The 113,713-nt window shown below is 70.9% G+C and carries 112 protein-coding genes, 3 tRNA genes and 1 pseudogene (2 of these 116 only partly in view); 52 read left to right on the top strand and 64 right to left on the bottom strand.

From position 1 onward, the window contains the following. Positions 1-1,121: the 3' portion of a UDP-N-acetylglucosamine 1-carboxyvinyltransferase gene (gene murA / locus SM611_RS16175; RefSeq protein ID WP_371950500.1), read on the top strand. Its footprint begins 166 nt before the window's first position; the window shows 1,121 of its 1,287 coding nt (coding positions 167-1,287); its start codon lies off the left edge, out of view; the stop codon is at positions 1,119-1,121. A 789-nt stretch (positions 1,122-1,910) separates the two neighbouring features. After that, entirely contained in the window at positions 1,911-3,173 is a 1,263-nt protein-coding gene (locus SM611_RS16170; protein WP_371950499.1) for a transcriptional regulator, read from the top strand. A 137-nt stretch (positions 3,174-3,310) separates the two neighbouring features. Here the strand turns inward: SM611_RS16170 and SM611_RS16165 are convergent, their stop codons facing one another. The 3 genes from SM611_RS16165 to SM611_RS16155 all read right to left on the bottom strand — a co-directional run bounded on the left by SM611_RS16165 (position 3,311) and on the right by SM611_RS16155 (position 5,914). After that, on the bottom strand, positions 3,311-4,222 hold the full coding sequence (locus SM611_RS16165) for an LLM class flavin-dependent oxidoreductase (protein ID WP_371950358.1): 912 nt from the start codon (positions 4,220-4,222) through the stop codon (positions 3,311-3,313). Positions 4,223-4,248: 26 nt separating this feature from the next. Continuing rightward, positions 4,249-5,343: an NAD(P)/FAD-dependent oxidoreductase gene (locus SM611_RS16160; RefSeq protein ID WP_371950357.1), complete on the bottom strand. Its 1,095-nt coding sequence runs from the start codon at positions 5,341-5,343 to the stop codon at positions 4,249-4,251. A gap of 91 nt (positions 5,344-5,434) precedes the next feature. Continuing rightward, positions 5,435-5,914, bottom strand: a complete 480-nt coding sequence (locus SM611_RS16155) for a MarR family winged helix-turn-helix transcriptional regulator (protein ID WP_371950356.1) — start codon at positions 5,912-5,914, stop codon at positions 5,435-5,437. A gap of 304 nt (positions 5,915-6,218) precedes the next feature. On the opposite strand from SM611_RS16155, the pseudogene SM611_RS16150 reads away from it, so the two are divergent. Then, positions 6,219-6,506 (top strand): annotated as a pseudogene (locus SM611_RS16150) (MFS transporter); the annotation flags it as partial. A gap of 80 nt (positions 6,507-6,586) precedes the next feature. Here the strand turns inward: SM611_RS16150 and hisC are convergent. The 8 genes from hisC to SM611_RS16110 all read right to left on the bottom strand — a co-directional run bounded on the left by hisC (position 6,587) and on the right by SM611_RS16110 (position 13,247). Next, positions 6,587-7,666: a histidinol-phosphate transaminase gene (gene hisC / locus SM611_RS16145; protein ID WP_371950355.1), complete on the bottom strand. Its 1,080-nt coding sequence runs from the start codon at positions 7,664-7,666 to the stop codon at positions 6,587-6,589. A 75-nt stretch (positions 7,667-7,741) separates the two neighbouring features. Continuing rightward, complete coding sequence (gene sigJ / locus SM611_RS16140) at positions 7,742-8,629, bottom strand: RNA polymerase sigma factor SigJ (protein WP_371950498.1); 888 nt, start codon at positions 8,627-8,629, stop codon at positions 7,742-7,744. 80 nt (positions 8,630-8,709) lie between these two features. Beyond that, complete coding sequence (locus SM611_RS16135; protein ID WP_371950354.1) at positions 8,710-8,982, bottom strand: DUF6401 family natural product biosynthesis protein; 273 nt, start codon at positions 8,980-8,982, stop codon at positions 8,710-8,712. 50 nt (positions 8,983-9,032) lie between these two features. Then, on the bottom strand, positions 9,033-9,707 hold the full coding sequence (locus SM611_RS16130; RefSeq protein WP_371950353.1) for an NUDIX hydrolase: 675 nt from the start codon (positions 9,705-9,707) through the stop codon (positions 9,033-9,035). Between the two features lie 261 nt (positions 9,708-9,968). Then, complete coding sequence (locus SM611_RS16125; protein ID WP_371950352.1) at positions 9,969-11,309, bottom strand: SPFH domain-containing protein; 1,341 nt, start codon at positions 11,307-11,309, stop codon at positions 9,969-9,971. 113 nt (positions 11,310-11,422) lie between these two features. Continuing rightward, positions 11,423-11,605, bottom strand: coding sequence for an NfeD C-terminal domain-containing protein (locus tag SM611_RS16120; protein WP_131941232.1), 183 nt, complete (start codon positions 11,603-11,605; stop codon positions 11,423-11,425). Positions 11,606-11,719: 114 nt separating this feature from the next. Beyond that, positions 11,720-12,415: a hypothetical protein gene (locus SM611_RS16115; protein WP_371950351.1), complete on the bottom strand. Its 696-nt coding sequence runs from the start codon at positions 12,413-12,415 to the stop codon at positions 11,720-11,722. Positions 12,416-12,575: 160 nt separating this feature from the next. Continuing rightward, on the bottom strand, positions 12,576-13,247 hold the full coding sequence (locus SM611_RS16110; RefSeq protein WP_371950350.1) for a lysophospholipid acyltransferase family protein: 672 nt from the start codon (positions 13,245-13,247) through the stop codon (positions 12,576-12,578). A gap of 410 nt (positions 13,248-13,657) precedes the next feature. Here SM611_RS16110 and SM611_RS16105 point away from each other — a divergent pair, with 410 nt between their 5' ends. Next, positions 13,658-14,011, top strand: a complete 354-nt coding sequence (locus tag SM611_RS16105; protein WP_371950349.1) for an STAS domain-containing protein — start codon at positions 13,658-13,660, stop codon at positions 14,009-14,011. A 19-nt stretch (positions 14,012-14,030) separates the two neighbouring features. Here the strand turns inward: SM611_RS16105 and SM611_RS16100 are convergent, their stop codons facing one another. From SM611_RS16100 to SM611_RS16070, 7 genes are all read right to left on the bottom strand, one after another. After that, positions 14,031-14,873, bottom strand: coding sequence for a glutamate ABC transporter substrate-binding protein (locus SM611_RS16100; protein ID WP_371950348.1), 843 nt, complete (start codon positions 14,871-14,873; stop codon positions 14,031-14,033). Between the two features lie 17 nt (positions 14,874-14,890). Continuing rightward, positions 14,891-16,411: a GlnX family signal transduction membrane protein gene (locus SM611_RS16095; RefSeq protein WP_371950347.1), complete on the bottom strand. Its 1,521-nt coding sequence runs from the start codon at positions 16,409-16,411 to the stop codon at positions 14,891-14,893. Continuing rightward, entirely contained in the window at positions 16,408-17,112 is a 705-nt protein-coding gene (locus SM611_RS16090; protein WP_371950346.1) for an FHA domain-containing protein, read from the bottom strand. The genes SM611_RS16095 and SM611_RS16090 overlap by 4 nt, the downstream gene beginning before the upstream one ends. Positions 17,113-17,117: 5 nt before the next feature. Further along, positions 17,118-18,434 (bottom strand): vWA domain-containing protein, encoded by a 1,317-nt coding sequence (locus tag SM611_RS16085; protein WP_371950345.1) that lies wholly within the window; start codon positions 18,432-18,434, stop codon positions 17,118-17,120. Further along, on the bottom strand, positions 18,431-19,195 hold the full coding sequence (locus SM611_RS16080; protein WP_371950344.1) for a PP2C family protein-serine/threonine phosphatase: 765 nt from the start codon (positions 19,193-19,195) through the stop codon (positions 18,431-18,433). The genes SM611_RS16085 and SM611_RS16080 overlap by 4 nt, the downstream gene beginning before the upstream one ends. Before the next feature lie 230 nt (positions 19,196-19,425). Next, positions 19,426-21,963 (bottom strand): serine/threonine-protein kinase, encoded by a 2,538-nt coding sequence (locus SM611_RS16075; protein WP_371950343.1) that lies wholly within the window; start codon positions 21,961-21,963, stop codon positions 19,426-19,428. A 4-nt stretch (positions 21,964-21,967) separates the two neighbouring features. Beyond that, on the bottom strand, positions 21,968-23,182 hold the full coding sequence (locus tag SM611_RS16070) for a hypothetical protein (RefSeq protein WP_371950342.1): 1,215 nt from the start codon (positions 23,180-23,182) through the stop codon (positions 21,968-21,970). A 380-nt stretch (positions 23,183-23,562) separates the two neighbouring features. Between SM611_RS16070 and SM611_RS16065 the strand changes: the two genes are divergently transcribed. The 4 genes from SM611_RS16065 to SM611_RS16050 all read left to right on the top strand — a co-directional run bounded on the left by SM611_RS16065 (position 23,563) and on the right by SM611_RS16050 (position 29,811). After that, a complete protein-coding gene (locus SM611_RS16065; protein WP_371950341.1) occupies positions 23,563-24,966 on the top strand; it encodes a hemolysin family protein in 1,404 nt (467 codons plus the stop codon). After that, positions 24,963-25,979 (top strand): hemolysin family protein, encoded by a 1,017-nt coding sequence (locus SM611_RS16060; RefSeq protein WP_371950340.1) that lies wholly within the window; start codon positions 24,963-24,965, stop codon positions 25,977-25,979. Before SM611_RS16065 ends, SM611_RS16060 begins: the two co-directional genes overlap by 4 nt. A 74-nt stretch (positions 25,980-26,053) precedes the next feature. Then, positions 26,054-27,085 carry a cation diffusion facilitator family transporter gene (locus SM611_RS16055; protein ID WP_371950339.1) on the top strand — a complete coding sequence of 344 codons (1,032 nt, stop codon included), beginning with the start codon at positions 26,054-26,056 and terminating at the stop codon, positions 27,083-27,085. 80 nt (positions 27,086-27,165) lie between these two features. Beyond that, the gene (locus SM611_RS16050) at positions 27,166-29,811 is read left to right on the top strand and encodes a hypothetical protein (protein WP_371950338.1); all 2,646 of its coding nucleotides are present in this window, start codon (positions 27,166-27,168) and stop codon (positions 29,809-29,811) included. A 6-nt stretch (positions 29,812-29,817) separates the two neighbouring features. On the opposite strand, the gene SM611_RS16045 is transcribed toward SM611_RS16050, so the two are convergent. Together SM611_RS16045 and SM611_RS16040 are read right to left on the bottom strand one after the other, a co-directional pair. Next, a complete protein-coding gene (locus SM611_RS16045) occupies positions 29,818-30,201 on the bottom strand; it encodes a phage holin family protein (RefSeq protein WP_371950337.1) in 384 nt (127 codons plus the stop codon). An 82-nt stretch (positions 30,202-30,283) separates the two neighbouring features. Continuing rightward, positions 30,284-30,751 carry a hypothetical protein gene (locus tag SM611_RS16040; RefSeq protein WP_371950336.1) on the bottom strand — a complete coding sequence of 156 codons (468 nt, stop codon included), beginning with the start codon at positions 30,749-30,751 and terminating at the stop codon, positions 30,284-30,286. A 187-nt stretch (positions 30,752-30,938) separates the two neighbouring features. Between SM611_RS16040 and SM611_RS16035 the strand changes: the two genes are divergently transcribed. The 9 genes from SM611_RS16035 to SM611_RS15995 all read left to right on the top strand — a co-directional run bounded on the left by SM611_RS16035 (position 30,939) and on the right by SM611_RS15995 (position 40,185). Next, complete coding sequence (locus SM611_RS16035) at positions 30,939-31,598, top strand: HAD family hydrolase (RefSeq protein WP_371950335.1); 660 nt, start codon at positions 30,939-30,941, stop codon at positions 31,596-31,598. A 44-nt stretch (positions 31,599-31,642) separates the two neighbouring features. Continuing rightward, positions 31,643-33,481 (top strand): DNA helicase RecQ, encoded by a 1,839-nt coding sequence (recQ, locus tag SM611_RS16030; protein ID WP_371950334.1) that lies wholly within the window; start codon positions 31,643-31,645, stop codon positions 33,479-33,481. Positions 33,482-33,774: 293 nt separating this feature from the next. Next, on the top strand, positions 33,775-34,245 hold the full coding sequence (locus SM611_RS16025) for a hypothetical protein (protein WP_371950333.1): 471 nt from the start codon (positions 33,775-33,777) through the stop codon (positions 34,243-34,245). 74 nt (positions 34,246-34,319) lie between these two features. Next, entirely contained in the window at positions 34,320-35,003 is a 684-nt protein-coding gene (locus SM611_RS16020) for a response regulator transcription factor (protein ID WP_371950332.1), read from the top strand. Further along, positions 35,000-36,346 (top strand): sensor histidine kinase, encoded by a 1,347-nt coding sequence (locus SM611_RS16015; RefSeq protein WP_371950331.1) that lies wholly within the window; start codon positions 35,000-35,002, stop codon positions 36,344-36,346. The genes SM611_RS16020 and SM611_RS16015 overlap by 4 nt, the downstream gene beginning before the upstream one ends. 109 nt (positions 36,347-36,455) lie before the next feature. Then, positions 36,456-37,433, top strand: coding sequence for an alpha/beta fold hydrolase (locus tag SM611_RS16010; RefSeq protein WP_371950330.1), 978 nt, complete (start codon positions 36,456-36,458; stop codon positions 37,431-37,433). Further along, entirely contained in the window at positions 37,430-38,281 is an 852-nt protein-coding gene (locus tag SM611_RS16005; RefSeq protein ID WP_371950329.1) for an SDR family NAD(P)-dependent oxidoreductase, read from the top strand. The genes SM611_RS16010 and SM611_RS16005 overlap by 4 nt, the downstream gene beginning before the upstream one ends. 443 nt (positions 38,282-38,724) lie before the next feature. Then, entirely contained in the window at positions 38,725-39,360 is a 636-nt protein-coding gene (locus tag SM611_RS16000; protein WP_371950328.1) for an acetate uptake transporter, read from the top strand. 120 nt (positions 39,361-39,480) lie between these two features. Then, positions 39,481-40,185 (top strand): DsbA family oxidoreductase, encoded by a 705-nt coding sequence (locus SM611_RS15995; protein ID WP_371950327.1) that lies wholly within the window; start codon positions 39,481-39,483, stop codon positions 40,183-40,185. Positions 40,186-40,189: 4 nt separating this feature from the next. On the opposite strand, the gene SM611_RS15990 is transcribed toward SM611_RS15995, so the two are convergent. The 4 genes from SM611_RS15990 to SM611_RS15975 all read right to left on the bottom strand — a co-directional run bounded on the left by SM611_RS15990 (position 40,190) and on the right by SM611_RS15975 (position 43,117). After that, the gene (locus SM611_RS15990) at positions 40,190-41,035 is read right to left on the bottom strand and encodes a hypothetical protein (protein ID WP_371950326.1); all 846 of its coding nucleotides are present in this window, start codon (positions 41,033-41,035) and stop codon (positions 40,190-40,192) included. Positions 41,036-41,388: 353 nt separating this feature from the next. Further along, complete coding sequence (locus SM611_RS15985; RefSeq protein ID WP_371950325.1) at positions 41,389-41,784, bottom strand: hypothetical protein; 396 nt, start codon at positions 41,782-41,784, stop codon at positions 41,389-41,391. A 545-nt stretch (positions 41,785-42,329) separates the two neighbouring features. Further along, positions 42,330-42,677: an EthD family reductase gene (locus SM611_RS15980; protein WP_371950324.1), complete on the bottom strand. Its 348-nt coding sequence runs from the start codon at positions 42,675-42,677 to the stop codon at positions 42,330-42,332. Between the two features lie 367 nt (positions 42,678-43,044). Then, positions 43,045-43,117 (bottom strand) — tRNA-Arg (locus SM611_RS15975). A 189-nt stretch (positions 43,118-43,306) separates the two neighbouring features. Here SM611_RS15975 and SM611_RS15970 point away from each other — a divergent pair. Then, positions 43,307-43,738: a hypothetical protein gene (locus SM611_RS15970; RefSeq protein ID WP_371950323.1), complete on the top strand. Its 432-nt coding sequence runs from the start codon at positions 43,307-43,309 to the stop codon at positions 43,736-43,738. A gap of 134 nt (positions 43,739-43,872) precedes the next feature. Further along, a tRNA-Ser gene (locus tag SM611_RS15965) sits at positions 43,873-43,961 on the top strand. Positions 43,962-44,125: 164 nt separating this feature from the next. Here SM611_RS15965 and SM611_RS15960 read toward each other — a convergent pair. From SM611_RS15960 to SM611_RS15945, 4 genes are all read right to left on the bottom strand, one after another. After that, positions 44,126-44,692 (bottom strand): tyrosine-type recombinase/integrase, encoded by a 567-nt coding sequence (locus SM611_RS15960; protein ID WP_371950322.1) that lies wholly within the window; start codon positions 44,690-44,692, stop codon positions 44,126-44,128. An 80-nt stretch (positions 44,693-44,772) separates the two neighbouring features. Then, positions 44,773-45,399: a hypothetical protein gene (locus tag SM611_RS15955; RefSeq protein ID WP_371950321.1), complete on the bottom strand. Its 627-nt coding sequence runs from the start codon at positions 45,397-45,399 to the stop codon at positions 44,773-44,775. Positions 45,400-45,589: 190 nt separating this feature from the next. Further along, a complete protein-coding gene (locus SM611_RS15950) occupies positions 45,590-46,270 on the bottom strand; it encodes a RibD family protein (RefSeq protein ID WP_371950320.1) in 681 nt (226 codons plus the stop codon). Further along, positions 46,263-47,060, bottom strand: a complete 798-nt coding sequence (locus tag SM611_RS15945) for an SLOG cluster 4 domain-containing protein (protein WP_371950319.1) — start codon at positions 47,058-47,060, stop codon at positions 46,263-46,265. The genes SM611_RS15950 and SM611_RS15945 overlap by 8 nt, the downstream gene beginning before the upstream one ends. Positions 47,061-47,359: 299 nt before the next feature. Between SM611_RS15945 and SM611_RS15940 the strand changes: the two genes are divergently transcribed. The 5 genes from SM611_RS15940 to SM611_RS15920 are packed head-to-tail and all read left to right on the top strand — an operon-like array spanning position 47,360 to position 50,442. Next, positions 47,360-47,482: a hypothetical protein gene (locus SM611_RS15940; RefSeq protein ID WP_371950318.1), complete on the top strand. Its 123-nt coding sequence runs from the start codon at positions 47,360-47,362 to the stop codon at positions 47,480-47,482. Positions 47,483-47,491: 9 nt separating this feature from the next. Next, positions 47,492-48,679 carry a cupin domain-containing protein gene (locus tag SM611_RS15935; RefSeq protein WP_371950317.1) on the top strand — a complete coding sequence of 396 codons (1,188 nt, stop codon included), beginning with the start codon at positions 47,492-47,494 and terminating at the stop codon, positions 48,677-48,679. After that, on the top strand, positions 48,676-48,942 hold the full coding sequence (locus SM611_RS15930; RefSeq protein WP_371950316.1) for an aldo/keto reductase: 267 nt from the start codon (positions 48,676-48,678) through the stop codon (positions 48,940-48,942). The genes SM611_RS15935 and SM611_RS15930 overlap by 4 nt, the downstream gene beginning before the upstream one ends. A 44-nt stretch (positions 48,943-48,986) precedes the next feature. After that, the gene (locus SM611_RS15925; RefSeq protein WP_371950315.1) at positions 48,987-49,583 is read left to right on the top strand and encodes an aldo-keto reductase family protein; all 597 of its coding nucleotides are present in this window, start codon (positions 48,987-48,989) and stop codon (positions 49,581-49,583) included. Further along, positions 49,567-50,442: a phosphotransferase gene (locus SM611_RS15920; RefSeq protein WP_371950314.1), complete on the top strand. Its 876-nt coding sequence runs from the start codon at positions 49,567-49,569 to the stop codon at positions 50,440-50,442. The genes SM611_RS15925 and SM611_RS15920 overlap by 17 nt, the downstream gene beginning before the upstream one ends. A gap of 185 nt (positions 50,443-50,627) precedes the next feature. Here the strand turns inward: SM611_RS15920 and SM611_RS15915 are convergent, their stop codons facing one another. Beyond that, positions 50,628-51,107: a DUF4352 domain-containing protein gene (locus SM611_RS15915; protein WP_371950313.1), complete on the bottom strand. Its 480-nt coding sequence runs from the start codon at positions 51,105-51,107 to the stop codon at positions 50,628-50,630. Positions 51,108-51,269: 162 nt separating this feature from the next. After that, the gene (locus tag SM611_RS15910; RefSeq protein ID WP_371950312.1) at positions 51,270-52,202 is read right to left on the bottom strand and encodes an exonuclease domain-containing protein; all 933 of its coding nucleotides are present in this window, start codon (positions 52,200-52,202) and stop codon (positions 51,270-51,272) included. Positions 52,203-52,332: 130 nt separating this feature from the next. Here SM611_RS15910 and SM611_RS15905 point away from each other — a divergent pair, with 130 nt between their 5' ends. From SM611_RS15905 to SM611_RS15885, 5 genes are all read left to right on the top strand, one after another. After that, positions 52,333-54,387 (top strand): N-6 DNA methylase, encoded by a 2,055-nt coding sequence (locus tag SM611_RS15905; protein ID WP_371950311.1) that lies wholly within the window; start codon positions 52,333-52,335, stop codon positions 54,385-54,387. A gap of 79 nt (positions 54,388-54,466) precedes the next feature. Beyond that, entirely contained in the window at positions 54,467-56,470 is a 2,004-nt protein-coding gene (locus SM611_RS15900) for a type I restriction-modification system subunit M (RefSeq protein WP_371950310.1), read from the top strand. Continuing rightward, entirely contained in the window at positions 56,467-57,717 is a 1,251-nt protein-coding gene (locus SM611_RS15895) for a restriction endonuclease subunit S (protein ID WP_371950309.1), read from the top strand. The genes SM611_RS15900 and SM611_RS15895 overlap by 4 nt, the downstream gene beginning before the upstream one ends. 3 nt (positions 57,718-57,720) lie before the next feature. Continuing rightward, the gene (locus SM611_RS15890) at positions 57,721-60,873 is read left to right on the top strand and encodes a type I restriction endonuclease subunit R (RefSeq protein WP_371950308.1); all 3,153 of its coding nucleotides are present in this window, start codon (positions 57,721-57,723) and stop codon (positions 60,871-60,873) included. A gap of 113 nt (positions 60,874-60,986) precedes the next feature. After that, positions 60,987-62,558 (top strand): serine/threonine-protein kinase, encoded by a 1,572-nt coding sequence (locus tag SM611_RS15885; protein WP_371950307.1) that lies wholly within the window; start codon positions 60,987-60,989, stop codon positions 62,556-62,558. Between the two features lie 112 nt (positions 62,559-62,670). On the opposite strand, the gene SM611_RS15880 is transcribed toward SM611_RS15885, so the two are convergent. Continuing rightward, positions 62,671-63,066 (bottom strand): ATP-binding protein, encoded by a 396-nt coding sequence (locus SM611_RS15880; protein WP_371950306.1) that lies wholly within the window; start codon positions 63,064-63,066, stop codon positions 62,671-62,673. Between the two features lie 134 nt (positions 63,067-63,200). Between SM611_RS15880 and SM611_RS15875 the strand changes: the two genes are divergently transcribed. Together SM611_RS15875 and SM611_RS15870 are read left to right on the top strand one after the other, a co-directional pair. Beyond that, on the top strand, positions 63,201-64,019 hold the full coding sequence (locus SM611_RS15875; RefSeq protein ID WP_371950305.1) for a helix-turn-helix domain-containing protein: 819 nt from the start codon (positions 63,201-63,203) through the stop codon (positions 64,017-64,019). Further along, a complete protein-coding gene (locus SM611_RS15870; RefSeq protein WP_371950304.1) occupies positions 64,010-64,201 on the top strand; it encodes a DUF397 domain-containing protein in 192 nt (63 codons plus the stop codon). Before SM611_RS15875 ends, SM611_RS15870 begins: the two co-directional genes overlap by 10 nt. A 164-nt stretch (positions 64,202-64,365) precedes the next feature. Here SM611_RS15870 and SM611_RS15865 read toward each other — a convergent pair whose 3' ends face one another. Next, positions 64,366-64,716 carry a peptide deformylase gene (locus tag SM611_RS15865; RefSeq protein ID WP_371950303.1) on the bottom strand — a complete coding sequence of 117 codons (351 nt, stop codon included), beginning with the start codon at positions 64,714-64,716 and terminating at the stop codon, positions 64,366-64,368. A gap of 734 nt (positions 64,717-65,450) precedes the next feature. Between SM611_RS15865 and SM611_RS15860 the strand changes: the two genes are divergently transcribed. Next, complete coding sequence (locus SM611_RS15860) at positions 65,451-65,909, top strand: HIT family protein (RefSeq protein WP_371950302.1); 459 nt, start codon at positions 65,451-65,453, stop codon at positions 65,907-65,909. A 6-nt stretch (positions 65,910-65,915) separates the two neighbouring features. On the opposite strand, the gene SM611_RS15855 is transcribed toward SM611_RS15860, so the two are convergent. Continuing rightward, positions 65,916-66,536: a class I SAM-dependent methyltransferase gene (locus SM611_RS15855; RefSeq protein ID WP_371950301.1), complete on the bottom strand. Its 621-nt coding sequence runs from the start codon at positions 66,534-66,536 to the stop codon at positions 65,916-65,918. Between the two features lies 1 nt (position 66,537). Beyond that, positions 66,538-67,305 carry a hypothetical protein gene (locus SM611_RS15850; protein ID WP_371950300.1) on the bottom strand — a complete coding sequence of 256 codons (768 nt, stop codon included), beginning with the start codon at positions 67,303-67,305 and terminating at the stop codon, positions 66,538-66,540. A gap of 157 nt (positions 67,306-67,462) precedes the next feature. Here SM611_RS15850 and SM611_RS15845 point away from each other — a divergent pair, with 157 nt between their 5' ends. The 3 genes from SM611_RS15845 (at position 67,463) to SM611_RS15835 (ending at position 69,587) form a co-directional block, all read left to right on the top strand. Further along, positions 67,463-68,134, top strand: a complete 672-nt coding sequence (locus tag SM611_RS15845) for an HIT family protein (protein WP_371950299.1) — start codon at positions 67,463-67,465, stop codon at positions 68,132-68,134. A 41-nt stretch (positions 68,135-68,175) separates the two neighbouring features. Continuing rightward, complete coding sequence (thiL, locus tag SM611_RS15840) at positions 68,176-69,240, top strand: thiamine-phosphate kinase (protein ID WP_371950298.1); 1,065 nt, start codon at positions 68,176-68,178, stop codon at positions 69,238-69,240. 137 nt (positions 69,241-69,377) lie between these two features. Further along, positions 69,378-69,587, top strand: a complete 210-nt coding sequence (locus tag SM611_RS15835; protein ID WP_371950297.1) for a hypothetical protein — start codon at positions 69,378-69,380, stop codon at positions 69,585-69,587. On the opposite strand, the gene SM611_RS15830 is transcribed toward SM611_RS15835, so the two are convergent. From SM611_RS15830 to SM611_RS15815, 4 genes are all read right to left on the bottom strand, one after another. Continuing rightward, positions 69,577-71,160 (bottom strand): ABC transporter permease, encoded by a 1,584-nt coding sequence (locus tag SM611_RS15830; RefSeq protein WP_371950296.1) that lies wholly within the window; start codon positions 71,158-71,160, stop codon positions 69,577-69,579. The genes SM611_RS15835 and SM611_RS15830 overlap by 11 nt on opposite strands. Continuing rightward, complete coding sequence (locus SM611_RS15825; protein ID WP_371950295.1) at positions 71,157-72,065, bottom strand: ABC transporter ATP-binding protein; 909 nt, start codon at positions 72,063-72,065, stop codon at positions 71,157-71,159. Before SM611_RS15825 ends, SM611_RS15830 begins: the two co-directional genes overlap by 4 nt. Beyond that, complete coding sequence (locus SM611_RS15820; protein WP_371950294.1) at positions 72,062-72,883, bottom strand: MerR family transcriptional regulator; 822 nt, start codon at positions 72,881-72,883, stop codon at positions 72,062-72,064. Before SM611_RS15820 ends, SM611_RS15825 begins: the two co-directional genes overlap by 4 nt. Positions 72,884-73,012: 129 nt before the next feature. Continuing rightward, complete coding sequence (locus tag SM611_RS15815) at positions 73,013-73,444, bottom strand: MarR family winged helix-turn-helix transcriptional regulator (RefSeq protein WP_371950293.1); 432 nt, start codon at positions 73,442-73,444, stop codon at positions 73,013-73,015. 92 nt (positions 73,445-73,536) lie between these two features. On the opposite strand from SM611_RS15815, the gene SM611_RS15810 reads away from it, so the two are divergent. After that, entirely contained in the window at positions 73,537-73,857 is a 321-nt protein-coding gene (locus SM611_RS15810) for an antibiotic biosynthesis monooxygenase (RefSeq protein ID WP_371950292.1), read from the top strand. A gap of 206 nt (positions 73,858-74,063) precedes the next feature. Beyond that, a complete protein-coding gene (locus tag SM611_RS15805; protein ID WP_371950291.1) occupies positions 74,064-75,260 on the top strand; it encodes an MFS transporter in 1,197 nt (398 codons plus the stop codon). Here the strand turns inward: SM611_RS15805 and SM611_RS15800 are convergent. Both SM611_RS15800 and SM611_RS15795 read right to left on the bottom strand, forming a co-directional pair. Beyond that, a complete protein-coding gene (locus tag SM611_RS15800; protein WP_371950290.1) occupies positions 75,147-76,070 on the bottom strand; it encodes an AraC family transcriptional regulator in 924 nt (307 codons plus the stop codon). The genes SM611_RS15805 and SM611_RS15800 overlap by 114 nt on opposite strands. A 110-nt stretch (positions 76,071-76,180) precedes the next feature. After that, the gene (locus SM611_RS15795) at positions 76,181-76,792 is read right to left on the bottom strand and encodes a dihydrofolate reductase family protein (RefSeq protein WP_371950289.1); all 612 of its coding nucleotides are present in this window, start codon (positions 76,790-76,792) and stop codon (positions 76,181-76,183) included. Positions 76,793-76,895: 103 nt separating this feature from the next. Between SM611_RS15795 and SM611_RS15790 the strand changes: the two genes are divergently transcribed. The 4 genes from SM611_RS15790 (at position 76,896) to SM611_RS15775 (ending at position 81,253) form a co-directional block, all read left to right on the top strand. Beyond that, positions 76,896-77,465, top strand: coding sequence for a TetR/AcrR family transcriptional regulator (locus tag SM611_RS15790; RefSeq protein ID WP_371950288.1), 570 nt, complete (start codon positions 76,896-76,898; stop codon positions 77,463-77,465). Positions 77,466-77,774: 309 nt separating this feature from the next. Further along, positions 77,775-79,133, top strand: coding sequence for a pentapeptide repeat-containing protein (locus SM611_RS15785; protein WP_371950287.1), 1,359 nt, complete (start codon positions 77,775-77,777; stop codon positions 79,131-79,133). A 150-nt stretch (positions 79,134-79,283) separates the two neighbouring features. Further along, positions 79,284-79,916 (top strand): TetR/AcrR family transcriptional regulator, encoded by a 633-nt coding sequence (locus tag SM611_RS15780; protein ID WP_371950286.1) that lies wholly within the window; start codon positions 79,284-79,286, stop codon positions 79,914-79,916. Continuing rightward, positions 79,916-81,253, top strand: coding sequence for a carotenoid oxygenase family protein (locus SM611_RS15775; RefSeq protein ID WP_371950285.1), 1,338 nt, complete (start codon positions 79,916-79,918; stop codon positions 81,251-81,253). The genes SM611_RS15780 and SM611_RS15775 overlap by 1 nt, the downstream gene beginning before the upstream one ends. Positions 81,254-81,290: 37 nt before the next feature. On the opposite strand, the gene SM611_RS15770 is transcribed toward SM611_RS15775, so the two are convergent. Next, positions 81,291-81,734, bottom strand: coding sequence for a YybH family protein (locus SM611_RS15770; protein ID WP_371950284.1), 444 nt, complete (start codon positions 81,732-81,734; stop codon positions 81,291-81,293). Between the two features lie 93 nt (positions 81,735-81,827). Further along, complete coding sequence (locus SM611_RS15765) at positions 81,828-82,457, bottom strand: uracil-DNA glycosylase (RefSeq protein ID WP_443112136.1); 630 nt, start codon at positions 82,455-82,457, stop codon at positions 81,828-81,830. A 316-nt stretch (positions 82,458-82,773) separates the two neighbouring features. Here SM611_RS15765 and SM611_RS15760 point away from each other — a divergent pair, with 316 nt between their 5' ends. Both SM611_RS15760 and SM611_RS15755 read left to right on the top strand, forming a co-directional pair. Further along, positions 82,774-83,541 (top strand): hypothetical protein, encoded by a 768-nt coding sequence (locus tag SM611_RS15760; protein WP_371950282.1) that lies wholly within the window; start codon positions 82,774-82,776, stop codon positions 83,539-83,541. A 48-nt stretch (positions 83,542-83,589) separates the two neighbouring features. Further along, complete coding sequence (locus tag SM611_RS15755; protein WP_371950281.1) at positions 83,590-84,030, top strand: MarR family winged helix-turn-helix transcriptional regulator; 441 nt, start codon at positions 83,590-83,592, stop codon at positions 84,028-84,030. Here the strand turns inward: SM611_RS15755 and SM611_RS15750 are convergent. Then, the gene (locus SM611_RS15750; protein ID WP_371950280.1) at positions 84,027-85,022 is read right to left on the bottom strand and encodes an adenylate/guanylate cyclase domain-containing protein; all 996 of its coding nucleotides are present in this window, start codon (positions 85,020-85,022) and stop codon (positions 84,027-84,029) included. The two genes, SM611_RS15755 and SM611_RS15750, sit on opposite strands and share 4 nt — an antisense overlap. A gap of 80 nt (positions 85,023-85,102) precedes the next feature. Between SM611_RS15750 and SM611_RS15745 the strand changes: the two genes are divergently transcribed. Beyond that, positions 85,103-85,867: a MerR family transcriptional regulator gene (locus SM611_RS15745; protein WP_371950279.1), complete on the top strand. Its 765-nt coding sequence runs from the start codon at positions 85,103-85,105 to the stop codon at positions 85,865-85,867. Between the two features lie 28 nt (positions 85,868-85,895). Here SM611_RS15745 and SM611_RS15740 read toward each other — a convergent pair whose 3' ends face one another. The 3 genes from SM611_RS15740 to SM611_RS15730 all read right to left on the bottom strand — a co-directional run bounded on the left by SM611_RS15740 (position 85,896) and on the right by SM611_RS15730 (position 89,901). Continuing rightward, positions 85,896-87,503 carry an RNA polymerase sigma factor gene (locus tag SM611_RS15740; RefSeq protein WP_371950278.1) on the bottom strand — a complete coding sequence of 536 codons (1,608 nt, stop codon included), beginning with the start codon at positions 87,501-87,503 and terminating at the stop codon, positions 85,896-85,898. A gap of 215 nt (positions 87,504-87,718) precedes the next feature. Further along, positions 87,719-89,341, bottom strand: a complete 1,623-nt coding sequence (locus SM611_RS15735; RefSeq protein WP_371950277.1) for a long-chain fatty acid--CoA ligase — start codon at positions 89,339-89,341, stop codon at positions 87,719-87,721. 80 nt (positions 89,342-89,421) lie between these two features. After that, on the bottom strand, positions 89,422-89,901 hold the full coding sequence (locus SM611_RS15730) for a SigE family RNA polymerase sigma factor (protein ID WP_371950276.1): 480 nt from the start codon (positions 89,899-89,901) through the stop codon (positions 89,422-89,424). A gap of 257 nt (positions 89,902-90,158) precedes the next feature. On the opposite strand from SM611_RS15730, the gene SM611_RS15725 reads away from it, so the two are divergent. Together SM611_RS15725 and SM611_RS15720 are read left to right on the top strand one after the other, a co-directional pair. Beyond that, complete coding sequence (locus SM611_RS15725; RefSeq protein WP_371950275.1) at positions 90,159-91,097, top strand: hypothetical protein; 939 nt, start codon at positions 90,159-90,161, stop codon at positions 91,095-91,097. Then, positions 91,091-91,909, top strand: coding sequence for a MauE/DoxX family redox-associated membrane protein (locus SM611_RS15720; protein WP_371950274.1), 819 nt, complete (start codon positions 91,091-91,093; stop codon positions 91,907-91,909). The genes SM611_RS15725 and SM611_RS15720 overlap by 7 nt, the downstream gene beginning before the upstream one ends. A gap of 276 nt (positions 91,910-92,185) precedes the next feature. On the opposite strand, the gene SM611_RS15715 is transcribed toward SM611_RS15720, so the two are convergent. The 3 genes from SM611_RS15715 to SM611_RS15705 all read right to left on the bottom strand — a co-directional run bounded on the left by SM611_RS15715 (position 92,186) and on the right by SM611_RS15705 (position 95,339). Then, on the bottom strand, positions 92,186-92,488 hold the full coding sequence (locus SM611_RS15715; protein WP_371950273.1) for a hypothetical protein: 303 nt from the start codon (positions 92,486-92,488) through the stop codon (positions 92,186-92,188). Between the two features lie 347 nt (positions 92,489-92,835). Continuing rightward, positions 92,836-94,020, bottom strand: a complete 1,185-nt coding sequence (locus tag SM611_RS15710; protein WP_443112135.1) for an ATP-binding protein — start codon at positions 94,018-94,020, stop codon at positions 92,836-92,838. Between the two features lie 308 nt (positions 94,021-94,328). Further along, positions 94,329-95,339 carry a pirin family protein gene (locus SM611_RS15705; protein ID WP_371950271.1) on the bottom strand — a complete coding sequence of 337 codons (1,011 nt, stop codon included), beginning with the start codon at positions 95,337-95,339 and terminating at the stop codon, positions 94,329-94,331. A gap of 166 nt (positions 95,340-95,505) precedes the next feature. Here SM611_RS15705 and SM611_RS15700 point away from each other — a divergent pair, with 166 nt between their 5' ends. Further along, on the top strand, positions 95,506-95,967 hold the full coding sequence (locus SM611_RS15700; RefSeq protein WP_371950270.1) for a MarR family winged helix-turn-helix transcriptional regulator: 462 nt from the start codon (positions 95,506-95,508) through the stop codon (positions 95,965-95,967). Positions 95,968-95,990: 23 nt separating this feature from the next. Here the strand turns inward: SM611_RS15700 and SM611_RS15695 are convergent, their stop codons facing one another. After that, positions 95,991-96,413, bottom strand: a complete 423-nt coding sequence (locus tag SM611_RS15695; protein WP_371950269.1) for a hypothetical protein — start codon at positions 96,411-96,413, stop codon at positions 95,991-95,993. A gap of 165 nt (positions 96,414-96,578) precedes the next feature. Here SM611_RS15695 and SM611_RS15690 point away from each other — a divergent pair, with 165 nt between their 5' ends. Then, positions 96,579-97,325, top strand: a complete 747-nt coding sequence (locus tag SM611_RS15690) for a M15 family metallopeptidase (protein WP_371950268.1) — start codon at positions 96,579-96,581, stop codon at positions 97,323-97,325. A gap of 7 nt (positions 97,326-97,332) precedes the next feature. Here SM611_RS15690 and SM611_RS15685 read toward each other — a convergent pair whose 3' ends face one another. From SM611_RS15685 to SM611_RS15665, 5 genes are all read right to left on the bottom strand, one after another. Next, positions 97,333-97,497, bottom strand: a complete 165-nt coding sequence (locus SM611_RS15685) for a hypothetical protein (RefSeq protein WP_371950267.1) — start codon at positions 97,495-97,497, stop codon at positions 97,333-97,335. 80 nt (positions 97,498-97,577) lie between these two features. Then, positions 97,578-97,666, bottom strand: a tRNA-Ser gene (locus SM611_RS15680). Positions 97,667-97,738: 72 nt separating this feature from the next. Beyond that, entirely contained in the window at positions 97,739-98,164 is a 426-nt protein-coding gene (locus SM611_RS15675; protein ID WP_371950266.1) for a hypothetical protein, read from the bottom strand. 37 nt (positions 98,165-98,201) lie between these two features. Next, positions 98,202-98,579 (bottom strand): cupin domain-containing protein, encoded by a 378-nt coding sequence (locus tag SM611_RS15670; RefSeq protein WP_371950265.1) that lies wholly within the window; start codon positions 98,577-98,579, stop codon positions 98,202-98,204. Between the two features lie 28 nt (positions 98,580-98,607). Then, entirely contained in the window at positions 98,608-100,608 is a 2,001-nt protein-coding gene (locus SM611_RS15665; RefSeq protein WP_371950264.1) for a MinD/ParA family ATP-binding protein, read from the bottom strand. Positions 100,609-100,781: 173 nt separating this feature from the next. On the opposite strand from SM611_RS15665, the gene SM611_RS15660 reads away from it, so the two are divergent. Further along, positions 100,782-101,738: an NAD(P)H-quinone oxidoreductase gene (locus SM611_RS15660; protein WP_371950263.1), complete on the top strand. Its 957-nt coding sequence runs from the start codon at positions 100,782-100,784 to the stop codon at positions 101,736-101,738. A 13-nt stretch (positions 101,739-101,751) separates the two neighbouring features. Further along, positions 101,752-102,291 carry a bacterial proteasome activator family protein gene (locus SM611_RS15655; RefSeq protein WP_371950262.1) on the top strand — a complete coding sequence of 180 codons (540 nt, stop codon included), beginning with the start codon at positions 101,752-101,754 and terminating at the stop codon, positions 102,289-102,291. 48 nt (positions 102,292-102,339) lie between these two features. Here SM611_RS15655 and SM611_RS15650 read toward each other — a convergent pair whose 3' ends face one another. Next, a complete protein-coding gene (locus SM611_RS15650) occupies positions 102,340-103,143 on the bottom strand; it encodes an HAD family hydrolase (protein WP_371950261.1) in 804 nt (267 codons plus the stop codon). A 124-nt stretch (positions 103,144-103,267) separates the two neighbouring features. On the opposite strand from SM611_RS15650, the gene SM611_RS15645 reads away from it, so the two are divergent. After that, on the top strand, positions 103,268-104,158 hold the full coding sequence (locus tag SM611_RS15645) for a tyrosine-protein phosphatase (RefSeq protein WP_371950260.1): 891 nt from the start codon (positions 103,268-103,270) through the stop codon (positions 104,156-104,158). 50 nt (positions 104,159-104,208) lie between these two features. On the opposite strand, the gene serS is transcribed toward SM611_RS15645, so the two are convergent. The 8 genes from serS to SM611_RS15605 all read right to left on the bottom strand — a co-directional run bounded on the left by serS (position 104,209) and on the right by SM611_RS15605 (position 112,686). Next, on the bottom strand, positions 104,209-105,468 hold the full coding sequence (serS, locus tag SM611_RS15640) for a serine--tRNA ligase (RefSeq protein ID WP_371950259.1): 1,260 nt from the start codon (positions 105,466-105,468) through the stop codon (positions 104,209-104,211). 52 nt (positions 105,469-105,520) lie between these two features. After that, positions 105,521-106,321: a class I SAM-dependent methyltransferase gene (locus tag SM611_RS15635; protein ID WP_371950258.1), complete on the bottom strand. Its 801-nt coding sequence runs from the start codon at positions 106,319-106,321 to the stop codon at positions 105,521-105,523. Between the two features lie 20 nt (positions 106,322-106,341). After that, positions 106,342-107,976, bottom strand: a complete 1,635-nt coding sequence (locus tag SM611_RS15630; protein WP_371950257.1) for a hypothetical protein — start codon at positions 107,974-107,976, stop codon at positions 106,342-106,344. Between the two features lie 29 nt (positions 107,977-108,005). Beyond that, positions 108,006-109,604 carry a hypothetical protein gene (locus SM611_RS15625; RefSeq protein WP_371950256.1) on the bottom strand — a complete coding sequence of 533 codons (1,599 nt, stop codon included), beginning with the start codon at positions 109,602-109,604 and terminating at the stop codon, positions 108,006-108,008. 82 nt (positions 109,605-109,686) lie between these two features. Then, a complete protein-coding gene (locus tag SM611_RS15620; protein WP_371950255.1) occupies positions 109,687-109,848 on the bottom strand; it encodes a thioredoxin domain-containing protein in 162 nt (53 codons plus the stop codon). A 26-nt stretch (positions 109,849-109,874) separates the two neighbouring features. Next, a complete protein-coding gene (pheA, locus tag SM611_RS15615) occupies positions 109,875-110,816 on the bottom strand; it encodes a prephenate dehydratase (protein ID WP_371950254.1) in 942 nt (313 codons plus the stop codon). 89 nt (positions 110,817-110,905) lie between these two features. Beyond that, positions 110,906-111,361, bottom strand: a complete 456-nt coding sequence (locus SM611_RS15610; protein WP_371950497.1) for a DUF4446 family protein — start codon at positions 111,359-111,361, stop codon at positions 110,906-110,908. Next, positions 111,361-112,686, bottom strand: a complete 1,326-nt coding sequence (locus SM611_RS15605; RefSeq protein WP_371950253.1) for a glycosyltransferase 87 family protein — start codon at positions 112,684-112,686, stop codon at positions 111,361-111,363. Before SM611_RS15605 ends, SM611_RS15610 begins: the two co-directional genes overlap by 1 nt. A gap of 85 nt (positions 112,687-112,771) precedes the next feature. On the opposite strand from SM611_RS15605, the gene SM611_RS15600 reads away from it, so the two are divergent. Next, positions 112,772-113,713, top strand: partial view of a hypothetical protein gene (locus SM611_RS15600; RefSeq protein WP_371950252.1) — the 5' end (the start) only. Its footprint extends 1,278 nt past the window's final position; only the first 942 of its 2,220 coding nucleotides appear in the window; its start codon is at positions 112,772-112,774; its stop codon lies beyond the right edge, outside the window.

The raw sequence follows: 113,713 nt of genomic DNA, 5'->3' as shown, positions 1-113,713 counted from the left end.
GGGCGGTGGAGCTCGCGCGGGCCATCGGGGCCAAGGCCGAGCTGCACGAGACCGAGCGCACGCTGGTGATCGACGCGTCCTCGCTGAGCAGCCCCGTGCTGCCCGCCGACATCGCGTCCCGGTTCCGCGGCTCGTTCCTGTTCGTCCCGGCGCTGCTGCACCGGCTGGGCGAGGCCGTCATCGAGGGCGTCGGCGGCTGCAACCTGGGCAGCCGCAACCTGGACTTCCACTACAACGGCTTCAAGCGCATGGGCGCCACGGTCACCGAGCACGTGGCCGACAACGGCGACGGCATCATCCACATCAAGGCGGGCGACCTGCGCGGCGGGACGCTCTACTGCGACACCCCGTCGCACACCGGCACCGAGAACCTGATCATGGCGGCCGCGCTGGCGCACGGCACCACGCTGATCAAGAACGCGGCGCTGGAGCCGGAGGTGCTGGACAACATCGCGATCCTGCAGGCGATGGGCGCCAGGATCGGCGGCGGCGGCACCGGCTTCATCACGGTCGACGGCGTGGACGAGCTGACCGCCGTCGAGCACACCGTGATGCCCGACCGGATCGACGCCGGCGTGTTCGTGATGGCCGCCGCCATCACCGGCGGCGACCTGAACCTCGTCGGCGCGTCGCTGGAGCACCTCGGCGTCGCCGCCGACAAGCTGGAGCAGATGGGCGTCGAGTTCCACCAGCAGGGCGCCGTCCTGCAGGTGCGCCGCGACCGGACGCTCCGCCCGATCAACGTCATCACCGACGAGTACCCGGGCTTCGCCACCGACCTCCAGTCGCCGCTCATGGCGCTGTCCTGCCTCGCCGAGGGCCCGTCCTACATCTACGAGCGGATCTTCGACGGCCGCTTCAAGCTGGCCGACGAGCTGCGCAAGATGGGCGCCGACATCGAGGTCGACGGCAACCGGGCGAAGGTGAACGGCCCCCGCGCGCTGCGCGGCGCCGAGGTGGAGGCGCACGACCTGCGCTGCGGCAGCGCGCTCGTCCTCGCGGGCCTCGCCGCCGAGGGCGAGACGACGATCACCTCGGCCTATTACCTCGACCGCGGGCACGCGCACACCGCCGAGCGGCTGTCGCAGCTGGGCGCCGAGATCGTCCGCGAGGCCGGCTGAGCCGGGACGGGGCCCGCGCCGGGACGGGCGGGCCCCGGAATCGGCCGAATGTGGCCCTCTCCTGACCAACTCCGGCTTCACGCCTGACGGGCCGTGTAACGCCGAAACTAGAATCTTCCGAGCCAAGAGTTACCGGGCGGTTACGCATTGCTGCGGAAGTCGCCCGCGAGATTCGCCGATCCGGCCCGCTGACCTGGGAAGAAAACCATGGCGCGCGCTCAGAACGGCCGGTCCGGAACCCGGTAAAAATTCACCGCCGCCGATCTTCCGGCCCGTCTGGACGGATCCTTCGTCTTTGCGGTGCGACCGGCATCGACACGTCCGGATTTCGGCCCGCAGGTAAACCAAACCGGTACCGCAGGGGTCCCTCCTGTACGTGAGAGCGGCAGCAAGGGGCTCCGGCGATGTTTTAGGGTCTTGTTTTTCAACTTCGGACGTCCGAAGATGCTGGATCGAGGCTGCCCGAATGGTGACAAATTACTGACCAGGGGGTCGCGTAGGTTACTTTTTCGCCGCACTCTTGATTCGATTTCGCGTCTGGGCGTCACATCTCGTCGTCCTGACCCGATCTGCTAGCAGAAGAGCTCAGGTCGCGAACTGCGGGTGCTGGGTCAGAAGGCAGGGGCGACGAGGCATGAGTCAACCGGTGGGCGAGACGTGCGCGAACAGGTGGCCGGGGCGGCGCCCCCGCCGAGAGGACGGACCGGAAGCGAGCGAGCATCGATGACGGCGGCACGGACGGGTTCGGTCACTCCCGATCTCACGATCGGCGTCGTGGGCCCTCACGACCTGGTGGAACGGGTCATGCTGATGGGCCACGGCCCCACTCCGGTACCGAGCCGGCTGGTGGCCGCCGCCTACCGGGACGAGCAGGAGGCGGCCGACAAGGTCGTGCGGCTGGGGTCGGGCGTCGACGTCTGCCTGTTCGCCAGCCCCGTCCCCTATGACTTCGCGCGCAAGGCGGGCGTGCTCACCATGCCCGCCACGTACGTGCCGCTGAACGGCGCCGCCCTGCAGGGCGCCCTGCTGCGGGCGTCCCTCGACGAGCGCTTCGACCCGGCCAGGGTGAGCATCGACGTGCTCGGCCGCGCCGAGGTCGAGGAGGCGTACTCCGAGATCAACCTGGGCACCGAGCAGGTGCACCTGCGTGAGGAGGCCGCCGGGCCCGGGACGCTGGCCGCGTTCCACGAGCGCCTGTGGCGGCGCGGCGCCACCACCGTCGCGATGACCTGCGTGCACGCGACCGCCGAGCGGATGGAGATGGCGGGCGTCCCGACCATCCGCGTCCGCCCCACGGGCGCCGCGATCCGCAGTTCCCTGCAGACGGCCGCCCTCCTCGGCGCGCACCACCGCCTGGAGGAGTCGCAGCTCGTCGTCGTCCTGGTGGACGTCCCGACCCTCCGCGAGACCCCGCGCCGCGTCACGCCCCGCTACTGGCGGGACGAGCTGAAACTCGCGCTGCACCGCGTCCTGCTGCAAGAGGCGCACCGCATGAACGCCTCGGTCTGGCCCTTGGACGACCACAGCTACCTGGTCATCGCCACGCGCGGCTCCGTGACGACGTCCACCGAGGGCTTCCGCACGCCGCCCTTCGTCGAGCGCGTCCGCGAAGAGCTGGGCCTCGCCATAGAGGTCGGCATCGGCATGGGCCGCACCGCGCACGAGGCGGAGAACCACGCCCGCGCCGCCCTGGCACGCTCCCAGAGCTCCCAGCGGGCGCAGGGCTTCGCCCTGGACCGCGACGGCCGCGCCCTCGTCCCCGCGCCGCGCACTCCCCCGCGCGCCCAGCCGCAGGCGAAGCCGAAGGGCCTGGAGATCCTGGCCCGCCTGGCCGACAAGCTGGGCGACCAGGAGCAGCCCCTCATCGTGGACGCGGAGAACGCGGGCAAGATGCTCGGCGTCACTCCCCGCACGGCCCGCCGCCTCCTGCGCACCCTGGTGGAGGAGGGGCTGGCCTGGCCGCTCCCCCCGAACCGCACCCCGCAACCGGGCCGCCCCCGCCAGCTCTACCGCCTGATCGTGGAGAAACTGGGCCCCGCCAAGACGACCTGAACGGCCTGCGCCGCACCGATGGCGCCCGCAGCCTCATGGCCGCAGGTCGACCCCGCCGTCGTGCGCGGCGGGGTCGGTGCCACGGCCGCCGTCCGCCCCTCCGTCGCGGAGCATTCCGGAGGCTGCGGCTCGGCCCTTCAGCTCTCCTTGGCGATCGCTTCGCGGACCGCCGGGACGATCTCCGCGGCCCAGCGGCGGAGGGACGGCGCGTCCGGTGTGCCGCCGTCCGGGGAGAAGAGCATGAAGCCGGACGCGCCGTGCTCCAGTACCGCACCGGTCAGCTCCTCGGCCCACTGCTCGGCCGAGCCGCCGGCCCAGCGCCCGTCGCCGTCCCTGGTGGCGGGCAGCGGACGGTCGGTGATCCGCCCCGGGAAGTTGAAGACCGTGCGGATCTCGTGCGGGTCGCGGCCGGCCGCTTCGGCCGCCTCGTCGATGACCGGGCGCGAGGTCCGGTACCGCTCGCTGAGCCAGTCCGCCGCGTGCCCGGGAATCCAGCCGTCGGCCGCCCGGCCCGTCGCGGCCAGCGACTTGCGGCCGACGGACCCGGTCCACACCGGCGGCGCGGCCACCGGGGCCGGCTCGATCCGGTCGACGCGGTAGTGGCGCCCCGCGGACGTGACCGGCGGGCCCCCGCCGGACAGCTTCTTGACCAGCACGATCGCCTCCTCGAAGGCGTCCACGGCGTCCGCCGGGGAGAGCCGCGGCACCCCCATGTCGGCGATGCGGTCCCACAGGCCGCCGGCGCCCATGCCGACGACGACGCGGCCGCCGGACAGCGACGCCAGCGAGGTCACCGTCCGCGCCAGCATGGGCGCGGGACGGGTCGGCAGGTTGGTCACGTTGGCGAAGCCCGCGATGCGCTCGGTCCGCCCGAGCAGGAACCCGATGGACGCGTAGGCGTCGAGGCGTTCGCCGATGTAGGGGTGGTCGGACAGCGAGAACAGGTCCAGCCCGTCCCGATCGGCCTGCTCGACCATGCGCAGCAGCGCGGGCTGATCATCGAAGGTGCTGTGCGCACCGAAACCGAAGACGACGTCATGTGCGTTCATTGCCATGCCTTTCGTGGTCGTCCCCTTCAGGCGGTGGGGCCGAACTGGTCGATGAAGCGGCCGGTGAACAGGTCGGCGCCCTTGTACTCCGAGACCAGGGCGGGCGGCGCGACGAACGGCCCGTCGGGCGAGGGCAGCTGCCCGACGCCGCCGTCCGGCCCGAGGGGGAGCAGCATCATCGGGAACGGCAGCGGCCTATAGGCGGCCGCGGGCCGCTCTCCGTTCAGCCGCCCGATGATGTTCTTGGCGACGACCTCCGCGTGCTGCATCGCGTAGCCCGCCATCTTGGCCTCGGCGACATCGGTGATGTCACCGACCGCGTAGACGTGCTCGTGCCCCTTGACGTTGAGGAACTCGGTCACCGGAACCCGCCCCCGCGGGTCGCGCGCCGTGAGCCTCCCGTCCGCGAGGTAGTCGCTGTTGGTGCTGGACCCGTAGGCGCGGAACCAGATGTCGGCGGTGATCTCGTCCCCGGCGGTGGTCGTGACGGCGAACTCGCCCGCATGCCCGGCTTCGGTGACCGGCGGGGCCGCGAGCCCTGTGCCGAGCCGCACGTCGACGCCCCGGGCGCCGAGCTGACCGCGCAGATCGTCGACCACCTCGGGCCGGAAGCCGGGGAGCAGTTCCGCGGCCGGGTCCACGATGGTCACCTGCTTGCCGGGCCAGACGCTCGTGATCTCCCCCGCCAGTTCGAGGCCGACCGGCCCCGCCCCCAGGATCAGCACGCGGCCGGCCCGGCGCAGCTCCTTGTGCGTCCGGCGCAGGTCGTCCAGCGCCTCGTCGACCGAGTCGGAGCCGGGCTTGGCCGGGTAGGCATGGCTGGAGCCGGTGGCCAGGACGATGTAGTCCGCCGCGACACGGCCACCGGAGGCCAGCGCGACGCCGCCGGGATCGACGGAGACCGCACGGTCGCGGACCAGCCGGCCCTTGGTGAGCAGCGTCTCGAAGGGGAAGAACATGGTGGCGGCCCATTCGGGCCGCGTCAGCGCCCGCAGCGACCCCGCCGCGTTGACGAACGCGTCGCGGGGATCGATGAGGACGACGTCCGCCTCCGGCTCCAGCGCCTTGGCGACCGCGGCGCCCCCGTAGCCTCCGCCGACGACCGCGACTGTACGGCCCATGATGACACGCTCCCATAAATGGCTTGAGTTCGTAGTACGAACCGTAACAGTTCGCGCTACGAACAACAAGTCCGCGTTCGCGGGATCGGCATCAGCTCGGGCCGTCGACGGTCCCTTCGTCCGGTTCCTTGAAGACCAGCGGAGCCTCATTGTCGAGAACGACCCGCCCCAGCAGGGCGGCGAGCGTCTCACGCTCCTCAGGGCTGAGGCCCGCCGGGAGCTCGTCGACGCGCCTGCAGGTCTCGGCGTAGAACTCCTCGACCAGCTCCGCGCCCCGCTCGGTCAGCGCGACCCGCACCGCACGCGTGTCCCGCGGGTCCGCCTCGCGCCTGACCAGCCCGTTCCGCTCGGTGCGGTCCACCAGCCCGGTCAGGCTCGACTTGGCCAGCCGGAGCATCGCGCCCAGCTCGCTCATGCCGTACGACCGCGACATCAGCACGCAGAGCAACTGCCCCTGCTGCGGGGTGAGCCCGTACTCCCGTCCCGACTCGGCGTACACCGCGTTCACCAGGAACGAGGACCGCACGAGCGCGGCCACGACCCCTATACGCCCATCATCTTCCTTCGCCACACGGCCAGGCTAACACCGGGCGACCTCCATAATTCGCGCAGCGAACTGCCCCCTCATGGCGACGGTCAGACCGTTGGCGGCAGGCCGAAGCGGTGAACCAGGGCGGGGTCGTGGAAGGCGGTGACGGCGGCGATCGACGGGCCGCGCAGCGTGACGCCGGCAGCACGCGGCGGCTGCTGTGCCGGAGCGCGTTCAGGCAGCGTTGGTGGCGATCTTGTAGAGCCAGGTGCGCATCGAGGCGCGCCCCTTCGACCATGGTCATTGATACGCCTCCCTCGCCTGGACCGGCTCGGTCTCGCTCGTCGCCGCCGTGGCGGGACGGCTGGTGAACCGCGTCGGCGCCCGGCTGCTCACCTCGGCGGGCCTGGCCCTCCAGGCGGCCGGGATGGGATGGCTCGCGCTCGTCGGCACGCCGACGGTGCCGTACTGGGAGCTGCTCGCGCCCATGCTCGTCGCGGGGGCGGGCGTGAGCATGGCGATGCCCGCCGCGCAGAGCGCCGTCCTCAACGCGGTCGCGCCTGAGCAGATCGGCAAGGCTTCCGGCGTGTTCGGCTCACCGGGCACGTTGACCTGCGGCGTGTTGTTGGTATGAGCGCGTCGGAAGCAACAACACGCCGCAGGTCAACGACGTGGTGAGCCGGTCGACGTTCGTGGACTGGTTGCGGTGGGGGCCTAGTCGCGGTGGGGGAAGGCCCTGGCGACGGCAAGGAAGGCGTCGTTCTCCTCCGGGGAGCCGATGGAGACCCGGGCGCCTTCGCCGTCGAACGGGCGGACGCTCACGCCCTGGGCGTCGCACGCGGCGGAGAACTCCATCGTCCGCTCGTGCAGGCGGAGCCAGACGAAGTTCGCCTCGGTCGGCGGGACCGTCCAGCCGTCGGCGAGGAGGGCGCCCCGGACGCGGTCGCGCTCCTTCACCGTGCCCTCGACGCGCTCCATGAGCTCGTCGGTGGCCCTGAGGGACGCGATGCCGGCGGCCTGGGCGACGGAGTTCACGCTGAACGGCAGGAACGTCTTGCGGATCGCGCCCGCCACCTCCGGGTGCGCGACGAGGTAGCCGATGCGCAGGCCCGCGAGGCCGTACGCCTTGGAGAACGTGCGGAGGACGGCGAGGTTCGGGCGGTCGGCGCGCAGCGTGAGGCCGTCCGGCACCTCCTCGTCCCGGATGTACTCGCGGTACGCCTCGTCCAGCACCACCAGGCAGTCGGCGGGGACGCGGTCGAGGAACGCCTCCAACCGGGCCCGCCGGACGATCGTGCCCGTCGGGTTGTTCGGGTTGCAGACGAAGATCAGCCGGGTGCGGTCGGTGATCGCGTCGGCCATCGCCTCCAGGTCGTGGGCCTCGTCCTTCAGCGGCACCTGGACGCCCGTCGCGCCCGACAGCGACACGAGGAGGGGGTACGCCTCGAACGACCGCCAGGCGTACACGACCTCGGCGCCCGGTTCGGCGACGGCCTCCAGCAGCATCTGCGTCATCCCGACCGAGCCGCAGCCCACCGCGACGTGGTCGGCGGGGACGCCGCAGAACGCGGCGATCTCCTCGGTCAGCGCGGTCGCGTTGTTGTCGGGGTAGCGGTTGACGTTCCGCGCCGCCTCGGCGATCGCCTCCACGACCGACGGCAGCGGGCCGTGCGGCGACTCGTTGGACGACAGCTTGAACGAGCGGCCCTCGGGCGACACCACGACCTTGCCGGGCTTGTAAGCCACGAACCGGTCGAGGACGGAGCGGAAGCGCGGAGTGGTTGCCTCGGACACCGTTGTCCTCCAGATTGCACAGAAATGACGGTTCTCAGCCTACGCAGCGTCCCACCGCCGGGCGCCGTGCCGGGGTCAGCCTTCCAGGCCGGTGAGGTCGAGGTCGGCCAGTCGTTCGGGATCGGACAGGATGTCGATCGCGGTGATCCTATCTCCGGTGACGGCGAAGCTCATGACCGAGTAGAGCCGGCCGTCCACGGTGTTGACCAGGCCGGCCGCGCCGTTGACCAGGGCGTGGCGGCTGGTCGCGAGCGTCGCCATGCGGTGGAAGGTGGCGGCCTGCGCCGCCACCTTCGCGCTGCCGCGCACGACCTTGACGCCGCCCGGCAGCGCCTTGCCGCCGTCGGCGCGCAGCACCACGTCCGGGTCGAGGACGGCCACCAGGGCGTCGAAGTCGCCGTCGTGGGCGGCGCTGAGGAACGCCTCGACGGCGCGGCGCTGCGCGACGGGGTCGGGGTCGGGCGCCGGAGCCTCGCCCCGGACGCGGCGGCGGGCGCGGCTGGCGAGCTTGCGCGCCGCCACCGGCGTGCGGTCGATGACGGGGGCGATCTCCTCGAACGGCATGCCGAACATGTCGTGCAGGACGAAGGCCAGCCGCTCCGGCGGGGTCAGCGACTCCAGCACCACCAGCAGGGCCAGCCCGACCGAATCGGCGATCAGCGCCTCCTGCTCGGGATCGGCGGACGCGCCGCTCACGATCGGATCCGGCATCCGGGCCTCCAGCGACGTCTCGCGCCGCTGCGTGCGCGAGCGCAGCATGTCCAGGCAGACCCGGCCGACGACCGTGGTCAGCCAGCCGCCGAGGTTGCCGATCCGCTCCGCGTCGCTGCGGGCGAGCCGCAGCCAGGCTTCCTGGACGGCGTCGTCGGCCTCGGCCAGAGAGCCCAGCATCCGGTAGGCCACCGCCTTGAGATGCGTGCGGTGCTCCTCGAACCGCTCGGCCAGGAAGTCGCGCTCGTTCATGTCGTCCCCAGTGTCGTCGCCCGCGTCGGTGTCCACCGCACTGACGAACCGGACGGCACGAGTGTGACCGCGCCGCCGGGCTACTGGGAGCCGATCATCCAGCAGACGGCGACGATCCGGACGAACTCCCAGTCGCGGGGGTCGTCGGGCCACCAGCCCCGGTTGAACGCCTCCTCGGCGAACCCGTGCAGGTAGTCCATCAGCTCGTCGGGGCCGGGCGTGCCGAGCTCGTCCCGGAGGGTCGCCACATGCTGGTCGACGGCCGCCGCGAGCCCCGGCGAACCGGCCATCTCCGCGACGCCCGCATCGCCGATGTCACGGACGATCAGGCCGAGCGCATCGTCACCGTTCATAAGGGCCGAAACTAGCAACCGCGGCCCGATGCCCGTGCCGTCGGCCCAGATCAAGCCCGTGGTCGCAGCATCGGTGGGCGGAGCTGCTCGGCGTCGCCGCGCCGGTACAGCCGGGCCGGGCGGCCGCCGTCGCGCGTCGTCGTCCGCTCGGTCGGGATGAGGAACCGGTCGGCGCCGGTGACCTTCCGGTGGAAGTTGCGCGGATCGAGGCTGGTGCCCCACACGATCTCGTAGACGCGGCGGAGCTCGGCGACCGTGAACTCGGGCGGGCAGAACGCGGCGGCGAGGGAGGTGTACTCCAGCTTCGCCCGCGCCCGCTCCATCCCGTCGCACAGGATCCGCCGGTGGTCGAACGCGGCCCGGTCGTGGTGGATGAGCTCGTCCACGGCCGTCCACAGCACCTGCGCCCTGCTCGACGCCGGCAGGTCGGGCGCGAGGCCCAGGTAGGCGACGCTCACCACCCGCTGCCGGGGGTCCCGGTCGGGGTAGCCGTAGGTGGCGAGCTGCTCCAGGTGGATCCGGACGTCCGCGAGCCCCGCCCGCTCCGCCATCAGGCGGGACGCCGCGACCGGCAGGTCCTCGTCCAGCTGGATGAACCCGCCCGGGAGCGACCACGCCCCGTCGTAGGGGGCCCGGTCACGCCGCCACATCAGCGCGCACAGGCGCTGCTCCCGCACGGTGAGCACGACGAGGTCGACGGTGACGGCAAGCCGCGGCACGGACATGCTCGGAGTCTATTGGGGGGGCGACCCCCCAATCCCCCCGTTACGACGCTGTGCTGGCCCAGGGGGGCGACCCCCTGGAACCCCCGTTACGACGCAGGCGATCCTCACGCCGCCCTTACGGTCTGTCGTGCCCGTGCGGGCGGGCGCGGCGTCGCTGCGGTCGCTGGCGCTCCCTTCGCGTGCCTGCCCGTGCTGCGGGGGGCGGGGTCTAACGCCAGAAGGCCCGGCCGTTGGGGGCCGGGCCATCCTGGTTGCGGAGGGTCAGTCCTCCTTGGGGATCTCCACGGCCGGGACGGCCGCGGCGACCCCGTTGTGGCCGTTCGCGGCGGGCTGGCCGCCGTTCAGGTTGGCGAGGAGCTGCCGGGCGACGCCGAGGCCGGTACCGCCGAGCGTGAGGGCCTTGGCGAGCATGTCCTCGACGCCCTCGGCCCCGTTGAGCACGACCATGTTGTCGACGTTGCCGAACACGCCCGCGCCCGCCTCGACGATCTGCGGCCACTGCTCGGCGAGCTGCTGGGCGATGACGGCGTCGGTGTTCTCGGCCAGCGCCTCCGCGCGGGCCTTGATCGCCTCGGCCTCGGCGAGGCCCTTGCGCCGGGTCGCGTCGGCCTCGGCCTCACCGAGCAGCCGGATGGCCTCCGACTCCCGCTGCGCCTTCAGCTGGACCTCGGTCGCCGCGGCCTGCGCGTAGGAGATGCGCTCCTCGCGCTCGGCCTCGGCCAGCTTCACCTGCTCGTACGCCTTGGCGTCGGCCGGCTTGCGGACCTCGCTCTCCAGCCGCTTCTCGGTGCGCTCGGCCTCCAGCTCGGCGTTGCGGGTCTCCTTGAGGATGACCTCCTGCCGGGCCTGCTGCGCGGCCTGCTGCACCTGGCCCTGGTACTCGGCCTTCTTCATCTCGGTGTCGCGGATGACGGCGGCGTTCTGCCGCTCGGTCTCCTGCTCGCGCGCGGTGGCCTCCTGGTTGCGCTCGGCCTCGGCGATGCGGGCGGCGGCGGCGACCTTCGCGGCGTGCGGACGGCCCAGGTTGGTGATGTAGCCGGTCTCGTCGTCGATCTCCTGGATCTGCAGGGAGTCGACGACCAGCCCCAGCTTGCTCATCTCGTCGGCGGCGGAGCTGCGCGTCTCGGACGTGAGCCGCTCGCGGTTGAGGATCAGGTCCTCGACGGTGAGGTTGCCGATGATGGAGCGCAGGTGGCCGGTGAACAGCTCGTGGATCGCGCCGTCCATGGACGACTGCTGCTCCAGGAACCGGCGCGCCGCGTTGGCGATCGAGACCAGGTCGTCCCCGACCTTGTAGATGACCACGCCGCGCACCTTGACCGGGATGCCCTGCTGCGTCACGCACTTCACTTCGAGGTTGGCGGCGCGGCTGTCGAGCTGCAGCCGCCGCGACACCTGGAAACCGGGCAGGACGGACGTACCCTTGCCCGTCACGATCTTGAATCCGAGGCTGTCCACGCCGTCGATCGGCTTGGACTTGGCGCCCAACCCCGAAATGATCAGCGCCTCGTTCGGCTCGGCGACCCGCCAGACCATCTTGAACAAGATGATCAACACGATGATGGCGACGACCACACCGATCGCCACGGCGACAACGGGCATGCGGCCTCCTCTTCAGATGTGGGTGCGGCCGGCTCGACGTCCCCGCCCGCGTTTTCCCTCAGACGCGCGAGCGGCGCGTTCGGTTCTCCTCGCGGATGGCCTGATTGCGCCACTTACTGCGGCAATGCGGGCGCGACGTACACCGTGCGGGGCGGGTGGTGCTCGACCACCACGACGATGGTCCCGACGCCGATCTCGTCCTGCGGGTTCACGGGGTGCGCGTAGAACGCCTCGACGCCGCCGCGAATGGGGATCATGACCTCGCCGACGAGTCCCGGCCCGATCCGGCCGGTCACCCGGCCCTCCTTACCGATCAAGGACACCCCCGCTGGGAACGACACGCCCGGGACATACGCCCCTTGTAAGGCGAACCGTATCCGCTGGGCGAGACGGTCCGCGAGTCCCGGGACTCACGGCAGGACGCGTTCGGCATGGGCGTGCGCCTCGCGGGCGAGGCGCTCGGCGTCCGCGCGGGTGACGGTCGGGCCGAAGACGGACACCGTCGCGACGTAGTGCCGGCCCCGGAACACGACGTACCAGGTGCGCGTCCTGGCGTTGCCGCTGGTCGTGGTGACGCCGACGGTGCGGGAGCCCTCGCCGATGTCGCCCTTGGGCACCTCGACGACGCGGTGCTCGGCCAGGTTCGAGCCGATCTTGGTGCGGAACCGCAGGCAGCCGGACGGGACGCGCGCGTTGACCTGCTTCTCGCCGTCGGCGGCGGACATGCCCATCAGCGTCTCGGTGGCGGTCTGCCCGGCGTTGCCGGTGAACGAGACGAGCGCCGCCGGGACGTCGCCCGCCACGGTGCCGCCGGGACGTCCCGTCCCGCAGCGCGGCTTGTCCAGGGTCGCCTCGCGCTGCAGCCGGGCGGCGTTCTGGATGGCCTTCAGCGAGCCGTACTCCCCCGAGTCTGGCTCGCCGGCCCGCCGGTAGCCGGTCGCCTGGCCGAGCAGCGCCTGCGCGAGCTGGTCGGACGTGTACCCGATGCCCGCGACCTCCGCCCGCGCGGTGCTCCGGACCTCGCGGGCCTGCTCGTCGCCGCCCCCGCACGCGCTCGCGGCGGCGGCCGTCACCAACAGGACGATCGGGAGGAACCTGTACGCCATGGCCGCGACACTACGGCCCGGCCCCGTCCCCGGCCCCCCGCCGACACGCCCACGGCCCGAACCCGCCACCGAACCGCGGGGCGGTCGCCGGGCGGGACGCCCCCTGACGGGACATCGCGGGCTCCGCGACGACCGGAGCGGAGCGGGACTGAGGGCGGCGCTAGCTGGTTTCCGCGCGTTCGTTGTACTCGGCGGCGTAGTCCTGGCCGGACATCTTCTGGATGGTCTCGACGATCTCGTCGGTGATGGCGCGGCGGGCCTTGGCCGGCGGGAGGTCTCCGTAGTGGGAGAAGTCCATGGGCGGGCCGATGCGCACGGTGGGGCGGGGGCCGAAGACGCGCGGGAAGGCGGCGCCGATCGGCTGGATCTTCTCGGTGCCCTCCAGGGCGACCGGCAGGACGCGGGCGCCCGATTCCAGGACGAGCCAGCCGACGCCCGTCCGGCCGCGGTAGAGGCGGCCGTCGGGAGAGCGGGTGCCCTCCGGGTAGATGGCGAACGCGCCGCTGTTGTCGAGGACCTCGGCGGCCTGCTCGAGGGCGCCCATCGCGGCGCGGCGGGCGCCGCGCCGGACGGGGACGTGCCCGAGGTTCGTGAGGAACCAGCGGACGAACCGGTTCTTCAGCCCGCCGCCCTCGAAGTAGTCGGCCTTGGCGATGTAGGTGACGGGGCGCGGGACGGCGAGCGGGATGATGAAGCTGTCGATGAACGACAGGTGGTTGCTCGCCACGATCAGCGGCCCGTAGCTCGGCACGTTCTCACCGCCGACGACCCGCGGCCGGAAAAGCAGCCAGAGGATAGGACGCACCACCCGCGTCATGAACGTGTAGAACATCCAGCCTCCCGAATTTCGCCACCGCCACTGTAACGTCTGCGCGGATCCGGCCCAGAGTCAGCGTCCTTCTTTCCCGGTCAGAGGGCCGCAAGAAATGGCCCAACCGCAGGTCAAGCCTGGCGCAGGCCGGATTGGACGCCATTTCTTACCGTCTAGTAAGTTTCTCTTGAGTAAGTTATTGCCCTGTTTCCCGGATGACCCCGGACGCACCCGGACGGCCCGGGCGGCGCGTCGGGTAGAGTCGTCACGTGGGATCCGGCCGGACGTCCGGTGCGGCGTTACGGTCCGGGGCCCGGACCGGCGGCCCGGTCCCTATTCCCGGTGAGAGCTTGGAATGCGGGCACGGGTGCGCGATCCTGAGGAGTCACCTGAGATGGCCGGGTGCCACCGGAGTGGGGCGTGAGGTGACCATGGACTTCGACATCAGCCTGATGCGCGACGACCGCTGCACCGTCGTCCGCGTGCAGGGCGACATCGACGTGGTGTCCCGGACGCGTTTCGAGGAGACGCTCTTCGAGGTGGTCGACGCCGACGAGCCGACCGTCGTCGACATGCGCGAGGTGACGTTCTGCGACTCGACGGGCCTGAACGCGCTCGTCGCCGCCAACCGCCGGGCCGGCCGGCGCGGCACCCACATCGCGCTGGTGGCGCTGCCGCCGCGCGTCCAGCGGGTCTTCCGCATCACCGGGATCGACAAGTTCATCCCCGTCTACGACACGCTGCGCGAGGCGATCGTCGGGTTCCCGTCCACGACCACGCCCTGACGCTCGGGTACAGCGGCGCTCAGGTACAGCCCTCGAACTGGGGGACGCTCGTCGTCAGCTTCAGCCCCGACTTCCCGAACCACTTGGTCAGCAGCCGCTGGGCGGTGCCGTCCTGGTACATGGCGGTGATGGCCCGGTTGACCTCCTCGCAGCCCCTGAGGTCGCCCTTCTTGAGGCCGACGCCGTACTTCTCGTCGGTGAACGGCGCGTTGATCATGCGTCCGGGGCGGCCGGCGGCGAACCCGGCGAGGATCAGGTCGTCGGTCGAGACGGCGTCGAGCCTCCCGGCGGCGAGCGCGTCCATGCAGGCCCCGTAGGTGCCGACGGTGACCGGCTCGGCGGCGACCTTGCGCTCCTCGATGACGCGGCGCCACGAGTTGGAGCCGGTCACCTCGCAGATCTTCTTGCCCTTCAGGTCACGGACGTCCTTGATCGAGCCGGCGTCGGCGCGGACGAACGTGTCCTGGTGGGCGACGTAGTAGGGGCCGCCGAAGGTCACCTTCATCTTGCGCTTCGCCGTGATGGAGTACGTCGCGACGATCATGTCGACGGTGCCCTTGGCGAGCGCCTCCTCGCGGACGGACGAGTTCGTCGTCCGCCACGTGATGCGGCTCTTCGGGACGCCCATCCGGCCCGCGATGTAGGTGGCGACGTCGACGTCGAAGCCCTCGTACGTCCCGTCCGGGCGCTTGACGCCGAGGGCCGGCTGGTCTTCCTTCACGCCGATGACGAGGGAGTCCTTGTCGGCCACCGACTCCTTCTCGGTGCCGCCGAGGCCGCAACCCGCCGGGCCCGCCAGCAGTGCCCCCGCGGCGAGGAGGGCGGAGGCGGCTCTGGCACCGAACACAGCGCTACCGCGCATGGCTTGCTCTCCTCCGGTCAGCGGAACTCGGCCAGCCGGGGACGGACCCCCGCCAGGATCAGAAGGGCGATGGCGGCGACGCCGGCGGCCGGGACGGCGTTCCAGCCGCGCAGCCCGCCGTCCGCGTCCCTGATCGCCTCGTCGAAGGCGTCCTGGTGGACGGCGGTCAGCGCGCTGAGCGAGGCGTCGAAGGCCCCGAAGTCGCGGATGGCGCTGGACGTCCGGCCCATCCGCAGGTCGATCGCCCCCGTGCGGTTCCCGGACGCGGCGAGCCGCCGCATCTCCGCGTCGTTGCGCTGGACGGTCCGGTACGCGGCCAGCGTCTTCGCGAGGGCGTCCGCGTCGCGGCCCTGGTCCGTCGTGCGCGCCTCGTCCCCGAAGAAGCCGAGAAACGGGACGGCGCCCTGCCCCGGCCGGTACGGGGCGACCTTCTGCTCCAGCCCCGCGTAGTAGTTCTCCAGGTTCACCGGCTTGTCGCCGAGGTCCGGGTAGATCACCGAGAGCGACTTGTCGAGGTAGGTCTGCTCGTAGGTGTCGGCGCGCCCCGGGTCGAGGAGGTAGCGGCTCTCGTCGGCGAACGCGCTGTGGCTGATGGCGCGGGCGCGGGAGAGCTGGAGGATCGAGTCGAAACCGTCCTCCTTGGCCCTCTTGATGTGGCCCGCGTGCGCCGTCAGCAGGCCCGCGCCGACGGCCGTGAGGACGATCGTGGCGAGCGTCGCCAGCACGAGCGCCCAGTTGAGCACGCGGCGGAACGTCCGGGCCAGGTACAGCTGCGTCGCGATCAGGAGCAGCAGGACGAGCAGCCCGGTGACCGCGACCCAGGCGCGTCCCGTCAGCACGGCCGACCGTTTCGTCTCGTACGACTGCCGGACGTGCGCGCCGCTGTCGAGCGTGATGTTGTACGCCTTCGGCAGCAGTTGCATCTTCATCAGGTCGGTCGCCTGCCGGTAGGCGTCGATGACCTGGTCCGGCAGCTCGCCCGGCGCGTGGTTCGACTGCGCGTCGAGCTGCATCGCCTGGCCGACGAGCCGCTCGTACTTGCCGAGGCCGTCCAGCACCTCCTGGACGGTCCGTTTCAGCGCCGGGTCGCGTCCGGCGAGCTGCGCGGCCTGCACCGCCGCCGCGTCCGCCTCCGCGCGGCGCTTCTCGTACACCCGCAGGGACTCGTCGTAGCCGACGCCGAGGTCGTGCTCGCGTCCGATCAGCAGGATGTTGGACACCTGGGCGTCCATGTCGCTGAGCGCGAAGTAGAGCGTGCCCGTCGCGACGACCTGCGGGCCCGCGTCGTGCCCGATCGTCTGGACGGAGTCGCGCGCGTTGCCGATCGCCACCGCGAGGACGGCGAGCAGCGCGATGAGCGCGGCCAGGCACAGCACGACGTGCGCGCGCACGCGGCCCGGGATCGTCTTCAGCCACCGGCCGCGGAAGAACGTCCTGACACGGCCGCCGCGCTGCGCGTCCGCCGGCGGTTTCGGCTCGGGCGGCGGGCCGGACGCGCGGGGAGCGGGGACCGCCGGCTGCGCGGGACTCATCGTCATGGCGGGCCCTCCTGCAGGGACAGCGTGATGGTCGTCCAGGCGCCCACGTGGACGCGGTCGCCGTCGCCCATCGGCAGCGGCACGTTCACCGGGATCGGCTCGGTGCCGCCGTTCACCGTGGTGCCGTTCGTCGAACCGGGGTCGACGAGGTTCCAGGTGCCGTCCGGCTGCGCGAGCAGGACGGCGTGCAGATGCGACACGCCCGGGTCCTCGGGCGGTTCGCTCAGGTCGATCTCCGGGACGATCGCGCGGGACTTGCTGCGGCGCCCGATCCGGACCTGCTCGCCGAGCAGCGGGACGCGGCGCTCCGGGCAGTACGGCGGGAACGTGAGGCCGGCGTCCGGCCCCATCTCGGCGAGGACCGTGTCGAAGTAGGCGCGGTCGGCCGCGACCAGCGCGCACGGGCCGGGCGAGGCGGCCGGCGCGCTGCTCGTCCGGTGCGGCGGCACCATCGGCACCGCCCGCGCCGGGCGGTCGATCGCCAGCTCCACCGTGTAGATCGTGCCGGTGTCGAAGTCGTACCCGTCGACCTCGCAGAAGCGGCCCGAGCGCGGCGTCCCGCAGTGCGGGCACGCGGCCGGGCCCGCCGCCGAGCCCGCCGCCGGGCCCGGTTCGACCGGACGCGCGCCGGCCATGAGGTCGCCGCACACGTCGCAGTAGTCGGCGGACTCGGACGCGTGCCCGCTCGGGCAGGTGGGCATGGGCCTCAGCCCCCGGGCCTGTCACCGGCGGGGCCGCCGGCGGCGTCGCCCTGCCGGGTCCGGACGGTCCGGACGGAGCGGGTGTCGAGCGACATCTCATCCGCCTTCGACACGTCCCGTTTCAGCCGGACCGTGCCGCTCGCCTCGTCGACCACGTCCACGACCCGGTCGAGCAGGCCGGAGATCTGCTCGTTGCCGACCTCCCGCGCCAGCACGACCGCGCGCCCGAGCCGGGCGGTCGCGGTGTCCTCGTCGCCGTCCCGCCGCGCCTCCAGGCCCTCCTGGATCGCCGCGGCCAGCTCCGACTGCCCCGTGTGGTGCGCGACCCGGCCGTTGATCGAGGTCGAGCGGGCCTCGTCGTCCGTCCACTCGGCGAGGACGTTCCCGGACGCGAGGACCTGGTCGCCCGCGAGGAGCTTCACCCACGCGGCCCGCATCTGCCGTCCCACGTCGCCGGGCTGCACCTCGACGCACAGGTGGTACTCGCGGGACTCGTTCCCCCACGCGCCGAGCGGATAGTCGCCCGTCTGCGTCCCCGAGTCGACGCGCCGCTCCGTCAGGTCCTCCACGGTGGGGACCATCTGCTTGACGAACCGGAGCCGCGCCTGCTGCGGCGTCCACACGCGCAGCGCCACGTCCGCGACCTCCTTGCTCATCGCGGCCCGCGTCATCGCCAGGAAGTCGGCCTCCAGGTCGGCGGGGTCGGGGACGTCCAGGAACCCGCCGAGCAGCATCGAGGTGATCTTGCGCAGCTCGGCGACGTCCCAGTCGGTGCCGACGCCGCGCGCGTCGCACAGGAACCGGCCCGCGCACACCCGCAGCGCCGCGTCCAGTTCCTCCGCCGACTCGTGCTGGTTCTTGCCGTCGGTCAGCAGGATCGCGTGCTTCAGCGCGTCGTCGTGCTCGGTGAACAGCCGCTCGGCGAGCCGCAGCCACGACCCGATCGCCGTCCCCCCGGCCGCCTCCAGCCGCCCGATCGCGCTCACCGCGCTGCGCCGGGACGCGTCGTCCGCCGCGACGAGCCGCTCCCCCTGCGGGTAGATCATCCGCGGCCGGTTGGCGCCCGCGACCACCGCGAAGTGGACCCCGTCGCGCAGCACGTTCACCGCCGCCCGCGCGGCCCGCTTCGCCGCGGCCATCTTCCCTCGGTAGGACATCGACCCCGACGTGTCGATCAGGATGATCTCCGCGGCGTCCGCGGCGCGCTCGCCGTTCCCGGACGAGCGGGCCGCCACGGTCACGATCGCGTGCATCTCCCGCCCGCCCGCCGGAAGGTAGGCGTTCTGGTCCACGCGGACGGTGAACTCCGGAACCCCGCTCATCTGCCCCGCTCCCCACCCGGCGGCGGACACGGCACCACCGCAACCGTCACGTTGTCGCGACCGCCCGCCTCCAGCGCCGCCCGCAGCAGCCGCCGCGCCACCGCCATCGGGCCGTGCTCCTTGAGCGCCACCTCCGCGAGGGCCGCCGCGTCCGGGAGGTCGTTCCACAGCCCGTCGCTGCAGAGCACGACCAGCCCCGGCGCCGTCGGACGGAACGCCGCCACATGCGGTTCGACGTGCCCCGCGTCCGCGCCCAGCCATGCCGTGATCACGTGCGCCCGCTCGTCGGCCCACGCGTCCGCGGCGGTCAGCGCGCCCTGCTCGATCATGCACTCGGCCCACGAGTCGTCCCGCGTCAGCAGGCGCGAGCCCGCCTCCCCCAGCCAGTACGCCCGGCTGTCGCCGACCCACCCGACCGTGACGCCGCCCGCGTCCACGATGGCCGACACGAACGTGCACGCCGGCGACGTCTCGGGATCCCGGCCGAGCCCCGCCACGACCTCGGCGGCCCGCTCCACCGCCGCACGCGTCGCCCCCTGCGGATCCATGCCGACGGACACCCGTCCCGTCAGCACGGCCACGGCCGCGTCGGCCGCGCGCCGCGACGCCTCCTCCGACCCGGGCGCCGTCGCGACGCCGTCGCAGACCACCGCGCACGCCCCGCGCGGCAGCGCCGCGATGGCGAACGCGTCCTCGTTCCGCCGCCGCCGCAACCCGGCGTCGCTGACGGCCGCCCCGGCCGTCCCGAGATCGGTCTCCACCCGCCCGCGCCCCTGCCGGAGCCCGCAGCGCTCACAGAACCCGTCCGTCGCGACCGCCGAACCGCAATCCGCGCACCCCGCCGGCGCTGGCGCGGCCGCGGGCGGGGGTGCGGTCCGGGGGGCCGCCGGGGCGGGGGTGCCGCAGCGTTCGCAGAAGCGGTCTTGGGCGTGGGCCGGTTCCCCGCAGGCGTGGCAGGCGGAGAGGTGCGTGCGCTGGTCGGTGCCCATGGTCAGAAGAGCGTCCTCGGACGGACGGCGTTGGCGCGTTTGACCATCGCGTGGCGCTGTCCGGCGCCGTCGGCGAGCTTGGCGAGGACGCGGTAGGTCTCTTCGAGCTTCGCGCGCAGGGCCGGTTCGTCCAGGTCCGTGCCGAGGACCTGCTGCCGGAACCCGGCCGGGATCGGGGCGCGGCCGGCGCGGAGCCAGCCGAGCGCCGCCTCCAGGACCTCGGCGGTGAACGCGGCGGCCCGCCCGGTGTCCAGGCGCAGCGACGCGAGGCGGCGGCCCGCCTCGATGAGCGCCGCCGCGTCCAGCTCGCCGGGCCGCCGGCCCCGGACGGCCGTGGCGACGGCGGCGAGCTGCGCGGCGAGGTAGTGGCTGGAGATGCGGGGGACCGAGTCCAGGACGCGTTCGGCGGCGGCCCGGTCGCCGGCGGCGAAGCAGCAGCGGGCCAGCCCGAACGCGGCGCTGACGTGGGTGGGGTCGGTGCGCCAGACCGTCTCGTAGTAGTGGCTGGCGTTGCCCAGGTCGCCCAGCGTCTCATAGCAGAACGCGAGCGCCAGCTTGGGCGCCTGCTCCCCCGGGGCGAGGTCGTACAGGTCGTTGAAGACGGCGACGGCCTCCGCACCGCGCCCGCCGGCGAGGGCGCGGACGCCCTGGTACCAGTCGACGCGCCAGTCGTCCGGCGCCTCGGCCGAGATCTCCTCCAGGAGGCGGGCGGCGCCGTCCAGGTCGCCCAGCTCGACGCGGACGCGCACCAGCGCGAGCCGCACCTCGCGGGACGCGACCGGCGCGGCGCCGAGCGCCGCGGCGAGGTCGCCGGGATCGCGGGCGGTGAGCCCCGCGAGGAACGCGGCGGCCGGGTCGGACGCGGAGACGAGCGGGACCGGCAGCGCCGCCGCTGCCGCCGCCGGCTCCAGCGGCGCCAGGACGGTCGTGCCGTCCAGCGCATCGACGATCTCGGTCCCGGCCGTGTGCTGCTCGGGCCCGAACAGCGGCGACGGCGCGGGCCTGGGACGTCCGTCCTCGGCGGACAGGACCTCGCGCAGCACGCCGGTGAGCTGCTCGGCCATCTCGGCCGCGCTCTGGAAGCGGCGGGACGGGTCCGGGTGGGTGGCGCGCCGCAGCAGCCGGTGGTACGACTCGTGCCGCCGGAACAGCGGGACCTCGTCGCGGGGCGGCAGGCTGCGCAGGTGCCGTCCCGTGTAGCCGCGGAACGGGAAGCTGAGCACGGCGAGCGTCCGGCCGACGGTGTAGAGGTCGGACGTGACCGACGGGCCCTGCGAGCCGATCTCGGGGGACTGGTAGCCGGGCGTCCCGAAGATCGGGCTCTCCACGTCGAAGGCGCGCCGCACCCCGCCGAGGTCGATCAGCTTCAGCTGCTCCTCGGACTGGATCGCGTTGTCCGGCTTGAAGTCGCAGTACAGCAGCCCGACGCCGTGCAGGTAGCCGAGGGCGCTCAGCACCTCCAGCCCGTACGCGATCACCTGGCCGAGGGGCAGCGACACATGGTCGCCGTGCTCGGCCCGGACGCTGAGCAGGATGTCCTTGAGGGAGCGCCCGCCGACGTACTCCATCACGATGTAGCCGGACTCGCCGTGCCGGACGAAGTTGTAGATCTTGACGATGTTGGGGTGCTCGACCTCGGCGAGGAACGCGCGCTCGGCGGTCGCGGCGGCGAGGGAGTCGGCGTCCCCGGTGTCGAGCAGGCCCTTCAGCACGACCCAGCGCTCGCTCACGTTGTGGTCGCGGGCCAGGTACACCCAGCCGAGCCCGCCGTGCGCGAGGCAGCCGAGCACCTCGTACTGCCCGCCGACCATCTCGCCCGCGCGCAGCTTCGGCGTGAACGAGAACGGATGCCCGCAGCTGCGGCAGAACCCCTCGGTCCGGCCGGGCCTGCCGTTGCGGCTACGCCCGACCTTCTCGTCGCAGCGGCTGCAGAAGCGCCGGTTCTCCGGCACCTCCGGATTCTCCATGATCGCCGTCGCGGGGTCGCGGGCCGGGACGGGCGGGACCTCGACGAGCCCCGCGCCGAGCATCCCGCGCCTGGTCGAGCCGCTGGAACCGGTCCCCCGGGTGCCGCCGCGCGACGCCGTCCGGCCGGACCCGACCGTGCCCCGGCCGCTGCCCGCCGAACTCCCGGACGTGCCGGCCGGGCCCGGCTCCCTGCTCGTCGGCGGCGCGAACGGCGTCTGCGTGGTGACCGCCGCCGGGACCCGCACGGGCGCCGCCCTGGTGTATCCGGGTCTGGCGGGCGGCACGGTCGGAGCGGGCGCCGACGTCGGCGGTGCGGGCGCCGCGACGGACGTCGGTGGGGCGGGGGCGGGGGCGGGGGCGGCGGCTCGCGGGGGCGCGGGCGGTACGGGAGCGGACGGCGCGGGAGCGGACGGCGCGGGAGCGGACGGCGCGGAGGGGGCGGAGGCGGGCTCAGAGGCGGCGGACGGGGCCGGGGCGGCGGACGGGGCGGGGGCCGGGGCCATGCCGCAGACGTCGCAGAAACCGTCGGCGTCGACCTCGCCCGCGCAGCCGGGCTGGGTGCATCGGTTCATCGGTTCATCGCCGCGTCCCCGTCTCGCTCTCGCTGGCCCTGATCGCCCGCTGGAACTCCGCCACGATCGTCGTCGCGCGGCGCAGGTCGCACGGGGCCGTCCACAGCACTTCGCGGGCCTCGCCGTACAGCTCGGTGACCCGTTCGTCCTCGGCCAGCCCGAGGCGCGCCGCCTTCGCCCGGTACGCCTCCAGCCGTCCGCGCAGCTCACCGCGCCGGTCCAGCAGGCCGGCACTGAGACGCAGATCGCCGCGCGCCCGTTCCAGCGCCTCGTCGGCGGCCCGCTCCAGCTCGGCGAAGCGGCCCGCCATCTCGACCCAGCGGCCCGCCTCGCGGAGCCGTTCCAGTGCGGCGAGCCGGTCGCGGAGCGCGATGCCGAGGCCGGCCGACGGCTCCGGCAGGTTCGGCGACTGGATCTTGGCGAGCGCGGTCGTGTAGGCGTCGAGGGCGCGCCGCTCGGTGTCCTCGGTCTCCTCGATGACGGCGGTGACGCGGGCGACGAGCTCGGCGTACTCGTCCCGCATGCGGGCGACGCCGGCGAGCTCGTCGCCGAGCGCGGTCAGGGCGGCGTGGACGCGGTCGAGGCGCCCGGTGTCCGGTCGCCCGTCGCGGACGAACGACAGCGGGTCGGTGCGGACGAGCCGGCCGAGCGCGGTCAGCTCGCGTCCGACCCGGTCGATCTCGGGGTGGCGGGTGCCGTCCAGCGTGTGCGCGAGCCGGGCCGTCGTCCGCCAGCTCTCCTCCGCGGCCTCCAGCGGTGCCAGCAGCGCCGTCCAGGCGGCGTCGGCGGCGGCGACCTCGCCGGCGACGAACTCGTAGGCGTCCGACATCATCGCGACGGCCTCGTCCAGGGTGATCCGCTGCTCCTGGGGGCCGAGCAGCGTGCGGTGCTCCAGCGGGATCTCCCCGTCGGGCAGTTCCACCGCGTCCCCCGACAGCAGCGCGGACAGCTCCGTCAGCGTCTCCGCGTCCGGGCGGGGCGACCGGTCGCGCAGCTCGCACGCCTCTTCCAGGACGCTCTGGTAGGCGTCGAAGATCCGCCACAGCGTCGCCAGCCGGGACTGCGCGTCCTCCCAGCGCCGCCATGTCTGGCCGGTGAGCCGGGCGTCCTTCAGCAGCCTCAGCCCGGGGTGCCGTTCGAGGTCGACGAGCGCCGTGGAGACGCGCCGGCGCTCGTCCCGGAGCTCGCGCAGGGCATGGTCGACTCCCTCACGGCTCATGGGCGCGGCGGCCCCGGCCCCGCTCTGGTCCAACGTCTGCCCCGCGATCGGTTCTCCGGTCCCCCTGAGCTTGTCCTCGGCGGTGCCGGTCTGGGAGCACGGACCGGTCCACTATCGGACGTTCGCTCGCATACAAGTGTGATCCGTGACACTAACCCAGACAAGGTGCTTTCGCCCACGCCCGCGGCGTGTGAAATGCCCCGCGAAAACCGCCGCGCGGGGGGACGCGGGCACCCCCGGATCTCGAGGCGGAGGGCCTGCGGCCCGTACCCTGTGCGCCGGGAACGTCGTTGTCCCGAGTGACGTTACGACAGGTAGTTCGTCTACGAGAGGAGTGGTGAGTCCGCAGTGTCGGACCCCAGTCATAGACCCGGTGCCGCATGGTGAGCGCGGCACTGGGAGTGCTCGCGGTGATCCTTCTCACCGCCGCCACCGGATACTTCGTCGCCCAGGAGTTCGCCTACGTCGCCGTCGACCGCGCGGCCCTGGAGCAGGCCGCCGAGCGCGGCGACACGTCCGCGCGGCGGGCCCTCAAGGTGATCAGCCGGGTGTCGTTCATGCTGTCGGGCGCGCAGCTCGGCATCACGATGACGACGCTGGTCGTCGGCTTCATCGCCAAGCCCGCCCTCGCCGAGCTGATCCAGCCGCTGCTGGAGGTGCTGGGCGTCCCGGAGGGGGCCACGGGCGCGATCGCCCTCGCGACGGGCTTCGTCCTGGCGACCCTCATCCAGATGCTCCTGGGCGAGCTGTTCCCCAAGAACCTCGCACTCGCGCGGGCGGAGTCGCTCGCGCGCGCTCTGGCCGCGTCCACGCTCGTGTACCTGACGGTCGCGGGGCCGCTGATCCGGCTGTTCGACCGTGCGGCCGAGCGCCTGCTGCGCGCCGTGGGCGTCGAGCCCGTCGAGGAGCTGCACAGCGGGGCGACGCTGGAGGAGCTGGGCGACATCATCGGCAAGTCGCACAGCGCCGGGCACCTGCCCGCCGACCTGTCCGGCCTGCTCGACCGCGCCCTGTCGTTCGGCGACCTGACGGCGGACGAGGTCATGGTGCCGCGCCCGCAGGTCCGGACGCTGCCGTCGACCGCGACCGTCGCCGACCTCGTGGCGCTGATCCGCGAGACCGGGCACACCTCCTACCCGGTCTACGGGACGGAGGTCGACGACGTGGTCGGCGTCGCGGGCGTCCGCGAGGTCGCCGACGACGCGCTCGACCCGGCCACCCCGATCGGCGGCATCGCCCGGCCGGCGCTGCTCGTCCCCGGCAGCCAGCCGCTCTACGGGGTCGTCGAGCACATGCGCGACTCCCGCCAGGAGTTCGCCTGCGTCGTGGACGAGTACGGCGGCCTCGCCGGCATCCTCACCTTCGAGGACGTCGCCGAGGAGCTCGTCGGCGAGATCACCGACGAGACCGACGGCCTGGAGGACGCCCCGACGTCCGGCCCGGACGGGTCCTGGCTCGTCGACGCCGGCATGCGCATCGACGAGGTCGGCCGCCTCACCGGGCTCGACCTGCCGGAGGGCGACGCCTACGACACCCTCGGCGGGCTCGTCATGGCGGAGCTGCGCCGGCTGCCGTCCGCGGGCGACCGCCTCACCGTCGGCCTCGACCCCGACGCCGGTTCCGGTTCCGGTTCCGGTTCCGACGTCGGCGCCGTCGAGCTGGAGGTCGTGAGCGTGGCGCGCCGCGTCGCCGAGAAGATCCTGATCAGGGCGGTCGTGCCGGCGCCGCGCCCGTCGTCGTCCCCGTCGGCGGCCTCGCCGCCGTCGTCGGTGGAGGTTTCGTGAACCCGCTTACGTCGCTGCTGATCACCGTCCTGCTGCTGATCGGGAACGGCTTCTTCGTCGCGGCCGAGTTCGCGCTGGTCGCGGCCAACCGCTCGCAGCTGGAGCGCGCCGCCGCCAAGGGCAGCAGGCCCGCCGTCGCCGCCCTCGCGGGCGTCCGGGAGCTGTCGCTGATGCTGGCCGGCGCGCAGTTCGGCATCACGATGTGCTCGCTGGGCCTCGCGATCGTCACCGAGCCCGCGTTCGAGCACTTCCTGGAGCCGCCGCTGCACGCGCTCGGCGTCCCCGAGGCGGGTGTCAAGGCCATCGCGCTCGGCACCGCGCTCGCCGTCGTCACGTTCCTGCACATGGTCGTCGGGGAGATGGCGCCGAAGTCGTGGGCGATCACGCATCCGGAGCGGTCGGCGCTGATCCTGGCGCTGCCGTTCCGCGCGTTCGCGAAGGTGTCGCGGCCGATCCTGTCGGCGCTGAACGCGACGACGAACGCGCTGCTGCGGCTCATCCGCGTCACCCCGAAGGACGAGCTGGACAGCCACACCGACCCGGCCCGGCTCAGCCACCTGGTCGGCGAGTCGCGCCGCCTCGGCCTCATCGGGCGGCACGACCACGAACTGCTCCGCCGCGCCATCTCCGCGCGGGAGGCCACCGTCGGACGCCTCGTCGTGCCCGCCACGTCCGTCACCACGATCGGCGCGGACGCGACCGCCGCGCAGATCCGCCGGACGGCGACCGCCAGCGGGCACAACCGGCTGCTCGTCCGGTCCGGGGACGGGGCGATGACCGGCATCGTGCACGTCCGGGCCGCGATCACCGAGCCGGACGGCGCGCGGCGCGCGGACGAGCTGGCGCACCCGGCGCCCGTCCTGACGGCGGAGACGACCGTCCTGGACGCGGTCAGCCGCATGCGCCGGGGCCGCGCCCAGCTCGCCGTGGTCAACGACGCGCGGGGCGAGTTCGCGGGCATCGTCACGCTGGACGACCTCCTGGCGGAGCTTCTGGCGACGAACCCGCACTGACGAAGGCCGCGTACCTGCGACGACGGCGCAGTTGTCGAGATGCTGCAACGGGATTCGTGGTTCATCGTGGACCCATGGACGGACACGGGCACGGCCACGGACAGGGTCATGGCCACGGCCACGGGCATCAGCATGGGCGTGGGCGTCTGCGGCACGTCCTGCGGCCGCACTCCCACGAGGCCGCCGACAAGGTGGATCCGGAGCTGGAGGCGAGCGCCCAGGGCATGCGCGCCCTGTGGATCTCGCTCGCCGGCCTGGGCGCGACCACCGTCCTCCAAGCGGTGGTGGTCGCGTTCACCGGCTCCGTGGCGCTCTTTGGCGACACCCTCCACAACGCGGCCGACGCGCTCACCGCCGTCCCGCTGGGGATCGCGTTCGTTCTCGGCAGGCGTCCGCCCACGCGCCGCTACACCTACGGCTACGGGCGCGCCGAAGACCTGGCCGGCGTCGTCATCGTGCTGGCGATCGCCGCGTCCTGCGCCGTCGCGGGATACGCGGCCGTCGAGCGCCTGGCCCATCCACAGCCTGTGGACCATCTCTCCGCCGTGGCGGGTGCCGCCCTCGTCGGCTTCCTGGGCAACGAACTCGTGGCCCGCTACCGCATCCGGGTGGGCCGTCGCATCGGGTCGGCGGCCCTCGTCGCCGATGGGCTCCACGCCCGCACGGACGGCTTCGCCTCTCTGGCGGTCCTGCTGGGCGCGGCCGGCATCGCCCTGGGCGCGCCTTGGGCGGACCCGGTCGTGGGCCTGCTCATCACCGCCGCGATCTCGGTCGTCCTCTGGCAGACCGCCCGCGAGGTCTGGCGCCGCCTGATGGACGCCGTGGACCCCGCCCTCGTCGACCGCGCCGAAACGGCGCTCGCCTCGACACCGGGCGTACTGGCGGTCGGCGACGTCCGCCTCCGCTGGATCGGCCACAGCCTGCGCGCCGAATGCGACGTCGTCGTGGACCCGGCGTGCACGCTCGTCCGGGCGCACCAGGTGGCGGTGGACGCGGAGCACAGCCTCCTGCACGCGCTGCCGCGCCTGTCCGGCGCTCTCGTCCACCCCGATCCCGAGGCCCGCGACGGTGAAGATCATCACGCGGTCCTGGCCAGCCACCGCTGATCCCCGACCTGTGAGACGTTAGTCCCCGGCAGAAGGGGAAGAAACGGCCCCGGACGGTCGATCTGGGACGGGATGACGTCGTGAAGCAGCCGGCAGAGACCAACGAGCCTGACGAGCAGCCCTCGGGAGAGGCTCCCGCCGACCTCCCGACGGCCGAGTACGCGTCGTCCGGCGCCGCCGCGGAACCCGCCGACGAGACGCAGCCGGACCAGACCGAGCTCGACGCCGGCGGCGGGGAGTCCACGCCGGCGCTGGGGGCGGACGAGGTCGGCTGGGGCGGCCCCGAGCTGGTCGAGAGCGTCTACGCGCCGCTGAGCGAGTTCTACGAGCGGATCGACGCGCGACTCCGGGAGGTCCCCGAGGACGTTCCGCCGGTCGGGTGGGCACCGCACGTGGCGGCATTGCGGGCGTTGCGGGACGGACGGGTCACGGGCGACTGGGAGGTCCTGGCCCGGTTCCTGGTGGCGCCCCTGTCACTGGACGCGGAGTCCCCGCTGGACGCGGAGTCCCTGCGGCTGGTCCACGTGGAGGAGGGCGGCGAGGCCGCCGCCGTCCGCGACGTGATCAAGGAGCTCACGGCGTCCGATGCGCGGGCCCTGCTCGTCGCGCCCACGCCGGAGCAGGCCGCCGGGCTGCTGCGGAGCCTGGAGGACGATCCCGAGGTCTTCTCCCTGCTGATCGAGACGCGTCCGGAGACGGCGGAGGCCCGGTCGGTGCGGACGCAGGCGCTGCCACCCGTCGAGGACGAGGCGCCCGCCGGGGAAGAAACGGCGATGCCGCCGCCGGTGCGGGAGCCCGGCTCCCACGGGACGGTCGAGTTCAAGCCGTTGACCGGGGACGAGAGCCCGTCCGCCATGACGCGGGCCGAGCCGATCCCGGCACTGCCGCCCGATTTCGACGAGGACGAAAGCCCGTCCGCCGTCACGCGAGCGGAGCCGATCCCGGCGCTTCCGCCCGAACTCGACGAGGACGAGAGCGCCTCCACGGTGACGCGGGCGGAGCCGATCCCGGCTCTGCCGCCCGAACCGGGAACGCCCGAAAGCGAGGAGCTGCCGGAGGTCACCCGGCCCGCGGCCCCGGAGGAGGGGGCGTCGGCGCCGGAGACGCGGGTGCGGTCGGCGGCGCTGCGGCCGGTCGGGGAGGCGTGGCGGCAGGCGTGGGACACGGAGGTGCGGCTGCTGCGGCGCGGGCTGCTGTCGCTGGAGCAGTGGCCGCGGGACGCGGCGGCGCTCCAGGCCGTCCAGGCGGAGAACCTGCGGCGCGCCGAGCACTTCGAGGCCGAGCAGACGGCGCTGCGCAACGGCATCCAGGAGGCCCGGACGACGGTGGCCGCCGCCGAGCAGGCCGCCGCGGAGGCCGAGGCCGAGGCGGAGCGGCTCGCCTCCGTCCAGGCGGAGGCGGAGGCCGAGCTGGTGGAGCCGCGCGCGGAGGCCGACCGGCTCCAGGCGGAGGCCGACCGGGCGGCGGACGAGGCGACCGCGCAGACGCGGACGGCCGACGCGTCCTACGCGCGCTGCGCGCAGCTGGACGAGCGGGCGAAGACGGCCCAGTCGGAGCTGCAGGGCGCGCGGGAGGCGGAGGCGTCCCTCACCGAGGAGCTGGCGCGGGCCCAGGAGGCGCTGCCCGCCGCGGCGGAGGAGGCGCACCGGCTGACGGCGGCCGACGCGGACGCCGCCGCCGAAGGGCACGCCGCCTACTACCGGCTGGTGTCGGCGGAGTCGGCGCTGTCGGCGGTCCGCCGGAAGATGACGCTGGGGCAGAAGCTGCACGTGGCGTCGCCGCCGTCCGAGCTGGGAAGCCTGCGGGCCGAGGTCAAGGCCCGCACCAGGGACGCGGACGAGGCCGCCAAGCGCGCGCGGGAGGCCAAGGACGCGGCGGAGCACGCCGAGCGGGTGCGCCGCGGGCTGGCGTCGTTCGTGTCCGAGGGCGGGGCGCGGCTGCGGCAGGCGCAGGAGGCCCAGGAGCGCCTCGGCACCGAGCTGACCTGGCTCGCGGCCGAGCGGGAGAAGGCCGGAGCCGAGCACCGGGAGCACGCGCGGCGGGCCTCGGAGGCCGTGCGGAGCGCGACCGAGGCGGGCCGGCGGGCGCGGGAGGCGCACCAGGTGGCGCAGGAGATCGAGGACCGGGTGACCGCCGCCCGGACGTCCGGTGAGCAGGCCCGTGCGGTCTCGGCCCGGGCCCGGACGGACGCCGGGACCGCGGCGGCGCGGGCGGCGGACATGGCGGCCACGCTGGACCGGCGCACGGCGGAGGCGGCCGAGGAGATGTCGGTCCGCGAGGCCGATCTGGAGGCGGCCGCGCAGGCGGAGGCCCGGACGCGGGCGAACGTCGCGGAGATCTGCGGCGCCGATCCCGCCGAGGACCCGGAGGTCGTCCCCGCGCACCAGCGGCGCGCGATGGCCCGGATCGAGCAGCTCACCGGCTATCTGGAGGGCGGGCGGGCGGTGGAGGGCGAGGTCCTGCTCCGCACCGCCGACGTCGTCGTCGGGACGCCGCTCGGCATCGCCCTCACCGCCCCCGGCCAGGAGTTCGACGCGCTGATCGTCGCGGACGCGGGGGCGCTGACGGACGCCGAGTTCCTCATCGGGGCCGTCCGGACGCACCGCTGGGTACTGGTCGGCGCGCCCGGATCGCGTCCGCCGGAGTACCGCGAGTACGCCGGCGCGCCGCCCGGACGGCTGGACGTCGGCCCCTTCGAGCGCGCCACGCTCGCGGCGGAGGGGTAGTCGGGGTTAGTCGTCGTCGTCATCGTCCGGGATGAAGAGGTGCAGCAGCCACCCGACGACGCCGACGACGATCGCGCCCCAGAACGCGGGCCAGAAGCCGTCGACCTCGAACGGGAGGTCGAACCGCTGCGCGACCTCGCTCGTCAGCCACAGCAGCAGGGCGTTCACGACGAGGCCGATCAGCCCCAGCGTCAGGACGTAGAAGGCGCAGCCGAGCGTCTTGATGATCGGCTTGAGGACGGCGTTGACCAGGCCGAAGATGACGGCGACCGCGACCAGCGTGAGGACGCGCCGGCCGGTCGTCTGATCGCCGAGCGAGATGCCGGTGACGAGGGCCGTCGCGGCCCACAGGGCGACCGCGGTGATGCCCACTTTAAGAAGAATCCGCACATCACGATCATCGCGGGTCGAAACGGTGCCCGGCATCCCTCTCGATGACGATCCCGGCGGGAGCGGCGGTCATCACCGGGTACTAGTCGTTGCGCTCGAAGAAGGGGGAGCTGGACGGGATGCGCGGGCCGCCCCCCGCGACGCGGACGCCCTGCACGGGGGCGGCGGGCTGGGACTGGGGCTGCGGGGCCCCGCGTCCCTGCCGTCCGGAGCCCTGGCGGGCGGCGCCCTGCCGGACGCGGGCGAGCTCGCGCTCCAGGCGGCGCTTCTCCATCTCCAGCGTGCTGAGCGACTCCTCCCGCTCCTCGCGCAGGTCGCGCAGGTCGCGGCGGTTGCGGATGCGGCGGCCGACGCCCGTGAAGACGAGCGACATGCCCACGACGAAGACGATGGCCACGGCGGCGCCGGCCAGGAACACCTGCCATTCGTTGCTGACGCCCGGCACGGACTGGCCGAAGACGACGAGGTGGGCGGCATCGGTGCTGTCGAGGACGACACCGGCACCGACGGCGATGGCGGCGGCGACCAGGATAAGACCGAGGAACACCATGGGCGGATCTCCTCTGCGGTGACTCCGGACGGGGAACGGAGGATGACCACGATGCCAGACCGAAACTGGATCATGTCGCTTTCGCGGCATAAATCCGGTAGGTCCGCCCGGGGGTGGACGCATGGTTCCGGCGCGGGCGCGCGGGGTAATGGATCGGACATCGCACCAAGATCCTCTGGAGGGGCCCATGTCCGTGCAGGCCATCGTGTTCGACCTGGACGGGGTCCTGATCGACTCGGAGCCGGTCTGGGAGGAGGTGCGGCGCGCCTACGTCGCCGACCACGGCGGGCGCTGGCTGCCCGACACCCAGGAGCGGCTCATGGGCATGAGCACCGAGGAGTGGGCCCGCTACATCGCCACCGACCTCGTCGACGGAGTCACCGCGGAGGACGTCGCCTACGAGGTCATCGACCGGATGTCGCAGCGGTACGCCGACGGGCTCCCGCTGCTGCCGGGCGCCGAGGACGCCGTCCGCAGGATGGCGGAGTACCGCCCGCTGGGCCTGGCCAGCTCGTCCCCGCGCGCCCTCATCGACCTGGTCCTCGGGAAGCTCGGCGTTGAGGGCCTGTTCCGCACGACCGTCTCCACCGAGGAGGTCGAGAACGGCAAGCCCGCGCCGGACGGGTACCTCGTCGTCGCCGCGCAGATGGACGTCCGGCCCGGGGACTGCGTCGCCATCGAGGACTCCAGCAACGGGCTGCGCTCGGCGGACGCCGCCGGGATGACGGTGATCGCGATCCCGCGTCCGGCCCACCCGGCGGCGCCCGACGCCCTGGCGCTCGCCGGGCACGTCGCGGCCGACCTCAGCGAGGTGACGCCGGACCTGGTGGAGGCCGTCCACAGGTGAGCGTTCGGGGGACGGGTGTCGGCGGCGGTTCATAGTATGGGCCGATGACTTCCCCCGAGACCCCGGAGACGCTCGACGCCCTGCGGCGCGTGTTCGGCTACGACGCGTTCCGGGACGGCCAGCGGGAGATCATCGAGCATGTGGTCGCCGGCGGGGACGCGCTCGTCCTGATGCCGACCGGGGGCGGGAAGTCGCTGTGCTACCAGATCCCGGCGCTGGTCCGGAAGGGCACCGGCATCGTGATCTCGCCGCTCATCGCCCTCATGCAGGACCAGGTCGACGCGCTGCACGCACTCGGCGTCCAGGCCGGCTTCCTCAACTCCACCCAGGACCTCGACGAGCGCAAGGTGGTCGAGGCCCAGTTCGTCGCGGGCGAGCTCGACCTGCTGTACCTGGCGCCCGAGCGGCTCCGCCTCGGCGCGACCGTCGACCTCCTCGACCGCGGCGACATCTCCCTGTTCGCGATCGACGAGGCGCACTGCGTGTCGCAGTGGGGGCACGACTTCCGGCCCGACTACCTGACGCTGTCCGGCCTGCACGAACGCTGGCCGGACGTCCCGCGCATCGCCCTCACCGCCACCGCGACCGAGGCGACCCGGGGCGAGATCGCGTCCCGCCTCCGGCTCGAACCCGGCCCGCGGACGCGCCACTTCGTCGCGAGCTTCGACCGTCCCAACATCCAGTACCGGATCGAGCCGAAGACCGACGCGAAACGCCAGCTGCTCCGCCTCCTCCAGACCGAGCACGAGGGCGACGCGGGCATCGTCTACTGCCTGTCCCGCAACTCCGTCGAGAAGCACGCGGCGTTCCTGACCGAGAACGGCATCGAGGCCGTCCCGTACCACGCGGGCCTGGACGCGGCGACGCGCGCCGCGAACCAGGCGCGCTTCCTCCGCGAGGACGGCCTCGTCATCGTCGCGACCATCGCGTTCGGCATGGGCATCGACAAGCCCGACGTCCGCTTCGTCGCCCACCTCGACCTGCCCAAGTCCGTCGAGGGCTACTACCAGGAGACCGGCCGCGCCGGACGCGACGGCCTCCCGTCCACCGCCTGGCTCGCCTACGGCCTGCAGGACGTCGTCAACCTCCGCAAGATGATCGACGGCGGCGAGGGCGACGCCGCGCACCGCCGCCGCCAGAGCCTGCACCTCGACTCCATGCTCGCCCTCTGCGAGACCGTCGAATGCCGCCGCGCCCAGCTCCTCGACTACTTCGGGCAGTCAGGCGAGCCGTGCGGCAACTGCGACACGTGCCTGACCCCGCCCGAGACGTGGGACGCGACCGTCGCCGCCCAGAAGGTCCTGTCGGTGATCGTCCGGCTCGACCGCGAGCGCCGCCAGAAGTTCGGCGCCGGGCACATCATCGACATCCTGCTCGGCAAGAAGAGCGCCAAGGTCATCCAGTTCGACCACGACTCCCTGAAGCCCTTCGGCGTGGGCACCGAACTGCGCGAGTCCGAGTGGCGCGGCGTCGTCCGCCAGCTCCTCGCCCAGGGACTCATCGCCGTCGAGAGCAACCACGGCACGCTGCTCCAGACCGAGACGAGCGGCTCCGTCCTGCGCGGCGAGCGCAAGGTGATGATGCGCCGCGAACCCGAACGCGCCGCCGCGAAAGCGGCCAAGACCGCCAAGGCGGCCAAGGCCCCGATCGACCTGCCGCCCGAGGCGATGCCCGTCTTCGAACGCCTCCGCGCCTGGCGCGCGGCGACCGCCAAGGAGCAGGGCGTCCCCGCCTACGTCATCTTCCACGACGCGACCCTCCGCGAGATCGCCACCGCCCTCCCGACGACGCTCACCGAACTGGGCCGCGTGAACGGCGTGGGCGAGAACAAACTCGCCAAGTACGGCGACCAGGTCCTGGAAACCCTCGCCGCCAACGGCTGACCCCACCCCAGCCTCACTCGACGTGGGCGCCCGGGTTACAGCGTGCCCCGCTGGGCATTGCGGGCCCGCACCCGCTCGGCCTCGCCACGGCCGCCTTCTACGGCGCCCTCACCGAACCGGCCCTCTCCGTCGCGGACGCGGAAGACCCGTCCCGTGCCCGCGAGCAGGCCCTCGACCTGGTCATATCCCTCCTCGCGGCCCTGCGCTGACCCACCCGGCGCGGAAGGAACTCTCAGGGTTCTCTCAGGAAGCCGGTTGGAGTTCTGCCAGGCGTCTGCGATTGCATGAGCATCATGCGAACCAATCGCAAGACCATCGCGACCGGAGCCGGCGCCGCCGGCCTTCTCGGGCTCGGCCTGTACCTGGCCGTCCCCGCGTTCGCCGCCGACCCCAGCCCGTCCGCCCCCGCCCCCGCCGCGTCCGCGCATCCCGGCCACCCCGGGAAGGGGCACGGGCATCCGTTCCGGCGGGCACGCGCCTCCCACGGCATCCACGGCGAAGCCACCGTCCAGCGCAAGGACGGCTTCCACATCGCCGCCTGGCAGCGCGGCAAGATCACGGCGGTGTCGTCCACGGGGCTGACCGTCCGCAGCGCCGACGGCGTCTCCTGGACGTGGACGGCCGGTGACGACGTCCGCGTCCGCAAGGACGGCGAGAAGTCCGCCCTGAAGAACCTGGCCGACGGCGACCAGGTGCTCGTGGTGGGCGAACGCTCCGGCGACACCCGCACCGCCCGCCTGATCCGCGTCCCCAAGCGCCGTTAGCGCTCCGGCGCGGCGCCCGCGGCCGGCCGCGGGCGGTACCTTCGGCGGGGAGCACGGTCAGCGGGAAGGGGCCGATGAGCGAGAGCCGGCGGGTGCTCGTCGTGGACGACGAGGCCAACATCCGCGACCTCATCGAGGTCGCGCTGCGCTTCCACGGCTTCACCACCGCCACCGCGGCCACCGGCGAGGACGCCCTGCGCGCCGCCCGCGCGGAGCGGCCCGACCTCGTCCTGCTCGACGTCATGCTCCCCGGCATGGACGGCTTCGAGGTGTGCCGGCGGCTCCGCGCGAACGGCGACCAGGTCCCGGTGATCTTCCTGACGGCGAAGGACACGCCGTCGGACACCGTCACGGGCCTCACGCTCGGCGGGGACGACTACGTCACCAAGCCGTTCTCGATCGAGGCGCTGGTCGCACGGGTGCGGGCCGTCCTGCGCAGGGCGGCCCCGCCCCCGTCCTCGCCGGACACCGTCCTGCGCGTCGCCGACCTCGAACTGGACGAGGCGCACTGGACGGTCCGGCGCGGCGGCGTCGACGTCGACCTGTCGCCGACCGAGTTCCGCCTGCTCGCCTACCTGATGCGCAACGCGGGCATCGTCCTGTCCCGGGCCCAGCTGCTGGACGGCGTGTGGGGCTGGGACCACGGCAACCCGCAGGTCGTCGAGACCTACATCAGCTACCTGCGCCGCAAGCTGGACCCGCTCGGCGCGCCGCTCATCCACACCCGGCGCGGCGTCGGCTACGCGCTGCGGCCATGACGCTCAACGCCCGGCTCCTCGCCGGCCTGCTCGCGGTCACCACCGCCGGGCTGGTCGTCATGGGGCTGGTCAGCGCGCTCGTCCTGAACGGGTACCTGATGCACCGGGTGGACGAGCAGCTCCAGGCCAGCCGCGACCGCGCCGTGGCCCGGCTGCTGCGCTCCGGCCTCCCGGACCAGGGGATCGCCCCGGCCCAGTTCGTGGTGCTGGCCGTCGGGCAGGCGGGACGGGTGCGCGTCCTCAGCGGCGACGCCCCGGCCCCCGAGCGGGCCGTCGCCGCCGTCGAGAGGCTCGGCCCGGACGAGCTGGCCGCCCGCGCGCGCAGCCTCGAACCGTTCTCGCTGCCCGGGCTGCGCGCCGTGGCCCGTCCCTGGCGGAACGGGATCGTCGTCGTCGCGGCCCCGCTCGCGGAGATCCACTCGGCGGTGCGGAACCTGGTGCTGTCCGAGGTCGCCACGGCGGCGCTGCTGCTCGCCGTGCTGGTCGTGCTCGGACGGCGGCTGATCGGCCGCGGCCTGCTGCCGCTGAACCGGATGGCCGCCACCGCGCACGCGATCACCGTCGGCGGCGACCTGCGCGCCCGCATGCCCGACGCCGGGGAGCGCACCGAGACCGCCCGGCTCGCCACCGCCATCAACGTGATGCTGGAGCGGATCGAACAGGCGTTCTGGGCGCGGAGCAGGTCCGAGGCCCGCGTCCGCGAGTTCGCCGCGGACGCGTCCCACGAGCTGCGGACGCCGCTCACCACGATCCAGGGCTATGCGGAGCTCTACCGGCACGGCGCCCTCGGCCCGGACGAGCTGCCCGACGCGATGCGCCGCATCGAGGGCGAGGCCCGCCGCATGAACGACCTGGTCACCGACCTTCTGGAGCTGGCCCGCCTGGACCGGGACGCGTCCCTTCAGCCCGTCCCGACCGACCTGGCCGTCCTCGCGCGGGACGCCGTTGCGGACGCGACCGCCGCCGCGCCCGACCGTCCCGTGAGGCTGGACGCACCAGAGACGCTCATCGTGAACGTCGACGAGGCGCGCATGCGCCAGGTCTTCGCGAACCTGCTGGCCAACGTCCGCGCCCACACACCGCCCGGGACGCCCGCGACCGTCCGCGTGGCTCCGGGGCTGATCGAGGTGGCGGACGAGGGGCCGGGCATGTCGCCGGAGAACGCCGCCCGCGCCTTCGAACGCTTCCACCGCGGCGGGACGGGCACGGGCGGGACCGGCCTCGGCCTCCCGATCGCCGCCGCCATCGCCGCGGCCCACGGGGGCCGCGCCGAGCTCCGCTCCGAGCCGGGCACCGGCACGACCGTCCGCATCACGCTGCCCATGGCCGACGGGCCGCACTGAGCGAGCCTCCCGGGGTGCCTCCCACTCAGCGGGACAGTGCGGTGCCGTGGGCGGCGCCGTCCTGCACAGTCGGTCGGACATGGTCCCGTAGCCCCTGAGGAACCGCAGCATGGCCGGTTGGAGTCATCGGTACGCGAAGATCAACGGCCTCGACGTCCACTACGTGGAGGAGGGGACCGGACCGCTCGTCGTCCTCCTGCACGGCTTCCCGCACACCTGGTTCAGCTGGCGGCACCAGATCGGGCCGATCGCGGACGCCGGGTTCCGGGTCGTGGCGCCCGACATGCGCGGTATGGGGCAGACGAGCGGGCCGCCGGACCACCGCGAGTACGGTCCGGACCGCATCGTCGCCGACCTGACCGGCCTCCTCGACCACCTCGGCGCGGAAAAGGCCGTCTTCAGCGGACTGGACTTCGGCCTGTTCGCCGCCTACGACCTCGCCTACCACCGGCCCGAGCGCATCGCGGCGATCATCGGGCTGGAGAACCCGTTCATCACGCCGTCCGACGCGTCACCGCTGTCGCTCGCCGCCCGGCAGGCCAGAAGGCATTTCAACCACATCCACTACTTCGTCGCGTCCGGCACCGCCGACCGCGACCTCGACGCGGCGCCCCGCGAGTTCCTGCGCAAGCTGTTCTACGCGCTGTCCAGCGACTACCACTACCTCGACGTCTGGCGGCGGCCCGCGGGAACGTCCTACATCGACGCCCTGCCGGACGCGCCGCCGCTCCCGTGGACGTGGCTGACCGAGACGGAACTGGAGTTCTACGTCGCCGACTACAGCCGCAGCGGCTTCACCGGCGGGCTGAACTGGTATCGGGCCATGGACGTTTCCTGGGAGTACCGGAAGTCGTACGCGGGCCGGAAGAACCCCGTCCCGTTCTACTTCATCGGCAGCGAGCAGGACACCGATCTGGAGGGCTGGCACGGCGACGATCCGCTGAACCGCCTCGGCGACCACTACGAGGACCTGCGCGCGGTCCGAATGATCAAGCAGGCCGGACACATGATGCAGATGGAGAAATCCGCCGAGACCACCGCGGCGATGCTGGAATTCCTTGCCGCGGGGAGGAGCGAATGGGTGTGACCGAGAACCGCGTGGCGGTCGTCACCGGCGCCAGCCGCGGCGCCGGAAAGGGAATCGCGCTCGCCCTCGGCGAGACCGGGGCGACGGTCTACGTGACCGGACGCACGCGCACCGAGTCCGAGCTCCCGGGCACGGTCTTCGCCACGGCGCAGGAGATCACCGACCGCGGCGGCACCGGCGTCCCGGTGATCTGCGACCATTCCGACGACGCCCAGGTCGAGGCGCTTTTCAAGCAGGTGGAGCGGGAGTCCGGGGCGCTGGACATCCTCGTCAACAACGCCTTCACGATCCCCGACGGACTCGCCGCGAAGGGCCCCTTCTGGGAGAAGCCGCTGGCCCTCCAGAGCATGTTCGACGTCGGGATGCGCTCGGCGTACGTGGCGAGCTACTACGCCGCCCCGCTGCTGATCAGGAGTGACGCCGGGCTCGTCGTCAACACCTCGTCCTTCGGCGGACGCTGCTACATGCACGGGCCCGCCTACGGCGCGGGAAAGGCCGCCGTCGACAAGATGGCCCACGACATGGCCGTCGACTTCAAGCCGCACAACGTCGCCGCCATCTCCCTCTGGATGGGCCTGCTGAAGACCGAGCGGAACAGGGCGCTCTTCGAGGGCGCCCCCGGCCGCTACCAGTCGTTCGCGGCCGGGGCCGAGTCACCGGAGTTCAGCGGACGGGTGATCGCCGCCCTCGCCCGCCACCCCGACCGCATGCGCTGGACCGGGCGGGTGCTCATCGGCGCCGAACTCGGCGAGGAGCTGGGCGTCACCGACATCGACGGTTCCCGGCCGCGCTCGCACCGCGCCATGCTGGGCGACACGCCGACCTACAGCGACGCCGTGGTCGACTGAACGACCGCTGTCCAGGCCGTCCGATAAACGCCTCACAACCGGTGACCCCGCCGGGCCTTCGCCATGCCTTGTCGATGATTCCCGCTGATCAGTTCAAGGCACGCCCGGCGCGGCAAAGGCGGGTTCGCCGGTCGGCAATGCGCCACCACGGAAGCGAAAGCGGCGCGCCATATCGAACGGCATATTCTGGCCGCGGCCTCTCCAATTCAATGTTGACGACACGACTTTGTGGCGATACATCGGAAATATCCCGCGAACAGCGGCCTGACCGGGACGGCCCGGCGGAGTTATCATCCGAAACGGGGACCGTTGCCAATTAGCGGCCTCCGCATTTCAGGACGCATCTGACGCCGTCCGAATCGCGCCCGATGCCTGCGTCCATCCCTGCCCTGCCTGCCCGAGACCGAGCGAGACACGGCGATGGGCTCCACCGAGGAGGCACCATGACCCACGGCGAGCAAGAGTCCACCCCGCGGCCACCGTCCGCGATCGCCGACCCCGCCCCGCTGGGGTTCGCGGCTTTCGCCCTGACCTTGTTCCTGCTGTCCGCCAAGAACGCCGGCTGGACCGACGGCACCGACGCCTGGCTCGGCTACGCCCTCGCCTACGGCGGAGTCATCCTGGTCCTCGCCGGCATGTGGGAGTTCCGCAACCGGAACGTGTTCGGCTGCACGGCCTTCTCGTCGTACGGCGGCTTCTGGCTCGGCCTCGGCCTGTACGTCGTCCTCGTCGCGCGCGGGGCCACCCCCGCCCAGGAGGCCGACGACCTCGGCTGGATCCTGCTGGCCTTCGCGATCTTCAACACCTACCTGATGCTGTGGGCCACGCAGGTCAACCAGGCCGTCCTCGCGGTGTTCGTCGCCCTGGAGGCGACGGAGATCATCCTCTTCATCGGGCAGTTCGCCGAGAGCGAGAACACCATCAAGATCGGCGGCTACATCGGCGTCCTCACCGCCGTCTGCTCCTGGTACGCGTCCGCGGCCGGCCTCATCAACGGCATGACGGGCCGGACGTTCCTCGGCGTCGGCCGCCCCATGTTCCAGCACCTCGTCGGCGGCCCCGGCGCCCAAGCCCGCTGACCTCGCACTCCCCGACGCCCCCGCCGCCGCGGGGGCGTCGCCCTTCCCGGCCCGCGGCGCGAAACAGATCGGGCCCAACGCGCGTTGCATGCGGATGACACCGAAGAGAAGGGTGCCCCCGTGCGCGTGGAAATCTGGTCCGACGTCATCTGCCCCTGGTGCTACATCGGAAAGCGGCAGTTCGAGAACGCACTGCAGAACTTCGAGCACCGCGACCAGGTAGAGGTCGTGCACCGCTCCTTCCAGCTCGACCCGTCCTTCCCTCAGGGTGAGACCGTCGACGTGGCCGACATGCTCTCCGACAAGTACGGCATGCCACGCGAACGCGCAGTACAAATGAACCGCCAGATGGAGGAGCGCGCCGCCGGGGTCGGCCTCGAATACCACCTGGAAGGCGGCCGGGCGGGCAACACCGCGGACGCCCACCGCCTCGTCCACCTGGCGGCGAAACACGACCTCCAGGACGGCATGGTCGAGGCCCTCTACAAGGCCCACTTCACCGACCGCCGCTCGGTCTTCGACCACGACTCCCTTGTGAAGATCGCCGAAGGGGCCGGCCTGGACGCCGCCGACGCCCGCGCGACCCTCACGTCCACCACGTTCGCCGCCGACGTCGAAGCCGACCAGCGCGAGGCCCGCGACCTCGGCGCGACCGGCGTCCCCTTCTTCGTCATCGACCGCCGCTACGGCATCTCAGGCGCCCAGCCCCCCGAAGCCTTCACCGAGGCCCTGACCCGCGCCTGGACCGACGCCCACCCGGCCCTCACCACCCTCGGCGCCGACGCGGAAACCTGCACCGACGAAGCCTGCACCCCGGGCCACTGACCCATCACGCACTCGCCGGCCCGAGCAGGAAGCGGTCGACCTCGCCGAGCGTCCGCGGCTGCTCGGGCGTCACCCGCAGGACGTCGCGACGGTAGTTGCGTATCTCCAGCACGCTCCCGGGGTCCGCCTCCGCCGCGAGCCGCAGCCCCCGCTCCACCATCGCCCGCGGGTACACCTTGAACGTCTTCTCCCGCACCGACGCACGTCCGCCGATCTCCCCGAAGCCGTCCGCCCGCCGGAGGTCGAACCTCAGGTCGATGACGGGGAACGGCTCCCGGTCCCAGGTGGTGGACGGCATCGAGCCCCGCCCCCGGATCCGCGCCTCGACGAACGTCTCGCCGTCCTCGTCCCCGATCTCGCAGTCGCGGATCGGGAAGACCGTGCCGAGCCGGCCCTCGTAATTCACGGCCGTCAGCGAGGGGCCGCAGAACAGCACATGGTCGAACGGGCCGATCGGCGCGGGCAGCGGCACCTTGCGATGAGACCGGCCGTCGAACGCCAGCCCGACGCGCGGCCGGACGAAGTCCAGGAAGGCCGACACCATCGCCTCGTCATGACCGGGCTTCTTCACCACCAGCGACAACCCCCGGCCCGCGTCCGCCCCGAGGATGCAGTACTCGTAGAACGGCCCCGGCCCCGCCTCGAAGTCGTGGAACCGCACGACGACACCCGCATGCCCGGCGACCGGCTCATACGCATCGCCGTACCTGACCAGATCAAGCAGCCGGACGCCCGCCTCGACCCGCGGCGCCTTCGTCTCGGACCCGACCTCGACGTACCCGGCCCGCTCCTTCTCCCTGATCTTCCTCGCGAAGTGCCGAACCGCATGCGCCTCGTCGTCGAGCGTCATACTCGCCCCCCGCATGACGCCACCGGCCACACCCCACCCCATTCGGCAGCGAATACCGTCCAGAGTGATCTGCCAGCACCGGACGACGCCCCCGTCACCCTTCTCGAAATACCGCGTCTCCGCCACCCACGCCTCCCCAGCACCCAAAACGCGCATAATCCCACGCACCCCCGACACCCGCACGCCGCTCAAGACCGACACGCACGCCGCCCCCCGCAGAGGCAGACCAACCTCTTCACCAAGCGATTAGAGGACGCCGCCCAGAGGACGGAAGCGCCCCCAAAACACGGCCGCACAGCTTGGGGTAGCGGCGGGAGCCGGACGGCCTCCCGTCGAAGGCCGCCCCGGTGCGATCAGCCCAGCGTCGAGAGCAGGGACGGGGGGAAGACCGCGAAGAAGATCACGCAGGCGACGCCGCCGTAGACGTAGACGGGCTTCGGCGGGAGGTCGGAGGCCAGGAGGAGATCCTTGGGGTGCTTGGGGTCGTAGACGATGGGCTCCCAGCCTCCCTCCAGGACGCGCCCGGGTTCGTAGCGGGTCGTGATGCGGGTGCCGTCGGCGGTGGTGAAGGTCAGGTCGTACTTCCGTACGATCCCGCGCCGCCAGAAGGAGATCCGCTCGTGTTTCCTGCCGACCTCGGCACGGGTGCGCACTCCGTGGCGGTCCAGGTGGCGTTCCTTGAGGTAGTCCGGCAGGACGACGATCAGGAAGATCACGCCGGTGAACCGTTCGACGATGGCCCAGACCATACCCACTCCCGATCATTCCGAGGTGTTGTGGAGTGTGCCAGCGAAAGGCTCATCGAGGCCACCGAGCGGCTTGGGGACGGCATCACGTGGACACCGTCTCGTCCCTCATGACGTCACTGATCAAGCGTCACAACGAGCCCGAGGACAGGCACGACCCCGGCCAAGGCGCCGCCACATGCTCGGCTTCAGGACCTGCGCCACTTCCACTGCCCAAGCGGGCGCTCCGGTACATGTGGCGGCTGCTCGGCTCGGACGGGCCCGTTCAACACGGTCCAAGATCATTCATGATCGTGGCTCCCAGCGTGGTTCGTCACTACGGCCGTCACGGCTCGGCACTCCACGGCGCTACTGGCATGAGCGTGAGGCAATCCCGTGCTTCACGGCGCGTGCCTTCCCATAGCGGCATCGCCGTGATCGCCGCGTCGGACCATGCTTCGGGGTTGTCGCTGAGGTCTGGACGTCAGGGTGAGGCGCCCCCCGGGCAGGGTGAAACGCGGCCGCCGCCCGCCTCGTCGAGGACGATGGGGCGGCGGCGGGCTCGCGGGTCAGCCGAGGGTCTCGCGCACCTCGCCGGAGAACATGGTCCTGGATGCGACCTCGTACTTCTCCGAGTCTTCTGCGGCCGCGGCCATCTCCGGGCTGCCCAGCGCCGCCGCGAGGGCGTCGCCGTCCTCGAACCACAGCTCGGCGACGAGGTAGGGCGCGTCGGCTCCGAGCGCCTGCGGACGCGACAGGGTGAACGACTTCAGCCCGGGCAGGGCGTGCACGAGCGGGACGTGGGTGCTCTCGTAACGCTCGTCGAACGCCGCCGGGTCGGCGGGAGAGAAGTACTGGACGGTGAGGCGGTGCATGCGGTCCTCCAGGGTGGATGCGTCCGGCCAGGTCCGGGCCACCTCACCGTAGCCCGCGGCCTCTCCCTCAGGGGAGGCCAGCCCCGGCTGCCCGCCTCGAGCCGACGGGTAGCCGGGGCTCTCAGACCGCCGCTAACGAGATCGACATGCCCTGCCAAGGCTGCGAATACTTCTCACCCGCTGGCTTACCTCACTGGGCCATCGTTGACTCGATATATGTACTTCGAGCCGTTTCCGGAGCGGATTGATGTAGCACACACGAAGGTGCCCTCGGAGGACACGGGTCGCGCTCAAGCGGCCCGGTGACCAGGCCAACGAGGGCGTGGAACCGGCCGCGTAGCTGTACTCGCCGCTGTACCCGTCAGCAGAACGGCCCCTTACGATGATCGCAAGAGGCCTCTGAACTGGGTGCACCCGAAGGGATTCGAACCCCTAACCTTCTGATCCGTAGTCAGATGCTCTATCCGTTGAGCTACGGGTGCTTGCAGGAGCCAACTGTACCGGCTCCATGGACCTGTCCGCGAATCGGTTGACGGATGCGAGGTCACGGATCTGTGACTTGAGTCACGGAACCCCCTGTCCTGGTGATACGCCAAAGGGGTGATCGAGACGGGGTGGCGCGGGGCGTCCCCGTACCCGTCCGAAGCCCAACCCCCTGAAGGAGAACCCCCATGCGCATGTCCGCCACCACGCTGGTCGGCGTTGTCGCCGTCGGTGGCTTGATGCTCGGCTCCACGGGCTGTGGCGCGGTCGACGCCATCGCCGGCGGGAAGAAGAAGACCGCCTGCAAGAACATCGAGACGGAGCTGCGGAGCTTCTCCACCGGTGGCATGTCGATGGCGTCGCCGAGCGGCGCGTCCCAGACGGCCCAGAAGTTCACGGACACGGCCGCCAAGGTCCGGTCCGAGGGGCAGAGCGCCGGCGGCGACGTCGAGAGCGCCGCGACCGCGTTCGCGGGCGACCTCGACCAGACGGCCGAGATGCTGCGGAAGCTGAGCTCCGGCAACACCTCGTCCCTTGGACGGCCCGACACCGCCGCCATGCAGCAGCACGGCAACGACCTGGCGAAGGCCTGCGGGTTCAACGGGTTCCGCCTGGGATGACGTCGGCGATCGCTCCCGCGGCCCCGGGAGCGACACGTCCGCAGTCGTTTCGCACTATGCTGCTGAGCCACGGGACGCAGGCTTTGCCGGTTGGCTCGCCGAACCGGTAGCCTGTCCTGAGCCTGATGGCTCCTGGAGGATTCGCCTAGTCCGGTCTATGGCGCCGCACTGCTAATGCGGTTTGGGTGCAAGCCCATCCGGGGTTCAAATCCCCGATCCTCCGCTTCTCTGACCAGGGACTTCGTCCAAGATTGCGATCTTGAGCGAAGTCCCTGTCGCGTTCCAGATGTCCGTTTTTCCTGGCCTGGTGTGCACATGGTGTGCACGGGATGTCGTCGGAGCGCTTTCGTCGCCGGACGATGCGGCGGCTGGCTGTCTCGTCTCTGATTACCCTGCGTGTTGACCGCGCCGGTTACGCCGGTCCGCAAGTGAGATCACATTGGCGGCGTCAGGCATGCTCTGCCGCGACCGACGAGGGACGACCGCAGCCACCGCCTCCGCGGCTGCCCGGGATACCTCTGGAAGCACCGACGTGTAGGTGTCGGCGGTGAACGAGTGGCGGGCGTGGCCGAGAGTCTCACTGATCACTTTCATGTTGACGTTGCCGAGCAGGGCGAGCGTCGCTGCTCCGTGCCGTAGATCGTGGAAGCGGATCGGCGGCAGCGGCTCACCTCCCGTCGCCACCTGGACGGTGCGAACGGAGATCCGGTGGTGACGAGCGATCCTGTCGATGGCCCAGCCCTCGACGGAGTGCTTGTCCTGGACGAGTCCGTACTTCTTGATCAGGTCCTCGAACCGTGTGGAGATCCACTGGGGACGCAGCCGTGCCCCGTCCTCGCGAGTGAAGACCCGTCCGGAGTCCACCCACACCTCGGGGCCGGCGGCGGATCTTTCACGTTCCTGGACGGTCCGCCAGTCCAGCAGTACCGAGATGGTCGCCTCGTCCAGCGCCACGGTGCGCTCGCCGGCCTCGGATTTGGTGTCGTCGTACTCGTCGGCCTGGCTCTCGGAACCAGGCCGCGTCTCGCGGACGGTCAGCGTCCCTGCGCCCTGGAGGTCGGTGTCCGCCCAGCCAGCCCCGCGACTTCGGCTCGACGCAGCCCGCGGAAGGCGACCAGGTGGAACAGGGCGTACAACCGCTCGTCCGCGATGAAGTCGAGGAAGGCGCCCGTCTGGGCGGGCGTCCAGACCATCACTGGCCCAGGCACCTTGCCCGTCTCCTGCCACCGCTGGACGCGTTCGGCCGTCCAGACGAGCGGCTTCGCCCGCCTTCCCCTGACGCGAGGTGTTTCCACGTGCGCGATCGGGTTCTCCCTCAGGCGCTTGGACTTCACCGCCCAGTTGAGAGCCGATAGCAGAACCGCATGGATCTTCCTCACCCGCGTCGGGGAGATGGGCTTGGTCTGTTTGCGACGGGGAGCCTCTCCGACCTTGAGCTGTCGCGTTGAGTACGCGCGGACTTCAAGCAGGCGCCGGAGCATCTCGCTCGGCTTCGTCCCGTCAGGGAGAGGGCGGTTGATCTGCATGATCGCCTCGTACAGGGCGATCACGTGCTTGTCCCTCAGGTCGACCAACTTCCGCGACAGGCACAGCAGCCTAGTCCAGGCAGGCATCCTGCCACCTCGCGGCCAGCGGACGGCCGGCCAGTCCACCACCGCCATGCACTGACCATCTGGCGACAACCGCCCCGGCTCTCCCAAATCCGCTGAGTGGCGGCGAGTTGTCCCGCCATCCTCTGACCCGGAAATGTCTGCCGCTTCACACTCCCTGAGCACGGCCTGAGCTCGTCCACCTGCCCCAGAGGCGATTCCTGCCAAGCGGACGCGCTCGGTGACAGCCCAACCCACGCGGTCAGGAAGGTGTGAGGAGGTAGCGGGCGAGGATGACGTCGCCGATGGGACGGGTCTCTTCGAGCGTCATCCGGTTGCCGGGGTGGTGCGGGAACTGCCCCGTTCCGACGAAGCGCGGCGCGGCGGAGTCGCCGACGAAGAAGGGGGCGATCACGAGCTGGAGTTCGTCGGCCAGTCCGGCGGTGAGGAACTGGGTGTGAACGGTGCCGCCGCCTTCGACCATCAACCGCTGAACCCCCCGGTTGGCAAGGTCGGCAAGCATGGTGTTGAGGTCGACCGGGTCGCCGGCGTCCACGACGGTGGCGACGTCGCCGAGGCGCTCACGGCAGCTGGCCACCGCGCTGCTGGAGCAGTACACGATCTTCTCGACGCCGCCGGCGGCGAAGAACTTGGCGCCGGGGTCGAGGTCACCGCGGGCAGTGAAGGTGACCTTGATCGGGCTTTCGGGCAGGCCGCGGGCGACGCGGGCTTTGCGGCGCTCCTCTGTCCGGACGAGCAGGCGCGGGTTGTCTCGGCGGATGGTGTTGGCACCGACGAGGATGGCGTCGCAGCCGGCCCGGACTTCGTCGACTCGGTCGAAGTCCTCATCGTTGGACAGCAGAAGCCGCTCGGATGTGGTGTCGTCGATGTAGCCGTCGATCGAGGCTGCGCAGGACAAGAGCACGTAGGGGCGTTCAGTCATTAGCTGCTCCAGGGTCGTTGCTGATCAGTTGCTCGACGATACGTACGAAGTCTTCACCGGGGTCGGCGCAAGCGTTGAGGGCGGCGAACCGCTCCTCGTCCAGCGAGGCGCGGAGGCGATGGTCGCGGGCCGCTTGGTGGTAGAAGCGGCGGGCGGTGCCTCCGCTGGCCGGGAGCGCGATAACCGGTTTGCCCATCGACAGAGCGAGATCGATTTCTGTCTGGGTTCCGGTCCCGCCGCCGAGGACGATGACGAACTGCGCGTCCTGAATGACGTTGCGGTGACCGAAGAGCCCGAGGGCCCGGGAGATGTCGGGAGGACGGTACTGGTCGGCGATGTAGGTCATGACCTCGATGCCCACGCCGACGGGGCCGTGACTGACCTTGTAGCCGCGGCTCATGACGAGACGGGCCAGGCACCGGACAGCGGCGTCGATCACGCCGGCGTCGGTGTCGGGGGCTCTGCTGCCGCAGATGGCCACGTGCACAGGTGCTGTGCTGGCCGTCGGCTTCTCAGCGTCACGTAACTGCGCACGTTGCCGGGGAACAGTTGGATTCGGGCTGAAGGCGAAGGAACCGGCTGGGGCGAGGCCGAGCAGGAGCCGGGCTTGATCGGGGAGTTGCAGGCCGTCTGCGATACGGGTGAGCACCTCGATGTCGGAGACGCGGCCCTGGCGAGTACCCCGCACCCAGTTGGAGATGTCAGAGCGATCATGCTGGGTGAGCAGAGCCAGTTGAGTCTGTGTGCACTCGGAACTGATCGAGGAAGAGCCGGAAAAGCCGACCGACATCACGGCGGGTGAGGGCGTGCGCGACGTCTTCTCGACACCAGAACCCCACGGGGACCGATCCGGGGTCGAAGTACCTACGCCTGGTCACGTCGCTATTCGTCCTTGACTCGCCGAAGACCCCCCTGTCAGGGGGTAGCGGCGCGCAAGCCGCAAGCCATGGCGATCAGCGAGACGCGTCCGTGGGTCGGTTCCACGGGAGCAAGCCACGGCTTCGTTCACTGTTCCGATCTCGCCAAGGGACACAAGGTGAAGCTCGACAGCTCCGCCGACCAGAGGCGGAGCGGGAAGGGAGATTCCCAGTGGACAGCAGCGAGGCAAGCGGCCTGGTGGTGGCCGTGGAGAAGATCGTCGCGGCGCGTGGCCGCGCCACCCAGCCGTCCGACGGCGGGTCCACCGGCAAGTCCGATCTCAACGACGGCTGATCGACGATCATGATCGACTTGATCGTCGAGGTTCTGGGCGGGGAACGGTTCCTCGCCCAGGACCTGGGCCGCACCCACCGGGTCTATCCCGCATCGTCCGCCGACCGAGACCGGTTCGCCGGTCTGCTGGCTTGGGCGGCACTGAACCAACTCCTTGACACTCATCGGCTGGAGCCGCCGCGTCTTCGGCTGTCCGCCGACGGTGCCACCATCCCGGCGTCGGAGTACTGCCAGCGCCGGACGTACCGGCGCATGCCGCCGTGGGAAGCTCCGCAGCCGCATCTCGTCGCCGAGCAGCTCCGCAACGGCGCGACGCTGGTCCTGGACGCGATCGAGGAGATGCATCCGCCGATCGGTGCCATGGTGAGCACGCTCGAGCGCCATCTCCGTACAGGCATGCAGGTCAACGCCTACGCTTCCTGGACGGCGAGAGAAGGATTCGGCGTCCACTGGGACGACCACGACGTCATCGTCCTCCAGGTATCGGGGGCCAAACGCTGGCGGATCTACGGCCCCACCCGTCCCGCTCCGATGTATCGAGACGTCGAGTTCGACGACGCGCCACCCGAGCATCCGATCGACGAGTTCGTCCTCCAGGCCGGGGACGCCTTGCATGTCCCGCGCGGTTGGTGGCACGCCGCTGCCGCGTCCACCGGACAGCACTCGCTCCACCTGACCTGCGGGCTGGCCACGCACACCGGGGTCGACCTGCTGTCGTGGGTCGTGGATGAGCTACGTGCACAACCATCCGTCCGCGCCGACCTCCCCCGCCTGGCCGGCCCGGACGCCCAAGCGGTCTGGCGCCATGAGATGAGCAAGCTCCTGGCCGAACGCCTCAACGACCCTGCGGTGATCGATGCATACTTTGCCGCGCGTGATGCCGCCTCCGGGGCTCGCGGCGGCTTCTCGTTGCCACACGCGGTGCACGAGCGGCTCAAGGACGACCCCGATCTACTCGTCCGGCTAGTGACGCTCCGGGCCGTCCTGCACCGCACCGAGCAAACCCTGACCTTGGAGGCCGCCGGCCAACGCTGGACACTCGCGTCCCAAGCGACCCCACTACTGGAGGCGCTTATCTCCGGTCAGCCGACCACGCTCAGCACTCTGGCCCAGGCCGCGAACGTCACCACTGACCAGGCCGTCGACCTCCTCGACCAGTTGTTGCGCAGCGGGATCATCGCCGTGGGCGAAGCATGATGGCGGTCCTTGGCCTGGGCACCTACCGATGCCGCGACGTGACCGCCGCCGCCCGCGCCGCCATCGCGGCGGGGGTCACCGTCATCGACACCGCGCCTGTCTACGCGCGAGGCAGCGCACATGCTCAATTGGCCGGTCTGCTACCCGACCGACCTGGGCTGCGCATCTCCACCAAGGCGGGCCACATGACCCGACACCAAGCCCGGGCCGCTCGGCAGGCGGGCCCATCACCTCCGAAGAGGCTGCCGCCTGCCACTCCATAGCGCCCGCCTACCTTCGACATCGCATCACCGCCAACATCACCGAGGTGGGCCGCGGCCGACTCGACCTGCTGTACCTGCACAACCCCGAACACGGCGCCCACGGAGACCGAAGCCGACTACTCGAAAGGATCACCCAAGCCTTCACGATCTTCGAAGAAGCCGCCCACCAAGGCGACATCGCCGGCTACGGCATCGCCACCTGGAGCGGCTTCACCAGCGGCGCCTTCACCGTTCAGGACCTCGTCACCGCAGCGCGACGAGCAGCGGGAAGCACCCGAACCCATCTGCGGGCGATCCAACTACCCGTCAACCTCATCGAACTCACACCCATTGCCCAAGCCCTCCACGGCGCCGGTCCCGTGGCGGAGGCCGCCGGGGCCGGTCTGGAGGTGTGGGCCTCCGCGCCACTGAGCGGCGGCGAACTCATCGACCTGGTCACTTCCGACCTGGCCGAGTTCATCAGGCCCGGATCCTCACAGGTCGCCGCGACTCTCGCGGTAGTGGCCTCCACGCCTGGGCTCACCGGAGCCCTGCTTTCGGCGTCAACTGCGGCACACTGGCAAGAAGCACTCAACGCCTTCCAGCGTCCAGCCATTCAACTCCCGCATCTCCAGGACATCTGCCGTGTTCTTCGAGCCTGACGATCCCGACGTCCGCGAACGGATGCACGCCGCCTTCGCCAGCGCGACGATTCAGCTCGGCTGCGCGCCCGCCAGCGGCACAACAGAAACCTGGGGCCATAGCGGAAGGACCATCGGCGCCCCCGTCACGACGTCCTCCGGAAACGCCTGGCTCCGAGTGCTGGAAGCACCAGTCGGCAAAGAGGGGGGAAAGCTATGGACCGGCACTCAAGAAGCCGCTGCCACTCTTCCGGTAGAGATCCCACGCCCCCGGCTGCTGGCTTCAGCCGACTGGGTCAACGAGGGGTATGCCTACCGAGCCGAGCTCAGCACCTACGTAACGGCGCCCGTCTGCTCCCCGACTCCAGATCTCACCGAACCAATCGCCCTGCCCGACGCATGGTGGTCCCGATTGCAGCGCGCTACGAGCACGGTCGCCACCACACCGGTTCCGGACAACCGCCCTCGCGTCATCAGCCAGGACTACGTACACCGCACCATCCCTCGCTACCTCGGCGAAGCAGGCATCGACACCACCGTCGGCCGCTGGACCCTCGCCCACGGCGATCTCCACTGGGCCAACCTCACAAGCCCGGAACTGACCATCCTCGACTGGGAAGGCTTCGGCCCTGCCCCCTACGGATTCGACGCCGCCCACCTCTACGCCTACACCCTTCCCATCCCAGACCTGGCGGCCCGCGTCCGCGACACCTTCTCCAACATCCTGGCGACACGCGAGGGGCGGCTCGCCGAACTCACAGTCGGGGCCATCCTCCTCCAGGCCGCCGACCGCGACCCCGTCCACGCCCGGCTGGCCCCGCATGTCCGAGCACATGCGCAGTGGTTGCTGGAGCACCATCGCGATTCCTGGGTCCCCTGAGCGATCGGCCGCCCTCGGCGCACAGCAGCACGATCCGCGCCCGCAACGCCAACCCCTGAGAGTCCTTGCGGCAGTGCACTCATCCGGTTGGCGCCGCTAAGGGAGAGGTCGTCGGCGAGGCGGCTTCCCGAATACCAGGCCGGTTCTTCCTCGGGGCTCTCGACCCGCCGGCCGCCCTTTCCTGCTCAGGAGGCGACCTGGGCGCGGGCGGCCTCGTCGAACAGGGGGTTGGTCATCGCGACGACCTTGGGGCGGAATGTGCCCTTCGCGCACACCAGGCCCGTCGCCTTCTCGCGCGGGGCGAGTTCCGTGGTGGCGATCTGCCCCTCGTACTCGCCGAGGGCGGAGCTGCCGTCGTGCTTGGTGTTCTTGGTGTCGGTGATCGAGAAGTAGAGGGGGTTGACCTCGAGCTGCTTCTTGGTCTGGTTGGTGACGGTGACCTTGACGCAGGACAGGGCGTCGCCGTCGCTCAGGACGCTCTTCTTCGCGCGCGCCCGCTTGGCGGTGAGCTTGATCGGGAAGGTCTTCTTGCCCTTGGCCGCGCCGCCGCTCTTCTCCGCGGACTTGCCTTGGTCGGCCGACTGGACCGCGACCGGGTCCTCCTCCAGCTCGCAGCCGGCGGTGAGGACGGCGATCGCGACGAGGCTGATGATGATCTTGCGCATGGTGTGCTCCTTGGTGCTGCTCGGACGCGTCCTTCGCGGACGTGCCACCGAACGGGGTCGTGGGGAAGGCGCCGCCGCCCGCCGGTGCTGGGCTGGGACAGCGGACGGCGGCGCGTATCGGAGGGGTGAAGCCGGAGGCCGACGAACCTCCGCCTGGACGGATCAGCCTTCGGCCGCCGCGAGCAGTTCGAGAAACTCCTCGTGGTCGATGACGGTGATGTCGTGACCGGCGTCGCGGAGTTTCTGCGCCTTGGCGTGCTTGCCGGTCCTGGTCGCCCCGGGGGCGAGCTGGTGGGGCTTGACGCCGCCGAGCACCAGCAGGTGGACGGACCCGGTGACGTCGCAGGCCGTCCGGGCGCCGAGGGCCGCGATCCGCTTGGCGGCCTCCGCCCTGGTCATGCCGGGCAGTGATCCGGTGAAGCAGACGGTGAGCCCGTAGAACGGGTTGTCGGGGTCGGCGTCGGGATCGGCGTCCGGGGACGGGGCGCGCGGTGCGCCTCCCCGGTAGACGCATCCCTGGCGGACGCCTCCCCGGTAGGAGCCCATCCGGACCTTGTGGACGGCGAGGAGCCGGTCGAGCGAGTCCGTCCCCTGCCGTCTCAGCGCGGCGAGCATCACCTCGGCCGCGGCTCGCGCGTCGGCCCCGGCGTCGTGGTGGCGGGCCAGTTCGATGCCCAGGGCGCCGGCGAGCACCGGGAGCTTGTACGACAGCAGGCCGTTCCAGGCGCGCCGCGCGACGACGAGCGTGCAGGCGAAGCGCAGGTCCGGGACGGGCAGGCCGCACGCCCGGCACGCGGCGGCGAGCACTCCGATGTCGAAGGCCGCGTTGTGCGCCACGAGCGGGGCGCCGCCGGCGAACTGGACGATGCGCTCCAGTGCGTCCGGCCAGCCGGGGGCGCCCCTGACGTGGTCGGCCGTGATGCCGTGGATGCCGACGTTGACGGCGTCGAAGTGGTCGTGCCCGTCGGGGGGCTTGATGAACGATGACCACTCCTCGGCGACCTGCCCTCCCTTCACCTTGACGAGCCCCACCGAGCACGGGCTTCCCCGCAGGGAGTTCGCCGTCTCGAAGTCGATCGCCACCCAGCCGGTCATCCGTCACTCCTCGCGTCGAGCCATTGAAAGCATGACCATGAGAGCATGACGTGAAAGCACTGTCAAATAGATTCACATCAACGGGTGATGTACAGTGGCGATGCTCCCGAAAGCTGATGAGGATGATCCGATGGCATCGCAGAGCGAACAGCTGACCGCCGCCGAGATCTCTCGGCTCGCCGGCGTGACGCGGGCGACCGTGAGCAACTGGCGCCGGCGCCACCCCGACTTTCCGCAGCCCAGCGGCGGCACCGAGGCCAGCCCCAGCTACGACCGGCGGCAGATCGAGGAGTGGCTCGACGCGCGGGGTCGGCTCCCCGCCCGCTCGGCCGGCGACGACCTGCGCGCCCACCTGCGTGGCCGCGCGCCGCTCGAAGCCGAGGCCGTCGCACTGTTCACCGCGCACCTGGCCGGGCTGGACGCCGGGAAGCGCGCCGCGATCGCAGCACTCAACGACGACGAGCTGACCGCACTGCACGCGGACGCGCTCTCGTCGGCCGGTGCCGCCGAGACCGGTCGGGCGGACGTCCCCGCGACGCTCCTCCGAACGGCCGCGCAGGTCGCGGACCAGCAGGGTCCGCTCGCCGTCTTCGACGTCCTCGACGAGCACACCGAGGCGCCGATCGGCATCCGCGGGACGCATCCGACACCGGACGTGCTCGCCGATCTGATGGCCGGGCTGGCGACGACCGGGGGGCCGCGCGTCCGCGGCGTCCTCGACCCGGCGTGCGGTGGCGGACGCCTGCTCGCCGCGGTCGCCGCCGCTCTTGAGCCCGGCGCGTCCGTGTACGGCCAGGAGTACCGTCCCGTCACCGCGTCCCAGGCCAGGGCCCGGCTGGCCGAGGCGGCGCCCGCAGCATCGGTGGACGTGCGTCCCGGCGACAGCCTCCGCGACGACGCCTTCCCCGACCTGCACGTGGACGCCGTGGTGTGCAACCCGCCCTACGGCGACCGCGAGTGGGGGCACGACGACCTGGCGTTCGACGCCCGGTGGGCCTACGGAGTGCCGCCGCGTTCGGAGCCGGAACTCGCCTGGGTCCAGCACGCGCTGGCGCATCTGTCCGAGGGCGGCCACGCCGTGCTCCTGCTGCCGCCGGCGACGGCGTCACGACCGTCCGGCCGCCGGATCCGGGCCGAACTGCTCCGGCAGGGGGCGCTGTACGGGGTCATCGCCCTCCCGGCGGGTCTCGCCGTGCCGCACCACATCGGGCTTCACCTGTGGATACTCCGCGCCCCCGAGCCCGACCGCCCCGGCCGCGACCTGGTCCTGCTGATGGACGCCTCCGACGAGTCCGCCTCCAACGGCCTTCACGAGACGATCGTCGGCACCTGGCAGGCGTTCACCGGCCGCGGCGAGTTCACCGAGATCCCGGGCACCGCGCGGGCCGTCCCCGCGATCGACCTCCTGGACGATCTCGTCGACCTCTCGCCCGCACGACACGTCCGGACGGCACCGGTGATCACCCCGGACGCGGCCCTGCGCGACGTGACGCAGCTCATCGAACGCCTCAAGGCCGACATCGCCGAACTCACCGACGCGACGGAGATCGGACCACTCTCCTCGGCCGGCGAGACAAGCCGCACCTGGCGCACCGCCACCATCGCCGACCTGGCCCGCGGCGGCGCCCTTGCCCTCCACAAGGGAACGCGGGCCACCTCGCCCGCCCCCCTGCCCGCCGACCTCACGGACCGCCCCGTCCTCCGGGCACGCGACCTGATCGGCGGGACGCGCGCCAGTGGTGAAACGCGCGACCCGCACCTGTCCGATCCGGTCGTCATCGAGGCGGGGGACGTCCTGGTCACGCAGGTCGTCGGCCCGCAGGGCGTCGCGACGCGCGTGATGGGCGAGGACGATGCCGGATGCCTGCTCGGCAACGGCGTGTTCCTGCTCCGCCCCGACCCCGCGCGCCTCGACCCCTGGTTCCTCGCCGGGTTCGTCAGCGCACCGGACAACATCAGCCAGGCGACGACCGGCAGCTCCACGCCCCAGCTCGTGGCGTCCCGACTGCGCGTCCCCCTGCTGCCGATCGGCGAGCAGACCGCTTACGGCCACGCGTTCCGCCAGGTCGACGAACTCCGGAGCACCGCACGGAACGCCGCGAACTGCGCCGACGAGACAGCGGACCTCATAGCCACCACCCTCAGCAGCGGCGCGCTGCTTCCTCCGGCGACCGAATCGCCATGAGCCCCAGCGCAGGCCGTCGCCCATGCCTCAGACTTGAGAATCCCTGCCCTGTAGGCCGTCACATCCGGAAGGGAACCCCTTGAACCACAGCAAGCACACCGAACTGGTGAATCACGCCTGGTCGGTCGCCGACCTCCTGCGCGGAGACTTCAAGCAGTCGGACTACGGCAAGGTCATCCTGCCGTTCACCGTGCTTCGCCGGCTGGAGACCGTCCTGGAGCCGACCCGCTCGGACGTCCAGGAGACGGTCAAGCGGTTCGAGGGCAAGGACATGGACACCGACCGGTTCCTGCGCCGCGCGTCGGGCCAGTCGTTCTACAACACCACCGGCTACACCCTCGCGAAGATCGCCAACGACCCGGAGCACGCGGCGACGAACCTCGCCAAGTACATCGCGGGTTTCTCCCCGAACGCGCGGGAGGTGCTGGAGAAGTACGAGTTCGCCCAGCAGATCAAGCGGCTGGACGGCGCGAACCTGCTCTACAAGGTCGTCGGACGCTTCGCCGACCTGGACGTCCGTCCCGAAGTCGTGTCCAACCACGCCATGGGCTACTTCTTCGAGGACCTCATCCGGCGCTTCTCGGAACTTTCCAATGAGACGGCCGGTGAGCACTTCACGCCGCGCGAGGTCATCAAGCTGATGGTGAACCTGCTGGTCGCGCCGGACGCGGACGCGCTCAGCGTCCCGACCGTCGTCCGCAAGGTGCTGGACCCGGCCTGCGGCACCGGCGGAATGCTCAGCACCATGCACGAGTACATCACCTCCCTCAACCCGGACGCGGTCGTCGAGGTGTACGGGCAGGAACTCAACCCCGAGTCGTGGGCCATCTGCCGGTCCGACCTGATGATCAAGGGCCAGGAGCCGGACAACATCGCGTTCGGCAACTCCTTCAGCGACGACGGCCACCGCACCACCAAGTTCGAGTACCTGCTGGCCAACCCGCCGTTCGGCGTCGAGTGGAAGAAGGTCAAGGAGGAGGTCGAGCACGAGTACGAGACGCTCGGCGAGTCCGGACGCTTCGGGGCCGGGCTCCCGCGCATCAACGACGGCTCGTTCCTGTTCCTCCAGCACATGATCTCGAAGATGAAGCCGCGGGAGGCCGGCGGCAGCCGCATCGCGATCGTCTTCAACGGCTCCCCGCTGTTCACCGGCGCCGCCGAGTCCGGTGAGTCCCGGATTCGCCAGTGGATCATCGAGAACGACTGGCTCGAAGCGATCGTCGCCCTGCCCGACCAGCTCTTCTACAACACCGGCATCTCGACGTACTTCTGGATCGTCACCAACCGCAAGCACCCCGACCACGAGGGCAAGGTCGTCCTGCTGGACGCCCGGGACTACTGGCAGAAGATGCGCAAGTCCCTCGGCGACAAGCGCAAGGAGATCGGCGACGGCCTGGAGGGGCGTCCCGACCACATCGCCGAGATCACCCAGCTCTACAGCGAAGCCCTGGAGGTCGCCGCCGACCCCGAGCACCCGCTGCACGGCAAGGTGAAGGTCTTCCGCAACCAGGACTTCGGCTACCGCCGCATCACCGTCGAACGCCCGCTCAAGCTCCGCTTCGAGCTGACGGACGAGACCCTGGCGGCGCTTGAGGCGTCCAAGCAGGTCCAGAAGCTCGGCTACGCCGAAGCGCTTATCAATGCGATCCGCCCGCTCCTCGGCACCACCTGGCCGACCAAGCCGGAGATGCTGAACGCCCTCATGGGCGCGGTCGTCGACGCCGGCCTCCAGTGGCCGCCCGGTGCCCCGTTCGCCAAGGCCGTCCGCGACGCCATCGGCGTCCGCGACCCCGAAGGCGAGATCCAGTACGTGCGCAAGGGCGTCATCGAACCCGACACCGACCTCCGCGACTACGAGAACGTCCCGCTGGACGAGGACGTCGAGGAATACCTCAAGCGCGAGGTCCTCCCCCACGTCCCCGACGCCTGGATCGACCACACCAAAACCAAGATCGGCTACGAGATCCCCTTCACCCGCCACTTCTACGTCTACAAACCCCCACGTCCCCTCGCCGAGATCGACGCAGAACTCAAGGCCCTCGAAGCCGAAATCCAGACCCTCCTCAGCGAGGTGACCGAATGACGTTAGTTCCGGGAGTTGGCCACATTCCCGAAACCTGGGATACACAACGCGCCAAGTGGTTGATGAATCGCGAACGCCGCTCGACCAATACCACCGACCAGGTGGTCACGGCGTTCCGTGATGGAAGGGTGACTCTACGAGCAAACCGCAGGCTGGACGGATTTACTGAAGCTGTCCAGGAGATCGGCTACCAAGGAATCAGAAATGGCGACCTAGTCGTCCATAGCATGGACGGCTTCGCTGGAGCTATCGGGGTATCCGATTCTGATGGGAAAGCATCGCCCGTTGTCCACGCATATACACCCAAACCCCGGACCGACCTACGGTACTACGCCTACATTCTGCGGCAGATGGCCCTAAACGGGCGTATCACTTCACTTGCCAAGGGAATCAGAGAAAGGTCGACAGCCTTCGATGCACCAACGCTGGCAAACCTAGTTCTACCACTTCCACCACTGGAAGAACAGCGGCGCATCGCCGACTTCCTCGACGCCGAGACCGTTCGCATCGGCAAAGCAGTGGAAACTATGAGGCGGCAGGAGAATCTGCTGGCTGAGCGGCGTCATCACATACTGGACCTCTCATTGGAGCAGACACAGGACGCTCCACGATTCCGGCTTGGCTATGCGACGACACTGGTCACCAGCGGGTCGCGCGGCTGGGGCACGTATGCCACCGATTCCGGCGCTTTGTTTTTTCGTAGCGCAAATCTACACTCAGACAGCATCCAGCCAAAGCTGAGCAGCGTTACTTATGTTTCCTTGCCCAAGGAAGCTATAGTTGAAGCCACCAGGTCGCGCATTCAAATTGGGGATGTCCTCATAGGCATCACAGGGGCAAACGCCGGGTGGGTGGCACTGGCCAACAACGATGTAGCGGATGGCTACGTCAGCCAGCACGTTTGTCTGACGCGTCCCGAAACTCACAAGATCGACAGCGAATGGCTCGCCTTCTTGATTGCTTCGCCGTCCACCCAACGCGGACTAATGGAGAGTCAATACGGAGGAACCAAGACGCAACTTTCACTGCCAGACATCAGAAATATCCAAGTCCCCTCCATCTCTTTGAATCGCCAGAGGGAAGTAGCTAGAGAAATAAAGCGGCAAGTAAGACTGGTCGATCGTCAGCGCAGACTTCGTCGCCGACAGACTGAACTGCTGGGCGAACGACGGGAGGCGTTGATTACGGCGGCGGTTACGGGGCAATTCGATGTGTCCACGGCGTCCGGTCGTGGGGTTACGGAGTAGGGCATGAGTCCGGTGCATGACGAGAGGGCGTTCGGGGACGCGATCGTCGCGGCGATGCTCAAGGGAGGCTGGCAGGAAGGCGATCCGCGCGATTACCGGCCGGAGCTTGGGCTGGATACGCGGCAGCTCTTCACGTTCATCGGGGACACCCAGGGCGATGAGTGGGAGCGGCTCGTCATGCTCTACGGGAATAGCACCGAGGCAGCGCAGGTCGGTTTCGCCAAGCGGCTCGACAAGGCGATTGTCGAGGACGGGGTGCTCACCGTCCTGCGCAAGGGCGTGAAAGACCGAGGTGTCCTGATCCGCGTCGCGTACTTCAAACCAAACCTCGTACTGGACGACTCCGTCCTGGACGAGTACCGGGCCAACCGGCTGACGGTCGTGCGTGAGTTGGAGTACGCGACCAAGCAAGCCGACAAGGGCAACCGGCTCGACCTGGCGCTGTTCGTCAACGGGATACCGGTCGCGACGGCCGAGCTGAAGAACCCGCTCACCGGGCAGGGTGTGGAGCAGGCCAAGGCGCAGTACCGCAGTGACCGTGACCCAAGCGAGCTGATCTTCCGGCATCGGGTGGTCGCGAACTTCTGCGTTGATCCCGATCTCGTGTTCGTCGCGACGCAGTTGCGGGGTCAGAAAACACGGTTTCTGCCGTTCAACACCGGGTCCGAAGGGCCAGGGCAGCCCGGCGGCGCGGGCAACCCGGCACCGGTCGAGCCGGGAACGTACGCGACCTCGTACCTCTGGACACGGATCTGGGAGTCGGACACCTGGCTGGACATGCTCCAGCGGTTCGTCCACGAGCAGAAGAGCAAGAGCGCCGGGGGTCGCACGAGCAAGACGATGATCTTCCCGCGTTACCACCAGTGGGACGTGGTGAAGAAGCTCATCGCGCATGCCGCTCGTCACGGGGCCGGTCACAACTACCTGGTGATGGCGTCGGCCGGGTCGGGCAAGTCGAACACCATCGCATGGCTGGCGCACCGGTTGTCGTCGCTCCACACCTCCGTGAACGCGGCGGACCTGGCTCCGGAGGCGGTGGCAGACGGTGTCGAGCCGGGGGCGCCGGTCTTCGACAAGGTCATCGTCATCACCGACCGGCGGAACCTGGACGCCCAGTTGCGGGAGACGATCGGCGCGTTCGAGCAGACCGCCGGGCTCGTGGTGAAGATCGACGAGAAGATCGGGGCCAAGTCCGAGCAGCTCGCGAAGGCGCTGTCCCAGTCGTCCGGGAAGATCATCACGGTGACGCTGCAGACGTTCCCGGCGCTGATCGACTTCCTGCGGCGCAACCCGACGGAGATCGCCGGTCACCGGTTCGCGATTGTCGTGGACGAGGCGCACTCCTCGCAGTCCGGGGACGCGGCGACGGCGGTCAAGGCCGCACTGCGCGACCTGGGCTTGGACGCCGACGACGAGGACGAGGGCGCCGCGACGGTCGAGGCGAAGCTGGAGCACAGGGCCGCGCAGCGCTCGCAGGCGTCCAACCTGTCCTACTTCGCGTTCACGGCCACGCCCAAGAGCAAGACGCTGGAGCTGTTCGGTACGCAGGACACCGTGGACGGCAAGCCGACGTACCGGCCGTTCCACACCTACTCGATGCGGCAGGCGATCGAGGAGGGCTTCATCCTCGACCCGCTGCGCAACTACGTCACCTACGACACGTACTGGAAGCTCGTCAACAAGAACCCCGACGAGCGAGAGGTCGACCCGTCCAAGGCGAACACGCTCCTGGCACGGTACGCGATCACGCATCCATCGACCGTCGCCCAGCACGCGAAGATCATCGTTGAGCACTTCCGGGCGCACACGCAGGGACGGCTCGGCGGACGCGCCAAGGCCATGGTGGTGACCGCGTCGCGCAAGAGCGCTGTGCAGATGTCGCGTGCGATCAAGCAGCACATCGACGACATGGGATACGGCATCGGTGTCCTGGTGGCGTTCTCCGGCTCCCTCACCTACGAGAAGGAAGAGGTCACCGAGTCCAAGGAGAACGGCGGGCTGCCCGAGAGCGGCCTTCCCAAAGCGTTCGCGTACACGCGGGCCGACGACCTCAGCACGCAGGCGGGCGGACGCGGCAAGCCCGAGTACCGCATCCTCGTCGTCGCCGAGAAGTACCAGACCGGCTTCGACCAGCCCTTGCTGACGACGATGTACGTCAACAAGAAGCTGGCCGGTATCTCGGCCGTCCAGACGTTGTCCCGGCTCAACCGGACCGCCGACCGCAAGAGCCAGACCGACCTCGCGGTCGTGGACTTCGTCAACGACGCCGAGGACATTCAGGAGGCCTTCCGTCCGTACTACGAGGAGGCGATGACCCTCCCCTCGGACCCGAACCTCCTCTACACCGCGCAGAGCCGCGTCATGTCGGCGCAGATCCTCGCCAACGCGGAGATGGACGACTTCGCCCGCGCCTACCTCGAAGCCGAGGAGAAGGCCGGTGGCTCGACCGCGCGTTGGGAGAAGCTCCACGCCGAGCTGTACCGGCTGCTGAACCCGGCCGTCGTGCGCTTCACAACGCTGATCGACAGCGAGGACGGCGACGACCACGAGATCGCCGAGGACTTCCGCGCGGACCTCAACGACTACGTGCGCAAGTACGGGTTCCTGTCGCAGATCGTCCCGTACCGCGATGCCGACCTGGAGCGCCTCTACCTGTATGGACGGCACCTGCTCAACCGGCTTCCCAGGCGCGCCGACGGCGGTGTCGACATCGGCGAGGTCGACCTCACCCACATGCGGGTGGACAAGACCGGCGAGCACGACCTCAGCCTGACCCCCGAGGGCGCCGCGGTGGTCAAGGGATTCGGGGACGGCTCCGGCGGCGCCCAGGAGCCCGAGAAGTCACTGCTGGCCGAGCTGATCGAGAAGTTCAACGCCAAGTTCGGCACGAACCTGACCGAACAGGATCTTCTCCGGCCACTCGAAGAGACGATGGCCGTCCCGAAGGTCCAGCAGGCCGCCGTCGCCAACGACCTGGAGAACTTCGGAGTCGTCTTCGACAAGGAATTCGAGAACAAGGTGATGGACCACGTCGACACCATCACCACCCTCGGCGAGAAGTACTTCGGTTCGGACCCCGAATTCAAGTCGTCACTCAACAGCCGCGCCCGGCGTGCGGCATGGCAACTGCTGCGCGAACAGGCCGGCGTCGCCTGATCGCTCGCCCGTCCGGCCGTTCCCCGAGCGAATCGGAGGACGGCTGGACAGGCGATCTCCGCGCTCGCGAGACTTGACCAGGGCAGATCAGGGCGAGCGCACACGGAGCGAGAATGCCGGTCAGGAGCATCGCCGACCGCTATGAACTGATCGAGGAGATCGGGTCCGGAGGCATGGGCACGATCTGGCGCGGCTACGACACCGTCCTGGACCGCGAGGTCGCCGTCAAGGCCATCCGTCCCGACATGCTGCTCGCCCCAGAGCACATCGCCGACCTGGCCGAACGATTCCGCCGAGAGGCGCGCGTCACCGCCCGCATCCAGCACCATGGCGTGCCCCAGGTGTACGACGCGGTGCTGGACGCCGACTCCGCGGATCGCCTCTACCTGGTGATGCAATACATCCAGGGCAGGAACCTGCGCTCCTACATCGACCCGGCCGATCCGCTGCCGATCGCCTGGGCCGCCGCGACGGCCGCGCAGATCGCCACCGTCCTGTCTCATGCGCACGCGATCCCGGTCGTCCATCGGGACCTGAAACCGGACAACGTCCTGGTGACCGATGACGGCACCGTCAAGGTCCTCGACTTCGGCATCGCCGCGATCCTGCGCCGCGACGTCACCAAGATCACGGTCACCGGCGCACCGATGGGCACCAGCCGCTACATGTCCCCTGAGCAGGTCAACGCGGCCCAGGTGACGCCGCAGAGCGACCTGTACGGGCTGGGCTGCGTCTTGCACGAACTCCTGGCGGGGGCGCCAGTCTTCGACGGCAACAGCCAGTTCGAACTCTGGAAGCAGCACATCACTGCCGAACCCGAGCCGCTGCGCAAGCTGCGTCCGGAAGTGCAGCCAGAGCTTGAGGAACTGGTCCTGGACCTGCTCGCCAAGAAGCCCGAGCAGCGACCGGCGGACGCCTACGCCGTCTATGAGCGCCTTCTCCTGTTCCTTCCGTCCCCCGGCTCGCCCGCGCTCGCCACGAGCCGGCGGCTCGGCGAGATGCCCGACCCGACGCTCCTCTACCGGCAGCCGAACGCCCCGCGCCGCCGCGCGCACCGACCTTCTCCCGTCCCGGCGCCTCCGACCGTCCCGTACGCACCTACCACGCCGCCGACCCAACTCCGCAACGCCATCGACGACGCTCTCAAGCGCTCCACTCAACTCCTCGGCTCCGAGCGGTTCGCGCAGGCCGCCGACGTCGTCGAGGCCGTCATCCGCCCAGCCGCCAAGATGCTGGGCTCCGAAAGCCCCGACCTGCTCAAGCTCCGCTTCCACCGTGCGCTGATCCTCTATCTCGGTGGAGACTCGCGCACGGCCCTCCCGGAGTTCGACGCGCTGTCCGACGCCTATGCCCGCACGGCCGGGCCGTCCAGCGACCGCGCCTTGAAATCCCGCCGCTACGCCGCTCTCTGCCGCGCCAACCTCGGCCAGAACACCGTCGCGCTGGACCAGTTCCGGCGCCTTCTCGAAGATGTCGCCAACGCCGACAGCCACGCCAGCGAACTCGCGCTCGACATCCGGCACAGCATCGGCATGCTCCTGCTGTCCGCCGGTGACAAGGCCGCCGCAGAGAACGTCTTCGAGTCCCTCTATCAGGACCACCTCGTCATCAACGGTCCCGACGACGAACGCACCCGCGAGATCGCCGACATCCTCACCCGCATCCGCCTCCCCACGTCCCCATAGCCCTCCGCAGGTGGTCGAACACCCACCCCACCCCATGAGCACGGGCGCCGGAGGGAAGGCGTCCAGTAGACAGCGGAGGGGCGGACGGGAGGGAACGCCCCTCCGCTGGTCTTCAGGTGCGGTCGATGACCGCGAAGACGACCTTGCCGGAGTTGCCGGCCAGGGCGCGGATGCCCCAGCAGCGGGCGTACTGGTCGACGATGAACAGGCCCCGGCCCGTCTCGCTGGACGCGTCGGCCTCCAGCATGTGCGGGAGGCCGCAGGCCGCGTCCTGGACCTCCATCCACAGCGCGTCGTCCTCGGTACGGCTCAACCGCAAGATCACATCGTCGTCCGTCGCGGACGTCGCGTGCTGGAGGGCGTTGGTGACCAGCTCGCTGGCCACCAGGCACGGCACGAAGTCGTCCATCCCGTACCCGCCGGTGACCAGCCGCACGAACTGACGGACCTCCGCGACCACCTTCAGGTCCTGCTTCACCACCATCTCGTTCTGGGCTGCCTCGCCCATGAGCATCTCCTCACCATGTGTGATGTAAGCAACACAGTGAGGCACTTTTTGAGTATGATGTGGTTGCCGCCGGAAGGTGGCAGACAAAGGAAGATCATATCCCCCAAGGGCAGATGCCACGAGAGGCAGCTGACATGTCCCCACGTCGCCAGCGTCGCCCCAGCGAGTCCCCCGCCCTCATCGCCTTCGGCCGTCAGATGCGCCGCCTGCGCGAGGCGAAAGGCGTGAAGCAGGAGACCATCGCTCACCTGACGCAGGTGAGCGGCCCGCAGGTCAGCAAGATCGAGAATGGGAAGAAGCGCGCCACCCGTTCGTTCGTGGAGTTCGTGGACGAGTACCTGGAGGCAGGCGGCGCCCTCATCAACCTCTGGGAGGACCTCAACAAGGACGGCCACCCCGTCCCGATCTGGTTCGACTGGCCGAAGATCGAGGCCGATGCCGCGATGCTGGTCACCTATCAGCACTCGGTCATTCCCGGCCTGGCCCAAACCCCCGCCTACGCACTCGCAATCCTGCACGGCAATCAGGAGGCCGCAGACGCCCGGATCGAGCGCCAGAAGATCCTCAAGGACCCGCGGGAAGACGGCTCCGCCCCGCCGATCTACGTGATCCTGATCGACGAGCAGGCGCTCTCCCGCCAGGTCGGAACCCCGGAGACCATGAGGGAGCAGCTGGAACACCTGCTGGCCGTGAGCATGTTGCCCAACATCACGGTTCAAGTAGTGTTGGGAAGCGGTGAACATGACGGCAACATGGGCGCGTTCGTGGTCGCGACGATGGCGGATCGAAGCGAAGTCGCGTACATCGAGACGGCCGTCCGCCCCCTCACGACGGACGACCCCGCAGACTTGTCCGTCGTTGCACGGACCCTGGTCAGCTTGCGTTCACGGGCACTGACAGAAGAAATGTCACGTGAACTCATAAGAAAGGTGGCCCGAGAAAAGTGGACCTGAAGAACGCTACGTGGCGCAAGAGCAGCCACAGCGGCTCCAACGGCGGCGACTGCGTCGAGCTAGCGGACGCGGCCAGCGCGGTGGTGGCGGTGCGAGACAGCAAGGACCCGGACGGCCCCGTCCTCCTGCTGACCCGCGCGGCCCTCCGCACCGCCGTCCAGGCCGCCGCCGACACGCACTGACCACCGGCCCCCGCCGCCCCCGGCCACCGAGCAGCGGCGAGCCGTCCCGCCCCCTGCCCGGACGACCCGCCGCCTCACCCCCCGCAGCAAGTGGCCAAGCCCGTCCGCCTATCCCAGAGGCAACATCAGCCAAGCGGACACGTCCGCGTCCAGGGGACTCAGCGCTAGGTCCAGGCTTGACCGGTACCTCGATAGTCCTCGACGGGGATCGGGTGGACGCCCTCACGCATCCGGTCGGTGTAGAGCTGCAGGACGGCTACCACCTGCCGTCCGTGCAGCCGAGTGTGGGCGACTTCCAGTTTGAGCGGACGGGGCACCAGGCCGCGGGCGTCGAAGAAGCTCGGGCAACCTTCATACTGCTCGTCGGTCTCGGCTGATGCGCTGATCACGCGGGGGTTGAGCAGCATGAGCGGTTCGGCGTCCGGGTCGGGCGGGGCGATGACGGCGGCGGCGCGGTCGATGCCGAGCTGGGGGGGCGGCCAAGCCCATGCCGAATACGTGGTGTTCTCGGACACGACCGCATCATCAGCATCCACCCCCGCGGCGACCACGACTCCGTGCCGTGGGTTGGGGATGTGAGGCAGATCGACACCGTTGGACGGCCGCTGTACTGGCCACGGTGGAACACATGTTCACCGGCTGGCGGCTGGGGTTCGCGATGTCCAGAACGGCCAGGAGCGGTGCGGGCCGGGATCCCGTCTGACGTCCGACGACCGGGCGAGGCCGACCGACGCGCGGTCCGGCAGAGTCCTGGCTTGCCCCTGGCCGCCGACACGGACCTGCGGCTCGGCCCGCACTCCGGGCTGAGAGGCCGCCCCCCGGACAAAAGATCTTCCGAGCACAAAGCGCTGCCGCCGCGGCGAAAACGCGAGACTCCCTGACCACGCACAACGCTGGCGCACCGAACGGCCGGCACCGGCCGAACCCCGGCAAGCGGTCACTATTTCACGCAGCGAAAACCTTGCAATACGAAACACCAGAGTCGTAACGTGTTCTAGTGGGCAGATACGACATTTGTGACACGGTCCACCGTAAGGATCTACCGTGACCCCGATGACTCCTGTGACCATTCACCTTCATGCAGCCATCCCAGCCGCTAACATCTGCGAAGTCTGACCGCGCATACTCTACTGCGCAATTGATCATTCAATCTTGCACATACCCATACATTCGGGCGACAGGGGAGACTCGAAACACAATGCTCATCGGGCATATGTCGGGAGAAGAGCGTCGCAGAAGACTTCGACGCTTGATCGATTTCCTCCCGAAGCGCCGCGGGCTTGCAGAGAACAAGCCCCAGCCTCGGTCTCATGAGATCGCAACCGACTGCCTCTTCTGTCAACCGGATGACCCGTCAATCAACAAGATTCTCTGCGAGAACGAGTTATTCTATGCACGCTTTGACAATTTTCCCGCCAATCCCGGACACATCGAAATAGTCCCGAGAAGGCATGTCGTCTCGTTCTTCGAGCTGGACGATCAGGAGGTCCTCAGCGCCTACAGCCTGATGCGCGCGGCACGGGGCCTCATCGACGAGAAGTACTTTCCCGAGGCGTACACGATCGGTATCAACGACGGCAAGGCGGCGGGGCGGAGCATCGACCACTTGCACATCCACCTGATCCCCCGGCACCATGGCGATGTCGATGATCCTCGCGGAGGCATTCGCCGGGCCGCGCCCAACTCCGACCCGGACGCCTGGCAATGATGCGGGCTATCGCGTCCCGACCGCGATGAACCAACCGGCACGGCCGGCGAAGCGGATCCGGACGTCGGTGAATCCCGCCGCCTCCAGGCGGCCCGCGAACGCGTCCGGATCGACGAACGTGAACCAGCGCCGCCCGTCCAGCGATCCGCCCTCCTTCCAGCCCTCCCCGTCCCCGACGCGCATGCTTATCGCCGTGATACCGCTCGGGACGAGTACGCGGTGAACCTCTGCCAGCGCGCGTTCCATTCCGGCCGATGGGATGTGGAGCAGGCTTCCCGACGCCCACACCCCGGCCACCGACTCGTCCCGGAGCGGGAGCGCCAGGGCGTTCAGCCGCAGGTAGCCGAGCGTTCGCCCCTCCTCACGAGATCGGCTGCGGGCCCATTCGAGCATGGCCGGAGCGTAGTCACCCGCGATGACCGTACGGCCGAGCGATGCCAGCAGCCGGGTGTCTCGGCCACCACCGCATCCAAGGTCAAGGACGGGCATGGGATGAGGAGCGAGCCGCGCGAACTCGACGACCTCCGCGCGTAGTCCGGGAAACCTGTCGTAGTCCTCGGAGGCTTCGCCATAGGAGTTCGCATTGGCGTCGTAGCAGCCGCAGGTCTGACGGGTGATATCGCCCACCTCAGACATTCTCGAACCCATCCTCCCCGACCACGAAGCTCAATGCGTTGAGGATATGCCAGATGCGCGGCGCGTCGAGGGCATCGTGACCATGCGATACATCGAAGCTGACGCAGCCCGCGAACCCGGAACGACCGTTTCTGATCGGTGTGGCGAAGACCGCACCGCGATGGCGGTAGCGCTGGAACTCCTCCCAGCCGAACCCCATCACGGAATCCGCACCCTCCTGTGCCCGATATGAGGAAAATGCGGCCTCGTCGACCAGGTCTCGGGCGAGCCTCGCCACATCGACGCTTACTTCCTGATCGAGCTTCCAACATAGTCCCACGACGCCGACACCGGGGGTCGGGCGAATCCTGCGAGTCGCCGGTGACGCGCCGAGGCGGTACGTGGCCACGCGCGTGAGCTCACCGCGAAGCGGATGCCGGTGATTGCGTTTCCGTTGCCAGATGTGCAGCCCTGGATCGCTCACCGCGATCTCGGGTGTCACCGATCTGCACACTTCGATCAGTTGCCCGAATGCGGTGAGGACATGCCTGCGCATGACCAGACGGCGCTCGACGCGGAGACGCTGAGACCATGACTCGCAGGGGGATACGACGCCGAAGAACCCGGCGGTCAGGATCAAGACGATCAAGACGTACGAGTATTCACGCTCGACATCTTTCCATAACTCGGCCGAGGGGAAGCCGTACTGCTTGCCGGCGAGCAGTACCGTTGCCACCAGCACGATTGAGCGGTCTACGGTACGTGCTGCCGCCATCTTCATCTACCGCTCATCCCCGTTCGGCACACCGCAATCCCGCCGCACCCTTGCCAGACCATACCCGGGACGAGTAACAATATGGCTGCCGACTTCGCGCGGCCATATTTTGGTCAGTCAAAAAAAGCAAATAAGCCAGTCCGAATTGCGGTCGAGGTGATCCGTGACCGAACGAGACTCTTGTGCCGGGTCCGATTTCTGTCAAGAGCTCGCCGGGGTCGAGCACGTCACCTTCCATCGCATCTACAGCGGATCCCCGCCGGGAAGGATCATCGGACGCGGCAGCACCCTCGCGCTGCTCGCGGATATGTCGCCACTGACCTGGGGACATCTGCTCCTGGTACCGACTGCCCACTATGTCAGTTTTGGTGCCGTGATGTGCGACCACGCCGAAGACGTGGCAACGACACTTAAGCGGATAGTCCCACTATACGCGGCAAGTTTTGGCGATCCGGTCTTCCTTGAGCATGGTTCAACAATGGGAATGGAAGGCTCCGCATGCGTCACCCACGCCCATATTCACCTCCTTCCCCTCCCGTCCAGGGAGGTCAACGCGCTGATGGCGAGGGATGGTCTGGCGCCGACCGCCCTGGGCGGTCTAGCCGATCTAGAACAGTTCGGATATGACGATCGCCCATACTTCTATTGCGGGGACACGGTCGAACACCAGGTGTACGCTGCGGTACAGGCGAGGCCCCGCCAATATCTGCGATCAGTTGCAGGGAGAATTCTGGGCATCCCGGACCCGGAGTGGGACTACGCAGTCGTCGTCCGAAAAGACGTCCTGATGGCGACGATGAGAGAGACTGCGCGTTGGAGGCTTTCGCTGCCTTAGCCATTGACACCCCGCGAAAGGTTGAGGATGGGATGGGTTCTATGCAGAGCACCGGCACCGCCTCCGACGAGCCGACGCGGCTGGCCGACATCATCGCGCCCATGTTCGGAGGGCAGTCAGGATGGTCGCAGCGGCTGCAGAACGGAGTCCAGGCCGAACTCATCGCGGGCGCCGACGCCCAAGACGATTGCGCGGTCTTCGGAATCGACGGCCCCATGGAGATCGTCGTCGGATCGGACTACGTCCGCGGACCGAAATTCCAGCTGTACGAACTCGGCCACCTGTCGAACTACGACATCGGCTACTACCTGGCGATGGCCAATCTCAGCGATATCGCCGCCATGGGCGCGCTGCCGATCGCGCTTCTGACGGTCGTCCGTTACCCGCGCTCACTGCCGGACGACGACTTCACGGCCCTCATGGAAGGGATTCGCGACGCCTGCCGGCAGGTGGGCACGCCCAACGTCGGAGGCGATATCGGCAGCGCGGAGAGGATCATCCTGTCCGCGTCCGCCATGGGCATCGTCGAGCGAGGCGGATCACTGCTGCGGACCGGTGCCCGCGCGGGAGATCGCCTCTGCGTCACAGGGCCGACAGGGGTCGCGGCGTCCGCACAGCGCTATTTCGGCGGTCTCGACCGCGGCTCGGCGAAGCTCCCGCCGGCCGAGGAGGAAGCGCTGATATCCGCATGGCGACGTCCCCAAGCGCTCGTCCGGGAAGGGCGCTGCCTGAGCACGAGCGGTGTGGTGACGAGCTGCCAGGACACCTCCGACGGCTTGAAGGCCGGCGTCCAGTCGCTGGCCGCCGCCGGTGGCGTCGGTTTCGTGGTCGAGGAGAGCGCACTCCCCGTCGCCGACATCGTGGCGGAGGTCGCACGGCTGACCCACGGTGATCTCACCTCGGTCGTCCTGGGCGACTCGGTGGACTTCCAGCTGGTCTTCACCGTCGCGGAAGACGGAGCGTCGCAGCTCTCCAAGATCTTCGCGGACGCCGGTCTCCACTTCTGCGACATCGGCTACGCCACCGAGGAGCGCGAGGTACGGCTGAGGCGCGCGGACGGCCGGGAGGAAGAACTCCCCGGCGTTCCCTGGCGCCACGCCACCTGAGCCGACCTGAGGCCGGTGTTACGTTGGCCGCGCCCGGCAGCGACCCATAGGACAAGGGAGTCCGATGGCCGATGAGTACCCCGAGTTCCACAGGAAGCGTGGGGCCTCGGCGCACCTGGCTGGTTCGGGGGTCGAACGTGACCGGGTCCGACCTCGTCCAGGCGATGTGGCTACCGGAGGGGCGAGTGAGCCTCGCGGCGACACGGCTGCGGCGCGATGGTGTCAAGCAGGGGATGAGCAAGGACGCGCTGCGCGGTTTCGTGGAGGAGGACTACGAGACCACCGCGTCCTGCAACCAGCGGCGCGGGCCGCTCGGCGAAGCCGACCGACTACCCGCTAGCTGGTGACGATGTCGCGTCGGGTGATGCCGGCGACACCGAGCAGGGTCGCGGCTGTTGCGAAGGTGAGCAAGATGAGCAGCCCCCGGATGTTCGCGTTAGGGGCGGCGATGTCTGGTACATGCTGAAAGATGCCGAGGTCGCGGACGCTTCGCGGCACGCCGAGCAGCTGTCCGAGCAGCGCGAGCGTCGCGCTGGTGACGAGCGGGACCCACGCAAGCCAGCTCAACCGCGGCCAGCGGCCGACCAGAAGGGCCGTCCATCCGGCCATCGCCATCGCCGCCGGCCACTGGCCGGCGATGTAGCCGAAGGACCGCCCGGCAACGTCGGTGCCGTCGATGACCGACGGCGCGACCAGCGCGCTGAGGGCGCCGGTCGCGACGAGGATGGCCGCGGTCCCCAGGGCGGTCACGGCCACCTGCGCGGCCAGCGGCGCCCAGCGGCGGATTCCGGCCGCGAGCAGATGGTCGGTCAGGCCACCGGTTTCGTCGCGCCGGCTCCTGAGCACGGACAGCACCGCGAACGACGAGGCCACCATGCCGACAACCGTTCCGCAGTACGCGAAATAGCCCGCGACCGGATCACCCGCGCCGAGCTGTGCGCCAAGAAAACCGCCGACGTCGCCGCCCTGGCTCTGGTCGACGACGCCGGAGCCCATCGCGGAGAACAGCGTTCCGATAGCCGCCACCGCGACCGTCCAGACGGCGACCGGCTGACGGGCCAGCCGCGCGGCAAGCCCGAGGCTGGAGCGGATGGTCAGGTGCGACTCGCGCCGGTCGCGTCGGCGGAGCAGGCCGGCGCGGTACTCCCGCCGATCGTGCAGTACCGTGGCGAGCCACGCCAACGCCAGTGCCGCGAGGAGATAGGTCGCCAGCACCCACCAGCGGCTGCCGGTGAAGGGTCGCACGGTCGCCCGCAACCCGAGCGGGCTCAGCCAGTTCAGCCAACCGACGTGCTGGGTGTCGGCGATCGAACGGACGCCGAAAGCGGTGCCTACAGCGGCGAACCCCAGGATGCGTGCGCCGCCGGCAGTGGGCACGACCTGGGCGAGCACCGCTGCGAGCACCGCGACCAGCAGGAAGGTCAAGCCCACGACCGAGCCGAATGCGGCGGCACCCGGCCAGGTGATGGCGTCGACCCGGCCGGTGTGCAGGCCGGCCGCGACCGTGCAGCCGACGGTCAGGACCGCCGCCACCAGGGCCAGGATGGCGAACGCGCTCCGCAACGGCACCCGCGGGCCGACACCGCAGGCGCGCACCAGCTCCAACGTGCCATCGTCCTCGGCCGCGCGGGTCAGCGCGACCGCGACCAGGACCGCCATGATCGCCGCGAGGATCGTGGCGAAGGCGCCGATCTCCCAGGCGAACATCTGCGCCGGGGTTCCCGGGTCGGGCAGGTTGCCGTACAGCAGGATCGTGGCCGGGTTGTGCTGGGCCAGTTCGACGGCGATCCGCCGCTGTTGCGGGGTCGGGTAGGTGGACTGGTAGGCCGACACGGTGGCGCCGGCCAGCGCGATGAGCAGCACCGACCAGGACGTGATCAGCACCCGGTGTCGGCGGATCATGAGCCGCGTCAGGATCACGGGGCGACCACCTCGTAGTGGCGCAGGAACAGGTCTTCCAGCTTCGCCGGTGTGCAGGTGATGTCCTGCGCGTGCGCACCGGCGAGCACACCCAGGACGGCCGGGACCTGCGGACGCGGCACGCTCAGGCGCAGGTCGCCGTCCCCGGCCACCGGTTCGGTGAGGCCGGCCGACCGCAGTCCCTCGGCGACGGCCGGGACCTGACCGGCGGGCAGCTTGGCGGTGATCTTGGAGGCGGCGACATGACGCATGTCGGCCAGGCGCCCCGACTCCACGAGCCGGCCGTCCTTGATGATCGTCACCGACTCGCACAGCGTCTCGGCCTCAGCGAGAATGTGACTGGACAGCAGGACCGTACGCCCCGCCGCGGCAGCCTGCCGGACGCACTGCTGGAACAGCTCCTCCATGAGCGGGTCGAGGCCGGAGGTCGGCTCGTCCAGCACCAGCAGGTCGGTCGGGGCGGCGAACGCGGCGACCAGGATGACTTTCTGTCGGTTGCCTTTGGAGTAGGTGCGCACGGTCTTGCCCGGGTCGAGGGCGAAGTCGGCCATAAGTCGTCGTTCAGCCGCAGAGTCCCGCCGGCCGCGGAGCCCGGCCAGGGCGTCGAGTACCTCCTGGCCGGTCAGGTTCGGCCACAGGTTCACCTCGCCGGGCACGTAGGAGATCCGCCGGGTGATCTCGGCCGCGTGGACGGCCGGGTCGAGACCGAGGACCCGGACCCGGCCACCGGCGGCGCGGTACAGCCCGAGCAGCACCCGGATCGTCGTGGACTTGCCGGCACCGTTCGGGCCGAGGAAGCCGTGCACCTCACCGGTCCGAACGAACAGGTTGAGGCCGTCGACGGCTGTGACGGTGCCGAACCGTTTGACCAGTTCCGTCACCTCGATGGCGTGGTCCTGTGTCACTGGGAGCGTGCCTCCTCGATCATGGCCAGGATGGCGTCGGTGATCGCACGTGTCCGGCGGCGATCGTGGTCGGGGGTGAACCGCACGTACAGGTCGGCGGCCCGTCGGGCGATATCCAAGTCGACCGACCGGGCCACCCGCGGCAGGTCCGTGCCCAGATGCCGACGCAGGCGGGCCACCTGAGCGGAGGCCATCTGCTCGATCTGCTCGTCCGTCGGGACGGATGCCGCGACGGACCGGGCGGCGGCCTGGCCGAAGAGTTCCAGGCTTTCGGTCAGCTGCGCGTCGTCGAAGCCCTGGTAGAAGATGTCCACCTCGGGCGGCAGGTCGCCGCGGTAGTACGCCAGCTCCAGGAAGTCACGCTCACGCCGGATCTCGCGGCGAACCGTTTCGTCGCCGGCCCGCTGCTCCAGACCCTGGTAGAAGTGCGCCATCGCCGGCGGCATCGGCGAAAGGTGGTCGTCGTGCTCGACCGAAGCGACGAGCCGGCTGACCCGGTCACGCTGCACCCGAAGCTGCTCCAGCTGATCGTCGAGCGCGGCGAGGGTGGCACGCAGATCGACAAGGACCGAGTCGCGGACGGCGTCAGCCGAGCCGAGACCCGGGCCATCCGGTGACCGCAGAATGCCCGCGATCCTCGACAGCGGCACACCAGCCTGCGTCAGCCAGCGGATCCGGGCCAGCCGAGCCACATGCACCAGGTCGTAATCCCGGCACCCGTCACGAACCGGAGGCACCGGCAGTAGATCAATCCTGTGGTAGTACCGGATCGCTCGCACGGTGGTGCCGGCAAGCTCGGCCAGTTCCTTGATCCGCACGCCCACAATTCTCAGGTGTGACGTAACGTCACAGTCAAGCAGCCGACCCCCGCGCAGCGGGCGGCGTCATGGTTCGGCTGGGACGTCGCCGAGGTCGAGCCGGTACCAGTCGGCGTGCGTGAGGCTGGGTCACCGGGTGGTCTCGTTCGTCGTGATGTCCGTTGTCTGTGCCGACAGCATGTGGATGAGCTGGTTGATGGTGGTTCGCGCTTGGTTGAGGCTCCCCGGGTCGAGGTCGGTGTCGGCGAGGAGCTGGCTGCGGTGACGGCGTCCGGCGGCGTCCAGGCGCGCCAGGGTCTGGCGGCCCGAGTCGCTGAGGTGGACCAGGGGAGCCCGCCCGTCATGGGGGTTGCCGGTGCCGACGACCAGCCCTGCGGCTTTGAGTTCGTTGACGACTCGTTGGACACTCTGCCGGGCCAGTCCGAGCCGCCTGGCGGCGCTCGACACCGTCATCGGCCCGTCGCTCAGCACGCTGAGGACGTGCCAGCGCGCGGTCGACTGCCCCTCCGCGCGGGCGATGTCTTCGGAGGTGTGCCGAGACAGCCCGGCCAGCTGGTACACGTCGGCGATGAGAAGGCGGTACGCCTCGACCGTTGCCGATGATCCTCGGGAAACCATAGAATGACAGCATACTGTCGAAATCGGGAGCGGCGATGATCCTTCGACTCTGGCGGGGCTGGACGACCGCCGAGCTGGCCGACAGCTACGACGAGATCCTCAACACCGACGTGGCACCGGGCATCCTGGCCAGGAATCTCGACGGCCTGCGCTCGTTCGACGTCTGGCGGCGCCGTCCCGCCGAGCAGACCGGCGAACACGAATTCCTCACCGCCATGGTCTTCGACGACATGGCCGCCATCGAACGATTCGCCGGCGGGCCCACCCGGTCCTACGTACCACCCCAGGCACGCGCCGTACTCACCCGATTCGACCTTCACTCCCAGCACTACGACCTGCGGCAGCGACACCACTGACACCTGGCGGCGCGCCTTTGCTCCAGGTGACCGTCCTGGGGTACAGCCGGTCGTCCAGAGGTGGTTCTACGTGCGCGATCGGACTACACCGACTCCTGACGACGATCCCGCATCGTCGATCGCGTACGGCGCAGACCGGTCACACGATCAACTGTGCGCGTCACGCGATCAACTGCGGCGGCGCGGATCAGGCGAGGCTGGACGGCATGTCAACGCCCCAGTCCTCGCCGCCGTCCACCGGCACTCCGCCGCCCGAGTCCAAGGCACAGTCCGGCGGCTCGACGAACTGGTCGCCGATCGTCGCGCTCGCCGCCGGGATCGCGGTGCTCGTCGGCAGCGAGTTCCTGCCGGCGAGCGTGCTGCCCGCGATGGCCGCCGACCTCGGGCTCAGCGAGGGCACCGCCGGCCTGGCGGTCGCGGCGACCGCGGTCGCGGGCGCGGTCACCGCCCCCAGCATCGCGGTGCTGCTGCCGCGGACCGACCGGCGCACGGTCCTGACCGGGCTGCTGGTCGCGGCGGCCGTCTCGAACCTGGCGGTGGCGGTCGCCCCCGGTTTCGCCGTCCTGCTCCTCGGTCGGCTCGTCCTCGGCGTCGCCATCGCCGGGTACTGGTCGTTCGCGTTCGGCGCCGGAACCCGCGCCGTCCCGGGACGCGACAGCGTGGTCTCGACGTCCATCGCGCTGGGCGTCACCCTAGCGACGATCGGCGGCGTCCCGTTGGCGTCCCTGCTCGGCGACGCGGTCGGCTGGCGGCTGGTGTTCGGCGTCGCGGCGGCCCTCGGCATCGCCGCTGCCGTGGCCGTGGCCGTGACGTTGCCGCCGGTACCCCCGCACCCGGCCGCCGGAATGGCGATGCTGCGGGCGGCGCTCGCCAACCGGTGGCTGATGGCCGGGGTGCTGGGCGTGGTCCTGGTCGCGTTCGGCAACTTCGCCGCCTACCCCTTCATCCGGGTCGCGATCGAGGACGTCGACACGGGCGCCACGGTATGGCTGCTGCTGGCCTGGGGCGTGGGCGGGATGGCGGGCAACCTCGCCGCCGGGCGGTTCGCCGGACGGCTGCGCGTGGTGGTCACCGCGGCCCCGCTGCTGCTGGCCGGCGGTCTGCTGGTCACCGCGACCGCGCCGCCCCTGCCGGTGCTGGCCGCGGGGGTCGTCGTGTGGGGCGTGGGCTTCAACATGGTCCCCGTCGCCACCCAGCTGTGGGTGACCCGCGTCGAACCCGAGCGCGTCGAGTCGGCCCTGTCGTTGCAGGTCACCGCGTTCCAGGTGGCGATCACGCTGGGGTCGGCGTCAGGAGGCGCGCTCCTGGACGCCCGCGGCGTGCAGGCGGCCTTCCTGCTCGGCACGGGGTTCGCCGCGGCGGCCGGGCTGCTTTTCGCCGCGCTGCGCGTCCCGCGCGGGTGAGGGCTCCCGCCACGCCTGCGGCGCGACGCCGTGGTGGGACGAGAACGCCCGGCTGAATGCGGCGGCGGAGCCGTATCCGACGGCGGACGCGATGTACTCCACCGGACGCGAGGGGTCCGCGAGCAGCCGGCGCGCCTCCCGCATGCGGATCTCCCTGAGCACTTCCGCGGGTCCGCGGCCGAGTGCGCGGCGGAACCGCTCGCCCAGGGCGGAACGCGACAGGTGGACCAGGCGGGCCATCCCCTCGACGGTCCACGGCTCGGACGGGCGGGCGGTCACGGCGGCCACCACCGCGGTGACGGCCTCGTCCGGAGGTCCGGCGTCGCCGCCCTGGTCCTCCCACCAGGAGGTGGTCATCGCCGCGCCGATCAGGTTGCCGTAGCTGGCGGCGAACAGGGTCGGCCGGCACGCACGTTCGAGCGGGCACTGCGTGACGAGCGCCATGACGCCGCCGTGCCGGGTGCCGAAGCCGCGGACCACCAGCGGGCTGGGCAGCCGACGGGCCGGGACGGCCATGCGCAGGTCCGCCACGACCAGGGCGGACTCCTCCTGCCGCTCCGACGCGGTGAGCCGGTGAGCGGTGCGGGCGTCGATGAGGACGGCGTCCCCCTCGGCGAGCGTCTGCGCCTCGAACGCCGCCTCAAGCGTGAGCTCGCCCGCCAGCACCAACGCCCACAGCGGGGCCGGCGGTTCGGTGAGCACCGCGCCCGCCGGCAACTGGACGTGGTCCATGCCCGACATCTCCCACGCCGGTTCCGGGGAGGACGTGCCGACGTCGTCTGCCCGCGAGATATCCACGATGTTCGCCACGTGAGCTGAAGCAGATGAAAGACGGCGGCCTATTCCCGCGCGTGCCGGATGGCGTCTAAAGGAGAATGGCGTCTTCGACAGGACGTGTGGCCCGTGACTTGGATGTGGCCTCACTTGCCGGCGGTGGGGTCGGCGGGTCGGTCGTAGGTGAGGAACGCGGCGCCGCTGCCGAGGACGGTGTGGTCGGTCAGCTCCCAGGTGCGCGGGTCGAAGGCGGCCGTGCGGGAGAAGAGCGGGATGCCGGTGCCGATGGTCAGCGGGCCCACCTTGAGGACGAGCCGGTCGATCTCGCCGTACAGGGCGCCGGCGAGTTCGCCGCCGCCGACCAGCCAGATGTCCTTGCCGTCCTGACGCTTGAGTTCCCGGACCTTCTCGGCGGGGTCGGTGGCGACGAGTTCGACGGCGGGGTCGGGGCTTTCGGCGAGGGTCCGGGAGAAGACCAGGTGCCGCAGGTGCGGGTAGGCGTCGGTGATCCCGGCCTTCAGTCCGATCTCGTAGCTGCGGCGTCCTTCCAGGACGGTGTCGAAACGGGTGCCCTCGGCGGTGACCGATAGCGCCGCCCGTGCCGGCCCGGGGAGGGTCTCGGGGTAGTTGGCCACGAGGTGCTCGATGTAGTCCGCGGGGACGGGCCAGAAGCCGTCCGGGCCGGTGGGGTCGGCGCCGTCCGGGCCGGCGATGAAGCCGTCGAGGGTGGTGGCGATGTAGTAGACGAGCTTTCGCATGGAGACTCCCTCTGATCACTGCGATCGTAGTACTGTGATTGAAGTGGTTTGAACGTTAGTACTGCACTTGCAGTGGTGTCAATCGTCCTTCGCGGAGGTCTCCATGCGACAGAACCCGACCCGGCGCACGGCGCTCCTCGACGCCGCCATCGACGTCCTGGCCCGGGAGGGCTCACGCGGTCTGACGCTGCGCGCGATCGACAAGCAGGCGGGCGTGCCCACCGGCACCGCCTCCAACTACTTCGCCAACCGGGACGAGCTGCTCGCCCAGGTGATGCGGCGCACTCGGGAGCGCCTCACCCCCGACCCCGAGGCGCTCGCCGAGACCATGGAGCGGACGCCGTCGCACGAGCTGGTCGCCGAGCTGATGCGCCAGTTGCTGGCCCGGATGCGCGGCGACCGCGCCGGCAACCTCGCCATGCTTGAGCTTCGCCTGGAGGCCACCCGCCGCGCCGGCCTGAACGCCGAGCTCAGCGGGTTCCTCACCGAGGAGCACCGGGAGGTCGTCGACTACCACGTGAACGCGGAGCTGCCCGGGGACCGCACCGGCGTCGCCCTGCTCTATTTCGCCATGTCCGGACTGATCGTGGACGACCTCACCGCCCCCGCCCTCCTGGAGCCCTACTCGACCGACGACCTCATCGAGCAGATGGTGAACCGTCTCCTCCGCTGACCTCGCGGACGGGCGCCCCGCTCCGCGTCCCCCGGGCCCTCGACGACGACAAGCTCGAAGCGATCGACGCCGCCTCCGGCGACGGGCCCTGAACCCGTGGACCGGGAATGTCCGAGGCGGTCGTCAGCGGCTCTAACGCTGCCGAGTGCGTCGAGCTGGCGGACGTGGCCGGTCCTTGATGGCGTGCGCCGGCGTGAATGATTGTTTAGGGCTGCCGGAATTGAAGGTGGGCGCGGAAGGCGTTCGACCGGGTGGAGTGGTATTGCCTCGGGCATGGATGTGCGGCGCGTCCCGTGATAGGGAGCGAGTATGGCCCTTCCTCGCCCGTTGAATACGCAGCTCTATGTCAACCCGAGTGTGGTCGGCCTGGACATCAGACGGCTGGTCGCTCGCCTGCCTCGTTGGGCGGGGCGGCGGGCCACCGAGCCGGCCGACCGGCCCCGTGCCGAGGCGGCGATTCGGGGACTGTACGGACTGGTCGGCGCGCCGCAGCCGCGGCTGGTTTGGATCGACTCTCCTCGCGATGACTCCGAATGGGACTGGAGCGGGTACGGCGCGCCGAACCCCAAGGCGATCGCGGCCGCTCACGGTGAGCCCGAGCCGGGCGAGTTCCTCCTGTACCTGCTCAGTGGTGGTCAAGCCAAGAAGGGCGGCCGGCTCGGTCGCAAGCGTCGGCGGGCGATCTGGGATCGCAGGCTGGCGCTGTGGGAAGAGCTCGTCGAGTCCTGCGGCGGCTGGTGGCCTTTCGAGGACGTCTGCCTTGTGTGCGAGCGCCCCGCCGAGGTACGTCTCGCCGACGCGCCGCGGGCTGGGGAAGAACCGCCTCCGGTGCTGCACTGCCGGACGGGACCGGCCATTCGCTACCGCGACGGTTTTCAGCTGTATGCGCTGCATGGCAAGGTCGTCCCTGCGGACGCGATCACCGGCGAGGGGACGGGGTCCGGTCGGCCGTCCCGCTCGCCGGGGGACCTGGCCGCGCTGATCGAGGGCGGTAGCGCCGAGACCGTGGCCCGCCTCGTCGGCAAGGACTTGCGCGGCGCCGACCTGCGGGGCGTCCGGTTCCCCGCGGGCGCCGACCTCACCGGAGCCGACCTCAGCGGAGCCGATCTGCGTCATGCCGATCTGTCCGAGGCCGACCCGAGCCAGGCCGGGCGCATGGGGGCCCAGTTCACCGGCTCCACACTCGTCGGGGCGGATCTTCGCGACGCCGAGTTCGGCATCGTCGGCGATTTCATCGGCGCCGACCTGACCGATGCCGACCTGAGCGGTGCCGGTCTCGGCGGCGCCCCCGAGGTCGGCTTCTGGTGTTTCCACGACGCCAAACTCGTGCGGACCAAGCTCATCAGCGCCCATATGGTGGGGGCCATTTTCACCGGCGCCGACCTTACCGGCGCGGATTTCTCCAAGGCCCTCCTGGGCTACATTTCTGGTCCGCTTCACCAGAACCACGCACTGCACCATTTCGCTCGGTGCACGTGGGACTCCACGACGAAATGGCCGAACGCGGACTGGGCCGAGGCCGTCCGCAAGGTGTCCGATCCCGTTGACGGCCGGGGAGCGTTCCGGGTACGCGAAAAGCCTCCACCCCCTCCGGCGGCACGACAGGAACCCTTCCCGCAACCGAGCGCCCTTCCGGACGGCGACCCCTTCTTCGATTTCAACCGCTGATCGGGGGCCGCGGAGGGCGCCCGCCCGCCGAGACCGGCCCGCCCGGCCGGCGTCCGCGCGGGCGCGGGCTCCGGAGTCCAGGGATTGACGCGCGCCCAGAAGCGCTCTATAACAGCGTTACTGATCAAAAACGTTGTTACTGAGGGCGGTATGGCTCCGAGCGCGTACGAGGTGGCTCAGCAGCGGGGCGACGAGGCGATCCGCACGTCGTTGCTGGACGCGGCCAGCCGGCTGCTGGCCGCGGAGGGGCCGGGGGCGCTGACGCTGCGGCGGATCGCCGCCGACGTCGGCTGCTCAACGACCGTCCTGTACCGGATGTTCTCCGGGAAGGCCGGGCTGATGGAGGCGCTGTACGCCGAGGCGTTCGAGCGGTTCCGGCGGCGGCTGGCCGCGGTGCCGGTTCGGCCCGACCCGCTGGCCTACCTGTCCGACCTCGGACGCGCCTACCGCGCCAACGCCCTGGCCGACCGCAACTACTACCGGCTGATGTTCGGCGAGCCGGTGCCGGGGTTCCAGCCGAGCGACGAGGCGGTGGTCCGGGCCGCGGAGACCTTCGCGATCCTGGAGGACGCCGTGGCCGCCTGCGCCGCCGCCGGGCTGCTCGCCGGCGGCGAGCCGCGCCATGTCGCCGCGTCGCTCTGGGCCGCCATCCACGGGGTGGTGAGCCTCGAACTGGCGGGCCACCTGGCGGACCGCGCCGACGAGGTCTTCGACGCCACCCTCATCGCCATGGGGGGCGGACTGTTCCGCGCACCGTCCACCGGAGAGAAACGAGGTCCGTGATGTCCAACTCCTACCTGAACGGTCTGCTCGCCCCCGTCACCGAAGAGGTCACCGCCGACGACGTGCCCGTCACCGGACGCGTCCCGGCCGAGCTGAACGGCCGCTACCTGCGGATCGGTCCCAACCCCCTCGGGCTGGAGGACACCGAGTCCTACCACTGGTTCGTCGGCGACGGGATGGTCCACGGCGTGCGGCTGCGCGACGGCCGCGCGGAGTGGTACCGCAACCGGTGGGTCCGGTCCCGGCGCGTCGCCGCCCGGCTCGGCGAGGAATGGCCCGAAGGGCCGGTCTTCAACGACTTCGACTTCGCCCCGAACACCAATGTGCTCGGCCAAGGCGGACGCACGTTCGCCCTGATGGAGGGCGGGTTTCGGCCGTACGAGCTGAGCCACGACCTCGACACGCTCGGACCGTGCGACTTCGGCGGCACGCTGAAGGGCGGCTACAGCGCGCACGCCAAGAAGGACCCTCACACCGGTGACCTGCACGCCGTCGCCTACTACTTCGGCTGGGAGCACCTGCAGTACACGGTGCTGAGCACGTCCGGGCTCGTCACCCGCTCGGTCGACATCCCCGTCTCCGACGGACCGATGGTGCACGACCTCGCCCTGACGCAGAAGTACGTCGTCATCTACGACCTGCCCGTCACCTTCTCCATGGAGATGGCGATGTCCGGTGCCGCGCTCCCGTACGCGTGGAACGACGCGCACCCGGCGAGGATCGGCCTGCTGCCCCGCACCGGGGACGCGGCCGACGTGCGATGGATCGACATCGAGCCGTGCTGGGTCTTCCACACCATGAACGCCTACGACGACGGCGACCGGATCGTCCTGGACCTGGCGAAGTTCCCCAGCTTCCTGCGGGACGGCCGCCTGGAGGACAACCCGCCGCCCGTGCTGGACCGCTGGACCATCGACCCCGCCGCCGGGACGGTCGCGCAGGAGACCCTCGACGACCGCGCGCAGGAGTTCCCCCGCGTCGACGAGCGCCTGACCTCGCTGCCGCATCGCTACGGCTACACGGTCACCGCGCAGGCGTCCGCCACCGAGCCCGCCGGGGAGGCGCTCCTCAAGCGCGACTACCGGACGGGACGCACCGACGCCCGGCTCTTCAAGCCGGGTTCGGGGGTCGGCGAGGCCGTCTTCGTCCCGTCCGCGCCCGGCTCCGCCGAGGACGACGGCTACTTGATGACCCTCGCCTACGACACCGAGCGCGCCGCCACCGACCTGTTCATCATCTCCGCGCAGGACTTCACCGGCGACCCGGTCGCCGTCGTCCACCTCCCCGTCCGCGTGCCGACCGGTTTCCACGGCAACTGGGTCCCCGACCAGTACTGACCGATCACCTCGCGCTGGTCAGCGGCACGGGACTTCGTCAGGGCTCGAGGTCGGTCACGCCCCTCCCGCTCGCGACGTCGAGCGGCACCGAGAACTGGTCGTGTGCTATCAACCAGCGGCCGTCGGTCTTCCGGAAGCAGAACGTGGCCCGGACCCACATGCCGCGCGTCGCCGTTCCGTCCTTCATCGTGCCGCTGAGCCGGCCGAAACCGTGGCCGAACGCGACGTCATCGCCGACGGTGAACGTCAGTTCGCGAAGCTCGTAATCCAGGTCCTGGAAGGGCGTGAACGCCCTCGTCCAGTTCTCCAGCTTCGCCGCCACCCCCACATGCTGAAGCGGCGGCTCGACGTCGAAGGAGACGACGTCCGTCGCATAGAGACGCCTCAGGCCCTCCAGGTCCTTGGCGCGAATCCCTTCGACGATCTTCTCTATCTGCTGCCTGATCTCGGCTTCGGCTACTTCGCGGTGCGCAGGCGTCATGACTCGTCACCTCCCGTCGGATGGGGTCTCGACATGTCACCAGTACGACGACACAGCACCCCGGAATGTCGGGCCCGCAGCGGACGCCGCGGCCTACGACTCCGCAAGGGCTTGGGCGACGCGGGCGTAGGCGTGGATCCGGTCTTGTCCTCGGGCTTGGCGGACGGCCGGATCCTTGGACCACAGAGCCTGCCTACCCGGATGGTAGGTGCTCACGACCTGCAGGCTGCCGCGTTGGAGGATCTCGGGGTGGCGGGCGACCAGCCGGCGCCAGGTGTCCTGCGCGTCACGGCCCTGCAGAAGGACGACGCGGAGTCGCGGCATCAGTCCGAGAACGCGAAGCAGCGGGTCGACTCCGGCCTGCCGTTCGGCGGCCTTCGGCGCTCGGTTGATGTACCAGGGGTAGGCGTTCCAGGGGGTGACGTCGCGAGGGGCGATGCCCGCCGCGTCGAAGGCTCGGCATTGCAGTTCGGCGGTCGGGTCGTCGTTCTCCACGCACAGGAAGCCCGAGCCCGTTCCGTCCTGGGTCTTGGGGCCGGGATCGCGCAGCACCGACAGCACCCGCGCCCGCACACCGCCGTGCCACGGCGCCACATGCGGCATCCAGCCCCGGCCGTCCTGGCCGCGAAGGGCGTCGATCATTTCGTTGACCGGGCGGACGTGCGGTGCGTACCGATTCCGCTGCTGCTCGTCCCGGAACGCCTCGTCGGCCATACGACGCACCAAGACCGACCTCCACGCCCTACCGTGTCACCTTGGTCAAGTGATGGCTCTTCGAGCCTGGCCGGGTCCCGTGACGACGCGCCCGAGACCCGGTCCTCGTCCTCCGCAGGGGAGGCCGGGGGTACCGACCTTATCCGGCAAGCCTTGAAACAGCGGCAAGTCCGGCCCGGCAGCCGGACCGGAGACCGTACCGCCTCAACCGGCACCGTGCGCGGGGCGGCCGGTGCAGCGGACGTCCACGTGGTTGCGTCTCCTCGCCCCGCTGTGGATGATCGTTCCGGTTCGCCGCGATGGCCGAGGCGAGGAGAGGGCGGCGGTGGGAGACATCGGGTGGCTCGGCCGTACGGCCCTCGTCACGGTGGCCACCGTGGTCGCCGCCGGAGGCGTGACGGCGGCGCTGCTGGCCACGACCGGCTCGTCCGGGCCGACGGAGGCGGTGGTCGAGCGCCGGGCGGGCGCCCGGGTGCTGCCCGGTAACACTTCCGCGCAGTTCGCCCTCGTGCGCGCGTGCATGGTCGGCGATCCGCTCATCACCGTTCCGGTCACGGACGATCCCGCGACAGTTGGCCGGCTGACCGGGCCGGGGACGATGGTGTCCGACTTCCGGGTCCTGGCCGAGTCCGTCCGTGACTCCCGCGGACGGACCGTGCTGCTGGGCAGCGGCACGGCGTACCGGCTCTGCCGGCTCGACCGATCCGGCAGGCCGGCGACGGACGATCGGGCTCCGAACCAATCCGCCCGTGTCTGGGGTGTTCCCCTCACGACCGTCCCCGACCACGTGATCTACGACGACACGGGCAGCGGCACTCTTCGCTTCGACGCCCCCGGCTCCAGAACGGGGTGGGAGTTCCACGTGGCCGGGCGGGTGGTGCCGGGTGGCACGCGCATCACCTTCACGGCCCCGGACGGCAGGTCGGCGGAGGCGCCCGTGAGCGGCCGGTTCTTCGTCCTCAGGAGGAGCGGCGGCGGCGCGGACGGCCCCGCCCCCGGCGGAGCGATGGCCTCGGTGACCGTCCGGCTCTACAACGGCGACCAGGTCGTGAAGGAGTACTCCGGACAGGTGGAGGCGGCCGTCCTGGCGTAGCCGCGCCGGATCGGATTGGTTGTGGGCAACCGAACGTAGGATGGGGGGATGGGCGATGGGGAGCTTCTGAGGCTGGACGCGCAGGTCTGCTTCGCGCTGCACGCGGCCTCGCGGGCGTTCGACGCGCGGTACCGGACGGAGCTTCGCCCGCTCGGGCTGACCTATCCCCAGTACCTCGTCATGCTCGTGCTGTGGGAGGCGGACGGTCTCACGGTGAAGCGGCTGGGCGAACGCCTCCGCCTGGACTCCGGCACCCTGTCCCCGCTGCTGAAGCGCCTGGAGACGGCGGGCCTCGTGGAGCGGCGCCGGAGCCGCGAGGACGAGCGCTCGGTGTCGGTCCACCTGACCGAGGCGGGCGCCGCCCTCCGTTCGCGGGCGCTGGACGTCCCCCGGCGCATGCTGGCGTCGACCGGCCTGAGCCCGGCCGAACTGTCGGATCTCTTCCACACCCTCCAGCGCGTGACCGACAACCTGGACGCCGCCGTCTAGGACGGACCGGCGGGGCGGTGAGTGCGGCGCAGCAGGTACGGCCTCACCCGGCCCAGTCCCTGGAGGGGACGGGGCCGGAGGCTCGACGCCTCGTAGGCGTCCTTGGGGAGGGCCGCGGCCAGGTCGGGGCCGGCCAGGACCGTCCCCGGGTAGGCGGTGGAGGTCAGCCGGGCGGCCATGTTGACCGGGGTGCCGAAGACGTCGCCCAAGCGCTGGATGACCTCGCCGTAGGCGATGCCCACGCGGACCTTGGGGAAGTCGGGGGCCGCGTTGAAGTGGTCCGCGATGCGCAGGCCGATCTCGGCGGCGCCGGACGGCGTGGGCGCGACGAACAGGACCTCGTCGCCGAGGGTCTTGACGACGCGGCCGCCGGCCTCCGCGACGATCTCGGCGACGGTGGATTCGAAGCGTTCGACGAAGGCGGCCAGAGCGTCGCCGTCGAGGCTGCGGCTGAGCCGGGTGAAGGACACGACGTCGGCGAAGCCGACCGCGAGGTGGGCGAGGCCGGCGGCGGGGTCGGCGTGGGCGGTGGCCGTCGTGGCGGCGACACGCATGCCGGCGGCGGTGAGCTGGCGGCGCCAGCCGTGCAGCAGGAGGCGCTCGAACGCCGGGCGCAGCTCCTCGGTGGCGGCGAGCGCGGCGGTGACGAGTTCGGGCGTGAGGGGCTCGTCGGAGGGGAGTTCGCCGAGCCGCTGAAGCCACACGTCGCCGAGCCAGCTCGCGAGGCGCCCCATCGTCTGGCCGACGGCGCGGGCCAACTGGAGGACCATCTCCTCGTCCACCATCGGGTGGGAAAGCAGGTCCTTGATCTCGCGGAGCGCGGCGACGTCGCCGTCGGTGAAGGCGACCTCGTCGTCGGGCGAGGCCGGGAAGCCGAGGGCCTGCCAGATCCGGCGCGCGTAGTCGTCGGTGACGCCCGAGAGGGCCTCGACCTCCTTGCGCGTGTAGCGCAGGGGGCCGCCGAGGAGTGTCTCCTCGATGTCGTCCGCCATGGCGGCAAGCCTATGTGCCATCGATCGATGTAACAATGGTGCCGGAGTAAGATCGCCTCATCCGAGCGGCGGGCGGGGGCATGGCCGAGTACCGAATCGACGAGCTGGCGCGGCTGGCCGACAGCACCGTGCGCAACATCCGCGCCTACCAGGACCGCGGCCTGCTGCCGCCGCCGCGCCTGGAAGGCCGCGTCGGGATGTACGACGACTCGCACCTCGCACGGCTCCGCCTGATCGGCCAGCTACTCGGCCGCGGCTACACGTTCGCGATCATCAAGGACCTGCTGTCGGCGTGGGAGACGGGCAAGGACGTCGGCGAGGTCCTCGGGCTGGAGAAGGTCCTGACCGATCCGTGGTCGGACGAGATCCCCGGCACCGCCACCTACGAGGAGCTCGTCGAGATCTTCGGCTCCGGGCTGGACGAGGCCGAGATCGCCCGCATCCAGCAGCGGACGGTCGAGATCGGGCTGATCGAGCCGGAGGGCGAGAAGTTCCGGGTGCCGAGCCCGCGGCTGCTGCACGTGGGCGCGGAGCTGGTCGCCGCCGGCATCCCGCTCGACTCGGTGCTCGACATCGCCGCGGAGATCCGCGACGACTGCGACGTGATCGCCGGACGGTTCGTCAACCTCGTCCAGGAGCACGTCTTCGACCGGCTGGAGGGGGCGCCCGTCCCGGAGGGCGACAAGGTCGCCGAGGTCGCCGCCGTGGTCCGCCGGATGCGGCCGCTCGTGAAGATGGTCGTCGACCCGTTCATCGCGCGGGCGATGGAGACCCGCGTCCAGGAGGCGCTCGGCGAGCGCCTGGAGATGATCCGGGACGCGCTCGGGGAGCAGCCCGCCCGCTGACGCCGGAGGCAGGGCCGCCGGAGCCCCGTCACAGCAGCGTGGCGCCCCAGACGACCGTCACCTGGTGCAGTGCGCCCTCGGAGTCGGTGAACGTCAGCGTCCCCTGGCCGGGCAGGCCGATGATCGCGGTGCGGAGGGTCAGCGTCAGGCTCGTCGTGTCGCCTTCGGACATGCCGCCCTGCATCTGCGAGAGGATCAGCTGGCTCGTCGACGTCATCGCCGTCCATGTCACCGGCCCGCTCCGGGCGGCGAGGCTGACCTGCGCGGTCTTGGTGCCGTACATCTCGACCTTGGCGGGGTTCACCACGAGGACGCCGGGCTGGACCGGCGGGTCGGCCGGCTGCGACGGCCCCGGCGACGGGTTCTTGGTCTCCTGCGGCCCCTTCTCGTCCGTCTGCGGGTTCGCGGGCGGCTGGGCGGGCTGCCCCTGGGGTCCCCCGTCGGGCCCCTGGGACGGCCGCCTGCCGTGGCCGCCGCCGTCGTCGGACGGCTCATGGGTGATCGACGGCGCCGGGCCCGTGCGGAACGGCGGCCAGGACAGCGGCCCGCTGCCGATGCCGGGCCCCATCACCAGCACGGCGACGACCGCGGCGACCAGCGCGCCCGCCATCCCGCCGCCGGTGAACAGCCACCGGCGGGTGAACGGCGACGGCACGTCCGGCTGGATCGGCAGGCCGGACGGGGTGAGCGCGCCGCCCCGGGCGGCGATGTCGGCCCGGTAGCCGGCCAGTTCGGGGTCGGTGGCGGTGTGCATGACGCGGTGCCGGAGCGCGGCCGGGAGGATCGGCGCGGGCGCCCGGCGCAGCAGCGCGGCGGGGGACACCCGGCCGCGGCGCAGGCAGTCGCGGCAGCCGGCGACGTGCTGCTCGGTCTCGGTGTCGGCGGGGGAGTCGTCGCCCCGGCGGTGCAGGATGCGCGCCATCCCTCTGGCCGGACGCGGCGGCGGGCCGGCCGCGGCGGCCTCCTCCCGCACAGGGGCGGCGGGCACGCCGGCCGCCGGCGCCCCGGACTCCGTCTCCTCCGGCTCCGCGGTCCGGGCGGCGCACGCCCGCTCGGCGTCGCGGACCGCGATCTGGAGTGACGCCTCCAGGTCGGCGCCGCCCTTGTGCACCCGCTGCGCGGCCCGCCGCGCCGACAGGCCGAGGGTCGTCCCGAGCCGGGCCGGGCGCAGCCCGTGCCGGAACGCCAGGAGCATCACCTCCTGGTCGGCGGGCTCCAGCCGGGACAGGGCGGCGCGCAGCAGGCCGTGCAGCTCGTCCGAAGGCGGCCATTCGAGGCCGAGGTCGTCCTCGTCGGCGCGGTCCGGGAAGGGGGCGTCGGCGAATTCGCCGTCCCGGTCCCAGAACAGCACTTTCGCGCGGCCCCGCCGGACGCAGCGGCGCCGGGCCGCCCCGTACAACCAGGGCCCGAGGTGCAGATGATCGCGCATCCGGGGGGCGCGGCGGCACGCGTCGATGAACGTGTCGTGGACGATATCGGCGGCGACTTTCGGGTCCCCCGACATTGACAGGGCGTAGTCGTAGAGGCGCTCGGCGTACTCGTCATAGAGCGTGGCGAGAGCGGCCTCGTCGCCTTCGTTCAGCCCCTTGACCAGTTCGCGGTCGGCCGAGCGTGCGGAGGTGGACAACCTGGGCATTCACGCTCCCGGCAGCGGCATGAGGGGCCCGCCCCCACGAGGGTCATCCGGACAATCAGCCCACCTTGCATACACCCGCGGACCCCATCTGCACCACATCATCTCCCGAAATCACCATTAAGGTAACACCCGGGTGAGATGCCGCCGCACTCCGTGACCACGTGGCGGCTGACTCCGCGTAAGAATCGAGTCAGCCGCCTGTCATGACCACCAGGTCAGTCGGCCCGCCGGACCTCCAGGTCACCGTCCGCGTAACGGCGCCGCAGCACCTTTTTGTCGAACTTGCCGACGGACGTCTTGGGGACTTCGCCGATGAACGACCAGCGCTCGGGAAGCTGCCACTTCGGGATCCGCCCGGTCAGGAACTCCCGCAGCTCGGCCGGCGTGACCTCGGCCCCGTCCCGCAGGACGACCGAGGCGAGCGGCCGCTCCTGCCACCGCTCGTCCGGGACGCCGACCACCGCGGCCTCCACGACGTCCGGGTGCGCCATCAGGTGGTTCTCCAGCTCCACCGAGGAGATCCACTCGCCGCCGGACTTGATGACGTCCTTCGCCCGGTCGGTGAGGACGAGGTAGCCGTCCGGCGACAGCGTCCCCACGTCGCCCGTCCGGAGCCAGCCGTCGTGGAACTTCCCGGGGTCCTCGTCGAGGTGGTAGGCGCCGGTGATCCACGGGCCGCGGATCTCGACCTCGCCCACCGCCTCGCCGTCGCTCGGCAGGACCCGGTCGCCATCCCCGACGATCCGCATCTCCAGGCCCGCGAGGACGCGGCCCTGGCTGATCCGCGCCCGGAACGCGTCCTCGCCCGCGGCGCGCGGCGGCGGGTGCGCCACCGACGCGACCGGCGACGTCTCCGTCATCCCCCACGCCTGGACGATCCGGACGCCGATCTCGTCGAACCCGCGCATCAGCGCCGCCGGCACCGCCGACCCGCCGCACGGCACGAGCCGCAGCGAGCTCAGGTCGGCCCCGTGCTCCTTGGTGTACCGCAGGACGTCCGACCAGATCGTCGGCACCGCCCCGGCGATCGTCGGGCGCTCGGCCTCGATCATCCGGACGAGCGGCTCCGCCTGCAGGAACCGGTCCGGCATCAGGAGGGAGGCCCCCGCCGTCACCGCCGCGTAGGGCATGCCCCAGGCGTTCGCGTGGAACATCGGGACGACCGGCAGCACGACGTCCGACGCGCTCATCCCGATCGCGTTGCCCGTGCACGTCGCCATCGAGTGCAGGTACGCCGAGCGGTGCGAGTACACGACGCCCTTGGGGTTCCCGGTGGTGCCGCTCGTGTAGCACATCGCCGCCGCGGACCGCTCGTCGATCTCCGGCCACTCGAACGTCGCCGGCGCCGCCGCCAGCAGCGCCTCGTACCCGTGCAGCTCCTTGCCGGCGTCCTCCAGCGGCGCCGTGTCGCCCGCCCCGACCACGATCACGTGCCGGACGGTCTTCAGCTGCGGCAGCACCGGCGCCAGCAGCGGGATCAGCGATCCGTCGACGATGACGACCCGGTCCTCGGCGTGGTTCGCGATGTAGACGAGCTGGTCGGGGAACAGCCGCAGGTTGAGCGTGTGCAGCACGGCCCCCATCGACGGGACCGCGAGATAGGCCTCCAGATGCTCGGCGTTGTTCCACATGAACGTGGCGACGCGCTGGTCGCCGACCACTCCGAGGCCGCGCAGCGCCCCCGCCAGCCGGGCGGCGCGCTCACCGACCTCGGCGTAGGTCCGGCGCCGCGCCCCGTCCCCGGTCCATGTGGAGACCTCGGTGTCCCCGAAGACCCCGGCGCCGTAGCGCATGATCGTCGTAATCGTCAGCGGGAAATCCTGCATGGTGCTGTACACGGCACGCCTCCTGCAAGAAAGGGCTCCAGAACGGGATTCTTGCAGCGTTGGCCGAGAGGGGCGACCCCCTGGGCGAAGGGCTAGTACAGCTCTCTCAGGCGGGTCATGGCCCGGGACACGGTGGATTTCACGGTGCCCACGCTGACGCCCAGCGTCTCGGCGATTTCGCGTTCGGACATGTCCTCGTAGTAGCGGAGCATGACGGCGAGGCGCTGGCGTTCGGGGAGGCGGTCCAGGGCGCGGCCGAGGGCGTCGTGCATCTCGCTGCGGTCGGTGTGGTCCTGGACGGGGCGGTCGGGGAGGCGGTCGGTGGGGTAGACCTCCAGCTTGCGGCGGCGCCACCAGGAGATCTGCGTGTTGACCATGGCGCGGCGGACGTAGCCGTCGACGGCGGCGCGGTCCTGGATGCGGTCCCAGGCGAGGTAGGTCTTGGCGAGGGCCGCCTGGAGGAGGTCCTCGGCCTCGGCGCGGTCGGCGACCAGCCGGTTCGCGGCGCGCAGCAGGACGGGCCTGCGCTCCGTGACGTACTCGCGGAACTCCTCGTGCCGCGTCGCGCTCACATCACCACCGGGCCAAGGGGTCGGGGGAGCCGCGCTCCCGGGTATGGTCGACGATCGCAGGAAGATCGTAATTCTGGGCCTACATAATTCACATATCCGGGTCAACCAGTTCATAATCTTTATCCCAGGTAGATCAGACATCCCCTGTTGGCCGACTTATCGCGACAAATCCGTCGACAGGCGAGGTCACGGCACGTGAGCCTTGACTCGCCGTCTTACCTCCAGTCGCCCAGAGTGATCACCGCCGGAGTGTCGCGATGCCGCCGTACGCAAGCCGTGAAGCGCGCCGCCGACGCCGCGCGGCCGTGTTCGGGACGTCCCCCGCCCGGCCCGGGGCCGCGCCGCCGCTGCGCGTCACGGCCGGGACCGTCCTGGACGCCGGCCCGCACCTGCTGGTGCTGGCCGCGGACGGCGCCGAGACCAGGATCGCGATGAGCGGGACCACCACGGTCTGGCACGGCGGGCGCGGGGGCCTCGCCGCACTCCGGCCGGGCCGCCCGGTGATCGTCCGGCAGAAGGACGGCGGCGTCGCCGACCGGGTCTGGGTCGACATCGGGCGCGTCGCCGGCACGATCCTGTCGTGCGGGCGGGGCACCGTGGAGGTGGACATGGGCGTCCACCGCCGGCGCGCCCATGTGGTGATCCCCCCGCACGCCCGCGAACGGGTGCTCGTCCGGCACCCGCGCCTGGAACCCGGATACCTGGTCGACCTGATCTGCGTCGGGTCCCCGGACGGGCCGCGGGCGGTGCGGCCCGGCACGTCCCAGCCGGGCTACCGGGCCGACGATCTGGCGGCGCCCGAGGCGACCGCGCCCGTGCCCGAGGTGCTGCACGGGACGGCGACCTGGTTCGGGGACGCGGGCGACGAGACTCCGGACGGGGTGGCCTATCCGGCGGTCGACTCCGAGGAGAGCGCCGGAGGATGCGCGGGCGCCCCGTCCGGTTGCGTTCCGCTCCCGTACCTGTCGGTGGGGAGCGAGGTCTCCGTCCACAACGAGTGCGGCGGGCGGTCCGCCGTCGTCCCGGTGGTGGAGTGCGGCTGCATGGCGGCGCGCTTCTGCGACCGGTGCGTGGAGTGCGGCGCGTCCCCGCGCGGGCGGATCGTCGAGCTGACGCCGGCCGCGTTCGCCAGGCTCGGCGGCGATCTGGACGCGGGCTGCTTCAACGCGTCCGTCCGTGTGGAGGGGGCATGGTGACGGCGTTCCAGAACACCCAGGTGCTGCTGCTCGCGGGGGTGCTGCTGGCGGCCTGCCTGGCCAAGCTGGTCTTCCGGGAGCGGACTGCGGACGCGCCCGACCACGTGCACGGCGTGCCGGTGCCGGCGGGGCTCGGGCGGCTGACGGCGGTGCGCCGCAGCCGCGGCATGACGGTCGGGCTCGGGCTCGCCGAGGGCGTCCTCGGGCTGGCGCTGCTGGTGACCTCGCACCTGTCGGTGCGGCTCGCGACGACGGTCGCGTTCGCGGCGGCGACGTGGGTGGTGGGCGAGCTGCGGGTCCACAGGCCGGACGCCGGATGCGGCTGCTTCGGCGGCCTCAGCGGCCGGAGGGTCGGACGGCGCAGCGTGCTGCGGGCCGTGCTGTTCACCTGCGCTGCGGTGGCCTCGCTCGGCGCGCCGCTCACCGGCGTGGACGTCCTGCGGGACGTGGAGGTGCAGGTCGGACTGGTGTTCGCGGTCGAGGTGGCGCTGTTCGCGGCGCTGTCCCCCGAGCTCGCGGAACTGCTGGAGCGGCGCCGGTCGCCGGCCGGAGCGCCGTGCGAGCGGCGGCACAGCCCGATGGCGGAGACGTACGCGACCCTCTACGAGAGCGCCGCGTGGGCCGCGCACGAGAACGCGATCGCGAGCGCGGCGCCGCTGGACGTGTGGCGGGAGGGCTGCCGGAGGTTCGTCGCCTTCGCCGCCCGGGTGGACGGCCGGGACGTGGAGATCGTGTTCGCCGTGTCGACCGCCGAACGGGACCGGGACGTCTTGGCCGGGATCGTGGTGCCCGAGGCGTCCGCGGTCGTCTAGCACCTTCTTGGACGAGTCCAATATCGGGCTAGAGATTCCTCGCACGGAGAGCGGGAACAGACCCCCGTGGGGGGAGAAAACGGCGGTTACCTGCTCTTTCCGACGATCTGCGGCGACGACGTCGTGTTCCGCACACGCCGTCGCCGTCCAGGCGCCCCCGCCCCGAACCACTGTGAGCACCCCGAACCACTGTGAGCGCCCCGAACCAGTGAGCGACCCGAACCGCTGTGAGGGCCGCACCATGCGATGCGGCCCTCACGTCCTAGCGGAACGGTTTCACCGGTTTCCGCCGGTCTCCTCGTCGCCGAACTCGTCCTCCTGCTGGGACGACCGGCGCCCCTCGCCGGGCCGGCGGCTCCGCATCCCGTCCCCCATGTCGGACATGAGGTCGTCCTGCCCGTGGGTGCCGCCCGGCTCGGGCGCGTAGTCGCTCGCCGGGGACCGGCCGTCCTGGTCCCGCTGGGTGGGCCAATCGTCATAGGCGCCCATGGAGGAGGACGTCTCGTCCTGGGTCGGGTACTCGTCCTGGCCGTACTCGTTGTCCGGATCCTGACCGCGGAACCGGTTTTGGTCTGTCATGTTTCCCCCCGACATAGACCTACTGCCCATTGAATGGGCATACGCCGAGGTCTTACCCACGCGCCACCGCCCGACAACACCGGGTTCAGGGCGCTCTCTGCACTTATCTAGTGCTTTCTACAAGAAAATCTAGAAAAGGTTAGATAAACCCAGAGGCAGGGCGAGCAGAATCTACGACTCTCTAAGGCTGAGGCTAGAGAGCCGGATATTCACCGGACGACACGGCTCGATGCATCTTTCTACCGCTCTCTAGCGTTTTCACTAGAGAACCGGATAGCGCGGAAGCGGCGTGCGGTCGGGTGTCCGTGCTGGTCGAGTGTCCGTGCTGGTCGGGTCGGGTGCGCCGGTCAGGCGGGTTGCGAGCGGAGGAACGTGCCGAAGTGCGGGACCGTGAACGCGACCATGCCGCGCTCGGCGCTGTAGATGAGGCCCTTCTTGATGAGCCCGTCACGGGCGGGCGACAGGCTGGACGGTTTGCGGCCCAGCTCGTCCGCGACCGCCGCCGTGGGCACCGGGTCGTCGCCGAGCATGGCCATCGCGCGCATGTAGTCGCGCTCGGCGGGGGTGGCGCGCTCGTAGCGGCTGCCGAAGAAGCCGACCGCGAGCTCGCTCTCCGCCTCCGGGGCGGCGACCTTGATGTCGTCCGCCGTGATCGGGGTGTCGGGCGCGACGTCCCAGACGACCTTCGCGTACGCCTGGACGAAGTAGGGGTAGCCGTCGGCCGCGCCGTACAGGGCGTCGAGGGCGTCCTTGGTGAACGTCACGTCCTCGCGCTCGGCCGGCGCCAGCAGCGCGAAGTCCGCCGACTCGCGGTCGAGCCGGTCGATCCGCGCGTACCGGAAGAGCCGCTCGGAGTAGGACTTGCTGGCCGACAGCACGGCGGGCAGGTGCGGGAGCCCCGCGCCCACCACGATCAGCGGCCCGCCGACCTGCGACAGCTCGTGGCAGGCGGCGCACAGCGCCGAGACGTCGTCGGCGGGGATGTCCTGCATCTCGTCGACGAACAGGGCGATCCCGACCCCGACGTCGGTGGCGACGGACGCCGCGTCGACGAACAGCTCGGTGAGGTCGATCTCCAGGTCGCCGGAGTCGGCGCGCCCGCGCGACGCGGGCACGTCGATGCCGGGCTGCCATCGGTGCGCCCGCGCCTTGCCCTTGCCGGACGTCTCGGGCTCCGCCTGCGCGAACGCCTTGAGGACGCCGAGGAAGTCCTCGATGCGGTCGGGGGCGCGGTGCCGGGGCGCCAGCTCCCGGACGGCCCGGTGCAGCGCCGAGGCGACCGGCCGGCGGATCGACTGGTCGGGCCGGGCCTCGATCTTGCCCGTCCCCCACAGCCGCTGGATCGCCTGCGACCGGAACGCGTTGAGCAGCACGGTCTTGCCGACCCCGCGCAGCCCGGTGACGATCATGCTGCGCTCGGGACGGCCGCGGGCCACGCGTTCGAGCACCACCTCGAACTGCTTCAGCTCGCGGTCGCGGCCGGCCAGCTCCGGGGGGCGCTGCCCGGCGCCGGGGGCATAGGGATTGCGCACGGGGTCCACGCTCTCGGACTCTATGAGGCGATATAGCTGCGGCCGTAGATTTGCGTAGAAAACGCTGCGGCGTGTCGCGCGCTCCCCTCGCCGCGCGCAACGCGCCGGGGCCTCGTGACCTCGCGCGGCCGTCGCCACCATGTCGCCTCCCCGGGCGAGCGCGTCCGAACAGGTCGAACTTCTGTTCGACTATTCGAACACAGTAGCGCACGCGTCCGGCCCCGTCACGCGAACCGCGGAGAACGGCCGGGGCCGCGAAGAGCGGATCCGCCCGGCACGGGGCTACCGGGCAGATCCGCCCGCGGCGGTCAGGCGAGCGACTCGTCGGCGTCGGACCGATGGGGCACCTGCTCGGCCGGGACGGTGCCCATGCGGCCGGCCTGGAAGTCCTCGAACGCCTGGATGATCTCGTCGCGGGTGTTCATCACGAACGGGCCGTACCGGGCGACGGGCTCGCGGATCGGCAGCCCGCCGAGGACGAGGATCTCCCACCCGTTCGCGCTGGCGGCCGGCTGGCTGTCGGCGGCGCGGACCACCAGTCCGTCACCGGTGCCCGTGTGGTGCGAGCCGGCGAACACGGCGAGCTGCCCCTCGTCCAGCCCGGCCTCCTCGACGCCGGCCGTCCCGCGCCCGGAGAGCACGTAGACCAGCGCGTTGAAGTCGCGCGGCCAGGGCAGCGCCAGCCGGGCGCCGGGCGCGACCGTCGCGTGCAGGTAGTTGATCGGCGTGTAGGTGACGCCGGGCCCGTCGTACCCGGCGAGCGACCCGGCGATGACGCGGACGAGGGACGAGCCGTCGTCGGCCGCCAGCAGCTTGACGTCGCGCGCCTTGATGTCCTGGTAGCGCGGCGGTAGCCACTTCTGCGCGCGCGGCAGGTTCACCCACAGCTGGACGCCGTGGAACAGCCCGCCCTTGGCGACCAGCTCGGGCGGCGGCTGCTCGATGTGCTGGATGCCGGACGCGGCCGTCATCCACTGGGTGGCGCCGTCGGCGATGAGACCGCCGCCCCCGGTGGTGTCCTGGTGCTGGAACGCGCCGTCGATGATGTAGGTGACCGTCTCGAAGCCGCGGTGCGGATGCCACGGAGTGCCTTTTGCCTCACCCGGCAGATACTCGACTGCTCCCATGTGGTCAAGGAGCAGGAACGGGTCGGCCAGGGACAGGTCGATGCCCGGGAAGGGGCGCCGGACCTGGAAGCCCTCGCCTTCGAGGTGGCGCTGGGCGGTCACGACCTTCGCGACGCGCCGCCAGTCGGTGCCGCTCTCCGGCAGCACCGGGAGGCGGGGCAGGGTCAGCGGGTCGGCCATCACGGCAGGCATGGGTTCTCCCCTCGTTCGGGTGCCCGTCCGGCCGGGCGGTGCACTGCTGCGTGCAACATAGTTGATGATTCAACTATTTCCGCGGACGGGTACCGCGTCCCGTCCTGCTACCGTGAAGATAGCGCGCACTAGTTGAATCTTCAACATATGTTCTATACTTTCCGGTATGAGCGAACCTCGCTGGCTCGATGCCACCCAGCAGCGTGATTGGCGGGCATACGTGGACGGCAGCGTCCGGCTCACCGAGATCATGGACCGGGACCTCAAGACCAAGCACGGCCTGTCGGTGTCGGAGTACGAGATCCTCGTCCGGCTGTCGGAGGCCCCCGAGCGCCGGCTCCGGATGGCCGAACTCGCCGAGAACGCCAGCCAGTCGCGCAGCCGCCTGTCGCACACCTGCTCCCGCCTGGAGAGCAAGGGCCTGGTCAAGCGGGACAGCTGCCCCAACGACAAGCGCGGCGTCTACGCCCACCTCACCGACGAAGGGTTCACGGCGCTCGAACGCGCCGCCCGCGACCACGTCGAGACCGTCCGGGAGTTCTTCATCGACGTGATCGAGCCCGCCGACCTCGAAGCGGTCGGGCGCGCGTTCGGCCTCGTCCTGAAGCGCCTCGGCCCCGCGTCCTGACCCCGCCCTGACCCGGAGCCCCGCTACAGCGGGACGGTCACCCCGGTCAGGAAGCCGACGGACACCAGGGTCAGGAACCCCCAGGCGAGCATCATGCCGATGCCGAACGTCCGCCACCGGCCGCCGACCTTCCAGATGAGCAGCCCGCCGAGCCCGAACGCCAGCAGCAGCAGCGTGATGAACTGCGGCAGCAGGCTCGGACGGCGGCTCATCATCAGCGGCGCCCACATCATCACGACGTCGACGAACACGAACACGCCGAAACCCGCCGCCAGCGCCTTCACGTCCCTGCCGAGGAACGCCCGCCAGCGCTCGAGGACCACCTGCGCCTTGTCCGTCGGCAACAGCGGCTGTGCCGCCGCCCCCTGCTCGACCTCCACACTGTGCGCCACGGAGAAGATCTCATCTTCGAGGCTGGGGAGGTCGCTCTCCTGCGCTTCCGCCATCCCGGCTCCCTCTGGACCGGACGTCGCCGGACGACATGCCCGGCGGGTGAACGAGGGTCCACGGCCCGTCCGTCCCGGCCCCTATCCGGCGGGCGCGCCTTCAAACGCACGGTAGTGGATCAGTCCTGCCGCACGGACACCCCCGCACCTGCGTATGCTGCAAAGATGCCAGGTAGAGGGCCGATTTCCAGCGGGACTTTGCTCGCCGCCGCGCTCGCGGTGACGCTCGCCGCGGCCGGTTGTGGCCGCGGTTCCGACGACTCGGGCGAACCGGCACCGTCCGCGACCCCGCCGACCGCGACCGGCACGACCGCGCCGCCGCCGTCGCCGACCCCGACGAAGCAGGGCTTCCAGGCCGAGATCACCAAGGTGACCGCCGGCGACCTCACGTCGTCGTGGCGGAAGGGCTGCCCCGTGGCGCCGTCCGGGCTCCGCATGATCGAGATGACCTACTGGGGCATGGACGACAAGCCGCACACCGGCGGACGGCTCGTCGTCAACGCCAAGGCGGCCGGCGACCTCGTCTCCGTCTTCAGGAAGCTGTACGGCATGCGCTACCCGATCGAGCGCATGGAGCCGGTCGACAAGTACGGCGGCAGCGACTTCGACTCGATCGAGGCCAACAACACCTCCGCGTTCAACTGCCGCAACGCGACCGGGTCGAGCTCGTTCTCCCAGCACGCGTACGGCCTCGCGATCGACATCAACCCCTGCCAGAACCCGTACGTCTACGCGGACGGACGCACCGCCCACAAGGACTGCGCGAAGTACAAGAACCGCAAGCTGGACGCCCCCGGAATGATCCACGCCGGCGACCGGGTCGTGAAGGCGTTCGCCTCGATCGGCTGGGGCTGGGGCGGCGAGTGGAGCGGTGCCCGGGACTACCAGCACTTCTCCGCGTCCGGCCGCTGAGTCCGGATCACATCATCAGGAGCGCGGCGACGAGGACCGCGACGACCGCCACGACGGCCAGGATGCCGACGATCATGCCGACGTTCGGCCCGGACTTCTGCGGCTGCGCCTGGCTGGCGAAGTTCTGGAACTGGTGCGTCGTTCCCGCCGGATCATTCGGTGTCTGCGACATGCCGAAGAGGGTAACGGATGACTTATGCCCGAGTCGCCCACCTTGTGACGTTCCGCGGTCATGGGCCGCCCGGCTCCGAGCGGAGAGTGTGGGATTCGAACCCACGAGGACTGTCCCCAGCCCTGGGCGCTTTCAAGGCGCCTGCACTAGTCCACTATGCGAACTCTCCAGGCGGCCGGCGTGCGGCCACCCCGCCACGATAGCGGGCACGGCGGCGTGCCATCGACCGCATATGCGGAGTTCACCCGACCCTGACGTCGGCGTGCGCGCGGTCGCAGCCGCACGGCTTCCGTCCCGCGGTGAACGTCATCGTCGCGGCGCCCTGCACGCCGCCGGCCTTGCCTTTCCTGGACGCGGTCACCCGCACGGGCACCCCCGCCAAGGGACGGGCCTCGCCGCCGAGGGTGACCTGCAGGGCGTCCGGGCCCGACCAGGTGCAGGGAACCCGACCGCACGAGGGCGTCGCCCGCGCGGAGACGGGCAGGGTCGTGCACGGCAGGTCCCCGACGCAGACACGGATGCGCCAGCGGTCGCCCGCCAGGGCCCGCAGTCCCGACACGCTGACGGTGACCGGCGGCGCGCACGGGGCGCACAGCACCTGGCCGGACGAAGAACCCGAGCAGCCCGCGCACAGCGCCAGGAACGCCGCGGCCGGCGCCGGCCGCACTCTGCCGATCATGGCCGCTCGGACGCGCCCCGGCCGCCTACGGTTCCTCGGGGACGCGGTAGCCGGGGATCGACGGCCAGCGGACCGTCATGACGACCGACTCCTCCTCGGCCTCCCACGAGTGGTCGACGCCGCGTCCCCACACGACGTAGTCGCCCTGCTCGGCGAGCACCACGTCGCGGCCCGGGAACTCCAGCCGGAACCGGCCGCTGATCAGGACGAGCAGGGCCGTGCGCTTCTCGCCGTCCGTCCACCGGGCGCGCCGCTCGCCCTTCGGATGGACGCCCCACTTGATCTCGACCTCGCCGCTGTGCCGCAGGTCGCCGGGCGGCTTGAAGTGCCCGAGCAGCCAGCCCCGGTCACCGGCGGCGTCCGGGCCGGCCTTCCCCACGTACAAGCCATCGCCGTCCGTCACGGGACGCCACGTTAGCGCCCCGGCCGGCTCAGGACTGCGGGCGCTGGAAGGCGAAGCCGTCACCGACCACGGCGGCCAGCGTCAGGTACGCCTCCCGGGTGGCGGGGGCGAGCTGCTCCAGCTCCACCTCGGCGCCCTCCTCCAGGTGGTCGTCGTAGGGGATGCGGACGACGGCGCGGCAGCGGCTCTCGAAGTGCGCCTGGAGCTTGTCGAGGTCGACCTGGCTGCGGGTGCGGTTGCGGACCATCGACAGGACGACGACGCCGTTGCGGACGAGGTGCCCGTGATCGTGCGCCTCCAGCCAGTCGAGGGTCGCGCTCGCGGACCGGGCACCGTCCACCGACGGGGAGCTGACCAGGACGAGCTGGTCGGCGAGCGCCAGCACGCCCGCCATCGCCGAGTGCAGCAACCCGGTGCCGCAGTCGGTGATGCAGACCGAGTAGTACTGCTCCAGGACGACAGCGACGGCCGCGTAGTCCTCGGCGGAGAACGCCTCGCTGACCGCGGGGTCGCGGTCGGACGCGAGGATCTCCAGCCGCGCCTCGTTCTGCGAGGTGAACGCGCGCACGTCCGCGTACCGGTGGATCTGCTCGCGGTTGTTGAGCAGGTCGCGGACGGTCGCGGCCGTCTCCAGCCGCACCTTGTCGGAGAGCGTCCCGCGGTCGGGGTTGGCGTCCACCGCGATGACCCGGTCGCCGCGGAAGGACCCCAGCATCGAGCCGAGGCCGGTGGTGGTGGTCGTCTTGCCGACGCCGCCCTTCAGCGACATGACCGCGACCCGGTGGTGGCCGCCGGCGACGGAGGTGCGGGCACGCGCGATCAGGTCCTTGCGGCGCAGCTCGCCCTGCGACTCGCCCGGGTGGACGCTGCCGCCGGTCGCCTTGTAGACGGCGCGCCGCCATCCCGAGGAGGGCGCGATGCGGCGCTCGCCGAGGAGGTTCTCGGAGCTGAGGTTGTCGGTGTCCTGCGGCTGCTGCGGCGGGGCGGCGTGCCCGGGCGGGATCATCTGCCCCTGCCCGGCCGGGTAGCCGTACCCCTGGTAGGGCTGCCCCGTGTTCGGGTCGACCTGCTGGTAGGGCTGGCCCGGGACGGCGTTCGGGTCCTGCGCGTACGGCTGGCCCGTGTTCGGGTCGACCTGCTGGTACTGCTGCTGGTACTGCTGGGCGGCGGGGTCGGCCGCGTACGGCTGGCCCGGGTACGGCCCGCCCGCGTTCGGGTCGGACGGCGGGAACTGCTGGACACCGGGGTCGGGCGCGTACGGCTGCCCGGTACTCGGGTCGACCGGCGCATACGGCTGGCCTGTACTCGGGTCGACCGGCGGGAACTGCTGCGCGGCGCCGTTCGCGTCCTGCGGGAACGGCTGGCTCCTGGTCTGCTCGGCCGCCGGGTACGGCGGGTTCATCGCCGGGAACGGCTGCTCACCGGGGGCCAGCGGACGGCCGGTGTTCGGGTCGAGCGGCACGTACGGCTGCCCGGAGTCGTCGGTGTCCTGCGGGTAGGGCTGCCCGGTGGCGGGGTCGATCGGCTGGTACTGCCCGGCGGCGTCCTGCGGCGGGAACTGGCCGGACGGGTACGGCGGAAGCTGGTCGAGCGGCGGCGCGGCGGCGCCGTTGGCGTCGAACGGCGGCTGCGGGCCCAGCGCGGGGTCGTAGGGCGGGGCGTAGGGCGGCGGGAGCATCCCGCCGTCGAACGGCTGCGGGATGGGGCCGCCGTCGTAGGGCGGGGGCTGCGGGGGGCCGAAGTTCTCGGGGGCGTAGCCGGTGCTCTCCGGGGGGTTCTGGAAGGCGGGCGGCGCGGCGAGCCAGGGGTTGTTCTCCGGGACGGCGGGCGGCTGCGGCTGCGATGGCGTTTCGGGCGCGGCCTGCGGCTCCTGCGGAGCGGCGGCCGGGGGCGCGTTCTCCTGCTCGGCCGGGCCCGGTCCGGGCGCCGGTTCGCCCTCGGCGGCCGGTTCCGCCGTGTCCCCGCTCATCGCGTCCAGAGAGGCCAGCCGCTCCTCCAGGGAGCGCCCGTCGTGCTCGTTCCTCGCCACCGTTCTTCCCCCTCGGGCACGCCTCTGATGATCAACACGGTGCAGGTGGGCAAAATGGCCCCCAGGCAGGATACCCATGAGCCAATACCACGCATCCCGCGCGTAGATCGGCTTTGGGGCGGGACGCGGGGAGCCTGGAGCCGCGCGGCGGGACGCCCGGTAGCGTGACCGGTATGCATGCGATCGTGATCCGCGAGCCGGGCGGGGCCGACGTCCTGGAGTGGACGCGGGTACCGGATCCGGAGCCGGGGCCGGGTGAGGTGCTGATCGAGGTGGCGGCGAGCGCGGTCAACCGCGCGGACGTCATGCAGCGGATGGGCTTCTACCCGCCGCCGCCCGGCGCTCCCCCGTACCCGGGCCTGGAAGTGTCCGGACGCGTCGCCGGGCTCGGCGCCGGAGTGACCGGGATCGGCGTCGGGGAGGAGGTGTGCGCGCTGCTCGCCGGGGGAGGGTATGCCGAACGGGTCGCGGTGCCCGCCTCGCAGGTGCTCCCGGTGCCCCGCGGGGTGGACGTCGTCGACGCGGCCGGACTCCCGGAGGTCGCGTGCACGGTGTGGTCGAACGTGGTGGTGCTGGGCGGTCTGCGCGCGGGCGAGACGCTCCTCGTCCACGGCGGCGGCAGCGGCATCGGCACGTTCGCGATCCAGCTCGCCAAGGCGCGCGGCGCGCGGGTGGTGACGACGGTGGGCGGCCCCGAGAAGGCGGCCCGCTGCCGGGAACTCGGCGCGGACGCCACCGTGAACTACCGCGAGGAGGACTTCGTCGACAGCGGCCCGTACGACGTGATCCTCGACCTGATCGGCGCCAAGTACCTGGCGAGGAACGTGGAGGCCCTCGCCACCGGCGGACGGCTGATGGTGATCGGCCTCCAGGGCGGGGCGAAGGCGGAGCTGGACATCGGCAAGCTCCTGCGCAAACGGGCGCTGGTCCATGCCACGACGCTGCGGTCCCGTCCGTTGGAGGAGAAAGCGGAGATCGTGGCCGGGGTCCGTGAGCACGTGTGGCCGCTGCTGGAATCTGGGGACGTCCGGCCGGTCATCGACCGGAGGTTCCCCATGGCGGACGCGGCCCGCGCGCACGAGCTGCTGGAGGAAAGCGGTCACGTCGGCAAGATCCTGCTGACCGTGTGAGGATGTGGAGTCTATGAGCGAGCCTTCGAAGAACATGTCCGGCCAGGAACCGCAGGTACTCGTGGTCGGCCCCAACGGCATCACCATGGAGAGCTCCGGCGAGAGCGAGTCCGAGGGCAAGTCGGTGACCGAGATGGTCGAGCAGCCGGCGAAGGTGATGCGGATCGGCGGGATGATCCGCCAGCTCCTGGAGGAGGTCAAGGCGGCCCCCCTGGACGAGGCGAGCCGGGCCCGGCTCCGGGAGATCCACAAGTCGTCCATCAAGGAGCTGGAGGACGGCCTCGCCCCCGAGCTGGTCGAGGAGCTGGAGCGGCTGTCGCTGCCGTTCACCGAGGGCGTCGTGCCGAGCGAGTCGGAGCTGCGGATCGCGCAGGCGCAGCTCGTCGGCTGGCTGGAGGGCCTGTTCCACGGCATCCAGACGACGCTGTTCGCGCAGCAGATGGCGGCGCGGGCCCAGCTGGAGCAGATGCGGCGCGCGCTGCCCGCCGGGATGATGCCGCCCACCGAGGAGGAGCAGGCCCCCGGCCCGCGCTCGTCCGGCCCCTACCTGTAGCGAACTGATACGGCCGCCCCCGCAGGACGTCCTGCGGGGGCGGCCGTCCTACGGGAAGAGGCGTTCCAGGACTTCGGCCACTCCGTCGTCGTCGTTGCGGGACGTCTTGTGCGTCACGGCCGCCAGCACCAGCGGGTGCGCGTTCGCGACGCCGTAGGAGGTGCCCGCCCAGGTGAGCATCGGCAGGTCGTTGGGCATGTCGCCGAACGCGACGACGTCGTCCGACACGAGGCCGTGCTCGGTGCAGAGGGCGGCGAGCGCGCTGGCCTTGGTCACGCCGAGGGCGCTCATCTCCAGCAGGCCCCGCCCGGACGAGTGCGTCACGGTGACGATGTCGCCGACGGCCTGCGTCGCCTTCTCCGACAGCGTGTCGGGGTCGGCGTCCGGGTGGAAGGCGAGCAGCTTGGTGCCGGGCTTGGTGACGAGTTCCTCGCCGTCGACGCTGCGTCCGCCGATGGACTCCGCGTCCCAGTTGCCGAGGTGGAAGGTGTTCTCGAAGTAGAACCCGGCCGGATGCTCCACCGCGAACCGCAGGTCGGGGGAGATGGCGCGCAGCCGCGCGACGGCCTCCGCCATCACGTCCGGCTGGATCTGCCGGGCCTGCAGGACGGTCTCGGTGTGCAGGTCGTACACGACGGCGCCGTTGGCGCAGATCGCGACGCCGTGGTGGGCGACGGCGGCGGCGATGTCGGCCATCCAGCGCGGTGGCCGCCCGGTGACCATGACGAGCATCGACCCGGCCTGCTCGACCCGGGCCAGGGCGTCGACGGTCCGGGGGGAGATCGTGCCGTCGGAGCGCACGATCGTCCCGTCGAGGTCAGTGGCGATCACGCGCGGCGAGAACTGGCTCATGTCACCTTCCTGGGCAGATGCCACAAACCATAAGCGACGCCGGTGACACCGTGACCTTGGGCCTGGACTGACCGGCGAACAAGGTCGAAACTTCTTCACGTTCGTTGTCGCAGGGAAGGTAGCCATGTTCACCAGATCCCCCCGCCTCGCGTCGGCGGCCTTAGCAGGCGCCCTCGCACTCGGTTCCCTCACCGTCCCCGTCCCGGCGTCGGCCGCACCCGTCGCGGCGCCGCTCGCCGCGCCCCTCGCCGCTCCCGCGTCCGTCCAGGTCGACGGCGCCGTCAACGTGCGCGACATCGGCGGCTACACGGCCGCCGACGGACGCCGCGTCCGCGGCGGCCTGGTCTACCGCTCCGCGTCCCTCAGCGAGGTCACCGACACCGGCGTCGCCCAGCTCGGACGGCTCGGGCTCACGGCGTCCGTCGACTTCCGCTCCGGCCTCGAAGTGACGCTCTCCGGCCCCGACCGCCTGCCCGGCGGCGTCGCCCCGGTCGCCGCGCCGATCGCCTCCCTCTCCCCCACACTGCTGGACCTGATGCCGGAGCTCCTCCAGATGATCCTCGCCGACGACAAGCCCGGCGAGTTCATGGCGGTCACCTATCGCAGCTTCATCCACGACCCCGACACGCGCCGGCGGTTCGCGGACACACTGCGGCGCATCGCGGCCGGACAGGGCGCCGTCCTCTACCACTGCACCGAGGGCAAGGACCGGACGGGCGTGATGACCGCGATCCTGCTGACCGCCCTGGGCGTCGACAAGGCGCAGGTGTACGACGACTACATGCGCTCCAACGAGGAACTCGCCGAGAAGAACGAGGAGGAACTCGCTGAACTCGCCAAGTACGGCATCGACCCGGCACTCATCGAACCGCTCCTGACCGTCCGCACCTCTTACCTGGACGCCGCGTTCGACCAGATCAAGCGCGACTACGGGACGTTCGACGCGTTCCTCACCCAGGGGCTCGGAATCGACGCCGCCACCCAGGCGGCCCTCCGCACACGGCTCCTGCAGTAGACGCGAACGGGGCCCGTCCTACAGCGGACGGGCCCCGGCCATGCGGAACGTCAGCGCTTGACGGGCTCCAGGACGTCCTGGCCCAGGAACTTCTGCAGCGCCTCGGGGACGCGCACCGACCCGTCGGCACGCTGGTGGTTCTCCAGGATCGCGACCATCCAGCGCGTGGTCGCCAGCGTGCCGTTCAGCGTCGCGACCGGCTGGTTCCTGCCGTCCGCGTCGCGGTACCGCACCGCCAGCCGCCGCGCCTGGAACTCGGTGCAGTTCGACGTCGACGTGACCTCGCGGTACGTGTTCTGCGTCGGCACCCACGCCTCGCAGTCGTACTTGCGGGCCGCGCTGGAGCCGAGATCGCCCGCCGCGACGTCAATCACCCGGTACGGGATCTCGACCTTCGCGAGCATCTCCTTCTCCCAGTCGAGCAGCCGCAGGTGCTCGGCGTGCGCGTCGGCCGGATCGCAGTAGGAGAACATCTCCACCTTGTCGAACTGGTGCACGCGGATGATGCCGCGCGTGTCCTTGCCGTAGGACCCGGCCTCGCGGCGGAAGCACGACGACCACGCCACGTACCGCCGCGGCAGCTCGTCGATGATCTCGTTCATGTGGTACGCGGCGAGCGGCACCTCCGACGTCCCGACCAGGTAGAGGTCGTCCTCGGGGAGCCGGTACACCTCGGCGGCGTGCGCGCCGAGGAAGCCGGTGCCCTCCATCGCCTCCGGCTTCACCAGGACCGGCGGGTACATCGGGACGAACCCGGCGGCGACGGCCGTCTCCATGGCGAGGTTCAGCAGCGCGTACTGCAACCGCGCGCCCACACCCGTCAGGTAGTAGAACCGGGCGCCCGACACCTTGGCGCCGCGCTCCATGTCGATGGCGCCGAGGCTCTCGCCCAGCTCCAGATGGTCCTTCGGCTCGAAGTCGAACGACGGCGGCTCGCCGACGTGCTCCAGGACGACGAAGTCCTGCTCGCCGCCGGGCGGGGCGCCCTCCTCGATCAGGTTCGGCACGTCCTTGATCGCCGCGTCGAGTTCCGCGCCGAGCCGGTCGGCCTCCGCCTCCAGCTCCTTGACCTGCTGCGACAGCTCCTTCGCGCGGGCGAGCAGCGCGTCCCGCTCGTCGCCCTTCGCCTTGGAGACGGACTTGCCGAGACTCTTCTGCTCCGCCCTGAGCTGCTCGAACGACGTCAGCGCCGAGCGGCGCCTCCCGTCCAGGTCGAGCAGCACGTCGACGACGGCGTCATCCTCACCGCGGGCGCGCTGCGACGCGCGCAGCCGCTCCGGATCCTCTCGAAGAGCTCGCAGGTCAATCACAGACCCGAGGCTACCGTTCCGGCGCCCCCGTACGCGCGCGCATAACGCCCTTCTACCGGACGCCGCTCGCCAGCAGCGCGTGCGCGGGCAGCGCCACCTTGCCGCCGTCCACCCCGTAGTCGGCGATGATCGTGTCGTAGGCGTCCTTGATCAGGGCGACGGTCTCCGCGTCCTGCCGTCCGACGATGACGCCGTTCGTGCCGACCCTGGACAGCGCGCCCGTCTCCCACCACTCCTCGGGGTCGACGACGTGCTCCCAGGTCACCTCCTCGATCGCGACCTCGGTCAGCCCCGCCTCCGCGACCAGCCCCCGGAACGCGGCCGCCTCGCCGTACCGCAGGAACGGCGACTCGGGAATGTCGTCCGGCCACGCCACCCCGGCCTGCTCGATCGCCTCCCGGACGATCGCGAGGGCCCCGCTGCCCGGCATCACCCAGCAGCTCAGCGCCAGCCGCCCGCCCGGCCGCAGCACCCGCCGCAGCTCGGCGATCGCCGCACCGGGATCGCCCACGTGGTTGATGACGAAGTTGCCGGCGACCGCGTCGAACTCCGCGTCCCCGAACGGCACCTCGGGCAGGACGGCGACCCGCACGTCCAGCCCGGGGACGTTCCGGGCGGCCGTCTCCGCCATGCTCTCCTCGGCGTCCATCGCCGACACCTGCGCGCCGCGCCGGACGGCCTCCCGCGAGACGAACCCCGGGCCCGTCCCGACGTCGAGGAACCGCGTCCCATCGGTCACCCCGGCCGCGTCCAGCAGCGGACCGACCAGGTAACGGGTGAGCCGGGCGAACCCCCGCTCGTACGCGGCGGCCCGCCCGGCCCACAGTTCCCGCTCGTAGAGATCGAAGTCCATGCCCACCAGGGCACCCTACGTCAGCGCACGTCCACGTAGTCGTCCCTGTAGGTCTTGACGTAGGTGGACGTGGCGCTGGTGTAGGCGCGCCATGTGCCGTCCTTGGACGCCTTGAAACCCTTGCGGAAGCGGCCCAACCTGTCGGTCTTCTGCGTCCCCAGGTAGGTCCACGTGGAAGAGCCCTTCGGACGGAAGTAGAACTTGATCGTCTTGTAGGCGTAGGGCTTCCACTTGTCGGTCTCCCGGTAGAGCGTCCCTACTACGGTGACGGTGCGCCCCTTCTGCACCGGCTCCGGGCCCGCGGTGAAATCGATGATCCGGGTCCGGTACCTGACATCGATGTAGTCGGTACCGCTGATCGACGGCTCGGCGTAGTCGCCGCGGGGGACGACCAAGCGCCAGTATCCGTCCCGGTCCGCGCGCCCCTGGACGTTGAACGTTCCGTCGCCGAAGACCAGCACGGCACCTTTGTTGCTCCACACTTTGCGGTCGGTGGAGAACTGGAGCTGCACGGAGGCGTTCCCTGGAGCGCCGACCCACCGGCCGTCCGCCAGCCTGTTCATCACGCGCCCGTACCCCGTGACCATGTCGCCCCTGCCGACCGGCTCAGGCCCTGCGTTCCCCCCGGTAATGGCCGTCCGGTACGCGACCGAGCGGACCAAGGTGTGCGCTTCGGACGAAAGGTAGAGGTGGTAGTCCTCAGGCCGCCCGACCGGATCGTTGGCGAACTGAGCCGACCACGCACCGTCCTCGGTGACGGTCACCTTCGCGCTGTAGTTGCCGGCGGCGTCAGTCGTCGCGGTCGCGACCGTCTTCCAGTCGCCGCCGGTCGCCGGATCGAACTGGAGGGTGACCTGCCTGCCCGCCACAGGCCCCCACACCTTGTCCCGGCCCTCCCGCTCGAGCCGCCCGCTGACGGTGACCTGGTCGCCCACGATCATGCGGTCGGGCACGCCCACCGTGACCCGGGTGACGAGTTTCCGCGTCCAGACCGGAAGCGCCGTACTCGTGGTGGGTCGGTACAGGAAATCGCCGGCGAAGACGAATTGGGCGTCGCCCGACCAGGTGAAGTCGACGGTTCCCCGTGCCCAGCCGTCCGCTCCGGTGATCGCCGGGGCGGCCCCGTTCCCGCCGGACAGGCGCAGCGCGGCGCCCTGCACCGGTGCCAGGTCGCCGCCCGCGGTACGGCTCATCAGCCGTCCGCTGTAGGTGACCTCGGGGTGGTCCGCGTCCACGACGTCCGGGGCGACCTTGAAGTCGGTGATCACCGTGTCCAGTCCGTTGTCGACGGTGGCACGCTGCTTGTAGAGGACGGTCCGGTCGGCGTTGGTCAGCTCGACGTCGACCCACCAGCGGCCCTGCTCGACGGTGACCGCGGACTTCGTCCGCCACACGCCGTTCACCGCGGTGCCTTCGACCAGCTCGAAGTCGTCCGCCGTGAGGGTCTCCGCCGGGCCGCCCGGGTACGCCCGCGCGACGGCGCGCACCTTCGAGATGTCGTTGTTCGACTCGGCCGCGACCTCGATCTTCGTCGTGGCGCCGGGCGTCAGGACGCGGGCGCCGAGCACCCGCAGGTACTCCGCGGCGGAGGCCGGGGCGGCGGCGAGGGAGAGCGTCATGACGACGACCGTGAGCAGAGCGAGCAACCGGCGCACAGGGGTCTCCCTTTTCGGGGGGTGATGTGTCACGTGACGTCCACGTAGTCACTCGGCGCGTTGGAGCCGAGGTAGCCGGCGCTCTCCCAGTAGCGGGCCAGCCAGGTGCCGTCCTGGGACGCCGTGAACGTCTTCTTGAACCAGCCGTCGCTCCCCGTCTTCGTGATCGCCATCTTCGTCCACGTCGACGAGCCCTTGGGCTTGAAGTAGATGTGGATGTTGGCGTTGGGCCCGGCGCCCGCCACGTCCCGGAACCGGTACAACAGCCCCTTGACCGTGATGGTCCCGCCCTTCTTCACGGGCTCGGGAGAGGCGTTGTAGTGGTAGATGTGCGTCCTGTACTTGATGTCGATGTAGTGGGTACCGCTCACGACCGGCATGTACTCGCTGTCGCCCGCGTAGCGGGCGCGCCAGTAGCCGTCCTTCTTGGAGTCGTCGGTCGTGAGGTGGAACCACCCGTCGGAGTACGTGTTCTGCGTCGCCATCGTCCGCCACGTCTTGCCGTCCGCAGAGAACTCCATGATCACTCGCGCCTGGGCGAGGCCGTTCAGGTCGCTGACCAGATGCCCGGTGACGCCGAGCGGGTCACCGTAACCCCCGGGCTCCGGTTCGACGTTGATGTCGGCGAACGCCACGGGCCTGCGGACGTCCAGGGTGCCCGCTGACGCGTGGCTGCCCATCAGAAACGCCGTGTCTCCGGCGACCACGGTGAAGGGGCCGGATCTGTCAGGCGCGGGCTTCAGTTGAAACGTCCCGTCCTTGAGCGTGTACCCCCTCGCCAGCAGCTTCTGCTCGGGCTTCCCATAGTTCAGGTAGCCCTCGACCGTGACGTCGCCCGCCGGTACGAGTCCCGCGGCCCCGCGGCGGAGCACCTTCCCCTCCACGGTCATACCGGTGCCGATGGCGACGGGCATCAGCGTCTGTACCCAGGCGGATGTCTGCGTCGCCTGCTTGGCGATCGTGGGAGTACTGCCGTACGTGCCCGCTTCGCAAAGGGTTCCCTGCCGAGGGAACCGGACGTACAGGGGATCCATGCCGTTCAACGCGAGCCCGAACGATCCGTCCGCCGCGGTCGTCACGGCCTTGCCTCCACCCTGGACGGCGGCGCTCGGCACGGGCGCGGGCGCCACGTCCCGTGACTTCTGCACCATGACCTTGCCGTGGACGTCCACTTCGGGGTGGTCGGCGTCGATGACGTCCGGTCCAGTCGTGACGTCGGTGATGGTCGTCTGATAACAGTCGCGGAAGTCCGTATACCCCTTGGCCGTGGCGCCGTCCGCGGATTCGACCAGCACTTCGACGGAGTTGTTGCCGGGGCGCGTCTCCACGTCCGGGTGGAAGGTCGCCCGCCAGGTGCCGTCTTTGTCGGTCCCGGCCACGCGTTCGAATTCCAGTGTCGCGTAGACATCGGCCCTGGAGTTCGGATGCCGTACGTTCGCACGGACGTCCGTGACACCGCTCGCGGACTTGGCGGTAACCGTGACGGTGGCCACCCGGTCCGGGTCGAGCCGGTCGAAGGCGGTGGTCACCTTGAGGTCGGTGACGTCCGCGTGCGCGGCCGGGGGGACGGCGAACATGACCGACGCCGCGAGGGCGGCGGTCGCGAGGATGGTTGAGCAAGGACGCAACGGAGGACCTCTCCACTTAATGCTGGCGTGGTGAAGACGTCCAAGATCCATTTCCGGTTTACGGCGGGTGATCACACTTTGGTCACCGCCGGCTGGACGTGAGCACGTCGCGCGCTTCGGCCGCGTCCCGGCCCGCCTCCGCCACGACCTCCACCAGGGAGTGGTGGTCGAACACCGAGCGGCGATCGGTGAAGTGCGCCTTGAAGAGCCCCTCGACGACCGGACATCTTCGCAAGAACTGCACCGCTGCATGAACGGGCAGGTCAGGGGTCAGGAGGAGCCGCCGGTGCGGATGTCGGTGAGCCAGGTGGCGGCTTCGGTGAAGTCGGTGTCGTGGGTGCCGCGGCGGATGTCGGGGCGGACGCCGTCGGCGCGGGCGTAGGAGCCGACGAAGCGGAGGTCGGCGCAGACGCGGCGCAGGCCCATCAGGGCCTCGCCGACGCGGGCGTCGGCGACGTGGCCCTCGAAGTCCATCCAGAAGAGGTAGGAGCCGAGGCCGGCGCCGGTCGGGCGCGACTGGATCAGCGTCAGGTTGATGCCGCGCACGGAGAACTCGGTGAGGATCTCCAGCAGGGCGCCCGGGTGGTCCTCGCCGATGAACGCGACGACGGTCGTCTTGTCGGTGCCCGTGGGGGCGGGCGGCGGGCAGGGGCGGTGCAGGACGACGAAGCGGGTGACGGCGTCGGCGACGTCGTGGATGTCCTCGGCGAGGACGGACAGCCCGTAGCGGGCGGCGGCGAACGAGCCGGCGAGCGCGGCGTCGTAGTGGCCGTCGGCGACGTGCTGCGCGGCCTCGGCGTTGGACGTCGCGGCGCGCCATTCGGCGTCCGGGACGTTCTCCAGCAGCCAGTGGCGGCACTGCGGCTGCGCGATCGGATGCGACGCGACGGTCTTGATGTCGGCCAGCGCGGTCCCGGGGCGGACGAGCAGCGCGAACGAGACCGGCAGGTGGATCTCGCCGACGATCTGGAGGGGCTCGCCGGTGGCCAGCTCGTCCAGCGTGGTGGGGACGGAGCCCTCGACGGAGTTCTCCAGCGCGACGACGGCGGTGTCGGCCTCGTCGTTGCGCAGGGCTTCGAGGACGGCCGGGACGGTCGCGTACGGGATGTGCTCGGCCGCGGCGGCGCCGGGCAGGGTCAGCAGCGCGGCCTCGGTGAACGTGCCCTGCGGACCCAGGTAGGCGTAGCGCGCTGGCCTGATGTCTGCGGTCACGGAAGTCCCCCGGGGCGTGTGGTGTCGCTGAACACACCGAGTTTACTTGCCGTCCCGGTGCGGCCGGGCGGCGCCGCGGCCGGGACGGGTCAGGCGCGCGCGGACGTGCGGTCGCCGCTGCCGAAGTCGGCGAGCGGGTCGTCCATCGACACGATCGGGCCCTTGCCGAGCCGGGCCGCGCGCAGGGCGTGGCTCTCCTCGGGGGAGAGCGTCTCGACCGGGTGCCCGGCCTGGACGACCTTGGCGTACGTGCGCGTCTCGGTCCGCCCGTTGATGGAGCTGAGGACGACCCCGTCCCCGACCGCGTTGATCAGGGCGAGGGAGAACGAGCGGTGCCCGGACATCTCCTTGAGCGCGTCGTAGTGGACGATGGCAAGGTCGCGCAGCGCGCGCTCGTCCACCGATCCGCTGGCGACCTGGAGCTGGCGCCTGAGCATTTCCCCGCACTCGTCGACGACCTGGTTGACCCGGTTGTGCGCGACCACCGCGATGGACAGCCCCGCGACACCGGCGACCAGCCCCGCGACGGCCACCGCGACAAGCATCACGGGGCGAGCGTACCCACCCCGGCCTTCGGTTGCGAAGAATCCCCCTGATCGATGTCCGGTTTCGCCCGTTTAACCAGCCAGGTGCCGAGGACGGCGATGGACGCGAGCGCGGCGATGCCGAACGAGTCGCGCAGGACCTGGCCCGCGAATTCCGCGATCACTGAGTGCTCCGGGCCGATCCACGCGCGTCCCCACCAGGGCAGCGGCCACAGGAACAGGAACCACAGCCCGAACGCGAGAAGACATCTTCGCGTGTCCCGGCCATCACCAGCCAAAGCCCCGATCACCGCGATCATCCAGACAAGGTGGTGAATCCACCCCACGGGGGACAGCACGACGGACAGCAGGCCGACGATCGCCACGCCTGCGAGCAGCGTGCTGTTCGCGGCCGGCCCGGTCAGCCCGTCGGCGGCGAGCGTGACGCGGCGCGCCCAGCCGAAACCGGCATAGGCGACGACCAGGGCGAGGACGAGCCACACCACCGTCCGGACGGGCCCCTCGTCGAAGATCCGCGCGACGATCCCGTGGATCGCCTGGTTGGTGGTGCCGTCGACCGCGCCCGTCCGGTCGCCGCCCTGCAGCAGCGCGCCGAACCAGTAGGCGGACGAGTCGGCGGGCAGCAGCGCGAACCCGGCCAGCGTCGCGGCGGCGGCGGTGAGCACCGAGTTGACCAGCGCGTCCCGCCGTCCGGTGATGAGGAAGTAGATGAGGAAGACGCCCGGCACCAGCTTGATCGCCACGGCGAGCCCGACGAGCGCGCCGCGCGGCCAGCGGGGCGTGCGCGCGCAGCAGTCGGCGAGGCACATGGCGAGGAGGAACAGCCCGACCTGCCCGAACCGGACCTGGTCGCGGACGGGGTCGAGCCAGGCCGTCGCGGCGAACAGGACGCCGGCGGTGAGCGGCGCCCAGCGCCCGGTCCGGCGGATGAGGTCGCGGAAGGCGTACCAGACCGCGATCGCCAGCGCGAGGTAGATGAGCCCGACCCACACCCACTGCGCGGCCCCCCAGGGGAGCAGCGTGAACGGGACGGCGAGCACGGCGGCGATCGGCGGGTAGGTGAACGGCAGCAGTTGCGGCGGCTGCGTGAGGAAGTCGTACAGCGGCGCGCCGCGCAGCACGGCGAGCCCGCCCTCCCGGTAGACCTCCAGGTCGACGAGCCGCTGGTCGGGCGGGTTGGTGAGCCACTGGCCCGCGATGGGCACGACCGCGAGCACGGCGACGGCGAGACCGGCGCACGCGAGCAGCAGGCGTGACCGTCCGCCCCGGGCCCCGCCGGCCTGTCGCGCATCGGGGCCGACCTGTTGCGCCATGGGACCGTCCACAGCCGCAGGATAGGGCCCCCGCGCGGTGGTGCGGCTCCTCCGGCCCGGCCCGGAGCCTCGCCCGGGAGCCGGTAGCCTGATCGCCATGATGCGCCGGGGGACGAAGATCGCCGTGTTCCTGGCGACCCTCGCCACGCTGCTGACCGGGGTCCTCGGCTGGTCGCCCGCGGAGGCCGAGGCGGCCGCCGCCGCGACCGGGCGCGTCGTGATCGTCGGGGTGCCGGGGCTCATGTGGAGCGACATCAGCCGGGAGAACACGCCCGCGCTGTGGGGGCTGACGGCCGAGGGCTCCGCCGCGGGCCTGAGCGTCCGGACGACCCGGGTCAACACCTGCCCCACGGACGGCTGGCTGACCCTGTCGGCGGGGCAGCGGTCCCGGCTGCCGCACGGCGACTGCGCGCTGCCGTCCGCGCCGATCCTGCCCGGCCAGGTCTCCCCCACCGGCCCGGTGCCGGCGGGCGGCGCGATCGCCGCGGGCTGGCCGGCCATCAAGAGCGACAACGCGGGCACCAACTACCACGCCGAGATCGGGCTGCTCGGCGAGGCCGTGCACAAGGCGGGCGGCTGCACGACGGCGGTCGGGCCCGGCGCGGTGTTCGGCGCGGGCGACGGCGGCGGGCGGGTCGACCGCTACATCGCGTCCCCCGACAAGGTCACCGCCGAGGACTGGGTGCGCTGCCCGCTCGCCGCCGTGGACGTCGACGACCTGTTCCGCGCCTACATCGACGCGGGCGTCGACCCGCGCGGCGATCAGATCCCGCTGTCGGAGGCGGTGCGCGCCGACGCCGCGGCCGACGCCGACCGGCGCGTCGCGCAGGTCGTCACGGGCGTCCCCCAGGGCACGACCATCCTGCTCGTGGGGCTGTCCGACACGGGCGTCGACCCGCATCTGCGCGTCGCCGTCGCGAAGGGCGGCGGGTACGGGCCCGGCTTCATGACGTCCAGCGCGACCCGGCAGGAGGGCCTGGTCACGCTGACCGACCTCACCGCGACGACGCTGAAGCTCCTCGGGCTGCCGCAGCCGAAG

The organism is Actinomadura monticuli, from assembly GCF_041463655.1.
GTDB lineage: Bacteria > Actinomycetota > Actinomycetes > Streptosporangiales > Streptosporangiaceae > Spirillospora > Spirillospora monticuli.
This window is presented reverse-complemented; position numbering and strand designations above follow the sequence as displayed.

Coding starts and splice junctions, on each gene's coding strand:
- SM611_RS16165 (WP_371950358.1), bottom strand. CDS start 4,222: ATGAACGCACATGACGTCGTCTTCGGTTTCGGTGCGCACAGCACCTTC.
- SM611_RS16160 (WP_371950357.1), bottom strand. CDS start 5,343: ATGGGCCGTACAGTCGCGGTCGTCGGCGGAGGCTACGGGGGCGCCGCG.
- sigJ (WP_371950498.1), bottom strand. CDS start 8,629: ATGAACGAGCGCGACTTCCTGGCCGAGCGGTTCGAGGAGCACCGCACG.
- SM611_RS16135 (WP_371950354.1), bottom strand. CDS start 8,982: ATGAACGGTGACGATGCGCTCGGCCTGATCGTCCGTGACATCGGCGAT.
- SM611_RS16130 (WP_371950353.1), bottom strand. CDS start 9,707: ATGTCCGTGCCGCGGCTTGCCGTCACCGTCGACCTCGTCGTGCTCACC.
- SM611_RS16125 (WP_371950352.1), bottom strand. CDS start 11,309: ATGCCCGTTGTCGCCGTGGCGATCGGTGTGGTCGTCGCCATCATCGTG.
- SM611_RS16115 (WP_371950351.1), bottom strand. CDS start 12,415: ATGGCGTACAGGTTCCTCCCGATCGTCCTGTTGGTGACGGCCGCCGCC.
- SM611_RS16110 (WP_371950350.1), bottom strand. CDS start 13,247: ATGTTCTACACGTTCATGACGCGGGTGGTGCGTCCTATCCTCTGGCTG.
- SM611_RS16105 (WP_371950349.1), top strand. CDS start 13,658: ATGGACTTCGACATCAGCCTGATGCGCGACGACCGCTGCACCGTCGTC.
- SM611_RS16100 (WP_371950348.1), bottom strand. CDS start 14,873: ATGCGCGGTAGCGCTGTGTTCGGTGCCAGAGCCGCCTCCGCCCTCCTC.
- SM611_RS16095 (WP_371950347.1), bottom strand. CDS start 16,411: ATGACGATGAGTCCCGCGCAGCCGGCGGTCCCCGCTCCCCGCGCGTCC.
- SM611_RS16090 (WP_371950346.1), bottom strand. CDS start 17,112: ATGCCCACCTGCCCGAGCGGGCACGCGTCCGAGTCCGCCGACTACTGC.
- SM611_RS16085 (WP_371950345.1), bottom strand. CDS start 18,434: ATGAGCGGGGTTCCGGAGTTCACCGTCCGCGTGGACCAGAACGCCTAC.
- SM611_RS16075 (WP_371950343.1), bottom strand. CDS start 21,963: ATGAACCGATGCACCCAGCCCGGCTGCGCGGGCGAGGTCGACGCCGAC.
- SM611_RS16070 (WP_371950342.1), bottom strand. CDS start 23,182: ATGAGCCGTGAGGGAGTCGACCATGCCCTGCGCGAGCTCCGGGACGAG.
- SM611_RS16065 (WP_371950341.1), top strand. CDS start 23,563: ATGGTGAGCGCGGCACTGGGAGTGCTCGCGGTGATCCTTCTCACCGCC.
- SM611_RS16055 (WP_371950339.1), top strand. CDS start 26,054: ATGGACGGACACGGGCACGGCCACGGACAGGGTCATGGCCACGGCCAC.
- SM611_RS16040 (WP_371950336.1), bottom strand. CDS start 30,751: ATGGTGTTCCTCGGTCTTATCCTGGTCGCCGCCGCCATCGCCGTCGGT.
- SM611_RS16035 (WP_371950335.1), top strand. CDS start 30,939: ATGTCCGTGCAGGCCATCGTGTTCGACCTGGACGGGGTCCTGATCGAC.
- recQ (WP_371950334.1), top strand. CDS start 31,643: ATGACTTCCCCCGAGACCCCGGAGACGCTCGACGCCCTGCGGCGCGTG.
- SM611_RS16025 (WP_371950333.1), top strand. CDS start 33,775: ATGCGAACCAATCGCAAGACCATCGCGACCGGAGCCGGCGCCGCCGGC.
- SM611_RS16020 (WP_371950332.1), top strand. CDS start 34,320: ATGAGCGAGAGCCGGCGGGTGCTCGTCGTGGACGACGAGGCCAACATC.
- SM611_RS16015 (WP_371950331.1), top strand. CDS start 35,000: ATGACGCTCAACGCCCGGCTCCTCGCCGGCCTGCTCGCGGTCACCACC.
- SM611_RS16010 (WP_371950330.1), top strand. CDS start 36,456: ATGGCCGGTTGGAGTCATCGGTACGCGAAGATCAACGGCCTCGACGTC.
- SM611_RS16000 (WP_371950328.1), top strand. CDS start 38,725: ATGACCCACGGCGAGCAAGAGTCCACCCCGCGGCCACCGTCCGCGATC.
- SM611_RS15990 (WP_371950326.1), bottom strand. CDS start 41,035: ATGACGCTCGACGACGAGGCGCATGCGGTTCGGCACTTCGCGAGGAAG.
- SM611_RS15985 (WP_371950325.1), bottom strand. CDS start 41,784: ATGGTCTGGGCCATCGTCGAACGGTTCACCGGCGTGATCTTCCTGATC.
- SM611_RS15970 (WP_371950323.1), top strand. CDS start 43,307: ATGCGCATGTCCGCCACCACGCTGGTCGGCGTTGTCGCCGTCGGTGGC.
- SM611_RS15955 (WP_371950321.1), bottom strand. CDS start 45,399: ATGGCGGTGGTGGACTGGCCGGCCGTCCGCTGGCCGCGAGGTGGCAGG.
- SM611_RS15950 (WP_371950320.1), bottom strand. CDS start 46,270: ATGACTGAACGCCCCTACGTGCTCTTGTCCTGCGCAGCCTCGATCGAC.
- SM611_RS15945 (WP_371950319.1), bottom strand. CDS start 47,060: ATGTCGGTCGGCTTTTCCGGCTCTTCCTCGATCAGTTCCGAGTGCACA.
- SM611_RS15935 (WP_371950317.1), top strand. CDS start 47,492: ATGATCGACTTGATCGTCGAGGTTCTGGGCGGGGAACGGTTCCTCGCC.
- SM611_RS15930 (WP_371950316.1), top strand. CDS start 48,676: ATGATGGCGGTCCTTGGCCTGGGCACCTACCGATGCCGCGACGTGACC.
- SM611_RS15915 (WP_371950313.1), bottom strand. CDS start 51,107: ATGCGCAAGATCATCATCAGCCTCGTCGCGATCGCCGTCCTCACCGCC.
- SM611_RS15910 (WP_371950312.1), bottom strand. CDS start 52,202: ATGACCGGCTGGGTGGCGATCGACTTCGAGACGGCGAACTCCCTGCGG.
- SM611_RS15905 (WP_371950311.1), top strand. CDS start 52,333: ATGGCATCGCAGAGCGAACAGCTGACCGCCGCCGAGATCTCTCGGCTC.
- SM611_RS15895 (WP_371950309.1), top strand. CDS start 56,467: ATGACGTTAGTTCCGGGAGTTGGCCACATTCCCGAAACCTGGGATACA.
- SM611_RS15890 (WP_371950308.1), top strand. CDS start 57,721: ATGAGTCCGGTGCATGACGAGAGGGCGTTCGGGGACGCGATCGTCGCG.
- SM611_RS15885 (WP_371950307.1), top strand. CDS start 60,987: ATGCCGGTCAGGAGCATCGCCGACCGCTATGAACTGATCGAGGAGATC.
- SM611_RS15880 (WP_371950306.1), bottom strand. CDS start 63,066: ATGGGCGAGGCAGCCCAGAACGAGATGGTGGTGAAGCAGGACCTGAAG.
- SM611_RS15875 (WP_371950305.1), top strand. CDS start 63,201: ATGTCCCCACGTCGCCAGCGTCGCCCCAGCGAGTCCCCCGCCCTCATC.
- SM611_RS15850 (WP_371950300.1), bottom strand. CDS start 67,305: ATGAAGATGGCGGCAGCACGTACCGTAGACCGCTCAATCGTGCTGGTG.
- thiL (WP_371950298.1), top strand. CDS start 68,176: ATGCAGAGCACCGGCACCGCCTCCGACGAGCCGACGCGGCTGGCCGAC.
- SM611_RS15810 (WP_371950292.1), top strand. CDS start 73,537: ATGATCCTTCGACTCTGGCGGGGCTGGACGACCGCCGAGCTGGCCGAC.
- SM611_RS15805 (WP_371950291.1), top strand. CDS start 74,064: ATGTCAACGCCCCAGTCCTCGCCGCCGTCCACCGGCACTCCGCCGCCC.
- SM611_RS15795 (WP_371950289.1), bottom strand. CDS start 76,792: ATGCGAAAGCTCGTCTACTACATCGCCACCACCCTCGACGGCTTCATC.
- SM611_RS15790 (WP_371950288.1), top strand. CDS start 76,896: ATGCGACAGAACCCGACCCGGCGCACGGCGCTCCTCGACGCCGCCATC.
- SM611_RS15785 (WP_371950287.1), top strand. CDS start 77,775: ATGGCCCTTCCTCGCCCGTTGAATACGCAGCTCTATGTCAACCCGAGT.
- SM611_RS15780 (WP_371950286.1), top strand. CDS start 79,284: ATGGCTCCGAGCGCGTACGAGGTGGCTCAGCAGCGGGGCGACGAGGCG.
- SM611_RS15775 (WP_371950285.1), top strand. CDS start 79,916: ATGTCCAACTCCTACCTGAACGGTCTGCTCGCCCCCGTCACCGAAGAG.
- SM611_RS15770 (WP_371950284.1), bottom strand. CDS start 81,734: ATGACGCCTGCGCACCGCGAAGTAGCCGAAGCCGAGATCAGGCAGCAG.
- SM611_RS15755 (WP_371950281.1), top strand. CDS start 83,590: ATGGGCGATGGGGAGCTTCTGAGGCTGGACGCGCAGGTCTGCTTCGCG.
- SM611_RS15750 (WP_371950280.1), bottom strand. CDS start 85,022: ATGGCGGACGACATCGAGGAGACACTCCTCGGCGGCCCCCTGCGCTAC.
- SM611_RS15745 (WP_371950279.1), top strand. CDS start 85,103: ATGGCCGAGTACCGAATCGACGAGCTGGCGCGGCTGGCCGACAGCACC.
- SM611_RS15740 (WP_371950278.1), bottom strand. CDS start 87,503: ATGCCCAGGTTGTCCACCTCCGCACGCTCGGCCGACCGCGAACTGGTC.
- SM611_RS15725 (WP_371950275.1), top strand. CDS start 90,159: ATGCCGCCGTACGCAAGCCGTGAAGCGCGCCGCCGACGCCGCGCGGCC.
- SM611_RS15720 (WP_371950274.1), top strand. CDS start 91,091: ATGGTGACGGCGTTCCAGAACACCCAGGTGCTGCTGCTCGCGGGGGTG.
- SM611_RS15715 (WP_371950273.1), bottom strand. CDS start 92,488: ATGACAGACCAAAACCGGTTCCGCGGTCAGGATCCGGACAACGAGTAC.
- SM611_RS15705 (WP_371950271.1), bottom strand. CDS start 95,339: ATGCCTGCCGTGATGGCCGACCCGCTGACCCTGCCCCGCCTCCCGGTG.
- SM611_RS15700 (WP_371950270.1), top strand. CDS start 95,506: ATGAGCGAACCTCGCTGGCTCGATGCCACCCAGCAGCGTGATTGGCGG.
- SM611_RS15695 (WP_371950269.1), bottom strand. CDS start 96,413: ATGGCGGAAGCGCAGGAGAGCGACCTCCCCAGCCTCGAAGATGAGATC.
- SM611_RS15690 (WP_371950268.1), top strand. CDS start 96,579: ATGCCAGGTAGAGGGCCGATTTCCAGCGGGACTTTGCTCGCCGCCGCG.
- SM611_RS15685 (WP_371950267.1), bottom strand. CDS start 97,497: ATGTCGCAGACACCGAATGATCCGGCGGGAACGACGCACCAGTTCCAG.
- SM611_RS15660 (WP_371950263.1), top strand. CDS start 100,782: ATGCATGCGATCGTGATCCGCGAGCCGGGCGGGGCCGACGTCCTGGAG.
- SM611_RS15655 (WP_371950262.1), top strand. CDS start 101,752: ATGAGCGAGCCTTCGAAGAACATGTCCGGCCAGGAACCGCAGGTACTC.
- SM611_RS15650 (WP_371950261.1), bottom strand. CDS start 103,143: ATGAGCCAGTTCTCGCCGCGCGTGATCGCCACTGACCTCGACGGGACG.
- SM611_RS15645 (WP_371950260.1), top strand. CDS start 103,268: ATGTTCACCAGATCCCCCCGCCTCGCGTCGGCGGCCTTAGCAGGCGCC.
- SM611_RS15635 (WP_371950258.1), bottom strand. CDS start 106,321: ATGGACTTCGATCTCTACGAGCGGGAACTGTGGGCCGGGCGGGCCGCC.
- SM611_RS15610 (WP_371950497.1), bottom strand. CDS start 111,361: ATGCTTGTCGCGGTGGCCGTCGCGGGGCTGGTCGCCGGTGTCGCGGGG.